The sequence below is a fragment of the Knoellia sp. AC549 genome, from assembly GCF_979258975.1.
The window spans coordinates 3,571,965-3,682,982 of the sequence record NZ_OZ409890.1 but is presented as its reverse complement, the minus strand read 5'-3'; the positions used below and the strand labels follow the sequence as shown (position 1 = coordinate 3,682,982).

The following is a 111,018-nucleotide window of genomic DNA, read 5'->3' as shown; positions in this document are numbered from 1 at the left end:
GACGGGCTCACTGGCGGTGCGCGGCCGAGCCCGGGACCGAGTGGTCAGGAGGCGCGACGGGCCCGGATGATCCTGCGCCGCAGCCACGTTCGCGTGACGCCACCGATGTAGATGCGGGTGCGATGCAGCTCCCAGTGGCCGTACTCGGCCTGCTCGGTGAGGGTGCGTCGGATGTCACCGCGGCGGGTGTCGCGCCCGAACGACAGGACCCGATACTCGTATTCGACCATTGACACATTGTGCGGCACGAGGCGCTACCGTTCTCAACTATGAGCGCCGACCCGCGTGCCGCCCTTTCCCTCCTCGTCTCCGCCTTCGAACGCCACCTCGAGGCGTGCTCCGGTCGTCGCGGTGAGGACGACCCGACGGTGGCAGCGGCCTACGACGATCTCCTCGACGCCTTCGAGACCTACGACAACACGCTCTACGAGTCCTTCGGCGAGATGACCCCCCTCGACGTCTACACCGGTGACGACGGTGACGACAGCGACGAGGAGGACGATGACGACGACCTCGACGACGACGATGACGACGACGACGGCGTCTACTCCGGGCTCGACGACGAGGAGTTCGACGACGAGTCCGACGACACCTCCGGCGACAGCGGCCCGAGCGCCCCTGCGTCCAAGGGCGACACGCGAGCTCGCTGACCCACCTGGGTGACGTCGCGGCCACGTGCCGCGACTACGGTTGGCGCCATGCGACTGGCAGTGAATCTCGGCTACATGGGGCTCTCCACGAGCCAGGACATGCTGACCCTCGCGGCGGAGGCGGACCGCCTCGGCTACGACTCGGCATGGGTCGCCGAGGCCTATGGCAGCGACACGGTGTCCTTCTTGTCGTGGATCGGCGCGCGCACCGAGCAGATCGGGCTCGGCTCGGCCGTGATGCAGATCCCGGCCCGCACCCCGGCCATGACGGCGATGACCGCCGCCACCCTGGATCACCTCTCCGGAGGCCGTTTCCGGCTGGGACTCGGGGTCTCCGGGCCCCAGGTCAGCGAGGGGTGGCACGGCGTCCGTTTCACCAAGCCGCTCGCGCGCACCCGTGAGTACGTCGAGATCGTGCGGCAGGCGCTGTCGCGCCAACGCGTGGAGTATGCCGGCGAGCACTTCACGCTGCCGCTGCCCGATGGTCCCGGGAAGGCCCTCAAGCTGACCATCGCCCCCACCCAGCAGAACCTCCCGATCTACCTCGCCGCGGTGGGTCCCAAGAACCTCGAGCTCACCGGCGAGATCGCCGACGGCTGGCTCGCGATCTTCTTCTCGCCCGAGCACTCCGGGGAGATCGTCGAGTCGATCGCCACCGGACGTCGCGCCGCGGGCCGAGGTACCGAGGGCGACCCGCTCGACGGGTTCGACATCGTGCCCACCGTCCCGGTCGTCGTCACCGACGACGTCGAGGCGGGAGCGGCGGCCGTCGCGGCATACTCCGCCCTCTACATCGGCGGCATGGGCTCGAAGGACAAGAACTTCTACAACCAGCTCGCCTGCCGCATGGGGTTCGAGGCCGAGGCGGCCCGCGTCCAGGAGCTCTTCCTCGCGGGCCAGCACCGTGACGCCGCTCAGGCTGTCCCATTCGAGTTCATCGACGCGACCTCGCTCATCGGAACGCCCGAGCGGATCGCCGAGCGCATCGGGCGCTACGCCGACGCCGGGGTCACGACGCTGGCCGTCTCACCCTTCGCCCTGACGATCGAGGAGCGCATCGAGACCCTCCGCGTCATGTCCGAGCTCGTCCCCACCACCAGCCAGGAAGCCCCCACCCCGTGATCGTTGCCGTCGACGCGCCCGTCGAGCTCAGCTACTTCCAGTCCGTCGTCCTCGGCATCGTCGAAGGGGTCACCGAGTACCTCCCGGTCTCGTCGACGGGCCACCTCACGATCGCCGAGAAGCTCCTCGGGATGCCGGTCGACGCACCCGCGGTCACGGCATACACCGCCTTGATCCAGATCGGCGCGATCCTCGCGACGTTCACCTACTTCGGCAAGAAGATCCTGCGTCTGTTCCTCGCCTGGATGGCCGGGCTGCGCAGCGCCGAGGCGAGGGAGGAGCACGACTACCAGCTCGCCTGGGCCGTCATCGTCGGCTCGTTGCCCGTCGTCGTCGTCGCGCTGTTGCTCAAGGACCTCATCTCCGGCCCGTTGCGCAGCCTCTGGGTGGTCGCCGGAGCGCTCGTGCTGTGGAGCGCGGTGATGTGGGTGGCCGAGCGCCGCCACGACGTGCTCGAGGCCCAGGGGGTCCATCGCGGTGAGGACGCGTTGACGGTCAAGGACGGGCTCATCATCGGTCTGGTGCAGTGCTTCTCGCTCGTCCCCGGCGTCTCCCGCTCGGGTGCCACGATCTCGGCCGGCCTCATGCGGGGGATCGACCGGGTGACGTCGACCGAGCTGTCGTTCTTCCTGGCCATCCCGGCGCTCACCGGCGCCGGGATCTACGAGACCCTCGACAACGTCGAGGCCCTCAAGGTCCTCGGAGTCGGACCGATCCTCACCGGCATGGTCGTGGCGTTCGTCGTCGCCTACGCGTCCATCGCCTGGCTGCTGAAGTTCGTGCAGAGCAACTCGCTCATGTCGTTCATCGCCTACCGCGTCGTGCTGGGTGCCTTCATGTTCCTCGCACTCGGCGCCGGCTGGATCACCGCGACCTGACGCAGGAGTCGGTGGGGCCTCAGAGCCACCGGACCTTCTTGAAGGTGACGAAGAGGCCCACGCAAACGGTCGCCATGAGCCCCAGGATCGCGAAGTAGCCGTACTGCCAGCGCAGCTCGGGCATGTTGTCGAAGTTCATCCCGTAGATCCCGGCGATGGCCGTCGGCACCGCGGCGATCGCGACCCAGGCCGAGATCTTGCGCATGTCGGAGTTCTGCTGCACCGAGATCTTGGCGAGGTTGGCGCTGAGCACGTCGCTGAGCAGCCGGTCGTAGGAGTCGACGCGGTCGGCCACGAAGTGCAGGTGGTCGTCGACGTCACGGAAGAGCAGCCGCAGCTCGTCGTCCGGGATCGGCGAGCGAGGGCTCGTGTGGAGCATCCGGACGGGCACGATGAGAGGCGTGACGGCCCTGCGGAACTCGAGCACCTCTCGCTTGAGGCGATAGATCGTGTCCGACGAGACGAGGCCCTCCGAGAACACGGCCTCCTCGATCTCGTCGATGTCGCGGGCGAGCTCGACCTCGATCTCGCGGTACTGGTCGACGACCCGGTCGATGATGGCGTGCAGCGCGGCCATGGGGCCGAGAGCGAGCTTGGCCTGGTCGTCCTCGAGGTCCTTGCGCACCCCCGCGAGCGGGCTGAGCTCCCCACGCCGGATGGTGAGGACGAAGTGCTCACCGACGTGAACCATGAGCTCGCCGGTCTCGACGTCGGAGGTGGCCTCGATGTAGCTCAGCGTCTTGAGGACGACGAAGACGTTGGTGCCGTAGAGCTCGATCTTGGCGCGCTGACGGCCGTTGACGGCGTCCTCGATGGCCAGCGGGTGCAGTCCCAGTCCGAGCTCGTCGTTGGCGTCCTGGAGCTCGGTCATCGAAGGGTCCTTGAGCCCGATCCAGAGGAAGTCGGTGCCCCGCCCGTTGGCCCTGAGGGCGTCGAGCTCCTCGCTGAGGTCGCCGCACGATCCTCGCCTGCCGTCGCGGTAGAGCGCCTTGTCGATGATCACGCGCGCCATTGTTGCCTACAGTGGGCGCCGTGGCACTGCTCCTGCTCGTCCGACATGGTCACTCGACCGCCAACGCCGACGCCGTCCTCGCGGGATGGACCGAGGGGGTGGGCCTGACCGAACGCGGACGCGCCGACGTGGCCCGGATCGCCACCCGACTGGCCGAGACCGGCACCGAGGTGGCGCGGCTCGTCACCAGTCCGCTCCAGCGGTGTCGCGAGACGTCCGAGCTCCTGCTGCCCGGTGCCACGCCAGAGGTGGACGAGGACCTCGGCGAGTGCCACTACGGGGCGTGGACTGGACGGCCGATCGCCGAGCTCACCTCGGAACCGTTGTGGCGCACCGTCCAGGACGATCCGGCCTCCGCCCGTTTCCCGGACAGCGACACGTATGCCGCAGAGTCCCTTGCCGAGATGGCGGCCCGCATCGGGGCGGCGGTGCGACGCATCGACGCCGAGGTCGAGGCTGAGCGCGGTCCGGACGCGGTGTGGGTCGCGGTGAGCCACGGCGACCCGATCAAGGCACTGCTCGCGGACGCCATGGGTGCGGGCCTCGCCGGTCTCCAACGCGTGCACGTCGACCCCGCGTCCGTGTCTGTCATCCGCCGCTCGGGAGAGCGGGCGATGGTGATGGCCGTGAACTCGTCGGGCGATGCCATCCGTGCGCACCAGAAGGCAGCGGCAGCTGTTCCTCCGGGTGACGCCATCATCGGGGGAGGGACAGGCTAGAGTCCTTGTTGCAAACAATGTGCAACAAGGGCGATGACCCGGAAAGGCTGTCGGCATGCATGTCCCGGACGGATTCCTCGACGCACCCACGTCCATCGCCACGGCTGTGATCGCTGCCGGGGGAGTCTCGCTGGCGCTCCGCCGCGCCCGGCGGGAGCTCGACGACCGCACGGCGCCCCTGGCCGGGCTCGTCGCCGTCTTCGTCTTCGCGGCACAGATGCTCAACTTCCCGGTGGGCGCCGGCACGTCCGGGCACCTCCTCGGCGGGACCCTGGGGGCCGTGCTTGTCGGCCCGTGGACGGCCACCCTCTGCCTCACCGTGGTCCTCGCCGTCCAGGCACTGCTCTTCGCCGACGGCGGCATCACGGCGCTGGGCACCAACATCAGCCTCATGGCGCTCGTCGGCGTGTGGTCCGGCTGGATGGTCTTCGTCGGGCTCCGCCGCATCGTGCGCTCGGCCGGCCTGCGAGCGGTGCCGGCCCTCGCCGGCGTCGCTGCCTTCCTCTCCGTCCCGATCACCGCGCTGGCCTTCACCGCCCTGTATGCCGTGGGTGGGCGGGCGCCGATCCCGCTCGATGCGCTCGTGAGCGCGATGCTGGGCTGGCACACGCTCATCGGTGTCGGCGAGGGCATCATCACGCTGCTCGCCGTCGGCAGCATCATTGCCACGCGGCCTGATCTCGTCCACGGGGCACGAGGGCTGGTCCGGACGCAGCACCTCGAGATCCGGACGGAGGTCCCCGCGTGAGTGCGTCCCCGCGCAACCGCATCACGACGAGCCGCCTCGTCGTCACGGGCCTCGTCGTCTGCCTGTTGCTCGCCGGCATCATCTCGCTCTGGGCCTCCGGCAACCCGGACGGACTCGAGTTCGTGGCCGAGCGGCTCGGCTTCATCGACTCGGCGAGCGAGCACGGGGCCAGCTCCTCCCCGTTCGCCGACTACGGCACGGCGGGCGTCGACGACCCCCGCCTGTCCGGCGGGGTGGCGGGTCTCGTCGGGGTGGTCGTCGTGGCGGTCATCGCCTTCGGGCTCATGCACCTGCTGCGCCGACGCGGCTCACGCGACGGCGACTGACGTGGGAGCCGAGCTCGGCCCGCACCTGCACATCGACGGGGACTCCGTCGTCCACCGGCTCCCCGCCCACGTCAAGCTCGTGGGTCTGCTGGCCTTCGTCCTGCTCGTCGTGGCCCTGCCTCGCGAGGCACACGTGGCACGCCTGGCGCTGCTGGCCGTGGCGCTGGGAGTCGTCCTCGCCACGCGGGTTCCCCTGCGGCACGTCGCGACCCGGCTCGTCGTCGAGATCCCGTTCGTGGTCTTCGCGCTCGTGCTGCCCTTCGTCGCCACCGGACCATCGATGCAGCTGGGGCCGTTCACGGTCTCGCGCGACGGCGTCGAGGCCGGCATCGCCCTGCTGCTGACCGCGACGACGAGCGTGCTCATGGCTGTCGCCTTCGCGACGACGACGACCAGCCGTGACCTCGTCCGGGCTCTCCAGCACCTGAAGGTCCCGGACCGGCTCGTCCAGATCCTGGCGTTCATGCTGCGATACCTCGGTGTCGTCGGAGCGCAGGCCCAGCGCATGAGGGTGGCACGTGAGTCCCGGGCCTTCACCGCGCGGTCGGTGGAGTCGTGGCCGGTCATCGCCTCCAGCGCCGGAGCCTTGTTCATCCGCAGCTACGAGCGGGGCGAGCGGGTCCACCTCGCGATGATGTCGCGTGGCTACGACGGACGGATGCCCGTGACCGACCCCATGACCGCCCGGCGCGGCGACTGGATGCGCGCCCTCGTGCCCGCCGCGCTCGCCCTCGTCGCGCTGACCCTGGTCCACCTCCCGTGACTCTCACCCGATGAGCACGCCCGTCCTCGATATCCGCGGCCTGGCCTTCGCCTATCCCGACGGGCACCAGGCACTCTTCGGTGTCGACCTCCACGTCCACCGGGGCGAGCGGGTCGCCCTCCTCGGGCCGAACGGCGCTGGCAAGACCACGCTCGTGCTCCACCTCAACGGCATCCTCGAGGCGGGAGCCGGCAGCGTCTCCGTCTCGGGCCTGCCCGTCGTCCGGGCCAACCACCTCGAGATCCGCCGCCGGGTCGGCATCGTCTTCCAGGACCCGGACGACCAGCTCTTCATGCCCACCGTGCGCGACGACGTGGCGTTCGGCCCGGCCAACCTGGGACTGCGTGGCGACGAGCTCGCTGCCCGGGTCGATGCAGCCCTGCGCGCCGTGGCCATGACGGAGTTCGCGGACCGGGCGCCGCACCACCTCTCCTTCGGTCAACGGCGTCGGGTCGCCATCGCCACGGTGCTCGCGATGGAGCCCGAGATCCTGGTGCTCGACGAGCCGTCCTCCAACCTCGACCCCACGTCACGACGCGAGCTCGGCGAGCTCATCCAGTCGCTCGACGTCACCGTGCTCATGGTCACCCACGACCTGCCCTTCGCCCTCCAGCTCTGTGAGCGGTCGGTCATCCTCTCCGGCGGCGTCGTCGCCGCCGACGGCAGCACCCGCACGCTCCTCGACGACGCGGCCCTGCTCAAGGAGCACCGCCTTGAGCTGCCGTGGGGCTTCTCGGGTTAGTCTGCGCGCATGGCGATCAGTGACTTCGACCCGCCAGAGCGCTTTGTCGCCGGCACCGTGGGCCCGCCGGGCGGCCGCACCTTCTTCCTGCAGGCCCGCGGTGCGGGCCGGCTCGTCTCGGTGTCCATCGAGAAGGTCCAGGTGAGCATCCTCGCGGACCGCATCGCCGACCTCCTCGACACCGTCGGCGGTCCCGAGGGCTCCGACGCCGTCGCCGAGCACTTCGCAGACACCGAGGCGCTCGAGACCCCGATCGAGGACGAGTTCCGGGTGGACACCGTGAGCCTGGCGTGGGACGAGGACCGCTCCAGCATCGTGATCGAGTGCCACGACAGCGACCCCGAGGAGACCACGCCCTCGGACACGGTCAGGGTCGTCCTCGACGCGGCGAACGCGCGGGCCTTCGCCCGGCGCTGCCAGGCCATCGTCGCCGCAGGGCGCCCCCCGTGCCCGTTCTGTGGCCAGCCCCTCGATCCCGAGGGACACATCTGCCCCCGGTCCAACGGATACAAGCGCTAGACCGTGTCGCTCGAGGTCGAACACCTCCTGCAGGCCGGCGAGGTCGAGCTCCTGGGCCGGATCGTCGAGTCCTCCAACGGCGCCGTCCTCGTGCGGGTCAGCCTCGACGCCGACTCGAGGCTCGCCATCCACAAGCCCGTCGCACTCGAACGCCCGCTCTGGGACTATCCCGACGGCACGTTGGCTGCTCGTGAGCGGGCGGCATACCTCATCAGTGAGGCAGGTGGGTTCGGTGTCGTCCCTCCCACCGTCCTCCACGACGGGCCGTGGGGCCCGGCCGCCACCCAGCAGTGGGTCGGTGAGCCCGACCGAGCGCCCGACCTCGTCGTCGACGTCGTCGCTCCCGGTGAGGTACCTACCGGCTGGCGCGAGGTCCTGCGCGGTGAGACCCCCGACGGCGAGGAGGTGGTCGTGGCACACGCGACCGAGCCCGGGGTCCGCACGGCTGCCGTCTTCGACGCGCTCATCAACAACTCCGACCGCAAGGGCGGTCACCTCCTGCGCAGCCACGGCACGGTCTGGGGCGTCGACCACGGGGTGAGCCTCGGCGTCGAGCCCAAGCTGCGCACCGTCCTCTGGGGCTGGGCCGGTGAGGCGCTCGAGGTCGCCGACGTCCACCGGCTGGAGCGGGTGCGTGGCGCCCTCCACGAGGGTGACCTGGCCTCGCGCCTCGCCGACCTCCTCACGACCGAGGAGGTCGCTGCCCTCGTCGCGCGGGCCGGCGATCTGCTCGAGGACCGCCGTCACCCGTTGCCTGTTCCCGGATGGCCGGCCATCCCGTGGCCAGCGATGTGAGGAGCCCGTCGTAGGCTTCGACGGTGATCTCGTGGCCGCCTCCGTTCCTGCCCGCCATCCCCGGAGACGGAGTGGCGCTCAGTCTGCACGACACCAGCTCGGGGCAGCCGACTGGTCGACCCCGGACCTGTGGCCAGGCTCTACGTCTGCGGCATCACCCCCTATGACGCAACCCATCTTGGCCACGCCGCGACCTACGTCGCGTTCGACCTCGTCGGTCGCGTCCTGCGCGACGCCGGGCACGAGGTGCACTACACCCAGAACGTCACCGACGTCGACGACCCGCTCCTCGAGCGCGCCCGGCGCGATGGCATCGACTGGCGGGACCTTGCCGTGGCCGAGGCGGACCTCTACCGCGAGGACATGACCGCGCTGCAGGTCATACCGCCGACGGACTACGTCGGCGTCGTCGAGGCTATGCCGACCATCGCGGACCTGGTGCGGCGCACGATCGCCGGCGGGGCGGCATACGAGCTGACCAACGACGACGCGTCCGGTCCCGACCTCTATGTCGACCTCTCCCACGTCTCCGGATTCGGCGAGGTGTCCGGATGGACCCGCGAGCAGATGCTCGCCGTCTTCGCCGAGCGCGGTGGCGACCCCGACCGCCCCGGCAAGCGCGACCCGCTGGACCCTCTGCTGTGGCGCGCGGCCCGCGAGGGGGAACCTTCCTGGGAGTTCGACGGCCTGCCGGCGGGGCGGCCCGGGTGGCACGTGGAGTGCACCGCGATCGCGCTCGACCGGCTCGGCGTGCCCATCGACGTCAACGGTGGAGGCTCAGACCTGATCTTCCCCCACCACGAGATGACGGTCGCGCAGGCCAGTGCCATCGGTGTCCAGGACTACGCGCAGATCCACAGCCACGCGGGCATGGTCGGACTCGACGGCCACAAGATGAGCAAGGCGCGCGGCAACCTCGTCCTCGTCTCGCGCTTGCGTGAGGACGGAGTGGACCCCATGGCGATCCGCCTCGTCCTGCTGGCCCAGCACTACCGCTCCGACTGGGACTACACGTCCGACCTCCTGACCGCGGCGCAGGCCCGGCTGGAGCGGTGGCGCGAGGCCCTCTCGGTCAACACTGCGCCGTCAGCCGACGCGACGATTGCCGAGATCCGGGCCGCACTCGCCCATGACCTGGACGCACCACGCGCTCTCGCGGCCATCGACGCCTGGGCCGACGAGACCCTGACCCGCGGCGGCGATGAGGCGTCGGCTCCGGGCCTGTTGGGTCGGGCGCTCGACGCGCTGCTCGGAGTGCGCTTCTGACCACGCACGGAGGACGCCGCCCGCGGCGTCAGTCGTCCGCGCCGCGTTTCCTCAGGTAGCGCTCGAACTCCTTGGCGATCGCGTCGCCGCTGGCCTCGGGCAGCTCGGCCGTGTCCTGGGCCTCCTCGAGCGACTCGACGTACTCCGCGACCTCGGCGTCCTCGGACGCGAGCGCGTCGAGACCGTTCTCCCACGCCCGCGCGTCCTCGTCGAGGCCGACGTGGTCGATGGGCCCGTCGAGGAGCTCCTCGAGCCGCGACACCATGGCCCGCGTGGCCTTGGGGGACGGGGTGTGGTGGGCGTAGTGCGGGACGGCCGCCCACACCGAGATCGAGCTCACCCCCACCTGGACCGCTGCGTCGGCGATGACGCCGACGATGCCCGTCGGGCCCTCATAGGTGCTCGCCTCGAGGTCATGACGGTGGCGCGTGTCCTCGTTGTCCGAGGTCGCGGTCACCTGGATGGGCCGGGTGTGCGCCACGTCGGCGAGCAGTGCGCCGAGGGTGATCACCGTCGTGACATCCGCCGCCTGGGCCAGCTCCATCAGCTCGATGGCGAAGGTCCGCCACCGGAACGACGGCTCGACCCCCTGGACGAGGATCACGTCGCGCCCGATGGAGGTGTTGGTCGCGACGAGGATGCGCGTGGTGCGCCAGCTGATCCGGCGCTGCCCGCCCTCTGACAGCACCCGCGGACGGTTGACCTGGAAGTCGTAGTAGTCCTCCGGGTCGAGCGCCGCGACCGGCTCGGCGTCCCAGAGCTGGGCCAGGTGCTCGATCACGCCACTTGCTGCCTCACCGGCGTCGTTCCACCCCTCGAAGGCCGCGATCATCACGGCGTTCTCCAGGTCAGGCAGGTCGTCGAGCTCGATCAACGCGTCCTCCTCGTAGGTCCACCTCCACCCTATTCGTAGACTCGCCCCATGACGTTGCCTGCCGCGGTTCTCTGGGACATGGATGGGACCCTCGTCGACACCGAGCCCTACTGGATCGCCGCCGAGCACGACATCGTGGAGGAGCACGGGGGGGTGTGGTCCGACGAGTACGCCCACCAGCTCGTCGGCAACGACCTCATGGTCAGTGCGGAGTTCATCCGCGACAACTCGCCGATCACGTGGGAGCCCGAGCGGATCATCGAGGAGCTCCTCGTCCGCGTCACGTCGCGGGTCCGCGAGCACGTGCCGTGGCGTCCGGGCGCCCGCGAGCTGCTCGCGGCCCTCATCGACGAGGGAGTCCCCAACGCGCTGGTGACGATGTCGTGGCGTTCACTGGCGACCGCTGTCGTCGAGGCGCTGCCGGAGGGGACGTTCGCGGCCGTGGTCACCGGCGACGAGGTCGAGCACGGCAAACCACACCCCGAGCCCTATCACGCGGCCGCTCGGATGCTGGGCGTCGAGGCTCGCGACTGCATCGCCATCGAGGACTCGCCGACCGGGGTCCGCTCGGCCGTGGCCGCCGGCGTGCCCACGATCGCGGTCCCGCACGTCGTGCCGGTGCCCATCACGCGCGGCGCCGTCCAGCTGCCGAGCCTGCGGGGGCTCACTCCGCACGACCTCGTGTCAGTCGTCGCCGACGAGCGCCTCGCCGGTCACGCGCGGGTCGAGGACGAGCCGACCGGCGTCGGCAGGTAGCGGCGGGGGAGTGCCGCCCCACTCGGGGCACAGCTCCTTGAAGTCGCACCAGTCGCAGAGCCGGGACACGCGGGGTCGCCAGTCACCGGTCTCGCTGGCCCGGACGATGGCCGCCCAGACCGCCTGGACGTTGCGCTCGAGCCCGAGCAGGTCGTGCTCGTCCGGCTCGTAGCGCACGATCTCGCCGTTGCCGAGGTAGACGAGCTGCAGCTGCTTGGGGATGACGCCACGTTGGCGCCACAGCACGAGCGCATAGAACTTCATCTGGAAGAGGGCCTTGCCCTCGAACGCCTCGCGCGGCGAGCGACCGGTCTTGTAGTCGACCACGCGCATCGCACCGTCGGCGGCGATGTCGAGGCGGTCGACGTAGCCACGCAGGGTGAGACCGTCGACCTCGGTCTCGACATAGAGCTCGCGCTCGGCCGGCTCGAGCCACTGCGGGTTCTCGAGCGTGAACCACCGCTCCACCAGCGCTCCGGCCGCCGTGAACCACCCCTCCTCGGTCAGGGTCTCGTCGTCCTCGATCATCGTCGCGAGCTCAGGCCGCTCCTCGACGAGACTCAGCCAGCGCGGCTGGAGCAGCGCGACGGCCGCCTCAGGGGTCCGCTCGGCCGCCGGCAGCTCGAAGAGGTGCTCGAGCACCTCGTGCACGAGGGTGCCGCGGGCGGCCGCCGGGGAGGGCGGCCCGTCGAGCTTGTCGATGGTGCGGAACCGGAAGAGCAGGGGGCACTGCTTGAAGTCCGCTGCGCGGCTCGGAGACAGTGCGGGGGTCATGGACGACACGGTATGCCGTCCCGCCGACACCCCCACACACCTCACCGCCCAGCCCGCTCGCGTCCGCGATCCCGGTCGGGAAGGCGACCACGGGATGCGGACGCGAGTGGGGGAGCCGAGCGTGGCTCAGGCGACGGGCTGCTGCAGCTCGGTGACCCAGGCGTCCTCGTCGCCGTGGGGCGTCGCGATGTAGACCTCGCGGCATCGGCCATCGGGGGAGAGACCTTCGGCTCCGAGGTACTGCATCAGCGCCTGCCAGCTGTCACTGATGGTCTCCATCGACCCGTGGTGGACGACGGTCACCGCTCGTCCGGCCGCCGGCAAGGTCTCCACGTCGTAACCGGGGATGCTCTCCCCGGGCGCGAGCGGCATACCCGCCGCGAAGCGGATCGAGTCCTCGCTCATCTCGTACCAGGCGACCGTGGGCTGCTCCACGTCCAGACCGGCCCGACCCGCATCGGCGAGCAGGTCGGCGAAGAGCGGGGCGATCGTCGGCCCGATCTCGGACTGGTCGGTGACGCAGGCGGTGCGCTGGGCCAGGGTGAGCTCCGGCAGCTCTTCGGTGACGAACTCGAGGTCCTGCATGGTGTGCTCCTTCTCGATCGTCCGAAGGCGGCGCTCGATCTCGGCGAGGCGGGTGTGGTCCTCCTCGATCCGTGCAGCGATCTGCGAGCGGCGCAGGGCGAGCATCGCCCGCAGCTCGTCGGCGGACACGTCGGCGTCGAGGATCGGCGCGATCTCGGAGAGAGCGAAGCCGAGGTCCTTGAGCGCGACGAGCCGGTTGAGCCGACTCAGCTGGTCGGCGGTGTAGCGCCGGTAGCCGCTGCGCGCCTCGACGGCTGCGGGCACGAGCAGCCCGAGCGCGTCGTAGTGGCGCAGCATGCGCACGGACACCTGTCCGTGGAGGGCGAACTCACCGATGCCGAGCACGTGCGTCCCTTCGGTCCTGTGGAGTGCCCGGGTCCAGCGCCCGGGCGACACCGATCAGCAGACAGCCTGACACCGTGTCAGGGTCAAGAACCCTTTTTGGGTATGCCGGCCCGCGCTCGCCTCAGGCGGCGAGGACTGCGTCGTCCGGGCCGGCCGACGACGCCGTCGCGGGCACGGGCTCCGAGCGGCGCAGGGCACCGCGCAGGCGCCACGCGGCATACACGGCGAGAGCGCTGATGGCGATGTGCAGCCCGAGGAAGCCGGTCGTGAGCCCGGCGCCCAGGAGCACGCCGGCGACGAGGGGACCGAGCGCCGAGAACGTCGTCTGCAGCGCGGCGAAGGCACCCAGCGTCTGGCCGACCATGCCCCGCGGCGCGAGGGAGGCGGTCAGGGGGCTGAGGACCGGGCTGTACATCGTCTCGCCGACGGCGAAGATCCCGTAGGTCGTCACGAAGAGGGCCGCCGCGACACCCGGTGCGAACTGCGCCGTGGACAGCACGACCCAGGACAGGACCCAGATCGCACCGACCGCCATGAGCAGGGTCGGCGCGCTCCTGTTGGCGGTGAGGCGGACGACGATGACCTGGAGCACGACTATGACGATCGCGTTGACCGCGGCGGCCGTGCCGACGGCGGCCGTGTCGATGTCGAGGGTCGTGATCGCGTAGGCCGGAAGGCCCGACTCGAACTGGGCATAGAACCCCAGGGCCAGCGTCACCGTGATCACCGCGGTCCACCGCAGGGCCGGGGTGGCGAAGACGGCACGCATCGACTCGAGCGGGCTCATGGCCCTGCCAGCGGGGCTCGCGACGATCTCGCTGCCCGGGTGGATGGTGGCGCCTCGACCGGCGAGGCCGATGATGAGTGACGAGATCGCGAATCCAGTTGCTGCCGTGAGGAACCCAACGTCGAGCCCCTGAGGGTCGCGCAGGTCGACGAGGTGTCCGGCGACGTAGGCGCCGGCCGCCATGCCGAGCGCCTCACCCGTGAACTTGTAGGCGAAGACGCGGCGACGGTCGCTGCTGTCGACCCAACGGAGCACGAGGACCTGCTTGGCCGGGACGGCGGCGGTCAGCCCCAGCCCGAAGACGAACATCCCGCCGAGGAAGGCTGCGGTCGAGTCGGCCAGCACGAGCGAGCCGACGCCCACGGCTCCCAGCAGCTGGGCGAGAACCGCGACGGCGACCGGGTTGTAGCGGTCGCTGAGGCGTCCGGCCACCGGTGCGGCGACGAGGGCACCGACCGAGAAGAGCGAGGATGCGGCAGCGGCGGCGAGGGCACCCCAGCCGCGGGTGTCGGCCGCATACGCGTACTGGTAGGGCAGCACCGCACCCCAGCCGAGCATCCCGATGGAGGAGGCGAGGACGAGCAGCTTGGCGCGCATGGTGGTCACACCCTTTCTGTTGGTGGCGGAAGGCAAGACGGTCATCGGCCTTCGACGTCGAACCATTCGGTATCGAATGTTCGATGTCGAAAGGTTAGCATTCGAAGAACACATGCGAGGATGGGGTTATGCCCCGACGCACGAAGTCCGCAGCGCAGCAGCACCGCGACGCCGTCGCGGCCTACGTCGCCGCCGGAGGGGAGGAGTCGGTCCAGCGCGTCATCACCGCGCTCTACGGAGTGACCAAGAAGCTCGACCAGTGGTACGCGCGACAGCTCGCTGACCTCGACCTCACCCAGGGGGAGTGGGCGGTCGTCGCCGCGCTCGCCCGGGCCGGGGACGACTGTCAGACGCCCAGCCAGCTCGCCGAGCTCACGAGTGTCGCGCCGTCGTCGATGACGCACCGGCTCGACAAGATGTCTCAGCGGGGACTGGTCGAGCGCCGTCCGGACGCCGACAACCGCACCCGCATCCTCGTCTCACTGAGCAAGGAGGGCTGGGAGCTGTTCAGCCAGTCGGTCCGCGAGTCCGACATGGTCGAGAGCGACGTCCTGAGCGGGCTGACCAAGGCCGAACGAGGTGAGCTGGCGCGCCTCCTCGAGGGCGTCATCGCCCACCTGGACGACGTCGACGCCTGAGCCTCGCGGCAGACGCCGACGTATGTCGGCAAACACCTGGGCGTGACAGCGGAAGCCAGCAGGCCGGCATACGCCGAAAGGAAGTCCTCAGTCCTCGGGCTGGTAGCCCAGGTTGGGACCGAGCCAGCGCTCGGCCTCGGCGAGGGTCCAGCCCTTGCGCTCGGCGTAGTCCTCGACCTGGTCTCGCCCCAGGCGCCCGACCACGAAGTACTGGCTCTCCGGGTGGGAGAAGTACCAACCGCTCACCGACGCGCCCGGCTGCATGGCCATCGACTCCGTGAGCTCCATGCCGGCGCGGTCCGCAGCCCCGAGGAAGCTTGAAGAGCGTCTCCTTCTCGGTGTGGTCCGGGCAGGCGGGGTAGCCGGGGGCGGGACGGATGCCGGTGTACTTCTCACCGATGAGGTCGGCGTTGGAGAGGTGCTCGTCGCCGGCGTGACCCCAGAACTCTCGACGGACCCGCTCGTGCATGCGCTCCGCGAACGCCTCGGCCAGCCGGTCCGCCAGTGCCTCGACGAGGATCGCGCTGTAGTCGTCGAGCTCCTCCTTGAACGCCATGATGCGGTCGTGCGTGCCGTGGCCGGCCGTGACCGCGAAGCCTCCGACGTAGTCGCGCAGCCCGCTCTCCTTGGGCGCGACGAAGTCCGAGAGGCACCGGTTGGGGACGCCGGCTCGGTGCTGACCCTGCTGCCGCAGGCCGTGGATCGTCGTGAGGACGCTCTCTCGCGATTCGTCGGTGTAGACCTCGATGTCGTCGCCGACGGCGTTGGCCGGGAAGAGCCCAATGACGCCCTTGGCGGTGAGCCACCTCTCGTCGATGATCTTGTCGAGCATCGCGTTGGCGTCCTCGAACAGCTTGCGTGCGGTCTCGCCCGTCGCGGGGTTGGAGAGGATGTCGGGGTAGCGACCCTTCATCTCCCACGCCTGGAAGAACGGCGTCCAGTCGATGTAGCGACGCAGCTCCTCGATCGGGTAGTCGACGAACTCCCGGGTGAACTGGGCAGCGGCACGGTGCCACCGCGTGTCGGACTTGCCCGACCACACGTCCTTGCTCTGCTGGGCGAGCAGGTGGGGACGAACGGGCCGGTATGCCGTCCAGTCGATGGGGGTGGCCGCCTTGCGGGCCGCGTCGATGGACACCAGCGGGCGTTCGGTCGACTTCGCTGCGTGACGGGCCCGCATCGAGTCGTAGTCGGCCTTGATCGTCTCGAGCAGGGGCTCGCGCTGCGTCGCCGAGAGGAGCTGGCTCGCCACCGGCACCGAGCGTGATGCGTCCTTGACCCAGACGACGGGGCCGCTGTACTGACCGTCCACCTTGACGGCGGTGTGCGCCCGCGAGGTCGTCGCCCCGCCGATGAGCAGCGGGATCGTGAAGCCCTGTCGCTCCATCTCGCTCGCCACGCGCACCATCTCGTCGAGTGAGGGTGTGATGAGCCCGGAGAGGCCGATGATGTCGGCGCCCTTCTCCTTGGCCGTGTCGAGGATCTTCTGCGCGGGCACCATGACGCCGAGGTCGATGACGTCGTAGTTGTTGCACTGGAGGACGACCCCGACGATGTTCTTGCCGATGTCGTGGACGTCGCCCTTGACCGTCGCCATGACGATGAGGCCCTTGCTGTTCTGGGTCGAGACGCCCGAACGTTCCTTCTCGGCCTCGATGTAGGGGATGAGGTGTGCGACGGCCTTCTTCATGACGCGCGCCGACTTCACCACCTGGGGGAGGAACATCTTGCCCGCGCCGAAAAGGTCGCCGACGACGCCCATGCCGTCCATGAGCGGACCCTCGATGACCTCGATCGGCTTGCCGTCCGCCGCGTCGATCTCCTGCCGCAGCAGCTCGGTGTCCTCGACCACGAAGTCGTCGATGCCCTTGACGAGGGAGTGGGTGATGCGTTCGCGCACCGGCAGCCCGCGCCACTCGGCCTCGGTCACCTCGGGGGCGGCCTCGCCGGTGTTGTTGAACTTGTCGGCGATCTCGAGCAGCCGCTCCGTGGAGTCTGGTCGGCGGTTGAGGACGACGTCTTCGATGCGCTCGCGCAGCTCGGGGTCGACGTCGTCGAGGACGACGAGGGCGCCGGCGTTGACGATGCCCATGTCCATCCCGGCCTGGATGGCGTTGTAGAGGAAGACCGCGTGGATCGCCTCGCGCACGGGGTTGTTGCCGCGGAACGAGAACGAGACGTTGGAGACGCCGCCGGAGACGAGGGTGCCCGGCAGGTTCTCCTTGATCCACCGGGTCGCCTCGATGAAGTCCGTCCCGTATGCCGCGTGCTCCTCGATGCCCGTGGCCACCGCGAAGATGTTCGGGTCGAAGATGATGTCGTGCGGGTCCATGCCGACCTCGCCCGTGAGCAGGTCGTAGGCGCGCTGGCAGATCTCCTTGCGCCGCTCGAGGGAGTCGGCCTGACCCTCCTCGTCGAAGGCCATGACGACGACGGCCGCGCCGTACTTGTGGCAGAGGCGGGCCTGCGCCAGGAACGGCTCGACCCCCTCCTTCATCGAGATGGAGTTGACGATCGGCTTGCCCTGGGAGCACTTGAGGCCCGCCTCGATGACCTCCCACTTGCTCGAGTCGATCATGAGCGGCACCCGGCAGATGTCGGGCTCGCTGGCGACGAGCTTGACGAAGCGGTCCATCGCGGCGACGCCGTCGATCATCCCCTCGTCCATGTTGATGTCGATGACCTGGGCCCCGGCCTCGACCTGCTGGCGGGCCACCGACAGCGCAGCCGGGTAGTCCTCCTCCTTGATGAGGCGACGGAAGCGGGCCGAGCCGGTGATGTTGGTGCGCTCGCCGACGTTGACGAAGAGCGAGTCCTCGTCGACGGTGAGGGGCTCCAGCCCGCTGAGGCGCAGCGCGCCGGGGACCTCGGCCCGGACGCGGGGGGTGCCCTTCGCGGCGGCATCGGCGATGGCCCCGATGTGCTCCGGCGTGGTCCCGCAGCAACCGCCGAGGATGTTGACGAGGCCACTCGTCGCGAACTCGCCCACGACAGAGGCCATCTGGTCCGGGGTCTCGTCATACTCACCGAACGCGTTGGGCAGGCCGGCGTTGGGGTAGGCCGACACGAAGCAGTCGGCGATGCGGGCGAGCTCGGCGATGTAGGGGCGGAGCTCGTCGGCTCCAAGGGCACAGTTGAGCCCGATGACGAGCGGTCGGGCGTGGCGCACGGAGTTCCAGAACGCCTCGGTGACCTGGCCGGACAGCGTGCGTCCGGACGCGTCGGTGATCGTCCCCGAGATGATGATCGGCCAGCGCCGACCGAGGTCCTCGAAGAGGGTCTCGACCGCGAAGATCGCCGCCTTGGCGTTGAGGGTGTCGAAGATCGTCTCGATGATGAGGGCGTCGACCCCGCCGTCCACGAGCCCACGAGCCTGCTCGAGGTAGGCCTCGACGAGCTGGTCGAAGGTGACGTTGCGCGCGCCCGGGTCGTTGACGTCGGGCGAGATCGAGGCCGTGCGGGTCGTCGGACCCAGTGCCCCGAGCGCCCATCGCTGGCGACCGGTCTCGGCCGTCACGGCGTCACACGCGCTCCGGGCCAGCCGCGCGGCCTCGCGGTTCATCTCGTAGGCGAGGTCGGCCATGTCGTAGTCCGCGAGCGAGATCCGCTGCGCGTTGAACGTGTTGGTCTCGACGAGGTCGGCGCCGGCCAGCAGGTACGCGCGATGGATGCCCTCGATGACCGCCGGGCTGGTCAGGCTGAGCAGGTCGTTGTTGCCGCGCAGGTCGCTGGGCCAGTCGGCGAAGCGCTCTCCCCGGTAGTCCTCCTCCGCCAGTCCCTCCTGCTGGATCATCGTGCCCATCGCGCCGTCGAGGACGAGGACGCGCTCCGTGAGGGCAGCGGTGAGGTCGGCGGTGGCGTCCGGGCGGTGTGCGACCGCCGCGTCTGCGGGTGACGTCGTGGTGGAGGAGTTCACGTGTCCCAGTATGCCGTCGTGCCTTGTAGGGTCGCGGCGTGGCCGTACCCAGTGAGACCAAGTCCTCCGGCCTCGTCATAGCCCGTGTCGGCGGGGTTCCGATCCAGATCGGCGCGAGCTGGCTGCTCCTCGCTGCGGTCATCACCTTCATCATCGGCAGTGGCGCCCCCGAGCTGGGTGCCGTCGCCTACGCCATCGGCGTGGCCTACGCCGTCTCGCTCCTCATCTCCGTCCTGGTCCACGAGGGAGCACACGCCGGCATGGCCGTGGCCCTGGGCCTGCCGGTCCACCGAGTGGTCGCCGACCTCTGGGGTGGGCACACGGCATACGACGCTCGTCTGTCCACGCCGGGGAAGGCGGCGGCTATCGCCGTCGTCGGCCCGGTCGCCAACCTCGCGCTCGGCCTCGTGGCCTGGGTGGCGTCCCTCGCCGTCAGCGCTGACGTGCCCAGCCGGATCCTCTACGGAGTGGCCTTCGTCAACGTGCTGCTGGCCGTCTTCAACCTCCTCCCGGGACTCCCGCTCGACGGCGGGCAGCTGGTGGATGCGGCCGTCTGGAAGGCGACCGGTCGACGCGAGAAGGGTTTGATCGCGGCGGGGTGGACGGGACGCGTCGTGACCCTCGGTGTCGTCCTCTTCTTCGTCGTGCGGCCGCTCGTCTCGGGGGACTCGCCGTCCTTCACCTCGATCATCTGGTCGGGCCTCATCGCGGCCTTCATGTGGCAGGGAGCGACGGCGGCAATCCGCACGGGTCAGGCGCGCGAGATGCTCGGCCGGGGGACCGTCGCCCAGGTGGCCAGGCCGGTCCCGGTGCTGCGCAGCGGGGACGTGCTCGAGGCCTCGGCTGCGACCGGCGGGCTCGCCGTGGTCGTCGACGAGAGCGGCCGCCCGACGTCGCTCGTCCTCCCGGCCGATGCAGCGACGGTGCCGCGCGAGCGTTGGGCCACCACCCCGGTGTCGGCCCTGGCTCGCATCCAACCCGACCGGTGGGTCGCCGACACCCGCCGCCACGACGACCTCACCGCCGTCGTCACCGCCATCCAGGAGTCCTCGAGCCAGGTGGTCGTGGCCGTCGAGGACGGCAGGGTGCTCGGCCTCGTCACCGTCGAGGCGGTCAACGCCGCGATCGCCGGCAACTAGACTCCACCCTCATGAGTGCGACCGGTGCCGACCTGCGACGTGGACCCTTTGCCGAAGGTGAGCGAGTGCAGCTGACGGACTCCAAGGGTCGCCTCCACACCATCACGCTCGCGCCGGGCAAGCAGTTCCATACCCACCGCGGCTACCTCCAGCACGACGACCTCCTGGGCGCCCCCGACGGCTCGACCGTCACCAACACCGCGGGCTTCCAGTACCTCGCGCTGCGACCGCTGCTGTCCGACTACGTCATGTCGATGCCGCGGGGTGCTGCCGTGGTCTACCCCAAGGACGCCGGCCAGATCGTGACCATGGCCGACATCTTCCCGGGCGCCGTCGTCGTCGAGGCGGGTGTCGGCTCGGGAGCCCTGTCGATGTCGTTGCTGCGGGCCGTCGGCGAGACCGGGCGCCTCCACTCGTTCGAGCGGCGTGAGGACTTCGCCGACATCGCGATGGCCAACGCGCGCGCCTACTTCGGCACCGACCACCCGGCGTGGACCGTCACCGTCGGCGATCTCGTCGAGGCGCTGCCAGCGAACGTCGAGCCCGGCACGGTCGACCGCGTCGTCCTCGACATGCTCGCGCCGTGGGAGTGCCTCGACGTCGTCGGTGAGGCGCTGGCTCCCGGTGGTGTGCTCATCTGCTACGTCGCCACGGCCACGCAGCTGTCCAAGGTCGCCGAGGCGATGCGCGATGCGGGGGAGTGGACGGAGCCGTCCGCCTGGGAGTCGCTCGTCCGCGGATGGCACCTCGAGGGGCTCGCAGTCCGGCCCCAGCACCGCATGCACGGCCACACGGGCTTCCTCATCACCACCCGCCGCCTCGCGCCCGGAGTCACCCCGCCGTTGCGCAAGCGACGTCCCGGGAAGGGGTACGAGAGCGCGGAGGACGCGGACGGCATACCGGCTGATCCACTGCCTGGCGCGGACGCCGAGGAGTGGACGCCGGAGGCCATCGGCGAACGCGTCCCGTCCGACAAGCGAGTCAGGAAGGTCCGTCGCAGCGTCACGGGTTAGCGTTAAGGGGCCAGTCGAGCCGAGGAGGCCCCGATGACCGAGTTCACCCCTCCACCTTCGAGCGATGCCGTGCGCCGTCTCGAGGTCACGGTCACGGACCTGCGTTCGCAGGTCAACACCGTGTCCGCGCAGAACGAGCGCCTCGTGCGCACGCTGCGCGACGCCCGCGAGCAGATCGTCACGCTCAAGACCGAGGTCGACCGGCTGGGTCAGCCGCCGTCCGGCTACGGCATCGTCGTCGAGACGTTCGGTGACAAGACGGTCGACGTCCTGACGGGTGGCCGCAAGATGCACGTCGCGGTGAGCCCGACGATCGAGGCGGGCGAGATCGAGGTCGGCCGCGAGGTCATGCTCAACGAGGCCATGAACGTCGTCGCCGTCCACGGTTTCGAGCGGGCCGGCGAGGTCGTGCAGCTGAAGGAGCTGCTCGAGGACGACCGGGTGCTCGTCCTGTCGCGCGCCGACGAGGAGCGGGTATGCCGTGTGGCCGCCTCCCTCAAGGACGTCAAGCTGCGCGTCGGTGACGCTCTCCTGCTCGAGCCGCGCAGCGCCTTCGTCTACGAGCAGATCCCGCGGGCCGAGGTCGCTGACCTCGTCCTCGAGGAGGTGCCGGACATCGCCTACGACGACATCGGCGGTCTTGGCAGCCAGATCGAGCTCATCCGTGACGCGGTCGAGCTGCCCTACCTCCACCCCGACCTCTTCACCGAGCACCACCTCAAGCCGCCCAAGGGCGTGCTGCTCTATGGTCCGCCCGGCTGTGGCAAAACGATGATCGCCAAGGCGGTCGCGGCGTCGCTGTCGCGCAAGATCGCCGAGAAGGAGGGGCGTGCACCGGGCAAGAGCTACTTCCTCAACATCAAGGGTCCCGAGCTGCTCAACAAGTACGTCGGTGAGACCGAGAGGCACATCCGCCTGATCTTCCAGCGCGCCCGCGAGAAGTCGTCCGAGGGCTTCCCGGTCGTCGTGTTCTTCGACGAGATGGACAGCCTCTTCCGCACCCGCGGGTCCGGTGTCTCCAGCGACGTCGAGACGACGATCGTCCCGCAGCTGCTCAGCGAGATCGACGGCGTCGAGGGCCTCGAGAACGTCATCGTCATCGGTGCCAGCAACCGCGAGGACATGATCGACCCTGCGATCCTTCGCCCGGGTCGTCTCGACGTGAAGATCAAGATCGAGCGGCCGGATGCGCAGGCTTCGACCGAGATCTTCGCGAAGTACCTCACGGCCGACCTGCCGCTGCACGCGGACGACCTGGCCGAGAACGGTGGGTCGCCCGAGGCCACGGTCGACGCGATGACGGAGGCTGTCGTGACTCGCATGTATGCCGAGGACGAGGACAACGAGTTCCTCGAGGTGACGTATGCCGGCGGCGACAAGGAGGTCCTTTACTTCAAGGACTTCAACAGTGGCGCGATGATCCAGAACATCGTCGACCGCGCCAAGAAGATGGCCATCAAGGACTTCCTCCTGACCGGTCACCGAGGCCTGCGCGTCGACCACCTGCTCCAGAGCTGCGTCGACGAGTTCAAGGAGAACGAGGACCTGCCCAACACCACCAACCCGGACGACTGGGCGCGGATCTCGGGCAAGAAGGGCGAGCGGATCGTCTACATCCGCACGCTCATCAAGACCAAGGAAGGCAACGAGCCGGGCCGGTCGATCTCCACGATCGCCAACACCGGTCAGTACCTCTAGGTCGGCCTCAGCCGTTTTGGTAGAACGGGCCCATGTCGCACCTCATCACCGAAGGCAACCTCGGGGCCTGGCTCATCAAGTGCGATCCGAAGGTGAACTCGGACGTGCCACGAATGGTCAGCCAGCCCGGGAACGGTGTCGTCACGCAGTGGTGCGTCGCGAAGAACTACCGCAGCCGGATGATGAAGCCCGGAGACCGAGCCATCCTCTGGATCTCTGGCAACGGCCGGCGTCTGACCCGCGGCATCTGGGGCGTCGGTTGGGTCACGGGGCACGTGCGGGACACTGACGCCGAGTCCGGGCTTCCTGTTGCAAACCAGATCTCGCTCGACATCCCCCTCTTCGAGAAGGGGTCGGAGCTGTCCTCGATGGAGCTCCTCGACGCGGGTATCACCGACCTCGAGGTCCAGGTGCAAGCCCACATGTCGAACCCCTCCTGGGTGACAAGAGACCAGCTGGCCCAAATAGAGAGGCTGCTGGAGCCTTGGCCCCTCTACGTCGCGCCGGAGGAAGGCGACCCGAGCAGCGAACCGGTGGCCCGTGTCGAGGACCCAAGGCACACCGCCCGCTGAGCAAGCAGCCGCACGGCGAGGCGCGCACCCAACACCTAGATGAGCGGTATGGATGGTCGGGACGAGCGCCGCCTGATGCCAAGTGGGATGACGCGACGAAGTCGTGGCTGTCGTACGACGAGCGCAAAGAAGACCCTCGTCATCGCGGGCAACCGGGCTGCGCTCGTGCGTGCGGGCGCTGCGTTCTGACGGACCGCCTCGCCGCGGGTCGTCTACGCCGGAGGCGCACTCCCGTGTCGATGTGCGACCTTCCAATCGCCGTCCTCACGACGGTAGATCTGGGTGGCGCGCACGACGTACGTACGGGGCACGCCGTCGACACACGCCGTGATGCGCTCCCAGCCGGCCGTATAGGCGGCGTCGCCGAGCACTTCGGCGGCGAGCAGGTCGAAGTCGTAGGCGATGCAGTCGCTGAACCGTTGAGCCAGGTCCGAGAAGAGCTCGTCGAGCTCGCGCTGCCCATGAGCGTTCTTCGCGGCACCAAGGACACTGACCGGGTCATTGCCTGACCAGATGGCTCGGCGCGGACCCCAATCACCGTTGTGCAGACCAATCTCCGCATCCCGAAGCACCGACTCCACCCAGCCGATGAACTCGCGGCGTTCGTTCATGACCTGAGAATGTCACTTTTGCGGGACGTCGGGACCACCCCCGAGGAAAGCTCTTCGTGACAGGTCCGATCCGCGGGGCATATCCGGATGGTGGGGGAGGAGCGAGCGCGACAGGATGAAGGCATGAGTGAGCTGCCGCTACTGCTGGCTGTCGACGCCGTCACCGTCCCGGTGCCTGATCTGGATTCGGGGTTGGCGTTCTACCAAGGGCAGCTCGGCCATCGGTTGCTGTGGCGAAACGACGAGGTTGGACAAGCCGGGCTCGCACTTGCGGCGCAGGAGACCGAACTGGTCCTCACCACCTCTGCGCCATATGCCCCGACCTGGTTGGTCGTGTCAGTCGACAGGGCTGTGGACGTCATGGTCAACGCTGGCGGGCGATCCGTGAACGGCCCCTCTGACGTGCCGGTGGGGCGGTTGGCCGTTGTCGAGGACATCTTCGGCAACCAGCTCGTGCTCTTGGACACCTCGAAGGGGAAGTACCTCACCGACAACTCAGGTCGAGTGACCGGTGTCCGGTGATCCTTCAGTCCTCAGATTTTCCGTCAACGCGGCTACTTGTTTCATTGACGGCAGGACCGGTGCCTGCGCAGGCTCGGTTCAGGTGCCCGGGTTCGTCGCTCTCAATCGCGGCTGCCCACGATGATCGTGTGGCTCTCACATGGACTGCGCCGCCCGGGCACCGCCGGGCAGGAGAGGCTCAAGAAGGGATTGCTCTGCTCGAAGTAGCGGTGCCCTCCACGCCCAACCATCACAGGTTCAAGGCGACGGAGGACGTCATGGAAGAGCAGGTTCCGCGGGTTGTTATCGGGATGGATCCGCACAAACGCAGCGTCACGATCGAGGTGATGCTCGCCGACGAGACGGTCGTGGCTGGTGGCCGGTTCGACACCACGGTCGAGGGTTACCAGGCGATGCTGGACTTCGTCGCCGGGTGGCCGGACCGGGTCTGGGCGATCGAGGGCTGCGAAGGCATCGGCCGGCACATCGCCCACCGGCTCCTGGCCGACGGACAAGACATCGTCGACGTGCCGGCCAAGCTCTCCGCTCGGGCGCGGGTGTTCGCCACCGGGCAGGGCCGCAAGACCGACGCCACCGACGCGCACTCGGTCGCGCTGGTCGGCACCCGCATGGCCGGGCTGCGACCCGTGGTGTCCGACGCCCAGCTCGAGGTGCTCCAGCTGCTGGTGGATCGGCGCCGCTCCATCGGGGACGAGCACACCCGCAAGATCAGCCAGCTGCACCGGATCCTGTTGGAAATGCTGCCTGGTGGCGCGAAGAAGTACCTCTCCGCGGCCCAGGCCAAGACCCTGCTCGCCGGCGTGCGCCCGCGTGACGTCGTGGGCAAGACCCGCAAGCGGGTCGCGGCCGAGCTCGTGGCCGACCTGGAACGGATCTACACCCGCAAGAAGGCCGCCGACAAGGAGCTCAAGGACCTCGTCGCCGCGACCGGGACCTCCCTGCTCGACCTGCACGGCATCGGCCCCTCCGGCGCCGCACGGCTCCTGGTCGAGGTCGGGGACCTGTCCCGCTTCCCCGACCGCAACCATTTCGCGTCCTGGACCGGCACCGCCCCCATCGACGCCTCCTCCGGCGACCACGTGCGCCACCGCCTCTCCCGCGGCGGAAACCGACAGATCAACCGGGTGCTGCACATCATGGCCACGGTCCAGCTGCGCACCCCCACCACCGAGGGACGCGCCTACTTCGACCGGAAGAAAGCCGCCGGCAAGACCTCGATGGAAGCGATGCGATGCCTCAAACGGCGCCTGTCCGACCTCGTCTACCGAACGATGCTCGGCGACTACACCGCGAGCAAGGTGACGAGCCCGGGAGGGCAACGGGGCAACGACTCTGACTCCAGCGCGACCGGCTCACAACCCCACGCCGGCTCTTCGGACAAGCCACTTCCCGGACCCGCCACCACCAAGCCTACGACCAGCCTCCCGCGGGCGTCTTGACACAGAAGGGAGCCATGAGCGGTTGTTGCGCCCGAAGGGGGTTGGGCCCATTCGTTGAGATCCGCCGGCCGGTCCTGGGCCGCCCGGCGCCGGGTGCGGCCTAAGGGCCTGACTGCACCCTCAAACAGAGTGATCGCCGCGAACGCGGCGACGTGATTGTGGGTGATGCGCTGCCCAATAAGAGGTAGCGGATACTCGGGCATCTCGTACCAGGAGGCGATCGCCTCGATCTGAAGTCGTTGCGCCTCCGGCATGCCGAGCGCGCGCAGAGAGAGGGCGTCCTCCCCGTAGTCCCAAAGAGCGGCAGCGATCAGTTGCTTCGGCATCTGAACACTGAAACTTGGTTGCGGCTTCAGCAGTTCGCCGAGCGGCAGGGGCTCCATGGACGAATTATGGGGGAGGCGTCTACGGCGCGAATGGATCGCGGCATGAGCGGGCGCAGCTCAATCGTCGATCATCGAGGTATCGGGATCGGGTTTCCACTCTGGGTTGTATCTCGGGTGGTCGCTGTAGACGGCCGCCGTGATCCTCAGCGACTGACACGGATACGGTTCCTTGCACGTGAAACACTCGATCTCCACCGACCGGTCGTATTGCACGGCGACATCGTGATGGGCGAAGAGCATCTCCCTTTTCAACGCGGCTTCTGCAAGGACTCGCCAACCTGTGGCGCTGACGAGACCTTCGCCGGTCAGTTTGAGACGCGAGTCCTCCAAGGGCACCCGCTCCGTCGCCTCTCTTGCTCGGAGCTCGTCCTCACCGACTCTTGCTTCGATGAATGCGTCCAGGTGCATGAGCCAGCCTTCTTCTTCTTTGGTCACCGCGTTAGGTTTGCACAACCCACTCGCGGCTACTTGTTTCATTGACGGCAGGACCGGTGCCTGCGCAGGCTCGGTTCAGGTGCCCGGGTTCGTCGCTCTCAATCGCGGCTGCCCACGATGATCGTGTGGCTCTCACATGGACTGCGCCGCCCGGGCACCGCCGGGCAGGAGAGGCTCAAGAAGGGATTGCTCTGCTCGAAGTAGCGGTGCCCTCCACGCCCAACCATCACAGGTTCAAGGCGACGGAGGACGTCATGGAAGAGCAGGTTCCGCGGGTTGTTATCGGGATGGATCCGCACAAACGCAGCGTCACGATCGAGGTGATGCTCGCCGACGAGACGGTCGTGGCTGGTGGCCGGTTCGACACCACGGTCGAGGGTTACCAGGCGATGCTGGACTTCGTCGCCGGGTGGCCGGACCGGGTCTGGGCGATCGAGGGCTGCGAAGGCATCGGCCGGCACATCGCCCACCGGCTCCTGGCCGACGGACAAGACATCGTCGACGTGCCGGCCAAGCTCTCCGCTCGGGCGCGGGTGTTCGCCACCGGGCAGGGCCGCAAGACCGACGCCACCGACGCGCACTCGGTCGCGCTGGTCGGCACCCGCATGGCCGGGCTGCGACCCGTGGTGTCCGACGCCCAGCTCGAGGTGCTCCAGCTGCTGGTGGATCGGCGCCGCTCCATCGGGGACGAGCACACCCGCAAGATCAGCCAGCTGCACCGGATCCTGTTGGAAATGCTGCCTGGTGGCGCGAAGAAGTACCTCTCCGCGGCCCAGGCCAAGACCCTGCTCGCCGGCGTGCGCCCGCGTGACGTCGTGGGCAAGACCCGCAAGCGGGTCGCGGCCGAGCTCGTGGCCGACCTGGAACGGATCTACACCCGCAAGAAGGCCGCCGACAAGGAGCTCAAGGACCTCGTCGCCGCGACCGGGACCTCCCTGCTCGACCTGCACGGCATCGGCCCCTCCGGCGCCGCACGGCTCCTGGTCGAGGTCGGGGACCTGTCCCGCTTCCCCGACCGCAACCATTTCGCGTCCTGGACCGGCACCGCCCCCATCGACGCCTCCTCCGGCGACCACGTGCGCCACCGCCTCTCCCGCGGCGGAAACCGACAGATCAACCGGGTGCTGCACATCATGGCCACGGTCCAGCTGCGCACCCCCACCACCGAGGGACGCGCCTACTTCGACCGGAAGAAAGCCGCCGGCAAGACCTCGATGGAAGCGATGCGATGCCTCAAACGGCGCCTGTCCGACCTCGTCTACCGAACGATGCTCGGCGACTACACCGCGAGCAAGGTGACGAGCCCGGGAGGGCAACGGGGCAACGACTCTGACTCCAGCGCGACCGGCTCACAACCCCACGCCGGCTCTTCGGACAAGCCACTTCCCGGACCCGCCACCACCAAGCCTACGACCAGCCTCCCGCGGGCGTCTTGACACAGAAGGGAGCCATGAGCGGATATTGGCCTAGATGCGGCATGAGCACGTCGCTCCCGACGCGGAGGTGGGGAGCCTGGGGTAGGCCCATCACGGCGGAGTGGGGAGTTTTATGGATGGCCAGTCAGTTCCCACCTCGACCCTGGGTGCGTCATGACGACGTCGATCCAGTCCCCGGAGCGATACGTGGTGCGGCTGAATGAGATTTTGGTAGCAACAGCTCCTGCACTCGTGATGCCCACAGTCCAGTCGCCCTTAATAAGCGCCTCGATTAGAAGCACAAGGTCTTCCGCTTGGAAAGCCGCGTCCCATTCCTGAGCAAAGGTGAACACACCGCACTCAACACGGACTTCGCTTCCCCGGATCGACACCATGATCGGGGTGCCTCGCCCACGTGGGGCAACCACCCACGCTTGCCAATCCCCGGGAGCCTCAATCTCGAGTGCTCGAGCCTGCGGGACGCGCGCTGCTATAGATCTCCCTAGGTCCTCATGCATGTAGCTGGGCCTCCTCGACGACGGTGTCGCCATGACGGGTAGCAAGGCGCTTGCCCAGTTTCCCCGGGGTTGGGCCCCATTGCGCGCACCGCGGCAGTTCCGGACGAATATTCATGCTGAACGGTCCGCGCGTGCCGCGTACCGTCGGCCTGTGATCATCGAAGCGCGCCGAGGCATCGAGTTGGGAGTCCGCGACAAGCGCGCTCTGGTAGCGGTCCCGACTCCCAAGCCCGCACCGGGGACGGCGTTTCCCCCGCGGCGACTCACGCTTCGAGGCGTACCTGTCTTCGAGCTGGCCCTTTGGTGCGGAACGTGTCCCGCCATTTTTCAGAGGTTGAGCGAGCCGGAGTCTGCGGACTTGGGCGTTGCCAACAGCCGGCTGAACACGGGGCTGGCTGCCATCGATGACGACGTTATTCGGGCATACGGTCGGGCGCTGCCCAAGTCCCACTACACGTCGCTACTGCTAGAAGTGACACCGCAATTGGTGGTACCCGGGGATGCCTCTGACTACTTCAGTCACGAGCAAGTTGCTACATGGGGCGTGGACCCTGCTGTTGGCGCACCCGAGAACCCTGTCACGCCCTATTACCGAACCTTTGAGACACCGGTAGGAAAGCAGGGGCACCTCTATGAGTTCGTCGTGCCCATGGTTCCGCCTGCGTGGAACGTCAGCCAACGCGTCGCTGAGTACGGCGACGTCTTCGGCCAGTCGGTACCTACCGCCGTGTCCTACTCGCTGCTCGACGTGATCCAACCCGCGATGGATGAGGGTGACGACTACTACGAGCACTGGGTACTCACCCACTTCTTGCTCGACGGCCACCACAAGTTCGAAGCGGCGTCGACGGCCGGACAACCAGTCCGCCTGCTCACCCTCATCGACGAGCACATCAGCATCGCGTCACCCGAGGAGATTGCCACAGCCGTCGAGGCTCGTTCGCAGGCGCGGCAAGCACGCGGCTGAGTCTCCCAAACTCCGAAGGCGCGCACTGGCATCCGCACCTCGGATCGCGGCAAATCCGGACGTTCAGCCCAGACCTCTGTGAGGACGGCTACGACAGTCACGGGGTGTCATCATCTTTGGGCGCTCTCGCAATTCGGCCTGCCATACCCACGATCAAGCAGCCGGTTAGGACGGTCAGGCTGGCCGCCATTCCGGTCCCATGGCCACGGACGACGTACCCAGCGAGTGCGAAGGTGGCGAAAGCCCCAGTCCAGAAACCATCGAACGTTCCCTCAGCCACCGGCCGACCTCGGTTGCCGCCCCCAATCTCATGCTCCGAGTATGCCAAGACCTGATGCGAACGGCGATCGGACCATCATGCCGAAGATTCTCAAGGCGGACTTCAGGCAGTTCCCGCACATATCAAGCATGAGCAGAAAGCAACCGAGCGTGTCAGAACGCCCGGCCAAAGGCTGAGTTTCCGAATGAGAAGGTGTCTCAGTGATGACCGAAGCATGAGATTGAAGTCGGCGATCTGGCTCCCCAGGCTGCTCATCGGGTTTGGGATCGGGTGTAGTTCATAGTCGTTCCGTCTCTCAGCTGTGCCGTGAATGTGAAGTCCATGGGCAGTCCACTCCTGAAGCCGTCCTCAGGCTCCGGTGGCCCGGGCCACCACGCCGTGAAGTAGCCGTTTTCTACGGTGGCGATGACGTCACCTTGCTCCGCGGTGTGGACGACGACATCTTCCACGTCAGCACCGACGCGTCCTGACACGACGCGGAAGATCGGCTCACCGTCGTCTTCGGAAAAGCCCGAGCCACCGTTGGACAGAATCTGGTTAGGCTGCGCAGCCTTGGTCAGATAGACCTCGGATGAGACACCACTCGGCTCTCCCGCCTGGCCGAGACTTTGTTGGCAGGTGACGAGCAGCCCCTTCGGACCTGTCAGCAGCGCGAGGCCGATGCCGCCGCGACGCTCGGACAGCACCACCTGGGTGGGCGCTTGGGTAATGGAGTCGTGGACCCAACGCTGGCATTGCCGAGCCACAGCACTGGCCTGACCCGTCGCGAGGGCCGCGGGGTAAGCCGTCCATCCGGCGTAGGCGCTGTCGCCTCCGCTGATCATCGGGATCGTAACCGCTGCGGCAGCTACCGCTGCGACCAGAGCGATCCGGCGGCCTCGGCGACGTGCGCGCGGGACTATTGGGGTTGACGACAAGGGGTCTGTGTTGAGGATGTCGCTCAAGATGGCCTCAGGCTCCCGGCCGGCGACAACCCCCGCGGCGGGGTCGGAAGCGGCGAGCATACGGTCGAGCAGGTTAGTGGTCATGGCGTTACCTCCGGTGCACTAGTGCCCCCCGCTATGGGAAGCTCGAACGGTGGATGAGTCGTTGGTCTCGGTGATGCGGAGGTGGACGCGCAGCACCCTGCGGGCGCGAGAGAGTCGAAGCCGGTAGGCCACCGGCGAGATCCCAAGTACGGCGGCTGCTTCCAACGTGGTCAACCCCTCCCAGACGGTCAGCGCCAACGCCTCTTGGTGCCGCTCGGAGAGCAGCCGCCAAGCGCGGCCCAGGTCGACCCGTGCCGATGCCTCACCGTCAACACCGGGAACGTCGCCGGTGTGACCTGGCGCGATCCGGACAGCCAGGGTGCTCCGGCGGGACTCGTCACGGTTCTCGCGGAGCATCAGGTTCCTCGCCGTGGTGAACAACCAGGCCCGCTGATCTCCTCGACCCGATGGCAACTCCGCGAAGCGGCGCCAAGCAACAGCCATCGTCTCCGCAGCGATGTCCTCGGCCTTTTCCGACGCGACGCGTCGAGCGCAGAAGCGCAGGACATCGTCAAACGCATCACGAAACAGACCAGCGAAGGCCGCCGCCCTCACGTCATCCGCGTCCGCATCTCCTGTCCTCACACTCCTACATTCCCCCAACGGCGGATGTGTGTCGCTCCAAGCGAGAAGGATCCAGGATTCGTTAGATGAGCTCAGCCGCGCGCCGGCCAGCCGCAGGCTTCGAGCCAGTTGGCGTCGCTGCACGAGTTCGGGCGGGCGCGGATAGTTCCCTCCTGGCACAACTCGGACTCTGCGCGATCACGGGAATTGTGCTGCTCGTGCCCTGCGTCGCCATGGACAGGTGACCGCATGTCGCGAACATCCGCTATTCGGCAGATCCGGTAAACGCTTGATGCACGATCCGGGGACCGGCAGGACGCTGTCACACAGCGCGGTGAACGCCGGTGACCGTCGCGCGTGCGTCAGCCCAGGAGTCGGGCGACGAGGCGCCAGCCGAGCATGGTCACTGCGAGGAAGACCGCTGCCACGACGATGAATGACGGCGCCGTTCCGGTCGCAGCCAGCCGACGGAAGAGCATCCCGACCACGACCGTGGCCACCACGACGATGGTGCCGAACTGCCACGAACGGGGTGCGTCGTCGAGGCTGAGCGACGCGACGAGGTAGCCGGCGGCGGTTCCGCAGAGGAACGGCGCCGCGGTCTCGAGGACGCCGGCGAAGGTGATGCCGTGCGCGTGGGAGCGTCGCCCGACGAGGGCGAAGACCACGACGGCGAGGAGGTCGAGGGCAGGCGCGAGGAGCCGGCTCATCGCCGTCAGCCACCCACCTTGTCGAAGAGGGAGCCCTGGGGTGGTGCGTGGGTCGGGTCGACGCCGTCGAAGAGGATGCTCACCGACTCACCGCCGTGGATCCTGGCGATCGCCTCGGCGAACAGACCCGAGACGGTGCGGACCTGGAGCTCGGGCCAGTCACTCGGGGCGGGCACCGTGTCGGTCGTGACGATCTGGCTCACCATCGGGTGACCTCGCAGCCTTTCGACGGCCTTGCCCGCGAAGAGCCCGTGCGTGCAGGCCACTGCGGCCTCGGTGACCCCGAAGTCGGCGAGGCGGTCGAGCAGCTCGAGGATCGAGCCGCCCGTCGCGATCTCGTCGTCGAGGACGATGGCGCGCTTGCCCCGGACGTCACCGACGATCGAGTCGATGACGACCTTGTCGTCGCTCTGCCGCTGCTTGCTGCCCGCCGCCACAGGAAGGCCGAGGAGGCGCGAGAACTGGGTCGCCTCCTTGGCGTTGCCGAGGTCGGGGGAGATGACGACCGAGTTCGAGAGGTCGGTGCCACGGAAGTGGTCGGCGAGCACGCCGAGGGCGGTGAGGTGGTCAACGGGGACCGAGAAGAACCCGTGCACCTGAGGCGCGTGAAGGTTCATGGTGAGCACCCGGTGGGCGCCGGCGGTGGAAATGAGGTCGGCGACGAGCCGCCCGCCGAGAGAGATGCGCGACGCGTCCTTCTTGTCGGAGCGGGCATAGGCGAAGTGGGGGATGACGGCAGTGATCTGGGCTGCGGACGCGCCACGCGCCGCGTCGATCATGAGGAGCAGCTCCATGAGGTGCTCCTGCGTCGGGGGCACGAGCGGCTGGATGATGTAGACGTCGCGCTGGCGGCAGTTCGCCAGGAGCTGGGCCTGCAGGCAGTCGTTGCTGAAGCGCTTGATCTCGCTGCGCGACAGGGGAACTCCCAGCTTGTCGCAGATGCGGGAGGCGAGAGTCTGGTGGGCACTGCCGGAGAAGACCACGATCTCGCGCATGGGTCGACCCTAGGCCAGAGCCCCGGTCAGGTGGCGGCGGAGTTCACTGACGAGCTCCCAGCGCTGCTGGGGGCCCGCAGCACTGGCGCCCGGGAAGCTCGCGAAACCGTGCGGCACCCGGAGGTAGTTCGTGTGGCGCACCTCGACACCAGCGGAACGGAGCGCAGCGGCATACCGGACTCCGTCGTCCCGGATCGGGTCGAGGTCCGCGGTCTGGATGAGCGCGGGCGGCAGACCGGACAGCTCGCCGAAGAGCGGCGAGACCAGCGGGTCAGTGAGGTCCTGCCCGCCGGCATACAGCTCGCGGAAGGCGACGATCGAGGCCTTGGTGAGGATGGGTGCGTTGGCGTGCTCGTCGATGGACGGCGACTGCATGGTCAGGTCGGTCGCCGGATAGATGAGCGCCTGGTGGCGGATCCAGTCGGCGCCGCTCGCGTGGACGACCTGCGCCACCACCGCGGCGAGGTGTCCGCCGGCGGAGTCGCCACAGACGGCCAGTCGATGGGCATCGGCCCGCAGCACGTCGGACTGGGCAGCGATCCAGGTCGTGGCGTCCACAGCGTCGTGGACCGCCGTCGGCGACGGGCTCTCGGGCGCCAACCGGTAGTCGACGCTCACGACCACGGCGCCGACCTCGGCCGCCAGCCGGGTGCAGATGGGGTCGTAGTTCACGACGTTGCCGAGGACCCAGCCGCCGCCGTGGAACCAGACGATGACGGGAACGTCGTTCTGCGTGTCCCGGATCGCGCGCGGACGATAGATGCGCAGGGGGATCTCGTAGCCGTCTCGGGCCGGCGCCGTCCCGAAGGTGATGCCGACGGCCGGGTCGGCCCGACCGGTGACCCACGACCAGGGCGGCTTCATGGGATAGGTCCGTGCGCGGGCCAGGTGCCGTTCCGCCTCGGTCATCCGCTCGACCGGCACCCTCAGGCGGTCCGCGACGGCGACGGTCACGGTGGTGAGGGGAGACATCCCGCGATAGGAGCGCATGCCGGGAGTATGCCGTGGGGCCCGCGCCGCGGCGGGCATGGTTTCCTTGCACGCATGACCCGATTCCTCTCCGTCGCGGGTGCGCGATGACCGTCCGGCGCGTCATGGGTATCGAGACGGAGTACGGCATCTCGGTGCCCGGCTCACCGACGGCCAACCCCATGGTCCTGTCCGGGGACGTCGTGACGACGTATGCCGCGAGCCGAGGGATCCGTCCGGCGCAGGCGTCGTGGGACTACGCCGACGAGACGCCGCTCCATGACGCCCGCGGCTTCGACATGGGTCGGGGGGCGGCCCACCCGAGCCAGCTCACCGACATCGAGGACCCGACGATGGCCAACGTCGTCCTCACCAACGGGGCGCGTCTGTATGTCGACCACGCCCACCCGGAGTACTCCTCGCCCGAGGTGACGAACCCGCGCGACGCCGTCGTCTGGGACAAGGCCGGGGAGCTCGTGATGCGCGAGGCCGTGCACCGTCTTGCGAGCGTCCCGCCGGGCGTCAACCTCTACAAGAACAACACCGACGGCAAGGGCGCGTCCTACGGCACCCACGAGAACTACCTCATGTCGCGGCGTACCCCCTTCTCCCGGATCATCGCTCAGCTGACGCCCTTCTTCGTCGTGCGTCAGGTCATGGCCGGGTCCGGTCGGGTCGGCATCGGCGTCGACTCGCGCACCACCGGCTACCAGCTGGCCCAGCGCAGCGACTTCTTCGAGACCGAGGTCGGGCTCGAGACGACGCTCAAGCGACCGATCATCAACACCCGCGACGAGCCCCACGCCGTGGCCGACCTCTATCGGCGCCTCCACGTCATCCTCGGCGACGCCAACCACTGCGACGTGGCCAACCTCGTCAAGATGGGCTCGACCTCGCTCGTCCTGGCCATGATCGAGGACGACGCGTTCCGGACCGACCTCAGCATCAGGTCACCCGTGCGCACCCTCCACGCCGTCAGCCACGACCCCAGCCTCCAGTCGACGATCGAGCTCACCGACGGCCGCTCGATCCGACCGGTCGAGCTGCTGCGCACCTTCCACGAGCTCGCCGCGTCCTATGTCGACGACAAGTGGGGGATCGACGTCGACGCCGAAACCACCGAGGTCCTGCACTGGTGGGACACGGTCCTGACCGCGCTCGAGGTCGACCCGATGGACGCGCGTCGATGGGTCGACTGGGTCGCCAAGCTGTCCGTCCTCGAGGGCTATCGCGAGCGTGACTCCCTCGGCTGGGGCGACCCGCGGCTCAAGGCCGTGGACATCCAGTGGTCCGACGTGCGCGCCGACCGTGGCCTGGCGCACCGCCTGGCGGCGACCGGTCGCGTCGACGTGCTCGTGCCCGAGGCCGAGGCCGCACGAGCCATGGACGAGGCTCCTGAGGACACGAGGGCCTGGTTCCGCGGGGCGTGCCTGCGCAAGTTCCCCGAGTCGGTCGTCGCCGCGTCGTGGGACTCCGTCGTCGTCGAGGTGCCCGGCGAGCGCTCCCTGCAGCGCATCCCCATCCTCGAGCCCCTGCGCGGCACCAAGGCCGCCGTGGGCGATCTCGTCGACGGGGCGTCCGACATCCGGTCGCTCCTCGAGTCCCTGGCCGCCGTCGAGAGGAGCGCCGACTAGGCTCGGACGTGCAGGCACCGTGACGGTGCCTCACGTGACACGAGGAGGAGCCCATGGCCGGCCAGGAGCAGATCAAGCCAGGTCGACGGGACGACGGTCCGGACGACGCGCCCGCGCCCGCAGCGGCGCCCGCGGCCCAGGTCGCCGACACCGACATCGACGACATCCTCGACGAGATCGACGGCGTCCTCGAGACCAACGCCGAGGAGTTCGTGCGTGGTTTCGTCCAGAAGGGCGGCCAGTGAGCTCCCCTGTCTGACAGCGGTCGTCTCCCAGCGGCATACCTGCGCACGGGTTCTGCGTCGTTCACCGAGTTCGTCGCGGAGCACGAGCCGAGCCTCATCCCCTCACGCCGTGGGCTGCCGCCGGGAGCGACGATCGATGCCCCGCACGGCACGACAATCGTCACGCTCACCTATGACGGCGGCGTCCTCATGGCCGGCGACCGGCGCGCGACGATGGGCAACCTCATCGCCAACCGCGACATGGAGAAGGTCTTCGCGACCGACGAGTTCTCCGTCGTGGGCATCGCCGGCACGGCAGGTCTCGCGATCGAGCTCGTCCGGCTCTTCCAGGTCGAGCTCGAGCACTACGAGAAGATCGAGGGCACGCTCATGTCCCTCGAGGGCAAGGCCAACCGGCTCGCCTCGATGATCCGCGGCAACCTCGGCATGGCGATGCAGGGCCTCAGCGTCGTGCCTGTCTTCGCCGGCTTCGACCACCAGGACACGCTCGGCCGGATCTTCTCCTACGACGTCACCGGCGGGTGCTACGAGGAGCACGACCACCACAGCGTCGGCTCGGGCTCGCTCTTCGCCCGTGGCGCCCTTGAGAAGCTCTACCGTCCGGGCATGCCGAGCGACGAGGCCGTCCGGATCGCCGTCGAGGCCCTCTGGGATGCCGCCGACGACGACTCCGCCACGGGTGGCCCGGACGTCGGCCGGCGGATCTGGCCGACCGTCGCCCTCGTGGACGCTGACGGCGCGCGCTTCGTGCCCGACGACGGGGTCGCGCCCGTGGTCGACGCCATCGTGGCCGACCGCCGCGGCAATCCCGGCGGACGACGCGGGGGAGGTGCCTCATGACCGCGGGTATGCCGTTCTACGTCTCGCCCGAGCAGCTCATGAAGGACCGGGCCGACTTCGCCCGCAAGGGCATCGCGCGCGGTCGTTCCGTCGTCGTCCTCGGCTACGACCACGGCATCGCCTTCGTCGCCGAGAACCGGTCGCGCAGCCTGCACAAGATCGGCGAGATCTACGACCGCATCGCGTTCGCTGCGGTCGGCAAGTACAACGAGTTCGAGAACCTGCGCGTTGCCGGCGTCCGGTATGCCGACCTGCGCGGCTACTCCTACGACCGCAGCGACGTGACCGCTCGCGGTCTTGCCAACGCCTATGCGCAGACGCTCGGGACGGTCTTCACCCAGGAGTCGAAGCCCTACGAGGTCGAGATCGTCGTCGCCGAGGTCGGCAACGACGTCGAGGACGACCAGATCTATCGCCTCACCTATGACGGCTCCGTCGCCGACGAGCGCGGCCTCGTCGCCATGGGTGGGGCGTCCGACCAGATCGAGGAGCGGCTCACCGAGCAGTGGCGGCCGGGGCTCACCTTGGCGCAGGCGCTGCAGCTGGCGGTGGCCGGGCTGGCGCACGACCTCGCCGGGGGCGAGGACCGGGTGCTCGGTTCCGAAGCCCTCGAGGTGGCTGTCCTCGACCGCACCCGGTCACGACGCACGTTCCGACGGATCAACGGTGACCTCCTCGGTCAGCTGCTCTCGCAGGACGACCCCACGGACGACGTCCCGGCGGCAGACCACGACAGTCCGCGCCAGGCCGCGAGCAACCCGCAGACGCAGCGCCACGGCGACGAGCCGACGCCCGACTCCGACTAGTTGTGATGTCCGCAGCGTCGGGGCCCACGCCCCGACGCTGCGGAACTCAAGCCGTGTCAGTGCTTGTGCATCTGGGCCCACTCGCGCTTGGTGAGCTCACGCAGGCCGTCCGTCGTCGTCGCCACGCGGCTACCGGCACCGCCGACCGTGCCACCGCCGAAGACGATGTTGTCCCAGTTGTCCTGGGCGGTCAGCGTCGTCTGGCTGCTGCTGCGGTTGATGTCCGTGGACACCGGGTTGTCGAGGGTGTCGTTGTCGCAGTTCCAGTCGATGGGGTTGCTCGCCGCGCCCGCCGACGTCCTCTTGGTCGTGCCGCAGTACCACGCGGTGCGGTACTTCGACGCGGTGGCGCCCAGACCGGTCGGCTCGGCCAACGCGCTCTCGTTGAGGCTGATCGCGGCGGTGTCGGAGTAGCTGAACGACGAGCCGCCCGCGGTGAGGGGCACCCCGCCGAACTGGAAGGTGTAGTTCATGACGCTGAGGTAGTTCGGCTTGTAGTTCACGTGGTCGGTGCCGCCGTGCTTGAGCCCGAGGCCGTGGCCGAGCTCGTGCAGGAACGTCCCCACCTGCATGTCCTCAGTGGGACTCCAGGCACAGCGCGGCCCCATCGTCACGATGAAGGTGTCCGCGGGGATGCCGAGCGCGAGGCCGCTGCTGCACGAGCGGTCGTAGTCGTCTGCCCAGAGCATGTAGTAGAAGACCGAGGAGCGAGCCGAGGCGAAGTTCCTGGCCTTGATCGCGTTCGTCTCGCGTGAGGCGGGCGAGAGGTTGGCGTCGTAGGTGACCTGGTTGCCGCCGCCGAGGTTGTGCGCGGCGCCCCCGGCCGAGCCGGCGTCGAGGTGGATCGTGATGCCGGTCGTGCCGTCGGGGTTGCTCACGGGGGCGCTCGCGAAGCTCTGGACGATCCGGTCGAACGCGGTGGTGCGGGGCAGCCGGCCCTGCATGTAGTCCATCTCGACGAAGACGTCCTTGCGCTGCGGGTTCGCGCCCATCGCGGGGAGGTTGACGTCGATGGTTCCGTTGCCGTCCGCGTCGTAGCCCTGCGTCTCCCAGGAGTCGGGAAGGCTGTCTCCGTCGCTGTCCGTCCCGGCGGCGGTGGACGTCACCGGCGCTGCGGGCCTGGCCGAGGCGGTCGGCAGGGCGAGGGCGGCTCCTGCGACGCTGGCGACGAGGGACAGGGCGAGGGCAGCCGCAGGGGTGCGGCCCAGGGAACGGATCACGATGTTCGGCCTTTCAGCGAAGGGATGTGGCTCGTCCGATGATGGAGAGTCCGCATCGTCCTGGTCGCCCCCTGGCGGGTATGGACTCGGTCAAGACTTGGTATGCCGGCCAGACACCTCCTTGCGGAGCCGCTCAGGCGGTGGGCAGCTTGGCCCCGAGCCACGCCAAGGTCTTGGCCCAGGCCTCCTGTGACGCGCCATCGTGGTGGAACATCGGCGACGGGTTGTCGAAGGCGTGGCCGGCGCCGGGGTGCAGCACGAACGTGACGTCGTCGTTGGCGTCGGTGACGGCCTGCTCGATCTCGCGGACGGTGTCGATCGGGATGTAGTCGTCGCTGTCCCCGAAGTGGTGCAGGCTCGGCGTCGTGACGTCGGGTGCGAGCCCCCGCAGCGAGGGGAGCGCGGATCCGTAGTAGCTCACCAGGGCGTCGGGCTTCGAATCCGCCACTGCCGCAACGTTGAAGGCAAGTCCACCGCCGAAGCAGAAGCCGAGGAGTCCGACGCCGCCCGCCACCGACGGGTGGTCGCGCAGGGCATTCAGCGCAGCGACGCCGTCGGCCACGGCGCCGTCCCAGTCGAGCTCCTCGAGCAGGCCCATCGCCTGGGGCAGCCCGTCGCCACCCTCCTCGACGACGGGGTCGCCGAGGCGTCCGTAGAAGTGGGGGACGAGCACGACGTAGCCGAGGTCGGCGAGGCCCTGCGCCCGCGATCGGATGTATTCGGTCACCCCGAAGATCTCCTGGAAGAGCACGATCCCCGGTCCGGAACCGGACGCGGGGACCAGCAGGTCAGCGGGGATGTCGAGTGCGATGTCGTCAGCCATGCACCCATCCTGTCCGACTTGTTGCGAGTTCGAGTCACGCCGGTCGGGCCGAAGGCCCTCCATGCATGACTCGAACTCGCAACAAGTCGGTGGTTGAGGCGGTGTCAGGCGGTGGGGGCTGAGGCGTAGCGGAGGTAGGGCTTGACCTCTTCGACCTCACCGAACTTCTCGCGGGCGTCCTGCGTGGACACGGTTGGCGCGACGATGACGCGCTCACCCGGCTGCCAGTCGGCCGGGGTGGAGAACGGTCCGGAGTCGTTGACCTGGAGGGCGTCGAGGGCGCGCAGGACCTCGTCGAAGTTGCGGCCGGCGCTCTTGGGATAGGTCAGGGAGAGGCGGACCTTGCCCTTGGGGTCGATGAGGAAGACCGAGCGCACGCTCGAGGTGTCGCCCTCGCCCGGGTGGATCATGTCGTAGAGCTCGGCGACCTTGCGGTCCTTGTCGGCGACAATCGGGTAGGTCACGGCCGATCCGCCGACCTCCTCGATGTCCTTCTTCCAGGCCTGGTGGTCCTCGATCGCGTCGACGGAGACGGCGAGCACCTTGGCGTCGCGCTTGGCCCACTCGTCCTTGAGCGCGGCGACGCGGCCGAGCTCGGTGGTGCAGACGGGGGTAAAGTCGGCCGGGTGGCTGAAGAGGACGGCCCAGCCGTCGCCCTTCCAGTCGTGGAAGCTGATCTCACCCTCGGTGGTCTCAGCCGTGAAGTCGGGGGCGTTGTCGCCGAGACGCAGCGTGGCCATGGATCGGTCCTCTCATCGGTAACACGAAGTTGTCAGACCCCTAACATGCCGTTAAGTCCCGCATGGTGGAGCCGACGTTTCGGATGCTGGACGCCGCTCTCCGGCCACGTGACCGTCGCGGGGGGCGGACGGGGCCGCGCGACTAGGGTGACGCCATGGACCGACGGATCTTCGGGATCGAGAACGAGTACGGCATCACCGCCTCGTCCGAGGGTCAGCGCACGCTCACGCCCGACGAGGTCGCCCGCTACCTCTTCCGCAAGGTCGTGGCCTGGGGCCGCTCGAGCAACGTCTTCCTCGCCAACGGCTCTCGCCTCTACCTCGACGTGGGCAGCCACCCCGAGTACGCCACCGCCGAGTGCGACTCACTGCGCCAGCTCGTCGCCCATGACCGCGCGGGGGAGCGGGTCGTCGAAGGCCTCGTCGCCGACGCCGAGGCACGCCTGCGCGAGGACGGTGTGCGCGGCGACATCTATGTCTTCAAGAACAACACCGACTCGGCCGGCAACTCCTACGGCTGCCACGAGAACTACCTCGTCGGCCGCGCCGGCGACTTCCAGGTCTTCTCGGACGCCCTGCTGCCGTTCCTCATCAGCCGCCAGATCATCTGCGGCGCCGGCAAGCTCGTGCGCACCTCCAAGGGCGTGGAGTATGCCGTGAGCCAGCGGGCGGACCACATCTGGGAGGGCGTGTCGTCGGCGACGACCCGCAGCCGTCCCATCATCAACACCCGCGACGAGCCCCACGCCGACGCCGAGCACTACCGGCGCCTGCACGTCATCGTCGGCGACTCCAACATGAGCGAGACGACGACCCTGCTCAAGGTGGGCTCGTGCGACCTCGTCCTGCGGATGATCGAGGACGAGGTCGTGATGCGCGACCTCACCCTCGAGAACCCGATCCGGGCCATCCGCGAGATCAGCCACGACATGACCGGCCGGCGACTCGTGCGCCTGGCCAACGGCCGTGAGCTGAGCGCCCTGGACCTGCAACGCGAATACCTCACTGCCGCAACGGCATACGTCGAGCGTGAAGGCACGAGCGATCCCGACCACAAGACGGTCCTCGACCTCTGGGAGCGCACCCTCGACGCGGTGGAGTCAGGCAACCACAGCAAGGTCGACACCGAGATCGACTGGATGATCAAGCACAGGCTGCTCAGCGACTACGCCACCAGGCACAGCCTCGACCTCGACCACCCGCGCCTCGCCCAGATCGACCTCGCCTACCACGACGTCAACCGGCGGCGTGGGCTGTTCTACCTGCTTCAGGCGCGGGGGAGGGCGGTGCGAGCCGTCACCGACCCCGAAATCTTCGAGGCCAAGGTCAAGCCTCCGCCCACGACCCGGGCCAAGCTGCGCGGTGACTTCATCCGGGCAGCGCAGGAGCACCGGCGCGACTTCACGGTCGACTGGGTCCACCTCAAGCTCAACGACCAGGCCCAGCGCACGGTCCTGTGCAAGGACCCGTTCCGCAACGAGGATCCGCGCGTCGAGCGGCTCATCGCGGGCATGTGACTCACGCAAGGGATTCAGGAAAGGGTCAGGTCGTCTGGTTATGGTGGCCCCTTCCCAGCCACCGCTGAAATCTGAGGTATCACCTGTGTCCCGCCCCCGTTTCGCACCTCTCGCCGCCGCTCTAGTCGTGGGTGTCGTGGCCCTGGCAGGCTGCGGCGACTCCTCCGGCGAGTCCGCCAGCGACGCGAAGGCCGACGCCGGTCCGCTCGCCTCCGTCAAGGTCGAGGGCACGGACCCGGCCAAGGAGCCGACCGTCACGCTCGGGACCAAGCCGCTCAAGCTCACCGGTGAGACCAAGCGCGTCATCACCGATGGCGAGGGCCAGGCCGCCGGCAAGACCGACATGCTCGCGATTAAGGCCCAGATCGTCAACGGCACCGACGGCAAGACCGTCACCAGCACCTGGAAGGAGGCACAGACTCTCGGCATCGACCTCACCGACCAGAAGATGCTGCCCCTCTTCACGTCCCAGCTGCCCGGCACCAAGCCCGGAGCGCGGGTCCTCATCGGTGCCAAGACCTCCGACGTCTACGGACCCCAGGGCAACGAGGGCCTCGGGCTCAAGCCCGAGGACCCGATGGTGTTCGTCGTCGACGTCGTCAAGGTCGTGGCGCCGTCCAAGGAGGCCACCGGAGCTGCCGTGGCCCCCAAGGCGGGTCTGCCCACGGTGAAGTGGAACCCCGGCAAGGCCGCGACCATCGCGATGCCCAAGACCACCCCGCCCAAGACCCTCGTCAGCCAGCCGCTCATCACGGGCAAGGGAGCCAAGGTCACCAAGGGCCAGACCCTGCGCGTGGCCTACACCGGCGCCCTCTGGGGCAGCGGCAAGGTCTTCGACAGCAACGCGACCGGCTTCCCGACCCCCATCGGCGTCGGCGCGGTCGTGCCCGGCTGGGACAAGTCCCTGGTCGGCCAGCCCGTCGGCAGCCGCGTCATGCTCGTCGTCCCGCCTGCCGACGGCTACGGCGCGCAGGGTCAGGGCGAGATCAAGGGCACTGACACGATGGTCTTCGTCGTCGACATCCTCGGCGCCGTCTGAGCAGCAGCACCGCGCTCGACCTCGCACCACCCTGACCCCCTCTCCGGAAGGACTCCCCATGGGTTTCGACCCCGCCACCACTAAGCCTGAGATCGACTTCCCGGGCGATGCAGCACCCACCGAGCTCGTCACCGAGGACATCACCGTCGGAGACGGCGCCGAGGCCACGGTCGGCTCGACCATCTCGGCCCACTACGTCGGTGTCGCGCACTCGACCGGCGAGGAGTTCGACGCCTCGTGGAACCGCGGCGAGCCCCTGACCTTCCGCCTCGGCGTCGGCCAGGTCATCCGCGGCTGGGACGAGGGCATCGTCGGGATGCAGGAGGGCGGCCGCCGTCGCCTGCTCATCCCCAGCGAGCTGGCCTACGGCGAGCGCGGCGCGGGCGGCGTCATCAAGCCCGGCGAGAGCCTCATCTTCGTCGTGGACCTCGTCAGCGTCCGCTGACCCGCTGCGCCGCGCACACACCGGCGACGGCACTGACGACGAACGCGGCGAGGTCCTCCTCGAGGCCACGCCCCATCGTCGACAGCCTGACCGGGGTCTGACGCAGCGCCTCCAGCACACCCTCCGTGCCGATCTCGACGACGTCGAGGTCGGCACGGCTGTGTGCAGCCAGCTCGGCTGCCTGCCTGCGGACGAGGGCGGCCAGCTCGCCACCGCCCGCGAGGATGGGCAGGATCGCGGGGGAGAGCAGGGCCTTCCCGTATGCCGTGGTGCTGTGGTGCGAGATCCCGCGGTGCCGTGGGCGTGGGTCACCTCCCGAGACGCGCAGCGCCGCGATCGAGGTGCCGCCCAGCACATGGGTGGCGTGCAGCGCCTCTGCGGCGGCGACGCCCGAGTAGCCCCACGGCGTGCCGGTGCCGACGTTGCCCGGGCCCTGGACGACGACCGTGACGTCGGCCTCGACGACGTGCCGGGCCGCGAGCAGGCCGCTGTGCAGCGAGACGGCCTCGTGGTCGCCGCCGAACGCCTGTCCGACGGTGAGGGTCGCTGCCAGCCAGCCCGCCTCCTTGAGCCCGGCCACGGCTCGGGAGAACGCGATGGGGAGTGCACCGCCGTCCGTCATGACATAGGCGACTCGGGCGCCCGGCCGCGCCAGGCGCACGCCGGCGATGATCGCCGGCAGGGCGGAGTGCAGGTCGGCGACGACGACCGGCATGCCGTCGAGCGAGTCGGCGTCGAGGAGGAGGTCGTGGTGGATGCTGTCCTGCTCGTCGACGGCGAGGAACATCTGCTGCTGCGGGGTGTAGCGCGCCTTGACGATGTGCCCCAGCGAGTCGGGGACGTCCGGCGGGAGGCGGTCCGGGATGGCGACGATGAACGCGAGGCCACCAGTGCCCAAACCCTTGAGCAGGGCCGAGGCGTTGAGGACCACCCGGTCGCCGGGCTCCGGACGCCCGACCATCGCCGTGTAGGCGAGAGCACGCACCTCGGAACCGGTGTCGTCAGCGGAAGCCAGCCTCACGGCATACTCCACCGCTCCCGGCCATTCACCGATCGTCTCGACGACCACGCCCTCGCGCCACTGCATCACGAGGTGCAGGCTATCGAGTAGCGTCGGACACATGAGCGGAGCGACGGGGCCGGCGGCCAAGACCGAGCGCCTCCTCAACCTCGTTCTCGTCCTTCTCTACACACGGCGCCCGCTGTCCAAGGCCCAGATCCGCGCCCTCGTCCCGCAGTACGGCGAGACGGCCTCGACCGAGTCCTTCGACCGGATGTTCGAGCGCGACAAGGACGAGCTGAGGGGTCTCGGTGTGCCGCTGGCGACGGAGGAGATCGACCTCTTCCACGAGGACGAGCCGGGCTACCGCATCCACCAGCGCGACTACGCCCTGCCCGACCTCGAGTTCGAGCCCGACGAGCTGGCGGTCCTCGGACTGGCGAGCCGGAGCTGGGCCCAGGCCTCGATGGCCGGGCCCGCGGCCCAGGCCCTGCGCAAGCTGCGCGCCGCCGGAGTCGAGCGCGACGAGGGCGCCCTCATCGGCATCGAGCCCCGGCTGCGCACGACCGAGCCCGCCTTCGAGGCGGTCAAGGACGCCGTCCTCAGCCGCACGCCGATCACGTTCACCTACCGGCGCCCGGAGCGTCGCGAGTCCCAGACACGCAGGGTGCAGCCCTGGTCGCTCGTGCAGTGGCACGGCCGTTGGTACCTCGTCGCTCACGACCTCGACCGCGAGGCCACCCGCGTCTTCCGCCTCTCGCGGGTCGACGGGGCGGTGCGCAAGGCGGGCAGGGCAGGCTCGTTCGAGGTGCCGGCCGACCACGAGGCCCGCATCATGGTCGAGCGCTCGGCGCCCCATGGCGAGGCGCGTCGGGCCCGGCTCCTTGTGAGGCCGGGCGCAGCGCACAGCCTGCGCCGTCGTGCGAGCACGACGTCCGAGGTGGACAGCGGGTGGTCCGAGCTCGGCATCGACTTCCACGACGTCGACGGCTTCGCGGCCGAGATCGCCGGCCATGCGGACAACGTGCGGGTGCTCGAGCCCGCGGAGCTGCTCGAGCGCGTGCAGACCCAGCTGCGGGCCACCCTCGCCGCGCACGAGGCGGGCGCCTGATGGCCACCGAGACCGCGACGAACCGGCTCGCGCGCCTGCTGACGATGGTGCCGTGGCTCGTGAACCGCCAGGGCATCGAGCTCGAGGAGGCCGCGCGTGGCCTCGACGTCACCGTCGAGCAGCTCGAGTCCGACCTCAACCTGCTCTTCCTCTGCGGTTACGGCCAGATGCCCGACGAGCTCATCGAGGCCGACTGGGAGGAGGGCCGCGTCTTCGTGGGCAACGCCGACACGATCTCGCGCCCCCTGCGGCTCGGTGTCGACGAGGCCGTCACTCTCATCGTCGGGCTGCGCACCCTGCTCGACGTGCCCGGCCTCACCGAGCGTGACGCCATCGAGCGGGCGCTGGCCAAGCTCGAGGCGGCGTCCGGCACGGCTGCCGAGGCCGCCGCCCGGGTCTCCGTGGACCTCGCGGGGGAGCGCGTCGACGACACGACCCTGGCCCGCGCCCGCGAGGGGGTCGAGCAGCACCGTCGGCTCCACCTGACCTATCACGTGCCCGGGCGCGACGAGTCGACCGAGCGCGACGTCGACCCGATGCGCGTCATCGCCTCGGACGGCCACTGGTACCTCGAGGGGTGGTGCCACCGCGCCCAGGGGGTGCGCGTCTTCCGCCTCGACCGGGTCGAGGACCTGACCGTCCTCGACGAGGACGGCACCCCGCCCGAGGGCGTCGCCCCGCGCGAGCTCGGCGAGAGCATCTTCAGCCCGGCCGAGGACGACCTGCTCGTCACCGTCCGGCTGATGCCCGGGGCCATCTGGGTGAGCGACTACTACCCGGTGGAGACCTCGGAGGACGCCGAGGACGGCTCCCGCACCATCACCCTGCGCACGGCCGACACCGCGTGGATCGAGCGGCTCGTCCTGCAGCTGGGCGGGCACGCCGTCGTCCTCTCACCGGAGGATCTCAGCGAACGCATCGCCGCACGAGCGCACGCAGCGCTCGCTCCACAGGTCCACGACGTAGACTGACCACCGACCTCTCACTGGAAGAAGGCTTTGCCTCATGAACCGCATCGGCGCCCCCGAGATCATCATCATCGCCGTCCTGCTCATCGTCATCTTCGGCTGGAAGCGCCTGCCCGACGCGGCACGCAGCCTCGGTCGGTCGGCGCGCGTCTTCAAGTCCGAGGTCGACGAGATGAAGGGCGACAAGGACAAGAAGGCGTCCGAGACCGTGCCCGGCGAGACCGTGCACCGTGACCCGGCAGCCCCCGCGCCCACGCAGGCGTCACCGGCCGCGACCCCCACTGCAGCCCCGACCTCGTCCCCGATCGACGAGAACGCGCCCCGGACGGACAACCAGTCCGGTCCGACCGGCCACGTCGTCTGACCCCAGACCTTCGATGCCCCGACTTGCCAAAGCCGGTCGGGCTCACCTGCCCCGGCGGCGTGAGCGCGACCCCGAGGGCAGGATGTCGCTCGGCGACCACCTGCGCGAGTTCCGGCGACGCGTGCTCATCGCGGCCATCGCCGTGGTCGTCGTCGCGATCGCCGCTGGACTGAACTACGGCCACGTCTTCGACTTCTTGACGGATCCCTTCTACGCCTACGAGCGGGCCAACCCGCAGAGCACGATCAGCCTCAACTTCGGTGAGGCCACGTCGGCGTTCTCCAACCTCATCAGCCTGTCGGTCTTCGTCGGTGTCATGGGCGCGAGCCCCGTGTGGCTCTACCAGCTGTGGGCCTTCGTCGTGCCGGGGCTGACCCAGAAGGAGAAGCGGATCTCGCTGGCCTTCATCGCCTCGACGGTCCCTCTCTTCCTCGGCGGCTGCTGGTTGGGCTACATCGTCCTGCCGCAGTCGTTGCAGCTCCTCTACGGCTTCTCGCCCGAGGGCACGTCCAACATCCAGCAGGTCTCGGCCTACTTCTCCTTCGTCACCCGCTTCATTCTCGTCTTCGGTGCGGGCTTCCTCTTCCCGGTCTTCCTCGTCGCGTTCAACGCCGTCGGCATCCTCCCCGCCGAGAGGATGATCCGGGGCTGGCGCGTGGCGACCGTGGGCATCTTCGTCTTCGCCGCGGTCGCCACCCCGACCGCTGACCCGATGACGATGTTCCTGCTCGCAGCGCCGCTGATGGTGCTCTACTTCGTGGCCTACGGCGTGGCCCGGCTCATCGACCGGCGTCGGGCCAAGAGTCGCCCGGACTGGCTCCAGACGGCGGACGACGAGGCCTCGACCCTGTGAGCGACGCCCGTCGCGAACGCATCGGGTTGGTCATCAACCCGACCGCCGGCAAGAACACCGGTGCTCGCGTCGGACGAGAGGCTGCAGCGTTGCTGGCAGCCGCCGGACACGAGATCGTCGACCTGTCCGCCATGGACGGCGCCCATGCCATCGCCCGGGCCCGGGCCGCCATCGCGGACCACTCGGTCGACTGCATCGTCGTCGCCGGTGGCGACGGCATGGTGCATCTCGGCGTGAACCTCGTGGCCGGCGCCGACATCCCTCTCGGCATCATCGCGGCGGGCACGGGCAACGACAACGCCCGTGAGCTCGGCCTGCCGGTGCGTGACGCCGCCAAGGCGGTCGAGCGGATCCTCCGTGGTGCCACGCGTCGGGTCGACGCCGTGCGCCACACCACCCCTCGCGGTGACGAGCGCTGGTTCCTGGGAGTGCTCGCCGCCGGCTTCGACGCCGTGGTCAACGAGCGGGCCAACGGCTGGCACTGGCCCAAGGGGCAGATGCGCTACAACCTGGCCATCCTGCGCGAGCTCGGCGTCTTCAGGCCCATCCCCTACGTCGTCGAGGTCGACGGGGCTCGCCACGAGACCAGGGCGATGCTCGTCGCGGTCGCCAACGGGCCGGCATACGGAGGAGGCATGAAGGTCGTCCCGAGCGCGGAGTTCGACGACGGCCTGCTCGACATCCTCATCCTTCACGAGGTCTCGATCCCGACGCTGCTGCGCGTCTTCCCCAAGGTCTTCAAGGGCGAGCACGTCAGCCACCCGTCCGTCGAGATCCTCCGCGGCCGACACGTCCGGCTCGAGGCGAAAGGGATCGTCTCGTATGCCGACGGGGAGCGCTTCGAACCACTGCCGCTCGAGTGCGAGGTCGTGCCGGGAGCGGTCACCGTCCTGACGTAGCCTGACCGCATGAGCGGGACAACGGTCGAGCCCACCTCCCATCTCGCGACTTTCATGGCGTCGCTGGGCTTCCCGCTCGACGACTTCCAGGTGCAGGGGTGCGCTGCCGTCGAGGCGGGTCAGGGCGTCCTCGTCGCGGCACCCACCGGTGCGGGCAAGACCATCGTCGGTGAGTTCGCGGTGCACATGGCCCTGGCCACGGGCCGCAAGGCCTTCTACACGACGCCGATCAAGGCTCTGTCGAACCAGAAGTACCACGACCTCGTCGCCGTCCACGGGGTCGGCAACGTCGGTCTGCTGACGGGCGACTCGTCGGTCAACGGCGAGGCCCCCGTGGTCGTCATGACGACCGAGGTGCTGCGCAACATGGTGTATGCCGGGAGCAGCACCTTGCGTGGACTGGGCTTCGTCGTCATGGACGAGGTCCACTACCTCGCCGACCGCTTCCGAGGCGCGGTCTGGGAGGAGGTCATCATCCACCTGCCCGAGTCGGTGCAGGTCATCTCGCTCTCCGCGACGGTGAGCAACGCCGAGGAGTTCGGTGACTGGCTGGCCGAGGTCCGGGGCAACCATGCCGTCGTCGTCTCCGAGCACCGCCCCGTGCCACTGTGGCAGCACATGCTCGTCGGCAGCTCGATGTTCGACCTCTTCGTCGACGAGACGGCCGAGCCCCGCGAGGACGGCTCGACGCCACGCGTCAATCCCGACCTCGTCCAGGCCATCCGTGGCGCCGAGCAGCGACGGGCCGACGGATGGGTGCGGGGGAGCACCCGCGACAAGGGGCGAGGCCCAGAGCGCCCTCGCGACCTGGGCCGTGAGGGGGGCCGCAAGAGTGGGCGCGACCACGGACGCGGGCCCGGACGAGGGCCCGGTCGCGGCGGCACGGTCGATGTATCGAGTGGGCCGAACGGGCGCGCAGACCGGGGCTTCACGCGAGGGGGCCGCCCCGGTGGGGGAGCGACGCGGGCCGAGGTCATCGCCCAGCTCGACCGTGACGGGCTGCTGCCGGCGATCACCTTCATCTTCAGCCGCATGGGCTGCGAGGGGGCCGTCGGGCAGCTGCTGTCGTCCGACACCCGCCTCATCCCGCAGCGCGACGGCGAGCGGATCCGCCGGCACGTCGAGGAGCGCATGGGCTCGCTCGCCGAGGAGGACCTCGGGATCCTGGGCTACTTCGACTTCGTCGAGGGGCTGTCGCGGGGCTTCGCCTGCCACCACGCGGGGATGCTCCCGCTCTTCCGCGAGATCGTCGAGGAGCTCTTCACCCAGGGGCGCATCCGCGCGGTCTTCGCCACCGAGACGCTCGCCCTGGGCATAAACATGCCGGCGCGCACCGTGGTGCTCGAGAAGCTCGTGAAGTTCAACGGCGAGACCCACGCCGACATCACGCCGGCCGAGTACACCCAGCTCACCGGTCGCGCCGGACGGCGTGGCATCGACATCGAGGGGCACGCCGTCGTGCAGTGGAGCCGGGGCCTCGACCCGCTCGCCGTGGGTGGTCTGGCGTCGACGCGCACCTACCCGCTGCGCTCGAGCTTCCGGCCGACCTACAACATGGCGGTCAACCTCGTCGCCCAGGTCGGACGCCAGGTGGCCCGCGACATCCTCGAGACGTCCTTCGCCCAGTTCCAGGCCGACCGCGCCGTCGTGGGGCTGGCCACCAAGGTCCGACGCAACGACGAGGCGCTCGAGGGCTATGCCGAGTCCATGCACTGCGACCTCGGCGACTTCCGCGAGTACTCCGACCTGCGCCGTGCCATCGCCGATGCCGAGAAGGACGGGGTCCGCAAGCGTTCGGCCAGCCGCAGGGCCGAGGCCGCGGTCAGCCTCGAGAAGCTTCCGGATGGGCGACATCATCAAGGTGCCCGCCGGCCGGCGCTCGGGCTGGGCCGTGGTCGTGCAGACCGCCAAGACGGGCAGGGGTGCAGCCAGCGGGCCCGGTGTCGTGACCGAGGACCGCCAGTTCCGGCGGCTCACGCTCGACGACGTCCCCGTCCCTGTCGAGGCCGCCGCCTCGATCACGGTGCCCAAGCACTTCAACGCCAAGTCCCCGAAGTCGCGGCGTGACCTCGCGACGACGATGCGGATCGCCGTGCCCCACGACCTGCCTCCGAAGCGGGCCAAGGAGGAGGCGCAGGAGGCGGCAGAGGAGAACGACCGCATCGCGCACCTGCGGGCCGAGCTCAGGGCCCACCCCTGTCACCAGTGTCCTGACCGCGAGGACCACGCCCGATGGGCCGAGCGCTGGCACCGCCTCAGGCGAGAGACCTCCGGGCTGAAGCGCAAGGTCGAGGGCCGCACCAACTCGGTGGCACGCACCTTCGACCGCATCTGCGTCGTCCTGACCCAGCTCGGCTACCTCGAGGACGGCGTCGTCACCGAGCGGGGCGAGCGGCTGCGCCGCCTCTACACCGAGCGTGACCTGCTGGCGGCCGAGTGCCTTCGCCACGACGTGTGGAAGCGGCTCGACGCACCCGGACTCGCTGCCTGTGTCTCCACCCTCGTCCACGAGCCGAGGCACGAGCAGGCCGACCCGTCACCGAAGATGCCCAACGACGACGTGGCCGCCGCCATCACCGAGATGCAGCGACGCTGGAGCGAGCTCGACGACCTCGAGGGCGACCACGGACTCGAGGTCACGGCGGTCCCGGACGGCGGGATGGCCTGGATGGTCCACCGGTGGGCGAGCGGTGAACGTCTCGACACGGTGCTGCGCGGCCAGGAGATGGCTGCCGGTGACTTCGTCCGACGGTGCAAGCAGATCGTCGACCTGCTGGGCCAGATCGCCGACGCCGCCTCCGACACCGAGCTGAGGCGTACCGCGCGCAAGGCCGTCGACGCCGTCCGCCGGGGCGTCGTCGCCGCCGACCGCCTCGACTGAGAGCAACGTGATGCCCCTCGAGCTCATCACCCTCGTGGTCGACGACTACGACGCGGCAATGCGGTTCTTCACAGAGGCTCTGGACTTCGAGGTCAGCGAGGACGTGCCGTCGCTCACGACCGACGGCCGGCCAAAGCGCTGGGTGGTCGTCAGGCCCCGGGATGGTGGCACTGGCATCCTGCTCGCCCGAGCGGACGGCGACCGCCAGGAGCGGATCGTCGGAGACCAGTGGGCAGGTCGCGTCGGGCTCTTCCTGCGAGTCACCGACCTCGACCGAACGCTGGGCCGGGTCGTCGAGGCCGGCGGTGAGGTCGTTCGTCCTCGCCGACGGGAGCCGTATGGTGCGGTCGTCGTCGTGAGGGACCCATGGGGCAATCACTGGGACCTGCTCGGTCCGCCGGGGGCATGAGCGGTGGTGCTGCTCAGGGGATCTGCAGGGCCGCCAGTACGCGGTTGATCGGGTTGGTGATCCCGTAGGTCGAGGCGAGCTCGCTGAGCAGACGGGCGTCGGCCACCTTGGTGGGCAGCGTGATGTCGACGTCGGCAACAGGAGCGTCGCGGGCCACGCGCACCACTCGCGGCGCGACGTCGAGGTAGGCCGCGGCGGCCTCGAGGTTTGTCCGCCTGGCGCCCTTGATGGCGGGGTCGCCGTCGGCCACCGCCTTGCGCAGTCCTTCAAGCGATCCGTATGCCGCGATGAGCTGCGCCGCCGTCTTGTCACCGATGCCCTTGACCCCGGGAAGCCCGTCGCTGGTGTCTCCCCGAAGGATCGACATGTCGAGGTAGGCGTCACCGCTCGGTACGGAGTACTTCTCCCGCAGGTAGGCCTCGGTGCCCTGGTCCGGCTCTCGCACACCGCCCTTGCCGGTGTAGAGGACACGCACGGAATTGGCGTCGTCGATGAGCTGGAGCAGGTCGCGGTCACCGGTGACGACGTCGATGGCCTTGCCGCCCCGGTGCCGTTCGACGAGGGTGCCGATGACGTCGTCGGCCTCGAAGCCGGGGGCGCCGAGGCGTGGGATGCCGAGCGCGGTGAGGGCGTCGCGGATCAGGGGCACCTGCGGAGTGAGGTCGTCGGGCGACTCCTCGACGACGTCGCTGCCCTCGGTGAGCCGGTGCGTCTTGTAGGTCGGGATGAGGTCGACCCGGAACTGCGGGCGCCAGTCGTCGTCCCAGCAGGCGACGAGGTGCGTCGGCTTGTGGGCGTTGACCAGCGTGGCGATCATGTCGAGGAACCCGCGCAGCGCGTTCGTCGGCGTCTCGTCGGTCGAGTCGCGCTGGTCCGGGACGCCGAAGAACGCGCGGAAGTAGAGCGAGGCAGAGTCGAGGAGCAGCAGCCGGTCCGTCGTCATGGCGGTCAGCCTAGTTGCGCCCCCTCTGGCTCACAGCGAGCCGATGACGGTGCCGACCAGCCACACCAGCCCAGCGACGAGGAGCAGCGCCGCGATCACGACGTCCCACACCGTCCGCGGTGAGCCGCGCCTGATCCGGACGATGCGCACGACCAGGGTGACGAGCAGGGCGAGGGCGCTCAGCGGGGCGACGACGATGATCCCCGCGAAGACGGCGAGGTCGTGCGGAGTGAGGGTGCAGCCGAAGCCGAGGCCGGAGCACTGTCCACCGGGGTTGCTGTCGGGGGCCGCTGCGAACCACAGGGCCCAGACCACCCAGAGCGTCACGAGCACACCGAGGACGATGAAGGACCCACGGGGGCGGCGTGTCGTCGACATCGTGGTCATGACGAGCATCGTGCCCTGAACTGACTAGGGTTGGCGACGTGGAGGACCTGGACCGCAAGATCGTGGAGCAGCTCTCGACCGACGGCCGCATGAGCTACACCGACCTCGGGCGGGCTCTCGGCATGTCGACGTCGGCCGTCCACCAGCGGGTTCGCCGCCTCGAGAAGCGGGGTGTCATCAAGGGCTACACCGCGCGCGTCGACCATGCGGCTGTCGGGGTCGCGATGACGGCTTTCATCTCGATCACCCCCCTCGACCCGGCCGCCCCCGACGACATCCCCGACCACCTGCGCGACATCCCGGCCATCGAGGAGTGCCACTCCGTGGCGGGCGACATGAACTACATCCTCAAGGTGAGGGTCGCCACCCCCCTCGAGCTGGAGGAGCTGCTGGCCCGCATCCGCGGCGCGGCCAACGTCTCGACCAAGACGACGGTCGTGCTCTCCACGCCCTGGGAGTAGGTCTCGCCCCCTGTGGAAAAGTCCACGGCGCCCTCGCAGTTCTTCGGCACGATTCCGTCATGACCTTCGACGACCTGCCCAAGAACTTCCGTGACCTCCCACTCGACGACCCGATCCTGCGCGCCGACGCCGTGGATCTCTTCGTCGGCTACGTCGACCGCACGGAGGGGTGTCTTGCCATCCTCCTGCTCGACGACGAACACCGCTGTGTCCAGCCCGTCCTCATCACCGAGCTGGGCCCTGCCGACCCCACGACCCTGGGGTCGCCGGTCCGCATGATGCTTGACGATCTGCGGCCTCCGGCCGTCGTGGCAGCCCTCGGGCGCCAGGGGTCGCCCCTCTTCACCGACACCGACCGCTCCTGTCACCAGGTGCTCGTCGAGGTCTGCCGAGATGTCGGCGTCGACCTCGTGGCGGCCTACGTCGCCACCGAGCACGCCGTGCGCGAGCTCCCCGAGCACCTGCGCCTGGCCTCCTGACTAGCGCGCGATCGGTGCCGTGATCGCGCGGGTCGCCCGCACGAGATCGGCGGGGAGAGCTCCAGGTCCAGCCCGCGACGACCGCCCGACACGAGCACCGTGTCGTGCTCTGCAGCCGATGCGTCCACCACTGTGGGCAGAGAGCGCTTCTGCCCCACAGGGGAGATGCCGCCCACGACATATCCCGAACTGCGCTCTGCCGCAACGGGATCGGCCATGGAGACCTTCTTGACACCCAGCGCAGCCGCCATCGCCTTGAGGTCCAGGCTGCGGTCCACCGGGACCACGCCGACCGCCAGACCGGTGCCGGTGTCGACGAGCAGCGTCTTGAGGACCCGGGCCGGCTCGACGCCGAGTGCCTGCGCTGCTTCCAGACCGAACGACGGCGCCGCAGGGTCATGCTCGTAGGCACGCACGGCATACGGGATCTTCGCCCGGGTCAACGCAACGGTCGCCGGGGTGCCGACCGAACCACCGCGTTCCTTGCGTCCCATGACGGGCGAGTATGCCGTGTCGGTCAGCCCTTCGTGGTGAAGGTGCGGGTCAGGGCGGCCGCGCCGGAGAGGACCACGACCACGAGTCCATAGATCGTCGCCGTCGTCTCCAGCCCCAGACGGGGAGCGGCGAACCCAGCAGCCACGGCCGGCAGGCCGAAGGCGAGATAGCTGACCACGAAGACGCTCGCGAAGAGCTCACCGCGCTGCTCGGGCCCCACGGTCGGCGTGATCGAGCGCATGATGCCGAGGAACGACGTGCCGAAGCCGGACCCGGCCACGACGGCGGCGAGGAGGAACCCGACCAACGACTCGCCGTGCAGGGCCACGAGAGTGAGGAGGGTGCCGACCGCGAGCATCGTCGTGCCATAGATGGTGATCTGCCGTGGGGTGCGGTTGCGGGCGAGGAATGAGCTCACCGCGCCCACGCCGGTGAGCACGGCCACCACGGACCCCTGGACGAGGTGCGAGCGGCCACCGAGGAGCTGGCCGACGATGGGCGCGCCCAACGACAGGTACAAACCACCCGTGGCCCACCCGGCGAAGAGTGCCGGGCCGCTGCGGCGGAAGGCGGGACGCGCGGCCTCCGGGATTCCGACCCTGGGTCGCAGTGAGCGGCGCCAGCCCTCGTGGCGAGGACTGGTCTCCGGGAGAGCGAGGACTCCAAGGCCAAGAACGACATAGACCGCCGTGAGCGACGCGAACACGATCGTGAGGGCATCGGCAGCACTCAGGTCGAGCACGAGACCGCCGATGAGGGCGCCGACCGCGAGACCGAAGAGCGGCGTCACACTGTTGAGCGTGGCAGCCAAGCCGGGACGAGAGGGCGGCTCGAGGTCCGTGACCGCAGCCGTCATCGTCGACATGAGCAGGCCTGCGGCAAGGCCCTGGACGGCACGCGAGACGAGCAGGGTCGCGACGCTGTCGGCGTGCCAGAAGCCGACCATGCTGGCGGCCAGCACGATGAAGCCGGCCGCCAGCACGGGTCGCCGGCCGATGTGGTCGGACAGCGACCCCGTGACGAGGAGGGTCACGAGGAGCGCCAGGGCGTAGACGCCGAAGATCGTGGTCATGGTGCCCGCCGAGAACCCGATCTCGGCCTGCAACACGGGGTAGAAGGGCGACGGGGCGCTGGCCCCGACCATGAGGGCGACGACCGTGGCAAGCGCGAGCACGAAGCCGGAGCGGCGCCCGAGACGACGTGTCGTCGCCGTTCGCTCGTCGACCTCAGCCACCCGCACGGCGGAGGTCGACGTCTCCCGGGGACTGCTCCGGATGCTGCTGGGTGCGCTCATGACGGCCTCTCCGACGAAAAAGAACGGTTCGAAAGGGTTCGAACCGTGCCGTGCGCCCGGGCATTCCCGACGTCCAGCATGTGGTTCGACTATTATCGAACCATGCCCGCGAACCAGGCACTGCCCCATCCCGCGATGGAGGACCTCGAGCTGACCGAGGTCCTCTTTGCGCTGAGCGACCCGGCTCGCCTCCAGATCGTCCACGACCTGTCCGACGGCCCGCTGCAGATGGCGCAGTGCGGCGCCACGAACCCGGCCCTGCCGAAGTCGACGAAGTCGCACCTCATGAAGGTCCTGCGAGAGGCCGGCGTCATCCGCAACGAGCCGCAGGGCCGGGGCGGCTCGTCTCGCTGCGCCGTGAGGAGCTCGACGAGGCCTTCCCAGGGCTCCTCGACAGTGTCCTGAACGTGCCGAAGGCCTGACCCTCAGCACGAGGGTCAGGCCTTCGGACGCACGTCGTCAGGCGAGGTCGCGCGCCGAGGCGTCCCGGCTGGCGGTCGCCCCGGCCATCGCCGCGGCGTGGACCTGCTCCACGTCGGTGTTGGAGCTCCACCACTGCTGGCCGGCCTGCGGAAGCGTGTAGATCGGGTCGTAGTAGACGTACTCGCGCGAGAGCGCCTGCTCGTCCGTGCCCTCGATGGACGTGCGGTAGTTCTTGCGCCAGAACGACATGCCCTTGTCGCGGTCGTAGGTGTCGACCTGGTGCACCCAGCGCTTGCCGACGAACGGCACGTCGCAGACGATGCGCGGCGTGGCGAAGCCGGGGAGGTAGCCCATGATCGAGTGCTGCAGGTGCTGTGCCTCGTGCAGCGCCAGCCGCCAGTGCTCCGAGAACGGGATCATGTCGCACATGTAGAAGTAGTACGGCGTGATCATCGCCTCGTCCTGGAGGGCGAAGCAGAGGTCGAGCAGGTCCTCGCTCGTGTCGTTGATGCCGCGCATGAGGACGCCCTGGTTGCGGACGTCGCGCACGCCGGCCTCGAGCATCGCCTTGGACGCGTCGGCGACGAGCGGGGTCACGGACTGGGCGTGGTTGACGTGGGTGTGGATGGCCAGCGACACCCCACGCGACCGGGCCAGCGCCGACACCCGGGCCACGCCCTCGACGACGTCCGGCTGCAGCCAGTGCTGAGGCAGGCCCATGAGCGCCTTGGTCGCCAGCCGGATGTCGCGGATGTTGTCGATGCGCAGGAGCTTGTCGAGGAAGCCCTCGAGGTTCTTCCACGGCATGTTGGCGACATCGCCACCGGAGACGACGACGTCGCGCACCTGCGGGGTGCGCTGGAGGTAGTCGAGCATCGCGGCGTGGCGGTCGACCGGCTTGCCGGCGAGCTTCAGCTTGACGACCTGCGCGGTCGAGTTGCCGACGAGGTCCATGCGCGTGCAGTGGCCGCAGTACTGCGGGCAGGTCGGCAGCATCTCGGCGAGGACCTTGGTGGGGTAGCGGTGGGTCAGGCCCTCGACCGCCCACATGTCGTGCTCGTGCAGGCTGTCGCGCGCCGCGAACGGGTGCGAGGGCCAGTCGGTGCGCCGGTCGCTGAAGACCGGGAGCATGTAGAGGCGCACCGGGTCCGCGAGGAAGGCCTGCGTGAAGGCGACGCCGGCAGCGGGCATCGAACCTTCGGCCCACGACATCTCGCTGACCATGGTGTTGAGCATCTGCGGCGGGACGAGCATCGACATCGTCGCCCGCTCGACCTGGTCACGCTCGAGGTCGGCATAGAACTCGTCGGTGAGCAGGTCGCCCATGAGCTCGCGCAGCTGCGCGACGTTCTTGACGCAGTGCGCGCGCTGCCACTGGGCGCTGGCCCACTCGTCCTTGGTGACGTCTCGCCACCCGGGGAATCGGGTCCAGTCGGGCTCGACGAGCTCGCGACGCCGATAGACGTAGGGCTGCTCGATGTTTGTCGTCATGTCTGCGAGGATACGGACAGACCACCTCCAAGTCATCTTCCTTCCGCAATATTTGTTGCCCAGTTCTGTCAGACAGGAGAACTTCCCGTGCGTGGAACGTCCATGGTGAGCACGACGAGCTCGCCGTTCGGGGTGCACCGCGTCCTCGACCCGGCCGGCGAGTCACTGCCCCAGGCCGCGCGTGTCCTGGACGCACGACCGGAGATCTGGCCCGACGAGGTGCGCATCGACATCGAGACGCTCAACCTCGACGCGGCGTCCTACCGGCAGCTCCATGACAAGCACGGCGGCGACGGCGCGGCCATCCGACGCGAGGTCCTCGAGATCGTGGGGGAGCGGGGCAAGATGCAGAACCCGGTCACCGGCAGTGGCGGCATGCTCATCGGCACGGTCGCCGAGGTAGGTCCGGACTCGACGCTCGGACTGGTTGCCGGAGACCGCGTGGCGACCCTCGTCTCCCTGTCGCTCACGCCGCTCGCCATCACCGACGGGCTCCAGCGATGGGACGGCTCGGGGGAGCGGGTGCCTGCTCAGGGGCACGCGATCCTCTTCGGCCGCTCCATCGCCGCGAAGCTGCCCGAGGACCTGTCGCCCGAGCTCGCGCTCATGGTCATGGACGTCTGCGGCGCGCCTGCACTCGTCTCCAGGACAGTGCGCGGGTATGCCGCCCGCCCGCCGTCCGATCCCGCCACCAGCTCCGCGGACGGACCGTCCGTCGTCGTGCTCGGCGGAGCGGGCAAGTCGGGCTCGCTCTCACTGGCTGCTGCGGCCGACGCCGGCGCGACCCGCCGGGTCGCGGTCGTCCGTGACGAGGCCGAGGCTGCCCTCCTCGACGGCACGGGTCTGGCCACTTCCGTCGTCGTCGCCGACGCCCGCAGCCCGATCGGACTCTCCGAGGCGCTCGCCGCCGCCGGCGGCCCGGCCGACCTCACGGTCGTCTGTGTCGACGTCACCGGGTGTGAGCAGCCGGCGATCCTCGCGACCGCCGAGGGCGGCACGGTCATCTTCTTCTCGATGGCGACGAACTTCGCCGCCGCCGCACTGGGGGCCGAGGGCCTGGCCGCCGACGTGACGATGCTGGTGGGCAACGGCTACGTACCCGGCCACGCGGCATACGCGCTCGAGCTCCTCCGCGGCAACGCCGCGGTCCGCGAGCTCTTCGAGGGCCGGCTCACGGACTGACCGCCGCGGTCAGGCAGCGGCGGCCCACTCGATGCGGTGGTCGCCACCCGGTGCGAGGAACGCGAGGAGCCGCTCGGCCTCGGCGTCCACGTCGTCACCGGCCTGCTCCCGGGTGAGCCCGCCCAGAGGAGTGATGACGAGGACGGTGGTCGCGTCGTCGTCGACGCGCGTCGTCCACGTCGCCCGGACCCGACCGTCGACGAGCAGGTAGCGGGCACCCATGATGCTCAGCCCCTTGTCGACGTCATCGATGATCCGCGAGCGGTCGTCGTAGCCGAGCACCGCGTTGTCGAAGGCGGGGAGGAACCGCGGGGGAGCGGGACTGTCCGGATCGGGGAGGAGTCCGTCGGGAACGTCGAGGAGGAGCCGCCCTCGCTCGTCGCGGTAGGTCATCAGGTCGGGCATGAGGTTCTTGATCGCCGCCGGTAGGCCGGCGAGTCCCGACCACGACCTGACGTCTGCGCTTGCTGCCGGGCCGTAGGCACGCAGGTAGCGAAGCACCAGGCTCTCGGCGTCGGTCGCACCCGACCCGCCGGTGGTGGGCACGTCCTGCCCGAGCCAGGTGCGGATCGTCGTGTTCCTGGCCGGACCAGCCTGACGCCACAGCCCACGCGGCGGCACCTGGACGAGCGGCACGAGCGAGCTCAGCGCATCACCGAGGTCTCGAGCGACGGCGTCCGGCCAGCGATCCGCCAGCGCGCGTCCTGCCTCCGCCAGCTGTCTCGCCTCACCCTCGAAGAGGGGGGTGCCTGCCTCGCGCAGCTCCTCCTCGTCGACCCCGACGAGTCGGGTCCGCAGAACACCACGCATGCGCTGCTCCAGCATCGGCTGGTGCAGGGCCCGCAGACCAAGACAGTCGGCGGCACTGAGCAGGTGGATGGTGCGCCGCATCATCAGCGTCCGGACGACGCGGCGGCTCTCCAGCAGATCGCTCGCAGCCGTCGGGTCGAGGTCGACGAGCCGCGAGAAGAGGCCGACGTAGGGCTCCTGCGGCTCCTGGGCCTGCAACCCGACGAGATGCTCGGTGGCGGCGACGACGTCCAGGGTCGACCGTTCGAGCAGCAGGTTGCGGGCCAGCAGCGCCCGGTTGAGCTCGCGTCCGCTCAGCACTCTCATGCGGGGAACTCTAGGAAGGTGCACCGACACGTGCATCTGGGCCAACGCCGCGCGCGTCCTCCGCCGAAGGGGAGGATTTGCGGTCCAGCGCGTGGTGGGCCGGAAGTCCTCTCTCTCGCTGCTAGATTTGCCGCGTGTCTTCGCGTACCCCACCCCTTCTCGAGCTCGACAAGGCCGACGTCCGGCGCGCCCGCTCCCTCGCGCGCAAGGTCGGCAAGCCGGTCGTCGACATCGCCAACCGTCACACCACCGTCTCGGTCGAGCGCGCCACCCTGCGACTCGCCGGACTCGGCGGCGCCGACCACGACCGCGTCCCGTGGGTCAACCACCTCGTCGACGCCGTCCGCGAGAGCGCCGGGCTCGAGCACGGTGTGACCCTGCCCGTCTGGGACGCCCTGCGCCGTGGTGCTGCTCCGGACCTGCTGACCCTCGCCCAGATGGCGAGCAGCCGTTCGGTGGACTTCCGCGTGCCGGAGGGCAAGGACGCCACAGCGGCAGCCAGGCAGTCACGGCAGGCGGTGGCGGGCGGCATACGCACGATTGACAAGCAGCGCGCCGCGCGTGACCGGCTCGTCAAGCGCCACGGTGACCCCAAGCAGCGGCCGTGGATCTACCTCATCGTCGCCACCGGCGACATCTACGAGGACATCCCGCAGGCCCAGGCGGCGGCCCGCGAGGGGGCGGACGTCATCGCCGTCATCCGCTCCACGGGACAGTCGCTCCTCGACTACGTGCCCGAGGGTGCGACCCGCGAGGGGTATGCCGGCACGTACGCCACCCAGGAGAACTTCCGGCTCATGCGGGCCGCTCTCGACGAGACGAGCAAGGAGGTCGGTCGCTACATCCGGCTGACCAACTACGCGTCCGGGCTGTGCATGCCAGAGATCGCGGCGCTCGCCGGCATGGAGCGGCTCGACATGATGCTCAACGACTCGATGTACGGCATCCTCTTCCGCGACATCAACCCGATCCGCACCTTCGTCGACCAGCGCTTCAGCCGCCAGGTCCACGCCCGCGCAGGCATCATCATCAACACCGGTGAGGACAACTACCTCACGACGAGCGACGCCGTCGAGGCCGCGCACACGGTCACGGTGAGCCAGCTCCTCAACGAGTACTTCGCCAAGGAGGCCGGCCTCGAGGACTGGCAGCTGGGCCTGGGCCACGCCTTCGAGATCAACCCCGACCTGCCCGACTCGTTCCGGACCGAGCTCGCCCACGCACTGCTCGCCCGCACGCTCTTCCCCGACGCGCCCCTGAAGTGGATGCCGCCGACGAAGCACATGACCGGCGACGTCTTCAAGGGCAACCTGCTCGACGGCTTCTTCAACCTCGTCGGCGCGCTCACCGGCCAGGGCATCCTCCTCGTCGGGATGATGACCGAGGCCGTGGTGACGCCGTGGATCTCGGACCGCGACATCGCGCTCCAGAACGTCCGCTACGTCCTGGGCGCGGCCGGGGGACTCACCGAGGACTTCCACCCGCCACGTGACGGCTACATCCAGACGCGCGCCCGGCACGTGCTCGGCGAGGCGATCGACCTCCTCCAGCAGATCACCGACGAGCCCGGCAAGGCGCCGCTGCTCGAAGCCATCGCCGACGGAACCTTCGGCGAGATGAAGCGCCCGGCCACCGCAGGCAAGGGCCTCGACGGGGTCGTTCTGCGCGCGGCGGGCTACGACAACCCCGCCATCACCCTCCTCGAGACAGGAGCCACGCGATGAGCGTCCCTGACTTGCCCAAGGTCATCCGTCCCTACGGCGACCAGACCGGTGACGGGATGGTCCAGGTCTCCTTCACGCTGCCCATGCTGAGCGGCAAGCGGGCCGAGGGGGCAGCCCTCCAGCTCGCCGGCAAGATGGGCATCGAGCCGGCCATCGTCGTGCACAGCAAGCCCATCGGTGAGGGCTTCACCTTCTTCGTCGTCTACGGCTCGGTCAAGCACCTCGTCGAGCCCGGACTCGTCGAGGTCGTCGAACGCGAGTTCCCGCTCCTCTCCGGCAAGGAGATCAACACCGCGATCAAGAAGCACCTGCGCCGCAAGCTCGTCGTCGTCGGCGCCTGCATCGGCACCGACGCGCACACGGTCGGCATCGACGCGATCCTCAACATCAAGGGCTTCGCGGGGGAGAAGGGCCTCGAGTACCACCGCGAGATCAAGGTCGTGAACCTCGGCGCGCAGGTCCTCGTCCCCGAGCTCGTCGAGCGCGCCCGCGAGGAGAAGGCCGACGCCGTCCTCGTGAGCCAGGTCGTCACCCAGCGCGACGCGCACATCCACAATACGACGGCGATGTCTGCGGCCTTCCGTGAGGCCTTCCCGGCCGGCAAGGTGCCGCTGCTCGTCGTGGGCGGGCCCCGGTTCGAGGAGGGTTCGGCAGGCAGCCTCGGCGTCGACCGCATCTTCGGACGGGGAACGACGCCCGGTGAGGTCGCCAGCTACCTCGTCCACGCCCTCGTCGCGCAGCGCCCCGCCGACCGCCAGACCAAGGGAGCATGAGCACCATGACCGAACGCGACGACCCCACCGGCACGACGGTCACGCACCGTCGCTACGTGCCCTACAGCCACGCCCACTACGCCGGCAACCTCGTCGACGGCGCCTACTCGCTCGCCGCCTTCGGTGACGTCGCCACCGAGATGTGCATCGTCACCGACGGCGACGAGGGACTCTTCGCGTCCTACAGCGACGTCCAGTTCCTCGCGCCCGTCCGCGCCGGCGACTGCATCGAGATCGCGGCCACCCTCGTCCGGGTCGGCACCCGCAGCCGCGAGATGGAGTTCGCCGTGCGGGTCGTCGCCCGTGGCAACCCCGAGCGGGGGGAGTCCGCCGCAGACGTCCTCGACCCGCCGATCGTGGCCACGACGGCCCGTGGTGTCGTGGTGGTGCCGCCGCGCTGAGGTCCGTGACCTACGGTGGCTGCGTGCCACTGAAGATCCCGTATGCCGTGCGCCTCGCCGGTGCGCTCCTCGCCGGGATCATGCTGTGGCTGGCCTTCCCCGAGCACAACCTCTGGTGGCTCGCGCCGGTCGCCGTCGCGCTCCTCGGTGCCGTGACGATCGACGTCGGCGGACGACGCGGATTCGTGCTCGGTCTGGTCGCCGGCTGGGCGTTCTTCGTCCCGGTGCTGTCGTGGTCCGGCGTCTACGTCGGCAGGTTCCCCTGGTTCGCCCTGGCCACCCTCGAGGCGCTCTACTTCGGGGCGATGTGCGCCGTGGTCGGCTTCGTCGGCCAGCGGCTCCATCCTCGTTGGGGTGACAGCGTGTATGCCGTGGTGCCGCTCGCGTGGGTCGGCCAGGAGCTGGCCCGCGGGACGACGCCGTTCGGCGGGTTCCCCTGGGCCCGGCTCGCCTTCAGCCAGGCCGACAGCCCGCTGGCCAACCACGCGCAGTGGCTCGGCGCTCCCGGCGTGACCCTTGCCGTCGCCGTCGTCGGCACCCAGCTCCTGATGGCTGCCGTCAGCCTCCGGAAGAACCGGCGTGAGTCCGCCCTGATCGCCGTGACGACCGTCGTCTGGGTCGCGTTCTCTTCCCTGCTGACGCCACCAACAGAGGGGCGACAGGTTACGGTCGCCCTGGTCCAGGGCAACGTCCCGCGGGCCGGGCTCGACTTCAACGCCGAGCGTCGCGCCGTGCTCGACAACCACGTGCGCGGCACCGAAGCGGTGGCGGACAAGGCGCCCGAGGACCTCAGCCTCGTCGTCTGGCCCGAGAACGCCTCGGACATCGACCCCATCCGCAACCCCGACGCGGCGGCCCAGGTGCAGCGGGCGGTGAGCGCGGTGGGCGTGCCGGTCATCGTCGGTGCCGTCCTGCAGGAGCCGCAGCCCCAGGTCTCCAACGTCTCGCTCTTCTACCGGCCCGGGGGAGGGGAGCCCGAGCGCTACGTCAAGAACCACCCCGTCCCCTTCGCCGAGTACATCCCCTACCGGTCCTTCTTCCGCACCTTCAGCGACAAGGTCGACCTCGTCACCAAGGACTTCGCCAAGGGGACCGAGCTCGGCGCCTTCCGGGTCGACGGCCCGTCAGGTGCCTACTGGGCGCTCCCGACCATCTGCTTCGAGGTGGCCTACGACGGCCTGATGCGCGACTCCGTGACCCAGCCGGGCAAGGACGCGAGCCTCATCCTGGTCCAGACCAACAACGCCACGTTCGGCTACACCGCCGAGTCCGAGCAGCAGTTCGCCATCTCCCGCATCCGCGCCATCGAGCACGGCCGCTCGGTGGCGCACGTGTCGACGGTCGGCGTCTCCGGGTTCATCGCCCCCGACGGCTCCGTCACCGGCAAGACCGGTCTCTTCACCGCCGAGCAGCGGGTCGCCCCCGTGACGATCCGCACGAACCGGACCGTCTCCGACCAGCTCGGTCCATGGCCGGAGCGCCTCGGCGCCGTCGCGCTCCTCGCGTTCGTCGTTGCCGCAGGTCTGCGGGGTCGACGGGATAGGGTCGGGCGACCCGTTTCGACGCCACCCACGAAGGATCACGTTGACTGAGCGTCCCCCTCTCGACCGCGTTGTCGTGCTCATCCCGACCTACAACGAGCGCGAGAACCTGCCGACGATCCTCGAGCGCGTCCGGCGTGCCGTCCCGGAGGTCGACGTCTGCGTCCTCGACGACAACTCGCCCGACGGCACGGGTCAGCTGGCCGACGAGCTCGCCGAGGCCGATGACCAGGTCCACGTCCTGCACCGGGCCGGCAAGGAAGGTCTGGGAGCGGCATACCTCCACGGTTTTGCCTGGGCGCTCGAGCACGGATACGACGCGCTCGTCGAGATGGACGCCGACGGGTCCCATCGACCCGAGGACCTGCGCCGGCTCCTCGTGGCCGCCGAGGACGCCGACCTCGTCATCGGGTCCCGATGGGTGCCCGGAGGCTCCGTCGTCAACTGGCCCACGCACCGCAAGGTCCTCAGCGTCGGCGGCAACATCTACACCCGGCTGCTGCTCGGCATGCGCGTCCACGACGCCACGGCGGGCTACCGCGTCTACCGCACCGACGCGCTGCGCCGGCTCGACCTCGGCAGCGTCGAGTCGGCCGGCTACTGCTTCCAGGTCGACCTCACCCGCCGGGCCGTCCTGGCCGGCCTGGTCGTCGTGGAGGTCCCCATCACCTTCGTCGAGCGCGAGCACGGCGAGTCCAAGATGGACCAGAGCATCGTGCGTGAGTCCCTGGGGCGGATCACGGTCTGGGGAGTGCAGCGGCGGGCCGACCAGGTGCGGGAACGGCTCGGAGGCCGAGAGCGTTGGCACCAGTTGTGACCCACCCGATCGGTTCCACGCCCTACGCGAGACGGCAGAAGCGCCCCCGCTGGCTCACCTTCGTCCTCTTCGGCCTCGTCCTGGCACCGGTCATCGAGATCGCCGTCCTCGTCGCCGTCGGCAGGACCATCGGCCTGGGCTGGACGATCCTCGCGCTGATGCTCCTGACGATCCTCGGCACGTGGCTCGTGCGTCGCGAAGGAGGCCGCACCTGGAAGGCCCTGCGTGAGGCCTCGCAGACCGGCCGGATGCCGAGCCGCGAGATCGCCGACGGGGTGCTCGTCCTCATCGGTGGCGCATTCCTGCTGCTGCCCGGATTCGTCAGCGACGTCATCGGGCTGTTCTTCGTCCTGCCCTTCACCCGCGGCTTCGCGCGGCGCCTGCTCGAGGCGTTCATCGCGAGCCGGGTCCTCGTCCGGGTGCCCTTCCCCGGCGGCGGCCAGTCGTCCCCTGGTGCGCAGGGCACGATCCGTGGCGAGGTCATCGACTGAGCGAGCCGCGCGGCATACCTGCCCGTGGCGTTCACACCCGTGGTGGTCCAAGACGCACGTATGCCGTGTGCCCTCGTGGGCACACGGCATACGGCGTCTGTGGGTGAAGACCCTCAGGCGGACTTCTTCTTGCCCGGCTTCTCACCGCGCGACGCGCGCAGGAGGAGCAGGCGCTCCTCGAGGAGCTCCTCGAGCTCGGGGATGGAGCGACGCTCGAGCAGCATGTCCCAGTGGGTCCGGGCCGGCTTCACCGGCTTCGGCTCGGGCTCAGGGCCACCGCCCTGGAAGCTTGGCCTCCTCACCACAGCGGCACTCCCAGACGGCCGGGATCTCGGCCTCGATCGAGAACGGAAGCTCGATGCGGTGGCCCTGGGGGCACAGGTAGGTGGTGATCTGACGCTCGCTCGGGACGACGTTCTCGTCCGTCTCCATGCTGAGGGCGCCGAGTCGGCTGCCGCGCAGGCTGCGTTCTGCCATGGGGTGTCTCCCAACGAATTTCGTGGATCCCGGCGGATGTGCTGCGCCGGGTGTCACAGATGAAACGGCTGAGCATCCGCCGTTGTTCCGGGATCAGCGATGACGTCGCTGCCGCCGTGCGAGGCGCAGGTCCCCCTGTGACCGGAATCACGCCCTTTCGGCGCGACAGATCAGTCTAGCGGACTCAGACGACCGCCGGCACCTCGTTGCCGGCCTCGCGGATGCCCCGGGGCATGTCGACCCTGGCCAGCAGGACCCCACCGAGCACGAAGAAGACGACCAGGGCGAGGATGGCCGGGCGGTAGGAGTCGGTGATCTGGTGCACGACACCGAAGATCACCGCACCGAACCAGCTCGTTCCGCGCTCGAGCGCCTGGTAGAGGCTGAAGAACTCGGCCTCGCGGTCCCGGGGGACCAGCTGCGAGTACATCGAGCGACTCAGTGCCTGGGTGCCGCCCATGACGAGCCCGATGCCGATGCCGAGCGCGAAGAGGGCCCCCAGCGCCTTCTCGGGGACGAAGAAGGCCGAGATGATGACGAGCACCCACATGCCGATGCCCCACAGCACCGTCCGCCAGGCACCGAGCCGGCGAGCGACCTGGCCAAAGATGAGCGCACCGCCGAAGGCCACGAACTGCACCATGAGGAAGAGGGTGAGCATGGTGGTCTCGGAGAAGCCCAGCTCGGCCGTGCCATAGAGGCTGGACTGGCCGATGACCGTCTGGATGCCGTCGTTGAAGAACATGTAGGCGACGAGGAAGAGCAAGGTCTGGGGCAGCCCGAGGAGGTGCTTGAACGTGTCCTTGAGCTGGCGGAAGGTGCCCCCGACCACACCGGCCTTCGCCGCGACGACCGGTCGCTCGACGCCACGCATCTGCCACATCCCCAGGACCGGGATGAGGCTGAACAGCCCCCACCACAGCCCGGCCATGAGCATGCTGATCCGGACCGCCTGCCCGGTTCCGCCGAAGGTCTCCTCGTTGCTCAGCATGAGGAAGTTCACGGCGAGCAGCAGCCCACCGCCGAGGTAGCCCAAGGCCCACCCGCGCGAGGACACCTTGTCGCGGTCGTCCGGGTGGCAGATGCGGACGAGGATCGCGTCATAGACGACGAGCGAGGCTCCGAGGCAGATGCTGGCGATCATGAGCAGCAGCACGCCGAGCTGCCAGTTGGTGCCCTCGACGAAGAACATGAGGGAGGCGGCGACGGCGCCCACACCGGCAAAGGCGCCCATGAGTCGCGCGGGCCTCTTCGTCCGGTCGGCGATCCCGCCCACGAAGATGAGGAGCAGGGCACCGACGAAGGTCGACAGGCCGACCGTGTAGGGGTGCAGGGAGCCCGGGTCGATGGGGAGCCCCAGCACGTTGAGGTCGGTCGTGCAGTCCGCACCCTCGGCCAGTCCCGGGCAGGCAGCCTCCGTCGCGATCGACGTGAGGTAGGGCCCGAACAGCACCGTGGCCGTGGTCGTCACGAAGGCGGAGTTCGCCCAGTCGTACCAGTACCAGGGGCGCTGGTAGGGCGCGTTGCTGGAGTACTCCTCGGCGGTGACCGTGGCCGACTGCGTCGTCATGAGCCGAACTGTGGCACACCGGAAGGGGTGAGCGGGCGAGTACGTCTACTCAGCCTGCGTACTCCCAGTGCCAGGGCTCCGGTGTGGCGCCGGAAGGACCCGCCCAGCTGGGGTGGAACCAGCCGTAGAGCGGAGCGTTCTGCTTCATCCACAGGTGGGCGGGGGAGCCGAAGTTGTTGATGCCGCCGCACAGGTCGAGCGCCATGCCGAGCCCGTGGCGGCTGGTGCCGGGGCGAGCCGCGAAGCGCCCACGCTTGGCCTTGGTGACGTACTGCTGGCTGAGTGAGCGGTAGGAGTCGGTGACACAGATCGGGCTGCCCGTCTGCTTGGCGTAGGCCATGCTCATGGCGTTGTAGGCGGCCGCGGCTCGGGGCGACAGCATCTCGCCCGGCGCCTGCCACAGGGGACAGAGCGCCGACGTGGGGAACATGCCGTTGGGGTAGGCGCCGGAGGCCGTGCTGCACGCCTTCACCACGCCCGCCGTCGGGAGCGCGGACCCGAGCACCTTGGCCAGCTTGGCGTAGGCCGCCTTGGCCTCAGGCGTCTGGATTCCGACGAGGTATGCCGCGATCGGGCCTGCCTTGGCGACGTCGGCGGCCTGTGACTTCTGCAGCGCAGCCAGCTTGGTCTGCTGGGTCTTGACCAGCGCGTCGAGTGACGCCTTCTCGCGGACGATCTTGGCTGCTGCCTCGACGGCGACCTTCTGGGCAGCAGCTCGGCTCGTCGTGAGCTCTCGCTGGCGGGCGGTCAGGGTCCGGACCTCGTCGACGGCCCGCACCCGTTGGTCGGTGAGGTAGGACAGGTCGCCCAGCGGGTCGCCCACCTCAGCCTCGTCGGCGCCCATCGCGTCGAGCATCGAGAGCATCTCGGCACCGGTGCCGCCCTCGGCGTAGGCCTGGAACGCCCACTCGCGAACGATGGCCCGGGCGCGGTCCAGGCGCCCCTGGAGCACGCCCAGCTCGATCTTGGCCTGGGCAGCCGAAGCCGTCGCGGTCTTCTCGGCGGCGCGTGCCTCGGTCAGCGACTCAAGGAGGGCGTTGGACTGAGCGGCCAGACCCTGCAGCTCCTTGAGGGCGAGCGACAGACCGGTGTTGGATGCGGTGATCTGGGCCCAGATCTGGTCGGCGGCGGTGACCTGCTGGGCCAGGTCAGTGGTGGTCAGCAGGTTGTCGGGGTCGAAGGACCGCGGTCCGTCATCGGACTCACCCGGTGCGGGCGGGTTCCACGGCATGCGCGGCGTCGGGGTCGGGTCGGGATCGGGATACGGGTCCGGGCGGGTGGGGGGCGCGTCGGTCGCGGGCGGCGGGGTCGCCGTGGGCGACGTCGTGGTGGATGGCTGCGTGGTGCCCGGCCGGGGCGTTGCTGGAGGTGGCGTCGTGGTCCGAGTCGGCGTCGGCGTCGGCGTCTGAGTCGTAGGCGGGGGTGTCGTCGGGGGAGGCGTCGTGGTCGTCTCTGCGGGCTCGGCCACCGGGGTCGTCGCGCCCGGGTCGACCGGCTCGGCAGCGGCCGAGCCGAAGGTCAGCGCAACGGAGGCCGCAGACGCAGCCACACCTGTCGCGAGTCGCGACAGCCTTCTCCGTTGCATGGTGGACGTTCACTTCCCGGGCGCACGACCTGCGCCCTGCGCTGACCGGGCAGGACCCGATGACTCTCTAGCCCACCCTAGAGGAGGGGGACCGGCCTGTCAGCCGGTTGCCGTCTGTCCGATGGCCTCGGAGACGACCTTGGCCAGGGCTGCGTGCCCGGCATCGTTGGGGTTGGTTCCGCCCGCGACCATCAGATCGGGCTGGTCGACGAGCGGCTGCTTCGTGTCCAGATAGGTGACCCCGGCGGCCGTCGCGGCAGCCCGGACGGCGGACGTCTGGGCCGTCAGTGACTCCGGCACCGGGCGCAGGTCCCACCACGGGTTGACCACGTAGATCTTCGCCTGCGGCAGCGCCTTCTTGAGGTCGCCGAGGGTGTCGCTGACGGCCTGCGAGAAGTCCTCGGTGGGGAGGCCGGCGTCGTTGCCGCCACCTGTGACGACGACGGCGGAGGGCTTTGCCTTCACGACCTCCTCGACCATGCCCTCGAAGTTCGGGCAGGCCGCGTCGCCGCACGAACCCTCGGGCCCCTTGCGCAGGTAGCCCGTGCGGGCGTGGCCGAGGTTCACCTCCTTGAGGCCGAGGTCGGCCGCCACGAGGTTCGTCCAGCGCTTTGCCCGGGTCGTGGCGCTCTTGCCCTCCGCGACCGAGTCTCCGAGGAAGACGACCGATCCCGCCCCGGTGCTCGACGACGCGGACGTTGACGGCGACGGTGCCGTGGTCCCGGACGGCGTCGTCGAACCCGAGGTCTGCGGCGCCGCGGCCTCGGGACCCCGGCTGCGCAGCGAGAACCCCACGAGGATCAGGGTGAGGACGAGAAGTGCGGCCAGTGCGCCGTTCTCGAGGCGGTCGTTCATGCCCAGCAGTGTTCCACGAGTCCACCGGCACTCTGCGGAGGTCTTGTCTGTCCGGTGGCGTGACCTGACCGGACAAGTGGTGACGCTGCGATTGACCACGGTCAGCGGGGCCCCGGATGGTGAAGACGTCACACCTCGCACATCTCGTGGATCACCGTCGCCCCACAAGGAGCATCAATGCGCCGCATCCTCTCCAGGTCTGCCCTGACTCTGGCCGGCAGCCTCGTCGTCGCCCTCGGCGTGGCCGTGCCCAGCAGCGGCTCGGGTGGCCTACCAGCCGCAGCCGCCGCCACGCCTCTCACCGCCGAGGTGAACCCCTTCATCGGGACGCAGGACAACGGGAACACCTTCCCCGGGGCGAGTGCGCCCTTCGGGATGGTGCAGGTGAGCCCCGACACCGGGGGAGAGGGTGGCTACGACTACTCCCAGTCGTTCATCCACGGATTCAGCCAGACCCACCTGTCGGGTGTCGGCTGTCCCGTGGTCGGCGAGCTCCCGGTCATGCCGACGACGGGAGCGGTCACGTCGACCGACCACACGGCATACCGGAGCGGTTTCACCCACGACGACGAAGAGGCGACGCCGGGCTACTACCGGGTGGGGCTCACGAAGTACGACATCGACGCCGAGCTCACCGCGACCGACCGCACCGGCTGGCAGCGCTACACCTTCCCGCAGGGGCAGCAGGCCAACGTGCTCTTCAACACCGCCAAGGCCAACAGCACCGTCTTCGACTCCGAGATCCACGTCGTCGGCGACCGGACGATCGAGGGTCGCATCCACAACGGCAACTTCTGCGCCGGCAAGGACGAGCACACGATGTACTTCTCGGCCCAGTTCGAGAAGCCGTTCGAGAGCTTCGGGACCTGGACCGGGTCGACCCGCACGCCGGGAGATCGTGACGCCTCCACCGTCCGCGGCGGCAACGGTGCCTGGGTGACGTTCCCTGCGGGGACGACGAGCAGCACCCTCAAGGTCGGGCTGCGCTACACCGGCGTGCCCGGTGCCCGGGCGAACCTCGCTGCGGAGACGGGGTCGTCCTTCGACTTCGACGCCACCCGCGCCGCGCTCACCCAGCGATGGGAGAGCCAGCTCGGCAAGGCGCGGATCACGGGAGGGACGTCCGCTCGCCGCACGGCCTACTACTCCTCGCTCTACCACGCACTGCTCCACCCGAACCTCGCCGAGGACGTCGACGGCAAGTACTTCGGCTGGGACGGCAAGATCCACACGAGCGACGGCTGGACCGCTCGCCAGAACTTCTCGCTGTGGGACACCTACCGACCGCAGAACCAGCTGCTCGAGATCCTCGAGCCCGATGTCGCGCGAGACTCCTACCTGTCGATCCTCGCCATCGGTCGTGAGGGTGGCTGGCTGCCCCGCTGGGCCCTGGCCAACAGCGAGACCAACATCATGACCGGTGACCCCGTCACGCCCTTCCTCGTCGAGGGCTGGTCCAAGGGCTTCCTCGCCGGCCACGAGGCCGAGGCCTATGCCCTGCTGAGGCAGAACGCCACCGAGCGACCGCCGGTGGACAGCCAGTTCAACGGACGCAGCGGACAGCACTACTACGAGAAGCTCGGCTACATCCCGTTCGGCCTCGAGCTCGGCACCGACTGCGTGCACCACGGAGGCGACAACGACTGCGTCCACCCCGCGTCGGCGACCCTCGAGTACGCCGTTGCTGACGCGTCGCTGGCACAGATGGCCAAGGGCCTCGGCAAGACCGCCGACGCCGCGATGTTCGACGAGCGAGGACGGAGCTTACCGCAACCTCTTCGACTCCACGACCGGCACGTTCCGCCCGCGTCTCGAGGACGGCACCTGGCTCGACCCCTACGACCCGGTGGAGGCGTCGCACGCCTTCCACGAGGGTGGGGCGTACCAGTACCAGTGGCTCGTGCCGCAGGACCCGGCCGACCTCGTCAAGCTGATGGGCGGCCAGGAGAAGGCGTCCGAGCGCCTCGACGACTTCTTCGCCTACGACAAGCTGCTGACCGACCCCGAGGGCACGGTGCGCAACGACTGGATCGAGGCGACGTATGCCTACTACTCCAAGCCGACCTACAACCCCAACAACGAGCCCGACCTCCTGGCCCCCTACATGTACGCGTGGGTCCGGGAGCCCTCCAAGACCGCGACGGTGGCACGGGCGGCATACACGCTGTTCAACCCGGGACCGGACGGCATGACCGGCAACGACGACCTCGGCACGATGTCGGCGTGGTACGTCATGTCCTCGTGGGGCATCCACCCGCCGATGAGTGGTGCGAACTACTTCGTGGTGTCGAGCCCGCAGTTCGAGCGCACCGACATCACCGTGGCCACCCCGAAGACGGGGACCGCGCGACAGGGCGGCAAGCTCACCATCACCGCACCCGGCGTCTCCGACGACCGCCGCTACGTCCAGTCCCTGACGGTCAACGGCTCGCGCACGACCAAGAGCTGGGTCGGCTGGGACGCACTGCGGTCGGGCGGCCAGATCTCGCACGTCGTCGGTGACACCCCCAGCTCGTGGGGTACCCGTCCCTCCGACGTGCCGCCGTCCGTGTCGACCTCCAAGGGCTCGTCCAAGGTGAGTCTCAGCATGACCGCGCGGCCCAACCCCCTTGTCCTGGGCACTGGTTCGACCTCGGGCAGGTTCGTCGTCGACCTCGTCGGACAGGCGCAGAAGAGCCTGCCCACTCGCGTGTCGGTCGCTGTCCCTGAGGGCTGGAGCGCCACCAAGGCCAGCACCGACGTCGTGCTGAAGAGCAACGGTGTGCCCGCCTCGGCGTCCGTTCCGGTGACGCTGGGCCTGCCCGCTGGTCTCGCAGCCGGGGACCACCAGGTCGTCGTCACGGCGTCAGCGCCGGGCGTCCCCGACGTCGTCCGCACCCTGACCGTGACGCTCAAGGAACCGCTGACGTGCGCGAACGCTGCGGCTCCGTGCGCCGTCGACCTGGGCGCCGAGCGCAACCATGACGGCACGGCAACCGTGTCCGCGACCACCGAGGGCAACTTCGACGGTAGCGGCTGGGCGTTCGACGGAGCGCTGCTCCCGGCCGCCGGCTCGTGGAAGCACGGCGGAGTGGAGTATGCCGTCCCATCGGCTCTCGGGACGACGCCCAACTTCGTGGAGGCGAGAGGACAGACGCTCCTCGTCCCGGCCGGTGCGCGCTCACAGGTGCGACTCATCGGAGCGACCCACAACGGTGACTTGTCGACGGCCCTTCGCGTGACCTACACCGACGGCTCCGTGGCGAACGTGCCGGTCGCCCTGACCGACTGGGCCGCCGGCAGCGGCCACAACGGCAACACCGTCGCCATCGCGATGGACCACCGGATCAAGGGTGGCTCCGGGGTGGACGGTCCGCCGGTTCAGCTGTTCGCGGCCAACGGGGCCACCGACGGTGGCAAGCAGCTGCAGTCGATCACGCTGCCCAACGACCCCCGGTTCGAGGTGTACGCACTGACGCTCCAGTAGGGCTGGCGCTCGTCCACAGGCGGGCGGTCTCTGCGACGTTGTCCACAGATCGCCCGCCCGGGCTGGCGGACCCCGGCCACGCAACCACACGCTGGCACCAGACATTGGTGCCGCGTGCGGCGTGAGCAGGGGAGTGGAACATGACGAGGATCGTCGATCCGACGACGCCGTCCGTCAACACGGTGGAGCTGTCCGGGCGGGTGAGCGGCGAACCCGAGTCACGTGAGCTGCCCAGCGGGGACCAGCTCGTGACCTTGCGACTGGTGGTGACCCGGCCCAAGGGAGGTCCGGTCGACACCATCGACCTGGCCTGCTGGTCGTCGACAACACGTCGGTCCGCCGAGCGGGTGGGCGACGGAGACCAGGTGCACGTCGTCGGCGCCCTCCGTCGCCGCTTCTTCCGGACACCCGGCGGGGCGTCGAGCCGCTACGAGGTCGAGGTGACCAAGCTGTCACGTCGCCGGGTCAGTGGGTGAGCTTGAGGCCCACGACGCCGCCGACGATCATCGCGACGAGGACCAGACGCAATGGTGATGTCGGTTCCTGGCCGGTGACCATCGCATATCCCACGGTGAGGACGGCACCGATCCCGACCCACACGGCATACGCCGTCCCGACCGGAAGGTCGCGCATGGCGAAGGCGAGCCCACCCATGCTGAGGACGAGGGCGATGGCGAAGGTGAGGGTGGGGACGAGTCGGGTGAAGCCCTCCGACCGGCCGAGGGCTGTGGCCCACACGGCCTCCAACACACCGGAGAGGACGAGAACGATCCACGACATGACGAGTTCCTCCTGCGGGCCGTCTTGTCGCGTTGCCGGGTACGGCGCCCCTCGTCCGGGAGCCTGCAGCAGGCTCTCCGACCAAGGTCTCACACGGGGGAGGGGGCGGCAAACAGGCTCGGTCGGGAGGTCACAGCTCGCGTTCGTAGTAGACGGCGAGCGGACCCTCGCCCCGCCCCTCGTGGCAGTCGAAGCCGACGTCCTCGTAGAGGTGACGCGCAGCCTCGTCGTCCTCCGAGGTGTTGAGGTCGGCGTAGACGGCTCCACGGCCGCGGGCGTGGTCGAGCACCTCGGCGAGGAAGGCTCGTCCGATGCCGCGGCCGCGGTGGTCGGGCGCCACGTAGAACTCCGCGAGGTAGGCCTCCTGCCCGGCATCCCACGTCGCCGTCCGGAACCTCAGGATCGCCAGCCCGATGGGTGGGGACCCCGTGAGCAGGACGCTCGTGTCGCCACCCTCCACCAGGCTCTGGAGATGGCCGGCGAGCCACACCGGGTCTGGCGTCGGGTCGTCGTACTCCGTGTTGAAGTCCACCAACAGGTCTGCGGCACAGCGGAACTCATCGTCCGTGCCTGCTGGGAAACTCATCACCATGCCGCGAGGTTAGCGCTCATCGCGACGACCGACCATGGGGGAGTGGGTGCGGGGAGACCATGTGACGTAGCAAGATCGTCAAGGTGGCAGGACACTCGGCGTCGGACGACAGGTTGCGCGACCTGGCGCTGCTGCGACGGGTCCGGGACCGCATGGACCGTGAGTTCGCGCTGCCGCTCAACGTCGAGGCGCTGGCGCGGGACGTGCACATGTCCTCAGGTCACCTGAGCCGGTCGTTCAAGGCGGCGTACGGCGAGTCGCCCTACAGCTATCTCATGACGCGGCGCATCGAGCGGGCCATGTCGCTGTTCCGTCGGGGTGACCTGAGCGTCACCGAGGTCTGCTTCGCGGTGGGGTTCTCCTCCCTCGGCACCTTCAGCACGCGCTTCACCGAGCTCGTGGGTATGCCGCCCAGCACCTATCGCCAGCTGGCCGAGGAGTCCGCCGGTGAGCTGCCCTCGTGCGTCACCAAGGCAGTCACGAGACCGATCAGGAATCGAGAAGCACCGCCGTTCGAGCCCCGCTAGCGTCGGCGGCATGAACCTGAGCATCCATCACACGTTCCTCCCGCACCACGACGCCGAAGCCTCGTTGGCCTTCTACCGAGACGTCCTGGGCTTCGAGGTCCGCAACGACGTGGGCTACGAGAACATGCGTTGGATCACCGTCGGTCCAGCCGGTTCCGGGACGACGATCGTCCTCACGCCGCCCGCCGTGGACCCGGGCATCACCGACGAGGAGCGTGCCACGGTCCTCGAGATGATGGCCAAGGGCACCTACGCGACCATCGTCCTGCAGTCGCCCGACGTCGACGAGACGTTCCACCAGATCCAGGCGACCGGCGCCGACGTCATCCAGGCGCCCACCGACCAGCCCTATGGCGTGCGGGACTGTGCGTTCCGCGACCCCGCCGGCAACCATGTCCGCATCAACCAGGCCTGATCCGGGCCCCTGCCGATGTGCACCCCAGGGGCTCGGTGGCTGACCGAGTCAACGGCTCGTGAGGATCACGAGCTGCTGGGTCGCCCTGGTCATGGCGACGTAGCGGTCCACAGCGCCCTCGACCCCATGGCCGAACCTCTCGGGGTCGACGAGGACGACGAGGTCGAACTCGAGCCCCTTGGAGAGCGCCGGCGTCAGGGACAGCACCCGGTCCGTCGCCTCGAAGCTCGGATCACCGATGACGCAGGCGACGCCGTCGTCGTGCTCGGCGAGCCACCTCGTGAGGATCTTGTCGCGATCTGAGCGCGGGCCGTGGATGACCGGGACACCGGCCCTGCGGATGCTCGTCGGCACGTTGGCGTCCGGCAGGGCTGCCCGGATGACCGGTGCGGCTTCGGCCATGACCTCCTCTGGAGTGCGGTAGTTGATGCTGAGCGAGGCCGTGGTGACCCGGTCGATCCCGATGCGCTCGAGGCGTTGCTCCCAGGACTCCGGGAAACCCTGTCGCGCCTGGGCGCGGTCGCCGACGATGGTGAGGCTGCGGGACGGGCAACGCACGAGCAGCATCTGCCACTGCGCGTCGGTCAGCTCCTGCGCCTCGTCCACCACAACGTGCGCGAAGCGCCCGGCGAGCAGGTCGGCGCCGGCGCTGCGGCCGGCCGTCTCGTCGACGAGGTTCTCGCGGATGTCCGGGTGGCGGAGCATGGTCACCAGACCCTCACCGTCGTCGGCCGCGATGAGGTCGTCGATGACTCTGGCCATCTGCTCGCGCTCGACGGCCGAAGCTGCCTCCTGCCGGCGTCGGCGTCGCGACGCCTCGGGGTCGCCGAGCCGCTGACGAGCCGCATCGAGCAGCGGCAGGTCGGCGAGGGTCCATGCCTGGGCGTCCTCGCGCTGGAGCAGCCGGACCTCGTCCCGGCTGAGCCAGGGGGCGCAACGACGCAAGTAGGCCGGAACCGACCACAGGTCGCCCACGAGGTCGGCGGCCTCGACGAGCGGCCAGGCCCGGTGGAAGGTCTCCACCAGCTCTTCGTTCTGCAGCAGAGTCCGGCGCAGGAGGTCGGGTGGGGCGCCGACCTCGTCGTCCTCGTGCTTCTCGACGAGAATCGTCACGAGCTCGTCCCAGATCTCGTCCCGAGCCTCGTTGTGGGGCGTGCCGGGCGCCGCAGCAGCGAAGGCGACGCTCCAGTCCTCGGGGCTCAACCAGACGTCAGCCCAAGGGGTCTCGACCGTGAGTCCCGCCGTGGGTGGCTCCTCGTAGAGCGCGACCGCTGGCTCGATCGCCTTCACCATGTCGACGGTGGCCTTGAGGCGAGCAACATTGGCATCAGCCTCGATCCGGGCATCGGCACCTTCGGTCACGAGGTCGCGGATGGTGCAGGTGAGCACACCTTCCTCGCCCAGGCTCGGCAGGACGTCGGACACGTAGGCCAGGTAGGGCTGGTGCGGTCCGACGAAGAGGACACCGCCCTTGCGATGGCCGAGTCGCGGATCCGAGTACAGCAGGTATGCCGTCCGGTGCAGTGCGACGACCGTCTTGCCCGTGCCTGGCCCGCCGTCGACGACAAGGGCTCCCTTGGAGCCGGCCCTGACGATCGCGTCCTGGTCGGCCTGGATGGTGCCGAGCACGTCACGCATGCGTTCGGAGCGGCTGCTGGCGAGACTGGCGATGAACGCCGACTGGTCGTCCAGCGCTGCATGGACCTCGAGCCCGTCGGCAGTGAAGACCTCGTCCCAGTAGTCGGTCACCCTGCCCCCCTGCCAGCGATATCGGCGGCGACTCGCCAGTCCCATCGGGTGGGCATGGGTGGCGCCGAAGAAGGGCTCGGCGGCGGGGGAGCGCCAGTCGACCAACAGCCGAGTTCCATCACTGTCGGTGAGTCCCAGCCGGCCGATGTAGACCGGCTCGGCGTCGTCGGCGGGCACGATCCGACCGAGGCACAGGTCGACGCCGTAGCGGGTCAGGGCGCGCAGCCGCGCCGTGAGTCGGTGGATCTCGAGGTCCCGGTCCATGGCGGCCTGACCCGCCCCACCCGGTGAGGATCGGGCCACGGCAAGCCGCTCGGAGAGCTGGGCGATGGACTCCTCGAGACTGGTGGCGACTGCTGCGAAATGCAGCTCGTCAGAAGCGATCTGGCTCTCGTCAGCCTTGGGGGAGAGGTACTCGGGAAGGTGGAAGAAGGGGGTGGTCGTGGTCGTCACTCAAGCGCTCCGTCCGGCCGGAACCTCCGGCCACGACCTGAAATTCTGGACACGAACAGCCGCTTGCAGCAAGGCCCCCCATGCGCTATACCTTGGAAGTGGAAGGACGCGTCGAGCGTTTCTTCCTTTTTTTCTGCCTTGGCCCCGAAGCCGACCGACGCGTCTGGCGTCGATCGGACCCATCACCTTCTGGCGCCCGGATACTGGTCGGCAAAGGCGTTCAGCGCATTCAGGTAACGACCGCCCATCTCGATGCGCGTGACCTGGCGGTACTTCCAGAGTTCGACCCCTTCGGCCCACACTCCGTCGCGGCCCACGTAGTGCAGGTCGAAGGCCTTGTCTCGCAGCTTGACCAGACGGCCGATGGATGCGCGGACGGAGCTCGCAGCGGCCTGTGAATATTCAGTGGTTCCCGTGGGTGCGCACGATCGTCATTACGCCGATAATCGACATTATGTCAAGTAACGCTAGTTCGGACATTGGGCGGCCTCCCCTCTAGGCCCAAACGTAGAGCCCTTGACCACTCCCACGGACCATGGCGCCCGACGGAATGACGCCGTCGTCACTGCTGCATCCGCGGGTCCTGGGTGGGGTCGGCATACATCCGAGGACAGCCGTGCTCGGCGGCCTGAGGACGCAGCTCGAAGTGCCAGGGCTCGTTGCGGTAGATCTGACACAGCCCGTGGTCGGCGCCGTGCTCGGCCAGCCACGTCGTCGCAGCCGAAGGTCCCAGATCGACCGCCGCCCCGGCGACGTGGGCCGACGTGCTCGGCGTCGCCACCCAGCGGGCCGCCTCGGCCCTGGAGCCGTAGCGGCGGATCGCGTCTCGAAGGAGCCGCTCCTGGTGATCCGCAGAGCGCCAGCCGCTGTTGACCACGAAGGCAACCCCCTCCCTCTGCGCCTCCCCCGCCGCCCGGCGGAGGGCGTCTGCGAGGTCCGGGTCCAGGTTGCGCACCGCCGAGACGTCGGTGTCGAAGACCGTCGCACCGTCACGCACGTCGGCGGTCGGCGGCAGTCGTGAGGGGGCAGCCACGATCACCACCTCGGACGACGCGGACGTCCCGTCCGTCGCAGAGGACGAAGGCCCCTGCAGGTGGTTGCCCACCACTGCCACCATCGCTGCGACGAGCAGTGGGCCACCCAGACGCAGCCCCCACCGATGGCGAGGCTTCGTTCTGCTGGCAGGTTCTCGAGAGGTCATGACGCCAGTCAAGGCACCACCGCGTTGCCATCGCGTATGCCGTTTTGGATACGCCGCGGATATGCCGCCCGCCCTAGCATCGACGGCATGCGTGTCTTGATCGTCGAGGACGAGCCCCTCATGGCCGAGGCCATTCGCGACGGGCTGCGGCTGGAGGCCATCGCCTCCGACATCGCGACCGACGGTGACCTCGCCCTCGAGCTCCTGGGCATCAACACCTATGACATCGCGGTCCTCGACCGAGACATCCCGGGCCCGTCCGGCGACGAGGTGGCCGGACACATCGTCCGTTCCGGCAGCGGCATACCCATTCTCATGCTCACCGCGGCCGACCGCCTGGACGACAAGGCGTCCGGGTTCGAGCTCGGGGCCGACGACTACCTCACGAAACCCTTCGAGCTCCAAGAGCTCGTCCTGCGTCTCAGGGCTCTCGACCGTCGGCGTGGTCACAGCCGCCCACCCGTGCGTGAGATCGCCGGGGTGAGGCTGGACCCGTTCCGCCGAGAGGTCTTCCGTGACGGTCGCTACGTCGCCTTGACGAGGAAGCAGTTCGCCGTGCTCGAAGTGCTCGTCAGCGCCGAGGGGGGCGTCGTCAGCGCCGAGGAGCTGCTGGAACGGGCGTGGGACGAGAACGCCGACCCGTTCACCAATGCCGTGCGCATCACCGTCTCGGCCCTGCGCAAACGGCTCGGTGAGCCCTGGGTCATCGCGACGGTCCCAGGCGTCGGCTACCGCATCGACACGCCCTCCGGCACGGCACCTGAGCGAGCGGATCATGGATAGAGCCGCCGGACCGAGCGTTCGGCTCAAGCTCACCCTCAGCTATGCCGGGTTCCTCATGGTCGCCGGCGCACTGTTGCTCGCCGTGGTGTGGGTCTTCCTCCTGCGCTACGTGCCCGACGTGACCACCGGACCCGGGCCCGGACCTGCAAGGTTCGTGCCCAACCGCTCCGACCTCCAGCGCGCGTTCGTGCCCAAGGCGGCGTGGGCCATGGCCGCCCTGCTGTTGTTCGGCCTCGTCGGCGGCTGGGTCCTCGCCGGGCGCATGCTCGCTCCCCTGTCCCGCATCACCCGTGCCACCCGCCTCGCCGCCGAGGGCTCCCTGACCCACCGGATCGGGATGGAAGGTCGCCAGGACGAGTTCCGTGAGCTCGCCGACGCCTTCGACACGATGCTCATCCGCCTTGAGGCACACGTCGCCGAGCAGGAGAGGTTCGCGGCCAACGCCTCTCACGAGCTGCGCACGCCGCTCGCGATCACCCAGACGCTCCTCGAGGTGGCCCGCCAGGACGCGAACCGCGACCCCATCGAGCTCATCGACCGTCTCCACTTCGTCAACTCCCGCGCGATCGACCTCACCGAGGCCCTGCTCGTCCTGAGCCGCGCCGATCGAGGGTCGTTCGTTCGAGAGCCGGTCGACCTGTCCCTCATGGCCGAGGAGGCAACGGAGACGCTGCTGCCTCTGGCGGAGCGACGCGGACTGACCATCGAGACGTCCGGCTCCCCCTCCCCCACCCTCGGCTCACATGCCCTGCTGCTGCAGCTGACGACCAACCTCGTGCACAACGCGATCGTCCACAACCTGCCGGACGCCGGCACCGTGTGGGTGACGACCGGAGTGGGACCGTCGACCGCGTGGATCATGGTCGAGAACACCGGCGTCCAGCTCTCCCCCGACTTCGTGCGCATGCTGGTGGAGCCGTTCCAGCGTGGGACCGAGCGCATCCGCACCGACCACGCAGGTGTCGGCCTGGGCCTGACCATCGTCCAGAGCATCGCCCGGGCTCATGACGGAACACTGACTCTCACACCCCGCGCGAGCGGCGGACTGTCCGTGAAGGTGAGCCTCCCCCTCGCCCCTCACCTCACCGACGGGTGAAGACGAGGTCGAAGTCCTTGCGCCATGTGGAGCCCTGGTCCTCGGAGGCCTCCCAGCGGCCGTCGAGCCGGTCCGGCATGACGTCCGCGACGAAACGCTGGTACATGTCGGGATCCTCGCGAAGCAGGGTCCACCGTGAACCGTCGAAGGTCATGTCGAAGACACGGCAGACGCCTCGTTCGTCGTGGTAGAGCGCGATGAGCTCGTCCCGGGCGTCGCTGCGTCCGAGCACCAGGACCTGCTCGCTCGTGGCCTCCCCGACATCTCCCTGCATCGTCCACCGGGCGACGAGGAAGGCATCGGCCAGCCACTCGATCGTCGCGGATCCCGGCACCTCCTGGTCGGCCGGCTCCAGGAACCATGCGTTGGTCAGCGTGGTGTCCCACGACCCCACCAGGACGTCCAGGCGGTCCAGGTCCTTGTTGCGCATTGATGCCTCCATCTGTGTCGGGTTGCTGCCGGGTTGCACCAGGCTCGATCAGGCGCCTGCGAGTCGTGACGACGGCATGGTCATGACGAACGGCGCCGGCGAGTCGAACCCCAGCCGCCGATAGAACGCCACCGCAGCGAGGTTCTCCTCGCCGACCCTCAGGTGGACGCCGGGCACGCCCAGACGTCCCAGTTCCGTGGCCAGCGTCCGCAGGAGCTCTCGACCGAGGCCGCGCCCCTGGGCTTGCGGCAGCAGATCGACGTGGAGGTGCGCGGGGAAGGCAGAGTCATCGGCGTGCGAGAGCATCAGCTCCGGTCGGGTGCCGCCGGCGAAGAGCCACTCCTCGTCTGCGCGCGCTGCCACGTCACCGTGCCGGCTCACGAACTCGTCCATCCACGAGCGGCGCCACCAGGCCACGAAGTCGGCGGTGTCAGGAACCGCGACGACGTACCCCGCGGCACCATCGCCCTCATCCACGACCCAGGCAAGACCCTGCGGGTATCGCAGGTAGGGCTCGAGGTAGACGTCCGGCAGGAGACCGTCGTCGGACCACCGGCCGGTCGCGTCGGTTCCGTTGTCGCCGGTGAGCAGGCAGACGCGGCGCATCGCCTCGAGGTCCTGGAGGGTGGCTCGCCGGATCGTCACGCCACGACCGTAGTGCGGTCCGTCATTCGGGGGGAAGGCGTGCGAGCAGCTCGCCGTGGACGATGGCGAACCAGGCGTCGGGGGCGGTGCTCCAGCGCCGCCAGCCGTCGCCGATTCGTGCCAGCTGCTCGGCATCGACCCCGTGCTCAGCGGCCTGCTCCGCGAACACCCTGCCCACATAGCGCTCGGCCTGGCTCTCGCCCCACCAGCGGCAGGCGCTGTCGTCGGCGTAGGTCCAGACACTCGTCGACAGGCGGACGTCACCCAGTCCCGCAGCCCGGGCCCAGCCCCGCAGCCGGCGCCCGGCATCGGGTTCGGCACCGTTGCCCCGGGCGACGTCCCGATAGATGGAGCGCCACTCGTCGAGCTCTGGCACCTCGGGAAACCAGGCCATCGCCGCGTAGTCGGCGTCGCGGGCCGCCACCCATCCACCGGGCCGACAGACCCTGACCATCTCGGTGAGCGCCTTGACCGGGTCCGTCACGTGTTGCAGGACCTGGTGGGCATGGACGACGTCGAAGCTGTCGTCGTCATGGGGCAGGTCAAGGACGTCGGCCTGCTCGAATCTCGTCGTCGTGTCGCCTCGACGGGCAGCCTCGTCCCGCGCCGCCGCGAGCGGACCCGCGACCGGCTCGATCCCGACCACCTCTCCGGGAGCCACGACCTCGGCCAGGTCGAGCGTGATGGTGCCCGGTCCACAACCGACGTCGAGGACCCGCATCCCCGGTTCGAGGACGGGCAGCAGGTATCTGCACGAGCTCTGCGCGGTGCGTCGTCCGTGCGAGGCGAGAGTGGCGGGCTCATGACCCTGCGTGTAGCGGTGCCGGCCCTCCCCCACCGACTGCGACCCGGCAGGGCTCGTCACGACAGCCCCCGATGCGCCGACCACAGCGCGCTCGCGCGAGTTGCCGCAGCATCGATGAGCGCCACCAGCTCGGGTCGGTCCGGCACGCGAAAGGATGTGTAGCCACCGCGACCACCCGCCACCGGCCGCCCGTAGGCCTTGGCGGCGACGTGCCCGTCCGGCAGGAGGCGGATGTTCAGCGACAGCAGGAGGAACTCCTCGCCCCGACGGGTGTCGCGCCACTGCAACGCCTCCGGGACGGCGACGTTGATGGCCAGGGCGCTGACATCGACGTCGGCGCCCTCGGCGGGAGGTGGATCCTCGGCGGTCATGGGCTCATCCCCTCGTCACACGTGCAGGTGGATCGACATCGACACCGTGACGACGTCGCCGAGCTCGACGGACTCGGCCAGCCGCACCCGGTCCTTGAGCGGCACCACGTAGCCACCGTCCTTGGGCCACAGGGAGGTCGTCCACTCCGTCGCACCGATGCGCAACGTCACCGGCACCATCCCCCATCCGTAGCTGACGAGCTCGGCCGCCTCGCGGACGTCGTCGTGCAGCTCCTCGGGCACCGACACGAAATGGAAGGGAGCCGGCCCGCGCCACTCCCAGACCTCACCCGTGAGCTCCAGCTCGACGACGTCGCTGATCACGCCCGCCAACCTAGCCTCGTCAACCCGACCCGGCCACCACCGACCAGAAGCAGCCACTCCCCCAGCTGGTCCGCAAAGTCTTGACCCCGGCATACCAACTCTTGACTCGGCAGAGACCCTGCGTTGACCGCGGCCTTCCTAGGCTGATGGGCGCTGCGGCGGTGAGGATCAGGGAGTTCTTCACTCCACCGCGGTCGCGCCTGCTCGATTTCCTCCCGGGCAGGTCGTCGTCGTCACCCCCACCGGTCCAGGGGCTCAGGCACCGGTGGGGGTGACGCACGTCAGGGAACGATCTCGAGCAGGTGGGCGCGCTCCTGCCCGATGGGGGTGAAGCCCTCGCGCAGCAGGACCGGGAGCGACTGGGTGCGTCGCGCCTTGGTCACCGCGGTGTGGCACCGCGCCGTGGAGGCGAGGTCGAGCCGCGCAGCCAGCATGGCGGCATACACACCGCGTCGGCGGGCGTGCGGCAGGACGGCCGCTCCCACGAGGGGCGCCACGCCGTACTCGAAACCCACACGCGCCCGCCCGACCGGCACACCGTCGAGCCACCCCACGACCCAGGCGGCTGCTCCGCGCTCGAGCTCGTCGAGCACCTCCGCGAGCAGCGCGGCGCGGTCCGGCGGCTGCGGGTTGTCGAACACCTCGACGCCGATGTCGACCACGGCGTCGAGGCTGGCCGCATCCTGGACGAGGGTGACCCGCACACCCGGCGCGATCGACGGCGGTGCGTCGCCCACGGCGCGTGCGACACACACCTGGTCCTCGATGGTGCTCGCTCCCGCCGCCAGCACGAGCTCCTCCAACCCGACGGGTGTCGAGTCGTCGCGGAACCACCACTCCGCGCTGCGCGCTCCGGACATCCGCAGGTATGCCGTGAGCTCACCGAAGAGCTCGTCCGCGTCGCGGTCCGACCGGGTCCAGTGGACGACGAACGGCCGCTCCGGCTCGGGCGGGTAGTGGCTGATGAGCGCGTCGTGGTGGCCGAGCGTCACGTAGCCCCGGCTCGGCGCCACACCGTGCCGGGTGATCGACTGCAGGACGAGGTCGGGGAACGTCGGCTCAGCCACGCGGTGACCCCTCGCTCACGCCTCGAAGCGGCTCGGGTCACCCGCACCCACGCGCAGCACCTCGGCGCCGTCGCCGGAGAGGTCGACGACCGTGGTCGGCTCGGTGCCGCACTCCCCCGAGTCGATGACGACGTCGACCACGTGGTCCAGCTCCTCCTTGACCTGCCAGCCGTCGGTCATGGGCTCGCTCTCGCCCGGGAGGATGAGGGTCGACGTGAGCATCGGCTCGCCCAGCTCGGCCAGGAGTGCCTGCACGACGGGGTGCTCCGGGATCCGCACGCCGACGGTCCTCTTCTTGGGGTGAAGCACCCGACGGGGCACCTCACCCGTCGCGGGGAGGATGAACGTGTAGGGGCCCGGGGTCGAGGCCTTGACGGCTCTGAACACCGCGTTGTCGACGTGCACGAACTGGCCGAGCTGAGCGAAGTCGGCGCAGACCAGGGTGTAGTGGTGCTTGTCGTCGAGCCGACGGATGTCGCGGATGCGGTCCTTGGCGCTCTGGTTGCCCAGTGCCGCTCCCAGGGCGTAGCCGGAGTCGGTCGGGTAGGCGATGAGCCCACCTTCTCGCAGGGTGTCGACCGCCTGCTTGATGGCTCGGGGCTGCGGGTCGACCGGGTGGACGTCGAGATATCGCGCCACGGCTCAGTCCTCGCGCATCGTGATCGGGGTCCCCAGCTGGACGGTGCGCGACACGGTGCACAGCCGGTCGCGGGACTGGGCGATCGACCGCGGCAGCATCTCGCGCGCCTTGTCGCCCTCCGGGCCCTCCGGGAAGCGCACCCTGAAGGTCACCTCGAGGTCCTCCATGTGGTTGCCCTTCTCGGCGCTCTTGGCCTTCTCGCCCTCGCTGACGACCACGAACTCGGTCGGTTCGGCGCGCTTGGCGGTGATGAAGTCGACGTCCACGGCGCTGCACCCGGCGATGGCCGTGAGCAGCAGCTCGACGGGGGTGAAGTCGTCGGACTCCCCCGTGCCGATGTGGATGGTTCCACCGCGCACGTTGGTGACGTCGAACTCGCCGTGGCTCGTGCGGCTCAGTGTGACGGAGCGGTGCCCCGGTCCGGTGCCACCGGTCTCTGCGGTCGGGTCGGGCTGTGTCACGTGGTGCTCCACTTCTTGTCGATGGCGCGCACGACCTTGAGGTCGCGCGAGGTGAAGGTCGTGCCGGCCAGACGTTCCAGCCTGGGGCCACCCAGCTTGGGGGCGGCGAAGTTCCCGGCCAGCTCGAGCAGGAGGTCCCGGCCCACGACACGGCAACGTTCCGGTGTGTCCGCGTATGCCGTGAGCGCACCTTGCGCTGTCGCGCTCACCGCACCCTTGGCGAACGCGACGTATCGCCGCGCCTGGTCGTCGAGGAGCGGAGGGGTCGCCTCGATGGCCTGCACGAGCGCACGGAGCTCAGCGGGTGAGCGGACCATGGTCGGCACCTCGAAACCACGCCACTCGCGCAGGAGCTCCTCGATCGCAGCCTCGACCTTGGCGGACGAACGCATCCTGGACGTGAGGGCGATGTTGCCGGTGTGGATGTGGGTCTGCACCTCGGTGAAGCCGGCTGACTCGAGCCGATTCCGCAGCTCAGCCATCGGCACCTTGTGATGGGCACCCAGGTTGATGGCACGCAGGAAGGCCAGGTGACGCGGCATACGAGGATCCTGCCAGAGCGGGGCGGAGGCAGAGCCGTCCCTCACCCGCGGGTGGCGGAGGTGGTGAGGCTCCTGCCAGAGTGAGCCACATGACTGGTCCACCTGCTGTCCCCGAGGGACGCATCGTCCTCGTCCGCCACGGCAAGACCGAGTGGAGCGAGTCGGGTCAGCACACCGGCACGACGGACATCCCTCTCACCGAGCAGGGAGAGGCCGATGCCCTGACCCTGGGCGAGCGGCTGTCGGGCTTCGACTTCGGTCTCGTCCTCACCTCCCCCATGCAGCGCGCCCGTCGCACGGCGGCCATCGCCGGGTTCCCCTCTCCCGAGGTCGATCCCAACCTCGTCGAGTGGGACTACGGAGCCTACGAGGGCCGCACGACCAAGGAGATCCGGGCCGAGCTCGGCTACGACTGGGCGGCGTTCGAGCACGGTGTGCCCGCCGGGGAGAGCCCCGGCGAGACGGTGGAGGAGGTCGCTGCCCGGGCGTCACGGGTCCTGCTGCGGGCCGCGCCGGTGGTGGCCTCGCGAGACGTGCTGCTCTTCGGGCACGGCCACGCCCTGCGGGTGCTGGCCGCCGTCTTCCTGCGCGAGCAGCCGAGGTTCGCCGCCAAGCTGCTGCTCGACGCGGGATCGGTCAGCGTGCTCGAGTACGAACGCGAGCAGCCCGCGATCAAGCTGTGGAACAGCCTGGGCTGAGCCCTGGTGGGGCCGAGCCTGGAGGCGGGCTCAGGGCAGCGGGCTCAGGGCAGCGGCCAGGTGTGGACCGGCTCGTTGGTGCCCATGTGCTCGGTGTAGAGCTCGAGCATCTGGTGCAGCGCCGTGCGCCGGTCGGAGCCGCGCTCCTCGAAGCGCCGGACCGTGTCGGTCTGCCAGGTGGCGCCGTTGGCGCCGGCCTGGCACCGCGCCTCGATGATGCCGAGGAACCTGTCCCGCACCGCCTGGGAGACACCCCACTCCTGCAGCCCCTCGTGGGCGAGCGGCAGGAGGTGACGCAGGACGAGCTCGTCGGCCCCGACCTCGCCGAACCCGGGCCAGTAGAGGCGTGCCTCGATGCCGTCACGGGCCCCGCGGTGGAAGTTCTCCTCGCAGGCCGCGAAGCTCATCTTGGTCCACACGGGACGCTCGGTCGACGCCAGCTTGCGCACGACGCCGTAGTAGAAGGCGGCGTTGGCCATGGTGTCGGCGATCGTCGGGCCGGCGGGGAGCACCCGGTTCTCGACCCGGAGGTGGGGCCGCCCCTTGACGATGTCGTAGATGGGCCGGTTCCAGCGGTAGACCGTGCCGTTGTGCAGTCGCAGCTCGGCCAGGTCGGGGGCCTCCCCCGCCTCGAGCTTGGCCATCGGGTCCTCGTCCGTCGTCTCGGCGAGGAGCGCCGGGAAGTAGCGCGAGTTCTCCTCGAAGAGGTCGAAGATCGAGGTGATCCAGCGCTCACCGAAGAAGACGCGCGGTCGCACGCCCTGGTTCTTCAGCTCGATGGGCCGGGTGTCGGTCGCCTGCTTGAAGAGCTCGATCCGGGTCTCGGCATGGAGCCGTTGACCGAAGAAGAAGGGCGAGTTCGCGGCCAGGGCCACCTGGACGGGTGAGACCGCCTGCGCGGCGTTCCAGTGGTCGGCGAAGTCGGAGGGGGCCACCTGGAGGTGCAGCTGGACACTCGTGCACGCGGACTCGGGTGCGATCGAGTCACAGTAGGTCGCCACCCGTTCGCCTCCCGGACCGGTGATGTCGAGGAAGATGTCCTCCCCACGGGCGACGAAGATCGAGTCGTTGAGGGCGGTGTAGCGGTTGTTGTCGCTGATCCACTCCCCCTCGTAGTGCTCCGGCATGATCGTCGGCAGGATGCCGATCGTCACGAGCCGCGAGCCGACCTCTCGTGCCTTGCCGTCGGCGGCGTTGAGCGACTCACGCAGGTCGCTCTCGAGCTCGAGGGCGGAGTCGCCGGGCAGCGGCCGCGGGAGCACGTTGAGCTCGATGTTGTACTGCGCCAGCTCGGTCTGGTAGCCGGGGTCCGCGATGGCCGAGAGCACCTCGGCGTTGGCGAAGTGCGGGTCGAAGTCCTCGTTGACGAGGTTGAGCTCGATCTCGAGACCGGTCAGGGGTCGGTCGAACTCGAACGAGTGCTGGCCCAGCATCCGCTCGAAGACGTCGAGGTTCTGCCGCACCTTCTCGCGATAGCGCTGCCGCTCCTCGCGTGTGTAGCTCTGCGCGCTGACCTCAGCACCCACGCCCATCACCTCCCGATCTCATCGTGGTTCGTCTGCTCGGAGGCCGAGTCAATCACCATCCGAGCACAGCGCGCGAACGGAACGTGGGCGAATCCGCGTTTCGGTCACGGGGGCTGTCGGCGCCCCCACCTAGCCTCGGTGACGTGCGCATGATCCACACCTCCGACTGGCACCTGGGACGGGCATTTCACCAGGTGGGGCTGCAGGGCGCCCAGTCCGCCTTCCTCGACCACCTCGTCGAGGTCGTGCGCTCCGAGTCCGTCGCCGCGGTGGTCGTCTCCGGTGACATCTACGACCGGGCCCTGCCCGCGCCCGACACGGTGGCCATGCTCTCGGACGCGGTCGAGCGGCTCATCGACGCGGGGGCCGCCGTCGTGCTCTCCAGCGGCAACCACGACTCCGCCATCCGACTGGGGTTCGCCTCGCGCCTGCTCGAGCGCTCCGGCCTGCACATCCGCACGAGCATCGACGACATCGGCCGCCCCGTCGTCGTCGGTGACGTCGCCATCCATGCGCTCCCCTACCTCGAGCCGTCCCTGTCGGCCGGCCCCTTGGGCACCGGCGAACGCACCCACGCCGGCGTGCTCCGCGCAGCGATGGAGCGGGTGCGCTCCTCGCTCGCGGCCGGCGGTGCGCGACGCTCCGTGGTCATGGCGCACGCCTTCGTCACCGGAGGCGCCACGAGCGAGTCCGAGCGTGACATCTCCGTGGGTGGTGTCGCGGCTGTGCCCCCCGAGGTCTTCGCCGGGGTCGACTACGCAGCCCTGGGCCACCTGCACGGCCGTCAGCAGGTGTCGGAGTGGGTCCGCTACTCCGGGTCACCCGTGGCGATGTCGTTCAGCGAGGCGAGCCACACCAAGGGGTCCTGGCTCGTCGACCTCTCGGGCGAGGCCCCCGTCACCGACTTCGTGGCGGCTCCCGTCGAACGTCCCCTCGTCCTGCTCCGCGGCACCCTGGACGATCTGCTCGGGGACCCGCGTCACACGGCCGCCGAGTCCGCGTGGGTCCAGGTCACCCTGACCGACCCGATCCGTCCGCTGGGAGCCATGGAGCGCCTGCGGGTCCGCTTCCCGCACACCCTGGACCTGCGCTTCGCTCCCACCGGTTCGGTCACGACGATGAGCGCGTATGCCGCGTCGCTCACCGAACGCTCGGACCTCGACGTGTGCTGCGACTTCCTCACCCACGTCCGCGGCGGGCACGGCCCCGACGAGGACGAGCGGCTGCTGCTCGGCCGGGCCGTCGAGGGGGCCAGGCTGCGTCGATCGGCCGGTGAGGACGAGGGCGGCACGTCCACCCACCGGGTCACGGGGGCGGCATGAGGATCCACCGCCTGAGCGCGACCGCCTTCGGTCCGTTCCCCGACGAGATCTCCGTCGACTTCGACGTGCTGACCTCCGCCGGGCTGTTCCTCATCCACGGGCCGACCGGTGCCGGCAAGACCAGCCTCCTCGACGCGATCTGCTTCGCGCTCTTCGCCGACGTCCCCGGCCTGCGCGACAAGCGGGGCATCGTGAGCGACCACGCCGCCCCCACCACGAGTCCCTCGGTTGAGCTCGAGTTCACCTGTGGCACACGCAGGTTCGCGATCCGCCGGTCGCCCGCTCACGCGCGACCCAAGAAGCGTGGCACCGGCACGATCGAGGCTCCCGCCACGGTGGTCCTGTCCGAGCTGCGTGGTGGTGACTGGACGGTCGTCTCGACCCGCAACGACGAGGCCGCCGAGGTCCTCCACGACGTGCTCGGCATGGGCAAGGAGCAGTTCGCCAAGGTGGCCATGCTCCCGCAGGGTGAGTTCGCTGCGTTCCTCACCGCCAAGGACGACGAGCGACGGGCCCTTCTCGAGAAGCTCTTCGACATCACGCGCTTCGCCGACGTCGAGGAGTGGCTCGTCGACGCACGCCGCGCGAGCGATGCGGCGGTCACCGAGCTGCGGGCGGGCATCGACACCGACCTCGCCCGCCTCGCCGATGTCGTGGCCGCGAGTGGTCTTGACGACTCCGCCCTCGATGGTGACACCGAGGCCGTGCCGGGTGCTGACGATCGCACGCTCGCGGGTCGCCCGGCCCTCGACCCGACGTCGCCGGACGGGATCCGAGCCTTGCTCGACGCCATCGGCAGAGACCTCGACGAGCGGCTCTCCGAGGCCATGGTCGCCCTCGACGCTGCCGTGGCGTCTGAGGCGTCCGCCGCCACCGAGGCCGAGCGCGCTCGCAGCCTCACGGCCCTGCGGGAGCGGGCCAGAGTCGCTCGCGCCACCCTCGCCGACCTCGACGAGGTCCACGACGACATCTCCGCTGCCCGGCTCACCCACGACGCGGCCAGCCGCGCCGCCTCGGTCCGTGGCCACCTCGTCGCCATGGCCCGCGAGGCCACCGAGCTCGAGCGCGCCACGACGGCCCTCGACGCAGCCATGGCTCGCGTGCGGTCCCTCAGCCCAGGGGCTGTGGATCCCACGGCCCTGCTCGACGCCCTGGAGGGTCATGACGACACCCTGCGCGAGCTGGTCCGCCTCGAGGCAGCCCGTGGCCTGCGAGCCCGGCAGGCCAGTGACCACCTCGACGCCATCACGGATGCCACCCGAGTCCTCGAGAGCGCCGACGCCGACCGTGCCGCAGCCAAGGACCACCTCGTCGAGGCCGAGTCGGTGGTTGCCGATGCCCTCGAGGCCGAGGCCTCCCGTGAGGGAGTGGACAGTGCTGCCGAGGTGGCTCACGACAGGCTGCGGCTCGCTCGCCGCGTGGTCAAGGACGAGGTCACGGTGTCAGGTCTCGCCACCACTGCCGCGCAGGCCCGCTCGGCTGCTCAGGATGCCCGCGACCACGAGCAGGACGTCGTCTCGCGGCGGTTGTCGCAGATGGCGGCAGAGCTGGCCGAAGGCCTGGTCGACGGCGAGTCGTGTCCGGTGTGTGGTGCCGACGAGCACCCGGCGCCGGCTCGCCAGGGCAACCGGGTGGGCGCGACCGAGCTCGACGAGGCGCGGCGCACCCATGCTGCCCTGACGCGTGCGCACCAGCAGGCCGAGACCGCGGCTGCAAGCGCACAGGCGCTGCTCAGCGAGGCACTGCGAGTCCTCGGCGTCGACTCCGTGCGCGACCTCGACCTGCGGACCCTGACCGACGAGTCCGCGTCCGCGGCAGCACGGCAGGCGCAGGTGCGGACCCGTGCCGCGCAGCGGATGTCGGGCGAGCAGCGCCTCGTTGACGCCCGCGCCGAGCTGCAGCGAGTCGACGAGGCCGTCACCGCTGCGCAGCAGGACCTGGCCCGCGCCACCACCGTGGCCGAGCAGGCCCGAGCAGCCGACGCCGCCGACGCCGCCGCCATCGGCGCGCTCCTCATGGGCCACTCGACCTGCCCCTGCACCTCCTCCACCGCGGCAGCGGGAGCTCGCGCAGAGTCGGTGCCAGCTGCGTCGGGCGACCCCGCAGGCACGACCCGAGACATCGTCCGGTCGCACGAGAGCATGGTCGTGACGACCCGGGCCTGGGAGCAGGCCCGGGCCCGCCACGACGAGTCCTCGTCACGACTTGCCTCCGCTGCCGAAGCCGGGGAGGCCGCGGCTGCCGAGGCCGGGTTCGCCTCCCTCGCCGACGCCTCCGCCGCGGCGATGCCACCCGCGGCCCTCGACCGGCTTCGCGACCGGCTGCACGACCACGACCGGGCACGCTCCTCCGCCAACGCCGTCCTCGGGGACGCCGACGTCGTTGCGGCCGAAGCCGCTCCGGTGCCGGACCTCGACGCCGTCGTGTCGGCCGCGCAGCAGGCACGCTCGATCCTGCTCGCGGCGCAGTCCACCCAGACCGAGGCCAGCGCGGCCCGCCGGGCGTTCACCACCGTGCGGTCGAGCCTCATGGCGGGCCTCGATGCCGCCGGGCCGGCCCTGACCCACCACCACCGGATCAAGGAGCTCGCCGACACCTTCACCGGCGGCGGGCTCAACAACACCCTGCGCATGCGGCTCACCTCGTTCGTGCTCGCCAGCCGACTCGACACCGTCGCCCGGCTGGCCAACGAGCGGCTCCGCATCATGGGTGACGGTCGCTACACGCTCGAGCACTCGGACCGGTTGGCCGCGCGCGGGGCCCGCAGTGGGCTGGGGCTCCGCGTCCTCGACCAGTGGACCGGGGTGAGCCGCGAGACCTCCACCCTGTCCGGTGGTGAGGCCTTCATGGCCTCACTCGCCCTCGCCTTGGGGCTGGCCGACGCCGTGCGCGAGGAGTCGGGTGGCTTCGACCTCGGCACCCTGTTCGTCGACGAGGGCTTCGGCACTCTCGACGACGAGAGCCTCGAACAGGTCATCTCCGTCCTGGACTCCCTGCGCGAGGGTGGGCGAGCGGTCGGCGTCGTCTCTCACGTCGGCGAGCTCCGCAGCCGGATCACCAGCCAGCTCGTCGTCCGCAAGAGCGCCAGCGGCAGCACCGTCGCGCTCTCGACCCCCGGAGCCGAGAGCGCCGCGTGACCGGCTGACGGTCAGGAGTCAGCGACTTTCCGGGCCGTAACGCGGAGGGGGTTCCATGCTCTCAATGGCGTATGCCGCCGCTCTCCGGCCGCGCGCCGACCCGCGCCAGTCGAGAGGAGAGAACTCGCCGCCTCCGTCGTGGTGGAGACGGCGAGTTCTCTCCTCTCGACCGGCTGTTCGGGCAGCTCAGTCCTCGAATGCCTCCGGCGGCGGGCACGAGCAGACGAGGTGGCGGTCGCCGTAGGCACCGTCGATGCGGCGCACCGGCGGCCAGTACTTCGCGAGCGGGTCGACGCCCTTGGGGAAGGCAGCATCCTGCCGGCTGTAGTCGACGTCCCAGTCCCCTGCCAGCGAGACCGCCGTGTGCGGCGCTCCGCGCAGCACGCTCGTCGCAGCGTTGCCGGCAGCACCGACCGCGTCGATCTCCTCGCGGATGGCGATCATGGCGTCGCAGAAACGATCGAGCTCGAGCTTGTCCTCGCTCTCGGTCGGCTCGACCATGAGCGTGCCCGCCACCGGGAACGACATCGTCGGTGCGTGGAAGCCGTAGTCAATGAGCCGCTTCGCGATGTCGTCGACGCTCACGCCCGTCTGCTTGGTGAGGGGACGCACGTCGAGGATGCACTCGTGGGCGACGAGCCCTCCCTCACCCGAGTAGAGCACCGGGTAGTGGTCGCGCAGCCGCGCCGCGACGTAGTTGGCGTTGAGGACGGCCACCTCGGTGGCACGACGCAGACCCGCGGCTCCCATGAGGCGCACGTAGGCCCACGAGATCGGCAGGATGCCCGCCGAGCCGTAGGGCGCGGCCGAGATCGGACCCACGCCGGTCTCGGGACCTGCCTCCGGGTCCAACGGGTGGTTGGGAAGGAAGGGTGCGAGGTGCTCACGGCACGCGACCGGACCCACGCCGGGACCGCCCCCGCCGTGGGGGATGCAGAACGTCTTGTGGAGGTTGAGGTGCGACACGTCGGCACCGAAACGCCCGGGCTGGGCCAGGCCGACGAGGGCGTTGAGGTTGGCCCCGTCGACATAGACCTGGCCGCCGGCGTCGTGCACCATGGCGCACAGGTCGGTGATCGTGTCCTCGAAGACGCCGTGCGTGGAGGGGTACGTCACCATGATCGCGGCGAGGTCGTCCCGGTGCTCCTCGACCTTGGTCTTGAGGTCGTCCATGTCGACGTTGCCGGTGATGACGTCGGTCTTGACGACGACGACCTTCATCCCGGCCATCACCGCGCTGGCGGCATTGGTGCCGTGGGCGCTGGCGGGGATGAGGCACACGGTGCGCTCCCCCTGCCCCTGCGAGCGGTGGTATGCCGCGATGGCCAGCAGGCCGGCGAACTCACCCTGAGAACCCGCGTTGGGCTGGAGCGAGACCGCGTCGTAGCCGGTGATGTCGCAGAGCCACTGCTCCAGCTCGCTCACGAGGTGGCGGATGCCCTCGGTCTGGTCGAGCGGGGCGAAGGGGTGGAGGTTCGCGAACTCCGGCCAGGTGATGGCGAGCATCTCGGTCGTCGCGTTGAGCTTCATGGTGCACGAGCCGAGCGGGATCATGCCGCGGTCGAGGGCGAAGTCGCGGTCCGAGAGCCGACGCAGGTAGCGCAGCATCGACGTCTCGCTGTGGTGGCTCGTGAAGACCGGGTGGGTCAGGTAGTCGGACGTGCGGAGCAGGGCACCGTCCCAGGCGGGCTCGGCGACCGCCACCGCCGACGGCGCGTCCACACCGAACGCCCGGCAGACCTTGTCGAGGTCGTGGAGGTCGGTGGTCTCGTCGACCGAGATCAGCACGGTGTCGGCGTCATGCCGCCAGACGTTGGTGTGCTCGGCCAGGGCAGCCGCGACGATCTCGTCGGCACGGCCCGGCACCCGGACCGACAACGTGTCGAAGACCGCCTCGTCGGCCACCTCGAAACCACCGTCACGAAGCGCGGCGGCAAGAGCCGTCGCGTGCGCGTGCGTGCGGAGCGCGATGGCGCGCAGCCCACGCGGACCGTGGTAGACGGCATACATGCTGGCCATGACCGCCAACAGCACCTGTGCGGTGCAGATGTTGGAGGTCGCCTTCTCCCGGCGGATGTGCTGCTCCCGGGTCTGGAGCGCAAGCCGGTATGCCGGTGCGCCGGTGACGTCGACCGACACGCCGACCAGTCGGCCGGGCAGGGTCCGCTCGAGTCCGGCACGCACGGACATGTAGCCGGCGTGGGGTCCGCCGAAGCCCATGGGGACACCGAACCGCTGGGTGGTCCCGACCGCGATGTCGGCGCCCCACTCCCCCGGCGCCGTGGCCAGGGTGAGGGCCATGAGGTCGGCCGCCGCCGTGACGAGGGCACCAGCCTCGTGGGCCGCGTCGGCCAGGGCTCGGTGGTCGCGCAGCCGGCCGTGGAGATCGGGGTACTGGACGATGACACCGAAGACGTCATGCCCACCAGCAGCCGCGACGAGCTCCTCACCCGTCGTCACCGACGACAGGTCGGCCACGACGATCTCGATGCCGAGCGGGAGGGCTCGGGTCTGCATCACGGCGACCGTCTGGGGGAAGATCGCCTCGTCGACGAGGAGAACCGCCTCGGACGCAGCCTTGCTCGAGCGGCGCATGAGCGTCATCGCCTCGGCCGCCGCGGTCGCCTCGTCGAGGAGGGAGGCGCCGGCGGTGCTCAGCCCGGTGAGGTCGCTCACCACGGTCTGGAAGTTGAGGAGCGCCTCCAACCTGCCCTGCGAGATCTCCGGCTGGTAGGGCGTGTATGCCGTGTACCAGGCCGGGTTCTCGAGGACGTTGCGCTGGATCACCGCCGGGGTGATCGTGCCGTAGTAGCCCAGCCCGATCATCGACGTGAGGACCTGGTTGCGGCCGGCGAGGCCGCGCAGCTCCTCGACGACGGCGAACTCGGAGTCGGCGGGTTCGATGGCCATGGCTCGGGTCGCGCGGATGGCAGCCGGCACGGCGGTCTCGGTCAGGTCGTCCAGGCTTGAGCGACCGATGGTCGCAAGCATCTCGGCGATCTGCTCGTCGTCGGGGCCGATGTGGCGCTCCGCGAAGGCGGGCAGGTCACTGGCGTGGGTCGTGAGGTCGGTCATGAGGGTGAGGCTCCTGGCGCACGGACGGGCACGGGCCTCCCCTTCTGTCGCGGCAGGAGCCGTTTCAGAGGTGCCTGATCCGTGCGGTCCTTTGCGCCTGAGAGGTTCCGGGGAGTTTGCCCCTTCGGCGCCCCGGCTCCGACGTGCGACCGGGGACTCTCCCGCACGGTGTTTGCGGCGCGCCCAGCGTAACAAACGGCGCGCACCCCGGAGGGCACGCGCCGTCTGCTGCGTCGGTCGTGGGTCAGGCGAGTCGCGCAGCGCGACGCGCACTCAGCTCGTCGTCGGGGTGGGCCGCCGGCGTCTCGTCGGAGAGACGCTCGCTCGGCAGGTGCGACAGGTCGCCCTCGACCTCGCGCCAGACCTTGCCGACGGCGATGCCGAAGACACCCTGACCGCCCTGGAGGAGGTCGATGACCTCTTCGTTGGACGTGCACTCGTAGACGGAGGCACCATCGCTCATGAGGGTGATCTGGGCCAGGTCGTCGACGCCGCGGTCACGCAGGACCTGGACGGCTCCCCGGATCTGCTGCAGAGAGACCCCGGTGTCGAGCAGCCGCTTGACGATCTTGAGCGCGAGGATGTCGCGGAAGCCGTAGAGACGCTGTGAGCCCGACCCTGCGGCCCCGCGGACCGACGGCTCCACGAGCGAGGTCCGGGCCCAGTAGTCGAGCTGGCGGTAGGTGATCCCGGCCGCCTTGCACGCGGTCGGGCCGCGGTAGCCCATCTCCTCGTCGAGCTCGGGCAGGTCGTCCGTGAAGAGCAGCCCCTGGGCCGCGACGGGCACGTGAGCCTTGGGATGTTCCTCGATGGCGTTCACGCCAGCCTCCTGCTGCGACACGGTGTAACTACATGGACGTCGTTCTGTTGAGGTGACGCTATGGCGCCGAGCACCCAGGGTCAACTACCACTGGACCCTAACCTCATGCGTGTCGTGAGCAACATGAGTAACACTCACCCTCAACTTGACGGTTGGTCTCCGGTGTCGAAGTCGTCGGCCGAGACGTGGTCGAGGAACTCCTTGAACTTCTCGACCTCGTTCTCCTCCTTCTCCTCCTCCGCCATCGCGATGCCGGCCTCACCGAGGAGGTCCTCGGTCGTCACGATGTCGACGCCGAAGCGCAGCGCCAGGGCGATGGCGTCCGAGGACCGGGAGTCGATGCTCTGCCCTCCCCCGTCCTCGCCGCCGTCGACGTCGAGCACCGCGTGGAAGACGCCGTTGGCGAGGCTGGTGATGCGGACCCGGTCGAGGGTGTGCCCCAGGTCGTCGAGGAGGTTCTTCATCAGGTCGTGGGTGAGCGGTCTCGGCGGGGTGACTCCTTGCTGGGCGTAGGCGATCGCCGCGGCCTCGGCCGCACCCACCCAGATGGGCAGGTAGCGACTGCCGTCCCGCTCACGGAGCAGGACGATGGGCTGATTGGTCGGCATCTCGACTCGGACCCCGAGGACGTCCAGTGACTTCACCCTTCCACCGTACGTCGTCAGGGTCGGGACAGACCACCCTTGACCAGCGCGGCGTGGAGCTGGAGGCACAGGCGAGCGACATCGGCCTGGTCCTGGGCGCGCCCACCGGACCGGCGCGTGCTCATCGCCTGCTCGACGAGCCCGACCTCGCGATCGGCTGCGGTCCTGAACGGACGCAGGTGCCGGGCCTCGATCCCGTATGCCGCGAGGCCGGCGGCCGCGTGCGCGGCCTGGAGGTCGGCTCCCGAGAAGAGGCCCTCCGCATCGGCTCGAAGGACTCCGAAGCCCTCGAGCGAGGAGATCGTCTCGAGGTCGAGGCCGGTGGCCGTCGTCAGCTCGTCGCGGGTGAGGCGGACGGCCGGGCCGGGCCGAAGAGTGTCAGCCGCGGGAACGTCGGGGTCGGCCTCGGGGCCGGGTGGCTGCGGGCGGGCGTCGCTGTCCGCGGCCGGCTGGAGCCCGCGGTCGAGGGCGTCGAGCGCCTCACGGATGACCTTGAGCGGCCAGAACCGGTCGCGCTGGGCTCGCAGCACGTAGCGGAGGCGTTCGACGTCCGCGCCCGAGTAGGTGCGGTAACCGGCCGGCGTCCGAGCGGGTTCGACGAGCCCCTCGCCCTCCAGGAACCGGATCTTGGAGATGCTGACCTCCGGGAACTCCTCACGCAGGGCGTCGAGGACCTTCCCGATGGTCAGCGGCCGGTCAGGCCTGCTTGGCGGCATAGAAGACGAGGCGGTACTTGCCGATCTGCACCTCGTCGCCGGTCTGGAGCACGGAGTCGTCGATCCGCTCCCGGTTGACGTAGGTCCCGTTGAGGGAGCCGACGTCCTTGACGACGAACTTCCCCTGCGTCCGCTCGAACGTCGCGTGCTGCCGGGAGACGGTCACGTCGTCGAGGAAGATGTCGCTGTCGGGGTGCCGACCTGAGGAGACGATGTCGTCGTCCAGCAGGAACCGGGCCCCGGTGTTCGGACCGCGCAGGACGACGAGCAGGGCCGTGCCGGGACGGAGCGCCTCGACCGTGGCCTGGTCGGCGCGGGTGAGGACGTGCTCGCTCTCATGGACGACGTCGGACTGCTCGAGTCCGTCCACCGCCCGGAAGCGCATCGTCGTCGACGACTCCGGCTCGCGCGCTGGGGTCTGGCGACTCTCGTCACTCATCTGTGCGGCTCCTCGGGTGCGAAGGCGATCCTGCGGGCGGGTCGTCCGGAACATTCACCCTAGATGACCGCTCCAGGGATGAACAGGTGGTTGGCCATGAGTGGCCTGTCAATCAGCTAGCTGTTGCTGGTAGGCCTCGACGTCCAGGAGTCCGTCGACCGCTGCGGAGTCGCTCGGACGCAGCTCATACATCCAGCCCTCGCCGTACGGGTCGGAGTTGACGAGCTCGGGTGAGGCGTCGAGGGCCGCGTTGACGGCGGTGATCTCACCCGCGACCGGCGCGTAGAGGTCGCTGACCGACTTCGTCGACTCCACCTCGCCGCACGCGTCCCCGACGGCCACGGTGTCTCCGGCGGCCGGCAGGCTCACGTAGACGACGTCGCCGAGCGCGTCCTGGGCGAACGACGTGATGCCGATCCGCACGGTGCCGTCGTCGCCTGTGCGCACCCACTCGTGCTCGGCGGTGTAGCGCAGGTCGCTCGGGTACTCGAGGTCGCTCATCGGTGAGGCTCCTTCAGGTGGCGTTCAGGACTTCGTGGGACTGGGGACGGGTCGAGCGTACTGAGGCTCCGAAACGGTCTGCAACGCGGACACCGTCACCTCCTCCTTGGCCTCGACGCCCGCCTCACCCCCGACACTGCGGACCGACTCGGTCACACCTCCGGGGATCTCCATCGCGGACGCGAGGGTGGAGCCGTCGCCGATCGCCGTGACGACGTAGGGCGCGCTCACCTCTCTGCCCGAGATCGCCAGGCCCCCTTCGCCATCGGTGAAGTAGGTGTTGGCCACGACGCGGACGTTGTTGATCTCGACCGCCTCGGCCCCGGCGTCGCGCAGCTCCTGCAGGGTGTCGAGCAGCATCGGTGCCGTCACGCCGTTGTCGGGATCGCGGATCGTCAGCACGATGCCGGGCCCGCGCGTCGGCACCGTCCCCGCCATGATCGCCAGGGAGTCGAGGCGCTGCTGCGCCGCCTGCTGGGCCTCGGTGAGGCTCGTGGTGTCGCTCTGCAGGCGGTCACGTGAGAGCTGCAGGGTCTGGATCTCCTCGGCGAGCCGGCTGCCGTCCTGGTCGACCGTGTCGAGGATGCGGATGAGCTCGTCCTCACGCAGGTCCTCCAACCCCTCGATCGAGGTCTGGTGGACCTGCGCCGCTATGGCGAACCCGAGGCCGAGCGCGAGCAGGGTCGCAAGCACGTTGGCCTTGGTCCCCCGAGGCCGCCCCGCGCGCCCGAGCCGGTGCCACGCCGTGCTCGACGACCCCGCGGGGCGTGAGGCGGGTGCGGTCGGCTCTGCGTCGGTCATGGGCGCCTGCTCACGCGTTGAAGAGGTGGCGGCGGATGGAGGCGACGTTGGAGAAGATCCGGACACCGAGGACGACCACGACGCCGGTCGAGAGCTGGCTCCCCACACCCAGCTGGTCGCCGAGGAAGACGATGAACGCGGCGACCACGACGTTGGAGAGGAACGAGATCACGAAGACCTTGTCGTTGAAGATCCCGTCAAGGACCGCCCGGACTGCGCCGAAGACCGCGTCCAGCGCGGCGATGACGGCGATGGGCAGGTAGGGCTGCAGCCACAGGGGCACCTCGGGCTGCATCAGGACACCGGCGACGATGCCGATGACCAGGCCCAGTGCGGGGATCACGACGAGTCTCCTTCGGGCGAGGGCGATGCTGGCGCCTTGACCTTATCCGCGGGGACGGCTGCTCGGGTCCCCAGCGTGGCCGAGGCCGGAATCGTGACCTCTTTGCGGACGGAGGTCTCGACCCTGATGCCGAAGGAGCTCTTCAGCGTCGAGAGGTAGGTGCCACCGTTGCCGTCGGCGAAGGCCGCCGGCATCTTGCCCGGGTCGCCGATGGCTGTGACGACGTAGGGGCGCTTGAGGGGGCGGTAGTCGACGAGGATGGCCTCCCCCGCGAAGCGGATGGACGCCGTCGAGGTCAACCGCTGGCCGTTGATCGAGACTGCCTCGGCGCCGGCCTCCCAGAGGCTGTTGGTGAGGATCTGCAGGTCGCGGGCGAAGACGTTGCCGTCGGTCGAGCCCGCATCAGCGCGAGGTTCACTGTTGGAGCCGGCGTCCTCCGAGCTGGGCGCGTCGTCGACGGTCACGACGAACCCCGGGCCGCGCACCGGGACCGCCCCGGTGACGAGCGCGAGGCGCTCGACCTCCTGGGCCAGCGACTCGCTCACGTCACGCAGGGTCGCCGCGTCGAGGGTCGCGATCTCGGACCGGAGCGTTCCAGCTTGCGCGGCACGCGTGTCCACGACGGCCTGCTGCTGCTCGATGCGCTCGATGAGGCTGGCCTTGGTGCGCTCCTTGGTCGTGTCGCCGCCACGCAGCTGCATCGCGGCGATCCCGACGAGGACACCGATGACCACCGCGAAGAGGACCAGTGCCGGCGAGCGCAGGCTCGTGGCCCGTGGGAGCCCGGCCCTCTCGCGGCGTTCCGCAGCAGCTGCGTACCCCGAGTCCAGCGGACGCTCCAACATGGACGTGAGCAGCGTCATGGACGCGTCGGGGCGGCGGGGGAGCTCGTGACCTGCGGACTCATCGGGCACCACGGCGAGCGATCAGCGCACGGAGCTGGACGGCATACAGGATCCCCGCAACCCAGTAGAGGACGATGCCCCACCACGCGAAGCCCCACCCCACGGGGCGCATGAAGCTCGCCAGTGCACCGTCCCCGTCGGCCATGAGCAGCGCCGGGAACGCGTAGAGGAGGTTGAAGGTCGCGGCCTTGCCGATGAAGTGGACGGGCAGCCCGGTCCAGCCGTGGCGCTTGGCGATGAGGACGACGACGCCCATGAACGCCTCACGGGCGAAGAGCACCACGACGAGCCACCAGGGGATGATGTCGCGCCACGCGAGACCCACGAGGGTGGTGACGATGTAGAGGCGGTCGGCGATGGGGTCGAGCAGCTGGCCGACGCGCGAGACCAGCCCGTAGTGGCGCGCGATCTTGCCGTCCAGGTAGTCGGTGATCCCCGAGGCCATGAGGATGACGAGGGCGATGGCGTCGTGCTGCGTGGCGATCGCCCAGATGAACACCGGGACGCCGAGAAGTCGCAGTGCCGAGAGCGCGTTGGGCAGGGTGACGACGCGGTCGACGGGGTCGCTGTCGGTCCCCCGAACGCTCTCACCCGCAGTCATGGCTGCAGCCTATGTGCTCGTGTCTACAGTCGGTTCATGACTTCCCGCATCCTCGCCGGCGACGCTGCGACCTGGCGTTCGCGCCGCACCGGAGTGAAGTGGGGGCACTACCCCGACGACGTCCTGCCGCTCTGGGTCGCTGAGATGGACGCCACCGCGTGCGAGCCCGTCGTCGAGGCCGTGAGCGCGGCCCTGCGACGTGGTGACACGGGATATCCGCTCGGGGCCGACTTCGTCGACGCGGCCGTGGAGTATGCCGCGGACACCTGGTCGTGGACCATCGACCCGACCCGCGTGACCCCCGTGGCCGACGTCATGATCGGGGTGGCCGAGCTTGTCCGGTGCGTCACCGACCCGGGTGGTCCGGTCGTGGTGTCGTCGCCCGTCTACAACGCGTTCTTCGACTTCGTCGCCATGACGGGTCGTCGCGTGGTCGACGCCCCGCTGTCCGGCGGGCGACTCGACCTCGCGGCGCTGGACCGGACGTTCGCCGAGGTGACCGCACAGGGTGGGCGGGCGGCATACCTGCTGTGCAACCCGCAGAACCCGACGGGCACGGTCCACATGGCCTCGGAGCTCGCGGCCCTGGCCGCGCTCGCGGACCGCCACGGGGTCGTCGTCATCGCCGACGAGATCCACGCGCCGATCGTCCATGACGGCCCGTTCACTCCCTACCTGTCGGTGCCGGGCGGGCAGCAGGGGGCGAGTCTCATGTCGGCGTCGAAGGCGTGGAACCTCGCCGGCCTCAAGGCAGCCCTCGTCGTCATCGGCAGGGACGCCCGGAGCGAGCTGGCGCTCCATGAGGCACACACGCACGGAGCGAGCCACCTCGGTCAGATCGCGGCCGTCGCGGCCTGGACCGACGGGCGCCCGTGGCTCGCCCAGGTCACGGCGGAGATCGCCGACAACCGCGTGCGGCTGGGTCGACTGCTCGCCGAGCACCTCCCGGAGATCAGGTATGCCGCACCGGCCGCGACCTATCTGGCGTGGCTCGACTGCCGAGGGCTCGGCCTGGGCGACGACCCGGCCTCGGTCTTCCGCGAGCGGGGGCGGGTGGCCCTCTCGTCGGGCCCGACCTTCGGCGACACCGGACGTGGACACGTCCGGCTCAACCTCGCGACGTCTCCGGATACTGTCACCGAAGCCGTCCGGCGCATGGCAGGGTCGCTCGGGTGAATCCCGATGTGACCCGATGGCTGCTCACCGCGACCGAGCGCGACAACCCCCACACGCGGCTCGACGACGCGCACCCGGGACAGCAGGCGTGGTCGACCGGCAACGTCGTGCGTCCCCTCGTCGACGGCGCGACCTACTTCGCCGAGCTGCACCGGGTGCTCGAGGCCACGACGGAGGGCGACCTCGTCCTGTTCGCCGGCTGGCGGATCGACGGCGACGAGCAGCTCACCGACGACCCGTCGAGCACCCTGCTCAGAGTCCTCGACCGGGCGGAGAACCGCAAGGTGCACGTGCGTGTCCTGGTCTGGCGCTCCCACACCGAGCAGCTCGACTTCTCGGCCGAGAAGAACCGTGAGGTCGCCGAGGAGCTCGCCGACGAGGACGACGAGCACGCCGAGGTGCTGCTCGACATGCGGGTCCGCCGCAGCGGGTCGCACCACCAGAAGTTCGTCGTCGTCCGACACCGCGACGACCCCTCGCGTGACATCGCGTTCGTCGGCGGCATCGACGTGGCCCACTCCCGACGCGACGACTCCGACCACCATGGTGACCCCCAGCGGCAGACGCTCGCCGACGAGTACGGCCCCAGCCCCGGCTGGCACGACGTCCACTGCGCCATCACGGGCCCCGCGGTCGCCGACGTGGAGACCGTGTTCCGGGAGCGCTGGGAGGACCCCGACCCGCTCACCCCGGCGTGGCACTCGCGGCTGCGCGACCGGCTGAGCAGGGTGCAGCACGAGGCGAGCCCCTTGCCGCCCACCGGTCCCGCCCCCGAGCCGGTCGAGGGCGGCACGCACGTCGTCCAGCTGCTGCGCACCTACCCGCACCGTCACCTCGGCCGGGCCTACCCGTTCGCTCCGCAGGGTGAGCGCTCCATCGCCCGGGCCCACCTCAAGGCCATCGGGCAGGCGCGCGAGCTCATCTACATGGAGGAGCAGTACCTCTGGTCGTCCTCGGTGACCTCGGCGCTCGCCGACGCGCTGACCGACAACCCGGGGCTGCACCTCGTCTCGGTCCTCCCCCACCGCCCCGACCTCATGGGTGCGGCCGAGCTGCTGCAGCTCGAGGGCCGGTTCGAGGCGATCGCCCAGCTGACCGCAGCGGCACCGGACCGCTTCGCGGCATACGGCATCGAGAACTCCACGGGCTGGCCCGTCTACGTGCACGCCAAGGTCTTCGTCATCGACGACTGGTACGCAACGATCGGCTCCGACAACGTCAACCGACGCTCGTGGACCCACGACTCGGAGCTGACGGCGCTCGTCCTCGACGAGGCGTCCACCGACCACTCGCCCTTCGCTCGCTCGCTACGACTGCGACTCGCGGCCGAGCACCTCGACCGCCCGCTCACGGGACCGGCGCATGAGAGCGCCCTGGCGGACTGCGTCTCGGCCTCGGGGATGTTCGACACGTTCGCCGCGTCCGCGACGGCGCTGCAGACCTGGCGCGACGGTGGGATGCTCGGCCAGCGACCGGCCGGGAGGCTTCGACGGGTCCACGAGCCGGACATCGGTCGGGCGCTCCGGCGGGTGCTGGAGGTGCCGCAACGCCTGCTCGGAGACCCCGACGGGCGGCCGACGACGCTGCGACGGCGGCGGTCGTACTGACCTGGGGCCTGCGCGCTGAACCGATTCGGCCGGGACTACACGCATGGGATATGGTTTCGTTCGCTCGCCCGGCAACGGTTGAGCGAGCCACGGGCTGTGGCGCAGCTTGGTAGCGCACTTGACTGGGGGTCAAGGGGTCGCAGGTTCAAATCCTGTCAGCCCGACGTTCGGACCCTGACCCCTCAACGCGGGTCAGGGTCCTTCTGTTGCTTCGTCGGGTGCGACGCAAGAACCTTCGCCCCGGTCCTCCGCTACGCAGAGGTCACTGTCGCGCGGAGCCTTCGACCGTGAGCTCCGGCTCGGGGGTCTGAGGCGCCGTCAAGGGCAGCACCATGACGACGGTCGTGCCCTCGCCCTCGACCGACTGGAGCTCCAGCTCGCCGTGGTGTGCGTCGATGATGGCCCGGACGATGGCCAGGCCCAGCCCGGTGCCGGGGATCGCGTGCTCGGTGGCGTTGCTCGCCCGGAAGAACCGCGAGAACATCTGCGCCATGTCGGCCTCCGGGATGCCGATCCCCTCGTCCCGGCACTGGATGCGCACTCGCGTGGCCTCGACCATGGCGGCGACCGACACGGTGCCGCCGGTCCGTGAGAACTTCACGGCGTTGCCGATGACGTTGGTCAGTGCCCGACCCAGCTGCAGCGGGTCGCCCTGGAGGATGCAGGTGCCCGGGACGGCCAGGACCTCGAGCCGCACCGAGTTTGCCGTCGCCTGCGGCTGCAGGTCCTGGACGACGTCGGCCACCAGGGACCCGATGTCCACGGGCACGAAGCTGGGGTCGAGGCCACGGGTCTCGATCCGGTTGAGGACGAGGACGTCCTCGATGAGACCCCGGAGCCGGACGGTGTTGCGGTCGATCACCCCGAGGGCCTTGACCTGCGCCGGCGACAGCTCGCCGAGGTCTCCGTCCTCGAGCATCTCGAGGTAGCCGGCGATCGAGGTCAGCGGGGTCCGCAGCTCGTGGCTGACGGTTCCGACGAACTCGTCCTTCTGCCGGTCCAGGGCCTCGAGCCGCGCGACGAGCTGGGCCTGCTGCCTCACCCGCTCGCCGGTGAGGAAGCTGCGCGCGGTGTAGGCGGTGGCCTGCTGGAGGGCGCTGCGCTCGTGCGGCGTCCACGTGCGCGCCGTGGGTGAGATGAGGAGGATCCCCCCGATGACACCGTCCCCCACCCCGAGCGGAGTGCCGAGGAAGGCGCCGACGGGCAGCTGCTCGGCCAGGCTCACGACGAAGGGGTGGTGACGCATCGGGTCGTGGGCGAGGTCCTCCGTCATGAGCAGGGTCCCCGACACCCAGTCGCCCCGGGCGATGCTCTCCCGGGAGACCGGAGGCACGAGGACGACCCGCGACCCGTCGAGCACGTCCGGTGGCCACGACGCCGCCAGGCGCCAGCGGCCGTCCGCGCCGCCCTCCGTCGGCTCTGCCGTGAAGATGGCCGCGGTGGTCGAGGTCGCCTCGGCCAGGACCTCCGCGGTGATCGCCAGGGCCTCCTGCGGCTCGACCCGGCCGCGCAGCCGGGTGGCGAGCGAGAGCGTGACCTCCTGCATCCGGATGGCGTCCTGCTGGTCGGCCTCGAGCGAGCGGGTCACTGAAGTGAGGTGGTTGAAGTTGGCCGCGAGCTCGCGCACGTCCCGGGGGCCCGCCGTCTCCCGGGCCAGGGCGGTGCGGTCCCCTCTGCTCTGGGCGTGCACGACCTGGCGCAGTGCGTCGATCGATCCGGTGAGCGACCTCGCGATGCGCCACCCGGCATACAGGGCGATGACGGTCGCGAGCAGTGCGCCGCCGGCGAGGAGCACCACGGCGTCGCGAAGCTGGCCCGTGGACGCCTTGCGAGCGGCGATGCGCTGGGCCGTGAGGTCCTGGCCGATCGCCGCATTGGCCGCGCGGACCTCGTCGAACACCCTCTTGCCACCTCGGTAGTCCAATGTGCCCCGGGTGGCCAGGAGCGACCTGGACTCGTTGGCGTAGTCCCACCACGCAGCGATGGCTCGGTCCTGCGTGGCGAGCCTCTCGGACCAGCGAGGGAGCTCGGGACCAAGCACCCGGCGCAACGCCTGCTGCTGGGTCGTGACGCGCCGCTGGGCACCGTTGAACGGCTCGAGCAGCACCTGGTCGCGGGAACCGTCGTACCCACGCAGGCCGGTCTCGGCGTCGGTGAGGATCTGGAGGATGGACGCGTTGGCGTCGGCCGCCGGTCCGTTGAGCGTGGCCAGGTCGTCGACCTGGCGGTAGGCGCCCAGCACGGCCACGGTGCCCGTGACCACCGCGAGGAGCATCAGTCCGACGAGGATGAAGACGAGTCGCCGCAGGCGCTGGGTGACCGTCAGGGCCGCGACGTTCACGTCTTCGTCTTCTCGCCGAGGCCCACTCGCGTCATGGTGCCCCAGACCTGCTCCCGGCCGCGCAGGCTCGCCCACCAGCCCTGCAGTCGCCACCAGGCGGTGAGCTGGCGGTAGCCGATGTTCTCCGCCACCGCCGCGAGGAGCATGACGCCGAGGTCGCGCCACCGCGTGTACTTGCGGAAGGTCATCTCCTCGAGAGTCATCGCGGCGAGCGTCACGAGGATGGCGTAGCCATAGGCGACGAGCATGAACAGGAGCGCGAAGGGGACGTTGATGACGTCGAGGGCGAGCCCGAGGATGACCAGCAGGAGACCTCCGAACTCCAGCAACGGAGCGAGGAGCTCGAACAGCCAGTAGTAGGGCACGGCGAGCATCCCGACCTTGCCGTAGCGCGGGTTGAGCATCATGTGCTTGTACTTCCACAGCGTCTCCCAGAGACCCCGGTGCCAGCGTGCCCGCTGCTTCCTCAGCACCTGGGTCGTGGAGGGAACCTCGGTCCAGCACACAGGTTCGCCCACAAACTGGACCCGGTAGTCGCGACCCTCCCGGCGCAGGTGCTGGTGCACCCGCATGAGGACCTCGAAGTCCTCCCCGATGCTCGTGGTGTCCAGGCCGCCGACCTCGACGAGCACGTCGCGCCGGAAGACGCCGAACGCGCCGGAGATCAGCACGAGCGCCCCGAGCCGGGACCAGCCGGCGCGGCCGATGAGGAAGGCACGGAGGTACTCGACGACCTGGATCCGCGGCAGGAGCTGGCTCGGCATCCGGGGCTCCACGAGTCGCCCGGCGACGACGCGGCTGCCGTTGGCCGCGCGGATGACTCCCCCGGCAGCCACCATCCGGGTCGGGTCGTCCGCGAAGGGCACCGTGACGGTGAGCAGGGCGTCGGGGTCGAGGATCGAGTCCGCGTCGACGAAGACGAGGAGCTCACCGGCCGCGGCGTTGATGCCGACGTTGACCGCATCGGAGCGCCCCGAGTTCGTCTTGCGGATGATCGTCAGGGGGGTGCGACCGTTGCGGGGCACGTGGACCGACAGCACCTCGGCGCGCACCGGCAGCTCGCGCGGGATCTCGCGGTCCACCTCCACGAGGTCGAAGGCCTCGGCGAGCACCACGAAGGTGTCGTCCTTGCTCCCGTCGTCGACGCACACGACGTCGTGGTGCGGGTAGCGCAGCGAGAGCAGCGACTGCACCGACTGCACGATGCCTGCGGCCTCGTTGTACATCGGCACGACGAGCGTCACCGACGGCACGAACTCGCTGGCCACCCGCTCCCCGCGGCCGGCCTGCTCCACCCGACGCAGGTGGTGCACGAAGTCCCAGGCCGCGAGGGCGATGAAGACGAGGTAGGACGTGTTGATGAGCACGAAGTAGATGAGGACCGGCCACTGCATCGTCGCCAGCACGTCGATGACGACCTCGCGCAGCCCTGGGACGATCTCGTCGGCATCCATCAGCTGGCCCGCTCCGAGCCCTGCAGGTCGAGCAGCTGAACGGCCCCACGGACCGCGGACCGCGCGAGCTCCGGCGCATCGGTGTCGTGCGCCGTGCGGCGCAGAGCCCGCCGTCCCTCGTCGGACTGAGCGAGCGAGGAGGCCGAGGCCACCGCCAGGAAGCGGTCCTCGTCGGCCAGGACCGAGACGAGCACTGCGACGGCGTCGGTGCCCCCCAGCTCGCCGAGCGCCCGGGCGGCCGCGCGTCGCACCACGGCTGGCTCCTCGGGCGCGAGCAGGCGGGCGACCGCGGGGACGTCCTCCGGCCGGCCGACGGCGCCGAGCGCCTCGGTGGCGCTCACGCGCACCGTCCGGTCGGGGTCGGTGGCCGCCAGCCGCGCCAGTCGGGGCGCGCAGCCGATGAAGAGGCTGTGGCCCGCCACGGCTGCGGCGACGTTGCGGACGCCGGGATCGGAGTCCTCGAGCCCCATGGACACGGCTGGCCCGGCCTCGACGCCCAGCTGGGTGAGGGTCTGCATGGCGACGGTGGCGGGCACTCCGGGGCCCGACCGTCGGGTCCGGACGGCGAGCAGGACTGCCTCGGCGGCCTCGGACCCGGCACCTGCGCCGATGGCGCCGACGGCCCGGGCGGCGACGATGCGCACCTCCCCGGAACGGTCGGACAGCATGCGCACGATGTCGTCGGTGAGGGCCGGGTCCCGCAGCAGACCGAGCGTGCGCGTCGCGCGTGCGCGACGCACACTGGACGCCGCGTCTAGGGAACGCAGGGCGGTGGACACGCCGTGGCGCTGGCGCAGGACGGCGACGAGGTCCTCCGCCGGGGCGCCGCGCACCTTGGTCAGGAGGTCGACGAGGGCGCGGTCGAGGACCGTGCCCGCGACCCGGTCGTCGACCAGGCGTCGGCGGGACTTGCCTGACGGGTCCTCCCCCGCACCTACGGCGATGAGGTCGGTGCGCAGGGGTGCCAGCCGTTCGTGCGTGGTCGTGGCGGAGTGCTGGATCCACACCCGGCTGACGATGACGACGAAAGCCAGGACGACGCACAGACCAAGCACGGCGACGAGGACCTCGTCGAGCAGGCTCTGGCCGACGGGGAGCGCGTCGATCACCTCGGTCGTGCGACGAGGGCCGCGATGCGGTGGACGAGCTCGCGCGGGCTGAACGGCTTGATGAGGTAGTCGTCGGCACCGGTCGAGAAGCCCATGTCGACATCGGTGTCGCGAGAGCGCGCGGTGAGCAGGACCACCCGCACGTGGCGCAGCGCCTCGTCGGCGCGGATCTCGCGCAGGACGTCGATCCCCGAGAGCCCCGGCATCATCACGTCGAGAACCGCGAGGTCAGGTGGGTCGCGCCGGATCTCCTCGAGGGCGTCGACGCCGTTGGCGCTGGCTCGCACCGTGTATCCGGACTGGGTGAGCTTGAGCTCCACCAGGTCCCGGATGTCGGCGTCGTCGTCGGCCACGACCACGTCCACCACTGTCGGCTGCACGGATGCCCCCTCTCTCGGGCCATCAGCGTATAGCCACTGACTAGTCAGTGGGGACCACAACGCGCCGAGAGGCGTGGTTCGGGAGAACCACAGACGCGCTTCCGCAACGCGTCAGCGGCGAGAGCGCTTCTCGCGAACTCGGACCGACACCTCGATGGGGGTGCCCTCGAAGCCGAACTCCTCGCGCAGGCGACGCTCGACGAACCGGCGGTAGCCGGCCTCGATGAACCCCGAGGCGAACAGCACGAACCGTGGGGGCCGGGTCGAGGCCTGGGTCGCGAAGAGGATGCGAGGCTGCTTGCCGCCGCGCACGGGGTGCGGGTGGCCGGCGACGATCTCGCCGAGGAAGGCGTTGAGACGGCCGGTGGGGACGCGGGTGTCCCAGGAGTCCAGCGCCGTCTCGAGCGCCGGCACGAGGCGGTCCATGTGCCGGCCGGTCGAGGCCGACACGTTGACCCGCGGGGCCCACGGGATCTGGACGAGCTCACGCTCGATCTCGCGCTCGAGGTAGCGGCGCCGCTCCTCGTCGGTGAGGTCCCACTTGTTGTAGGCCACGACGAGGGCCCGACCGGAGTCGACGACCTGCTGGATGACGCGGATGTCCTGCTCGGTGATGGACTCCGAGGCGTCGACGAGGACGACCGCGACCTCGGCCTTCTCCAGAGCGGTCTGCGTGCGCAACGAGGCATAGAAGTCGGCGCCGC

At 69.6% G+C, this 111,018-nt stretch carries 112 protein-coding genes, 1 tRNA gene, 5 pseudogenes and 2 riboswitches (2 of these 120 running past the window's edge); of the genes and pseudogenes, 59 read left to right on the top strand and 59 right to left on the bottom strand.

Features of this window, described 5'->3' with window-relative positions; translation table 11 throughout:
• Positions 1-2 carry a 2-nt sliver of a M20/M25/M40 family metallo-hydrolase gene (locus tag ACZZ98_RS17955; RefSeq protein WP_463517512.1) on the top strand. The gene continues 1,327 nt to the left of window position 1, outside the view, so just 2 of its 1,329 coding nucleotides fall inside the window; its start codon lies beyond the left edge, outside the window; the stop codon is cut by the window's left edge — 2 of its three bases fall inside, at positions 1-2.
• Between the two features lie 42 nt (positions 3-44).
• Here ACZZ98_RS17955 and ACZZ98_RS17950 read toward each other — a convergent pair whose 3' ends face one another.
• Complete coding sequence (locus ACZZ98_RS17950; RefSeq protein WP_380089457.1) at positions 45-230, bottom strand: DUF5703 family protein; 186 nt, start codon at positions 228-230, stop codon at positions 45-47.
• A gap of 39 nt (positions 231-269) precedes the next feature.
• Here ACZZ98_RS17950 and ACZZ98_RS17945 point away from each other — a divergent pair, with 39 nt between their 5' ends.
• Genes ACZZ98_RS17945 through ACZZ98_RS17935 form a run of 3 tightly spaced genes read left to right on the top strand, consistent with a single transcriptional unit; the run spans position 270 to position 2,650 of the window.
• Positions 270-650: a hypothetical protein gene (locus ACZZ98_RS17945; RefSeq protein WP_463517511.1), complete on the top strand. Its 381-nt coding sequence runs from the start codon at positions 270-272 to the stop codon at positions 648-650.
• 48 nt (positions 651-698) lie between these two features.
• Entirely contained in the window at positions 699-1,772 is a 1,074-nt protein-coding gene (locus ACZZ98_RS17940; protein ID WP_463517510.1) for an LLM class F420-dependent oxidoreductase, read from the top strand.
• Entirely contained in the window at positions 1,769-2,650 is an 882-nt protein-coding gene (locus ACZZ98_RS17935) for an undecaprenyl-diphosphate phosphatase (RefSeq protein ID WP_463517509.1), read from the top strand. The genes ACZZ98_RS17940 and ACZZ98_RS17935 overlap by 4 nt, the downstream gene beginning before the upstream one ends.
• A 19-nt stretch (positions 2,651-2,669) precedes the next feature.
• On the opposite strand, the gene ACZZ98_RS17930 is transcribed toward ACZZ98_RS17935, so the two are convergent.
• The gene (locus ACZZ98_RS17930) at positions 2,670-3,653 is read right to left on the bottom strand and encodes a magnesium and cobalt transport protein CorA (RefSeq protein WP_463517508.1); all 984 of its coding nucleotides are present in this window, start codon (positions 3,651-3,653) and stop codon (positions 2,670-2,672) included.
• Between the two features lie 29 nt (positions 3,654-3,682).
• Here ACZZ98_RS17930 and ACZZ98_RS17925 point away from each other — a divergent pair, with 29 nt between their 5' ends.
• From ACZZ98_RS17925 to mshC, 8 genes are all read left to right on the top strand, one after another.
• The gene (locus ACZZ98_RS17925; protein WP_463517507.1) at positions 3,683-4,381 is read left to right on the top strand and encodes an MSMEG_4193 family putative phosphomutase; all 699 of its coding nucleotides are present in this window, start codon (positions 3,683-3,685) and stop codon (positions 4,379-4,381) included.
• Between the two features lie 55 nt (positions 4,382-4,436).
• The gene (locus tag ACZZ98_RS17920; protein WP_463517506.1) at positions 4,437-5,129 is read left to right on the top strand and encodes an energy-coupling factor ABC transporter permease; all 693 of its coding nucleotides are present in this window, start codon (positions 4,437-4,439) and stop codon (positions 5,127-5,129) included.
• The gene (locus tag ACZZ98_RS17915; RefSeq protein WP_463517505.1) at positions 5,126-5,455 is read left to right on the top strand and encodes a PDGLE domain-containing protein; all 330 of its coding nucleotides are present in this window, start codon (positions 5,126-5,128) and stop codon (positions 5,453-5,455) included. Before ACZZ98_RS17920 ends, ACZZ98_RS17915 begins: the two co-directional genes overlap by 4 nt.
• Before the next feature lies 1 nt (position 5,456).
• On the top strand, positions 5,457-6,218 hold the full coding sequence (gene cbiQ, locus ACZZ98_RS17910; RefSeq protein WP_463517504.1) for a cobalt ECF transporter T component CbiQ: 762 nt from the start codon (positions 5,457-5,459) through the stop codon (positions 6,216-6,218).
• A 10-nt stretch (positions 6,219-6,228) separates the two neighbouring features.
• Positions 6,229-6,960 (top strand): energy-coupling factor ABC transporter ATP-binding protein, encoded by a 732-nt coding sequence (locus tag ACZZ98_RS17905; RefSeq protein ID WP_463517503.1) that lies wholly within the window; start codon positions 6,229-6,231, stop codon positions 6,958-6,960.
• Between the two features lie 9 nt (positions 6,961-6,969).
• Positions 6,970-7,479 (top strand): DUF3090 domain-containing protein, encoded by a 510-nt coding sequence (locus ACZZ98_RS17900; protein WP_463517502.1) that lies wholly within the window; start codon positions 6,970-6,972, stop codon positions 7,477-7,479.
• A 3-nt stretch (positions 7,480-7,482) separates the two neighbouring features.
• A complete protein-coding gene (locus ACZZ98_RS17895; RefSeq protein WP_463517501.1) occupies positions 7,483-8,274 on the top strand; it encodes an SCO1664 family protein in 792 nt (263 codons plus the stop codon).
• A 129-nt stretch (positions 8,275-8,403) separates the two neighbouring features.
• Positions 8,404-9,540, top strand: a complete 1,137-nt coding sequence (mshC, locus tag ACZZ98_RS17890; RefSeq protein ID WP_463517500.1) for a cysteine--1-D-myo-inosityl 2-amino-2-deoxy-alpha-D-glucopyranoside ligase — start codon at positions 8,404-8,406, stop codon at positions 9,538-9,540.
• A gap of 28 nt (positions 9,541-9,568) precedes the next feature.
• On the opposite strand, the gene ACZZ98_RS17885 is transcribed toward mshC, so the two are convergent.
• Entirely contained in the window at positions 9,569-10,414 is an 846-nt protein-coding gene (locus tag ACZZ98_RS17885; RefSeq protein WP_380089431.1) for a PAC2 family protein, read from the bottom strand.
• Between the two features lie 48 nt (positions 10,415-10,462).
• On the opposite strand from ACZZ98_RS17885, the gene ACZZ98_RS17880 reads away from it, so the two are divergent.
• Complete coding sequence (locus ACZZ98_RS17880; protein ID WP_463517499.1) at positions 10,463-11,170, top strand: HAD family hydrolase; 708 nt, start codon at positions 10,463-10,465, stop codon at positions 11,168-11,170.
• Here the strand turns inward: ACZZ98_RS17880 and ACZZ98_RS17875 are convergent.
• The 3 genes from ACZZ98_RS17875 to ACZZ98_RS17865 all read right to left on the bottom strand — a co-directional run bounded on the left by ACZZ98_RS17875 (position 11,099) and on the right by ACZZ98_RS17865 (position 14,258).
• Positions 11,099-11,944 (bottom strand): RecB family exonuclease, encoded by an 846-nt coding sequence (locus ACZZ98_RS17875; RefSeq protein ID WP_380089427.1) that lies wholly within the window; start codon positions 11,942-11,944, stop codon positions 11,099-11,101. The genes ACZZ98_RS17880 and ACZZ98_RS17875 overlap by 72 nt on opposite strands.
• 126 nt (positions 11,945-12,070) lie before the next feature.
• Positions 12,071-12,874, bottom strand: coding sequence for a MerR family transcriptional regulator (locus ACZZ98_RS17870; protein ID WP_463517498.1), 804 nt, complete (start codon positions 12,872-12,874; stop codon positions 12,071-12,073).
• A gap of 121 nt (positions 12,875-12,995) precedes the next feature.
• Entirely contained in the window at positions 12,996-14,258 is a 1,263-nt protein-coding gene (locus tag ACZZ98_RS17865) for an MFS transporter (protein ID WP_463517809.1), read from the bottom strand.
• A gap of 128 nt (positions 14,259-14,386) precedes the next feature.
• On the opposite strand from ACZZ98_RS17865, the gene ACZZ98_RS17860 reads away from it, so the two are divergent.
• Positions 14,387-14,896: a MarR family winged helix-turn-helix transcriptional regulator gene (locus ACZZ98_RS17860; protein WP_380089423.1), complete on the top strand. Its 510-nt coding sequence runs from the start codon at positions 14,387-14,389 to the stop codon at positions 14,894-14,896.
• 87 nt (positions 14,897-14,983) lie between these two features.
• Here ACZZ98_RS17860 and ACZZ98_RS17855 read toward each other — a convergent pair whose 3' ends face one another.
• Positions 14,984-15,160, bottom strand: coding sequence for a vitamin B12 dependent-methionine synthase activation domain-containing protein (locus tag ACZZ98_RS17855; RefSeq protein ID WP_463517808.1), 177 nt, complete (start codon positions 15,158-15,160; stop codon positions 14,984-14,986).
• 109 nt (positions 15,161-15,269) lie between these two features.
• Positions 15,270-18,698: pseudogene (gene metH / locus ACZZ98_RS17850) on the bottom strand (methionine synthase); the annotation flags it as partial.
• 152 nt (positions 18,699-18,850) lie between these two features.
• Between metH and ACZZ98_RS17845 the strand changes: the two are divergent.
• From ACZZ98_RS17845 to ACZZ98_RS17830, 4 genes are read left to right on the top strand one after another with little or no spacing between them, the layout of a single operon-like run.
• Positions 18,851-19,951, top strand: a complete 1,101-nt coding sequence (locus ACZZ98_RS17845; protein ID WP_463517497.1) for a site-2 protease family protein — start codon at positions 18,851-18,853, stop codon at positions 19,949-19,951.
• Positions 19,952-19,962: 11 nt separating this feature from the next.
• Positions 19,963-20,964: a tRNA (adenine-N1)-methyltransferase gene (locus tag ACZZ98_RS17840; protein WP_463517496.1), complete on the top strand. Its 1,002-nt coding sequence runs from the start codon at positions 19,963-19,965 to the stop codon at positions 20,962-20,964.
• A 33-nt stretch (positions 20,965-20,997) separates the two neighbouring features.
• Entirely contained in the window at positions 20,998-22,662 is a 1,665-nt protein-coding gene (gene arc / locus ACZZ98_RS17835; protein WP_463517495.1) for a proteasome ATPase, read from the top strand.
• A gap of 32 nt (positions 22,663-22,694) precedes the next feature.
• Positions 22,695-23,234: an EVE domain-containing protein gene (locus tag ACZZ98_RS17830; RefSeq protein WP_463517494.1), complete on the top strand. Its 540-nt coding sequence runs from the start codon at positions 22,695-22,697 to the stop codon at positions 23,232-23,234.
• A 212-nt stretch (positions 23,235-23,446) separates the two neighbouring features.
• Here the strand turns inward: ACZZ98_RS17830 and ACZZ98_RS17825 are convergent, their stop codons facing one another.
• Complete coding sequence (locus ACZZ98_RS17825; RefSeq protein ID WP_463517493.1) at positions 23,447-23,845, bottom strand: nuclear transport factor 2 family protein; 399 nt, start codon at positions 23,843-23,845, stop codon at positions 23,447-23,449.
• A gap of 123 nt (positions 23,846-23,968) precedes the next feature.
• Between ACZZ98_RS17825 and ACZZ98_RS17820 the strand changes: the two genes are divergently transcribed.
• A complete protein-coding gene (locus tag ACZZ98_RS17820; RefSeq protein ID WP_463517492.1) occupies positions 23,969-24,367 on the top strand; it encodes a VOC family protein in 399 nt (132 codons plus the stop codon).
• A 290-nt stretch (positions 24,368-24,657) separates the two neighbouring features.
• Entirely contained in the window at positions 24,658-25,806 is a 1,149-nt protein-coding gene (locus ACZZ98_RS17815) for an IS110 family RNA-guided transposase (protein WP_463517249.1), read from the top strand.
• 443 nt (positions 25,807-26,249) lie between these two features.
• Here the strand turns inward: ACZZ98_RS17815 and ACZZ98_RS17810 are convergent, their stop codons facing one another.
• Complete coding sequence (locus ACZZ98_RS17810; protein ID WP_463517491.1) at positions 26,250-26,627, bottom strand: DUF6221 family protein; 378 nt, start codon at positions 26,625-26,627, stop codon at positions 26,250-26,252.
• Positions 26,628-26,914: 287 nt separating this feature from the next.
• Between ACZZ98_RS17810 and ACZZ98_RS17805 the strand changes: the two genes are divergently transcribed.
• Positions 26,915-28,063: an IS110 family RNA-guided transposase gene (locus ACZZ98_RS17805; RefSeq protein WP_463517249.1), complete on the top strand. Its 1,149-nt coding sequence runs from the start codon at positions 26,915-26,917 to the stop codon at positions 28,061-28,063.
• A 648-nt stretch (positions 28,064-28,711) separates the two neighbouring features.
• Positions 28,712-29,527, top strand: a complete 816-nt coding sequence (locus ACZZ98_RS17800) for a hypothetical protein (RefSeq protein ID WP_463517490.1) — start codon at positions 28,712-28,714, stop codon at positions 29,525-29,527.
• 531 nt (positions 29,528-30,058) lie between these two features.
• Here the strand turns inward: ACZZ98_RS17800 and ACZZ98_RS17795 are convergent.
• From ACZZ98_RS17795 to ACZZ98_RS17775, 5 genes are all read right to left on the bottom strand, one after another.
• Positions 30,059-30,835 (bottom strand): hypothetical protein, encoded by a 777-nt coding sequence (locus tag ACZZ98_RS17795; RefSeq protein ID WP_463517489.1) that lies wholly within the window; start codon positions 30,833-30,835, stop codon positions 30,059-30,061.
• Positions 30,836-30,853: 18 nt separating this feature from the next.
• Positions 30,854-31,390: an RNA polymerase sigma factor gene (locus ACZZ98_RS17790; RefSeq protein ID WP_463517488.1), complete on the bottom strand. Its 537-nt coding sequence runs from the start codon at positions 31,388-31,390 to the stop codon at positions 30,854-30,856.
• A 371-nt stretch (positions 31,391-31,761) separates the two neighbouring features.
• The gene (locus tag ACZZ98_RS17785; RefSeq protein ID WP_463517487.1) at positions 31,762-32,109 is read right to left on the bottom strand and encodes a DUF3054 domain-containing protein; all 348 of its coding nucleotides are present in this window, start codon (positions 32,107-32,109) and stop codon (positions 31,762-31,764) included.
• Positions 32,110-32,114: 5 nt separating this feature from the next.
• Positions 32,115-33,104: a ribose-phosphate diphosphokinase gene (locus ACZZ98_RS17780; RefSeq protein WP_463517486.1), complete on the bottom strand. Its 990-nt coding sequence runs from the start codon at positions 33,102-33,104 to the stop codon at positions 32,115-32,117.
• A gap of 9 nt (positions 33,105-33,113) precedes the next feature.
• Positions 33,114-34,094 carry an alpha/beta hydrolase gene (locus ACZZ98_RS17775; RefSeq protein WP_463517485.1) on the bottom strand — a complete coding sequence of 327 codons (981 nt, stop codon included), beginning with the start codon at positions 34,092-34,094 and terminating at the stop codon, positions 33,114-33,116.
• An 86-nt stretch (positions 34,095-34,180) separates the two neighbouring features.
• Between ACZZ98_RS17775 and dop the strand changes: the two genes are divergently transcribed.
• Genes dop through prcA form a run of 4 tightly spaced genes read left to right on the top strand, consistent with a single transcriptional unit; the run spans position 34,181 to position 37,598 of the window.
• On the top strand, positions 34,181-35,707 hold the full coding sequence (gene dop / locus ACZZ98_RS17770; RefSeq protein ID WP_463517484.1) for a depupylase/deamidase Dop: 1,527 nt from the start codon (positions 34,181-34,183) through the stop codon (positions 35,705-35,707).
• 53 nt (positions 35,708-35,760) lie between these two features.
• Positions 35,761-35,952: a ubiquitin-like protein Pup gene (locus ACZZ98_RS17765; RefSeq protein WP_380089407.1), complete on the top strand. Its 192-nt coding sequence runs from the start codon at positions 35,761-35,763 to the stop codon at positions 35,950-35,952.
• Between the two features lie 6 nt (positions 35,953-35,958).
• Positions 35,959-36,792: a proteasome subunit beta gene (gene prcB, locus ACZZ98_RS17760; RefSeq protein ID WP_463517807.1), complete on the top strand. Its 834-nt coding sequence runs from the start codon at positions 35,959-35,961 to the stop codon at positions 36,790-36,792.
• Positions 36,789-37,598: a proteasome subunit alpha gene (prcA, locus tag ACZZ98_RS17755; RefSeq protein ID WP_463517483.1), complete on the top strand. Its 810-nt coding sequence runs from the start codon at positions 36,789-36,791 to the stop codon at positions 37,596-37,598. Before prcB ends, prcA begins: the two co-directional genes overlap by 4 nt.
• Positions 37,599-37,654: 56 nt before the next feature.
• On the opposite strand, the gene ACZZ98_RS17750 is transcribed toward prcA, so the two are convergent.
• From ACZZ98_RS17750 to ACZZ98_RS17740, 3 genes are all read right to left on the bottom strand, one after another.
• Entirely contained in the window at positions 37,655-38,818 is a 1,164-nt protein-coding gene (locus ACZZ98_RS17750; protein ID WP_463517482.1) for a hypothetical protein, read from the bottom strand.
• Positions 38,819-38,951: 133 nt separating this feature from the next.
• Entirely contained in the window at positions 38,952-39,641 is a 690-nt protein-coding gene (locus tag ACZZ98_RS17745) for a dienelactone hydrolase family protein (RefSeq protein ID WP_463517481.1), read from the bottom strand.
• A gap of 104 nt (positions 39,642-39,745) precedes the next feature.
• Positions 39,746-40,381: a peroxiredoxin gene (locus ACZZ98_RS17740; RefSeq protein ID WP_463517480.1), complete on the bottom strand. Its 636-nt coding sequence runs from the start codon at positions 40,379-40,381 to the stop codon at positions 39,746-39,748.
• 155 nt (positions 40,382-40,536) lie between these two features.
• Between ACZZ98_RS17740 and pafA the strand changes: the two genes are divergently transcribed.
• The 3 genes from pafA (at position 40,537) to ACZZ98_RS17725 (ending at position 43,382) form a co-directional block, all read left to right on the top strand.
• Positions 40,537-41,898, top strand: a complete 1,362-nt coding sequence (pafA, locus tag ACZZ98_RS17735; protein WP_463517479.1) for a Pup--protein ligase — start codon at positions 40,537-40,539, stop codon at positions 41,896-41,898.
• A gap of 85 nt (positions 41,899-41,983) precedes the next feature.
• The gene (locus ACZZ98_RS17730; protein WP_463517478.1) at positions 41,984-42,937 is read left to right on the top strand and encodes an FKBP-type peptidyl-prolyl cis-trans isomerase; all 954 of its coding nucleotides are present in this window, start codon (positions 41,984-41,986) and stop codon (positions 42,935-42,937) included.
• Between the two features lie 58 nt (positions 42,938-42,995).
• Positions 42,996-43,382 (top strand): FKBP-type peptidyl-prolyl cis-trans isomerase, encoded by a 387-nt coding sequence (locus tag ACZZ98_RS17725; RefSeq protein WP_463517477.1) that lies wholly within the window; start codon positions 42,996-42,998, stop codon positions 43,380-43,382.
• On the opposite strand, the gene ACZZ98_RS17720 is transcribed toward ACZZ98_RS17725, so the two are convergent.
• Positions 43,369-44,472 carry a DUF3866 family protein gene (locus ACZZ98_RS17720; RefSeq protein ID WP_463517476.1) on the bottom strand — a complete coding sequence of 368 codons (1,104 nt, stop codon included), beginning with the start codon at positions 44,470-44,472 and terminating at the stop codon, positions 43,369-43,371. The two genes, ACZZ98_RS17725 and ACZZ98_RS17720, sit on opposite strands and share 14 nt — an antisense overlap.
• A gap of 31 nt (positions 44,473-44,503) precedes the next feature.
• On the opposite strand from ACZZ98_RS17720, the gene ACZZ98_RS17715 reads away from it, so the two are divergent.
• The 7 genes and pseudogenes from ACZZ98_RS17715 (at position 44,504) to ACZZ98_RS17685 (ending at position 51,867) form a co-directional block, all read left to right on the top strand.
• Positions 44,504-45,493, top strand: coding sequence for a helix-turn-helix transcriptional regulator (locus ACZZ98_RS17715; protein ID WP_463517475.1), 990 nt, complete (start codon positions 44,504-44,506; stop codon positions 45,491-45,493).
• Entirely contained in the window at positions 45,493-46,464 is a 972-nt protein-coding gene (locus tag ACZZ98_RS17710; protein ID WP_463517474.1) for a helix-turn-helix transcriptional regulator, read from the top strand. Before ACZZ98_RS17715 ends, ACZZ98_RS17710 begins: the two co-directional genes overlap by 1 nt.
• 34 nt (positions 46,465-46,498) lie before the next feature.
• Complete coding sequence (gene tatA / locus ACZZ98_RS17705) at positions 46,499-46,825, top strand: Sec-independent protein translocase subunit TatA (RefSeq protein ID WP_463517473.1); 327 nt, start codon at positions 46,499-46,501, stop codon at positions 46,823-46,825.
• A 13-nt stretch (positions 46,826-46,838) separates the two neighbouring features.
• Positions 46,839-47,678, top strand: coding sequence for a twin-arginine translocase subunit TatC (gene tatC / locus ACZZ98_RS17700; RefSeq protein WP_463517472.1), 840 nt, complete (start codon positions 46,839-46,841; stop codon positions 47,676-47,678).
• Positions 47,675-48,577: a diacylglycerol/lipid kinase family protein gene (locus ACZZ98_RS17695; RefSeq protein WP_463517471.1), complete on the top strand. Its 903-nt coding sequence runs from the start codon at positions 47,675-47,677 to the stop codon at positions 48,575-48,577. Before tatC ends, ACZZ98_RS17695 begins: the two co-directional genes overlap by 4 nt.
• A gap of 9 nt (positions 48,578-48,586) precedes the next feature.
• Positions 48,587-51,458, top strand: a pseudogene (locus ACZZ98_RS17690) (DEAD/DEAH box helicase).
• Positions 51,459-51,468: 10 nt separating this feature from the next.
• Positions 51,469-51,867, top strand: a complete 399-nt coding sequence (locus ACZZ98_RS17685; RefSeq protein ID WP_463517470.1) for a VOC family protein — start codon at positions 51,469-51,471, stop codon at positions 51,865-51,867.
• Between the two features lie 13 nt (positions 51,868-51,880).
• On the opposite strand, the gene ACZZ98_RS17680 is transcribed toward ACZZ98_RS17685, so the two are convergent.
• Both ACZZ98_RS17680 and ACZZ98_RS17675 read right to left on the bottom strand, forming a co-directional pair.
• Positions 51,881-52,810, bottom strand: coding sequence for a 5'-3' exonuclease (locus ACZZ98_RS17680; RefSeq protein WP_463517469.1), 930 nt, complete (start codon positions 52,808-52,810; stop codon positions 51,881-51,883).
• 30 nt (positions 52,811-52,840) lie between these two features.
• Entirely contained in the window at positions 52,841-53,197 is a 357-nt protein-coding gene (locus ACZZ98_RS17675; protein WP_463517468.1) for a hypothetical protein, read from the bottom strand.
• A gap of 38 nt (positions 53,198-53,235) precedes the next feature.
• On the opposite strand from ACZZ98_RS17675, the gene ACZZ98_RS17670 reads away from it, so the two are divergent.
• Together ACZZ98_RS17670 and ACZZ98_RS17665 are read left to right on the top strand one after the other, a co-directional pair.
• A complete protein-coding gene (locus tag ACZZ98_RS17670) occupies positions 53,236-53,658 on the top strand; it encodes an Lrp/AsnC family transcriptional regulator (protein WP_463517467.1) in 423 nt (140 codons plus the stop codon).
• Positions 53,659-53,717: 59 nt separating this feature from the next.
• Positions 53,718-54,137 (top strand): hypothetical protein, encoded by a 420-nt coding sequence (locus ACZZ98_RS17665; RefSeq protein ID WP_463517466.1) that lies wholly within the window; start codon positions 53,718-53,720, stop codon positions 54,135-54,137.
• On the opposite strand, the pseudogene ybaK reads toward ACZZ98_RS17665, so the two are convergent.
• A pseudogene (gene ybaK / locus ACZZ98_RS17660) lies at positions 54,138-54,631 on the bottom strand (Cys-tRNA(Pro) deacylase).
• A 23-nt stretch (positions 54,632-54,654) separates the two neighbouring features.
• Positions 54,655-55,926: an MFS transporter gene (locus tag ACZZ98_RS17655; protein WP_463517465.1), complete on the bottom strand. Its 1,272-nt coding sequence runs from the start codon at positions 55,924-55,926 to the stop codon at positions 54,655-54,657.
• A 102-nt stretch (positions 55,927-56,028) separates the two neighbouring features.
• On the opposite strand from ACZZ98_RS17655, the gene ACZZ98_RS17650 reads away from it, so the two are divergent.
• Positions 56,029-56,331 (top strand): transcriptional regulator, encoded by a 303-nt coding sequence (locus ACZZ98_RS17650; protein ID WP_463517464.1) that lies wholly within the window; start codon positions 56,029-56,031, stop codon positions 56,329-56,331.
• A 54-nt stretch (positions 56,332-56,385) separates the two neighbouring features.
• Here ACZZ98_RS17650 and ACZZ98_RS17645 read toward each other — a convergent pair whose 3' ends face one another.
• Entirely contained in the window at positions 56,386-57,840 is a 1,455-nt protein-coding gene (locus ACZZ98_RS17645) for a KamA family radical SAM protein (protein ID WP_463517463.1), read from the bottom strand.
• An 87-nt stretch (positions 57,841-57,927) separates the two neighbouring features.
• Here ACZZ98_RS17645 and kdd point away from each other — a divergent pair, with 87 nt between their 5' ends.
• Positions 57,928-59,022, top strand: coding sequence for an L-erythro-3,5-diaminohexanoate dehydrogenase (gene kdd / locus ACZZ98_RS17640; RefSeq protein WP_463517462.1), 1,095 nt, complete (start codon positions 57,928-57,930; stop codon positions 59,020-59,022).
• 9 nt (positions 59,023-59,031) lie between these two features.
• Here the strand turns inward: kdd and ACZZ98_RS17635 are convergent, their stop codons facing one another.
• Positions 59,032-60,138, bottom strand: coding sequence for a winged helix DNA-binding domain-containing protein (locus tag ACZZ98_RS17635; protein WP_463517461.1), 1,107 nt, complete (start codon positions 60,136-60,138; stop codon positions 59,032-59,034).
• Positions 60,139-60,272: 134 nt separating this feature from the next.
• On the opposite strand from ACZZ98_RS17635, the gene kamD reads away from it, so the two are divergent.
• Genes kamD through ACZZ98_RS17605 form a run of 6 tightly spaced genes read left to right on the top strand, consistent with a single transcriptional unit; the run spans position 60,273 to position 65,885 of the window.
• Positions 60,273-61,862, top strand: coding sequence for a lysine 5,6-aminomutase subunit alpha (gene kamD / locus ACZZ98_RS17630; protein ID WP_463517460.1), 1,590 nt, complete (start codon positions 60,273-60,275; stop codon positions 61,860-61,862).
• On the top strand, positions 61,859-62,635 hold the full coding sequence (gene kamE, locus ACZZ98_RS17625; protein ID WP_463517459.1) for a lysine 5,6-aminomutase subunit beta: 777 nt from the start codon (positions 61,859-61,861) through the stop codon (positions 62,633-62,635). The genes kamD and kamE overlap by 4 nt, the downstream gene beginning before the upstream one ends.
• Entirely contained in the window at positions 62,632-63,036 is a 405-nt protein-coding gene (gene kal, locus ACZZ98_RS17620; RefSeq protein ID WP_463517458.1) for a 3-aminobutyryl-CoA ammonia lyase, read from the top strand. Before kamE ends, kal begins: the two co-directional genes overlap by 4 nt.
• A 23-nt stretch (positions 63,037-63,059) precedes the next feature.
• Positions 63,060-64,628 (top strand): apolipoprotein N-acyltransferase, encoded by a 1,569-nt coding sequence (gene lnt / locus ACZZ98_RS17615; protein WP_463517457.1) that lies wholly within the window; start codon positions 63,060-63,062, stop codon positions 64,626-64,628.
• Positions 64,615-65,394 (top strand): polyprenol monophosphomannose synthase, encoded by a 780-nt coding sequence (locus tag ACZZ98_RS17610; RefSeq protein ID WP_463517806.1) that lies wholly within the window; start codon positions 64,615-64,617, stop codon positions 65,392-65,394. The genes lnt and ACZZ98_RS17610 overlap by 14 nt, the downstream gene beginning before the upstream one ends.
• On the top strand, positions 65,391-65,885 hold the full coding sequence (locus tag ACZZ98_RS17605; RefSeq protein WP_463517456.1) for an FxsA family protein: 495 nt from the start codon (positions 65,391-65,393) through the stop codon (positions 65,883-65,885). The genes ACZZ98_RS17610 and ACZZ98_RS17605 overlap by 4 nt, the downstream gene beginning before the upstream one ends.
• 113 nt (positions 65,886-65,998) lie before the next feature.
• On the opposite strand, the pseudogene ACZZ98_RS17600 reads toward ACZZ98_RS17605, so the two are convergent.
• From ACZZ98_RS17600 to ACZZ98_RS17585, 4 genes and pseudogenes are all read right to left on the bottom strand, one after another.
• Positions 65,999-66,362: pseudogene (locus ACZZ98_RS17600) on the bottom strand (RNA polymerase-binding protein RbpA).
• Positions 66,363-66,546: 184 nt separating this feature from the next.
• Positions 66,547-67,932, bottom strand: a complete 1,386-nt coding sequence (locus tag ACZZ98_RS17595; RefSeq protein WP_463517455.1) for an MFS transporter — start codon at positions 67,930-67,932, stop codon at positions 66,547-66,549.
• A 49-nt stretch (positions 67,933-67,981) separates the two neighbouring features.
• Positions 67,982-69,481 (bottom strand): D-alanyl-D-alanine carboxypeptidase family protein, encoded by a 1,500-nt coding sequence (locus tag ACZZ98_RS17590; RefSeq protein ID WP_463517454.1) that lies wholly within the window; start codon positions 69,479-69,481, stop codon positions 67,982-67,984.
• A 135-nt stretch (positions 69,482-69,616) separates the two neighbouring features.
• Positions 69,617-70,372 carry an SGNH/GDSL hydrolase family protein gene (locus tag ACZZ98_RS17585; protein WP_463517452.1) on the bottom strand — a complete coding sequence of 252 codons (756 nt, stop codon included), beginning with the start codon at positions 70,370-70,372 and terminating at the stop codon, positions 69,617-69,619.
• A gap of 177 nt (positions 70,373-70,549) precedes the next feature.
• On the opposite strand from ACZZ98_RS17585, the pseudogene ACZZ98_RS17580 reads away from it, so the two are divergent.
• The 3 genes and pseudogenes from ACZZ98_RS17580 to ACZZ98_RS17570 all read left to right on the top strand — a co-directional run.
• Positions 70,550-72,073: pseudogene (locus ACZZ98_RS17580) on the top strand (GH92 family glycosyl hydrolase); the annotation flags it as partial.
• A complete protein-coding gene (locus ACZZ98_RS17575; protein WP_463517451.1) occupies positions 72,054-73,838 on the top strand; it encodes a glycoside hydrolase domain-containing protein in 1,785 nt (594 codons plus the stop codon). The pseudogene ACZZ98_RS17580 and the gene ACZZ98_RS17575, both read left to right, overlap by 20 nt.
• Positions 73,839-73,978: 140 nt before the next feature.
• A complete protein-coding gene (locus ACZZ98_RS17570) occupies positions 73,979-74,314 on the top strand; it encodes a single-stranded DNA-binding protein (protein WP_463517450.1) in 336 nt (111 codons plus the stop codon).
• Here the strand turns inward: ACZZ98_RS17570 and ACZZ98_RS17565 are convergent.
• Positions 74,304-74,618, bottom strand: coding sequence for a DMT family transporter (locus ACZZ98_RS17565; RefSeq protein ID WP_463517449.1), 315 nt, complete (start codon positions 74,616-74,618; stop codon positions 74,304-74,306). The two genes, ACZZ98_RS17570 and ACZZ98_RS17565, sit on opposite strands and share 11 nt — an antisense overlap.
• A gap of 13 nt (positions 74,619-74,631) precedes the next feature.
• Positions 74,632-74,697: riboswitch (guanidine-III (ykkC-III) riboswitch) on the bottom strand.
• A gap of 51 nt (positions 74,698-74,748) precedes the next feature.
• Positions 74,749-75,210, bottom strand: a complete 462-nt coding sequence (locus tag ACZZ98_RS17560; RefSeq protein ID WP_463517448.1) for a GNAT family N-acetyltransferase — start codon at positions 75,208-75,210, stop codon at positions 74,749-74,751.
• Positions 75,211-75,293: 83 nt separating this feature from the next.
• Between ACZZ98_RS17560 and ACZZ98_RS17555 the strand changes: the two genes are divergently transcribed.
• Both ACZZ98_RS17555 and ACZZ98_RS17550 read left to right on the top strand, forming a co-directional pair.
• Positions 75,294-75,737 (top strand): helix-turn-helix transcriptional regulator, encoded by a 444-nt coding sequence (locus ACZZ98_RS17555; protein WP_463517447.1) that lies wholly within the window; start codon positions 75,294-75,296, stop codon positions 75,735-75,737.
• Between the two features lie 10 nt (positions 75,738-75,747).
• Entirely contained in the window at positions 75,748-76,152 is a 405-nt protein-coding gene (locus tag ACZZ98_RS17550) for a VOC family protein (RefSeq protein WP_463517446.1), read from the top strand.
• A gap of 48 nt (positions 76,153-76,200) precedes the next feature.
• Here the strand turns inward: ACZZ98_RS17550 and helR are convergent, their stop codons facing one another.
• The 3 genes from helR to ACZZ98_RS17535 all read right to left on the bottom strand — a co-directional run bounded on the left by helR (position 76,201) and on the right by ACZZ98_RS17535 (position 79,387).
• Positions 76,201-78,354: an RNA polymerase recycling motor ATPase HelR gene (helR, locus tag ACZZ98_RS17545; RefSeq protein ID WP_463517445.1), complete on the bottom strand. Its 2,154-nt coding sequence runs from the start codon at positions 78,352-78,354 to the stop codon at positions 76,201-76,203.
• Between the two features lie 182 nt (positions 78,355-78,536).
• Positions 78,537-78,671 (bottom strand): hypothetical protein, encoded by a 135-nt coding sequence (locus ACZZ98_RS17540; protein ID WP_463517444.1) that lies wholly within the window; start codon positions 78,669-78,671, stop codon positions 78,537-78,539.
• Positions 78,672-78,916: 245 nt separating this feature from the next.
• Positions 78,917-79,387 carry a M15 family metallopeptidase gene (locus ACZZ98_RS17535; RefSeq protein WP_463517443.1) on the bottom strand — a complete coding sequence of 157 codons (471 nt, stop codon included), beginning with the start codon at positions 79,385-79,387 and terminating at the stop codon, positions 78,917-78,919.
• 255 nt (positions 79,388-79,642) lie between these two features.
• On the opposite strand from ACZZ98_RS17535, the gene ACZZ98_RS17530 reads away from it, so the two are divergent.
• Together ACZZ98_RS17530 and ACZZ98_RS17525 are read left to right on the top strand one after the other, a co-directional pair.
• Positions 79,643-80,338 (top strand): response regulator transcription factor, encoded by a 696-nt coding sequence (locus ACZZ98_RS17530; protein ID WP_463517442.1) that lies wholly within the window; start codon positions 79,643-79,645, stop codon positions 80,336-80,338.
• Entirely contained in the window at positions 80,331-81,434 is a 1,104-nt protein-coding gene (locus ACZZ98_RS17525; protein WP_463517441.1) for a sensor histidine kinase, read from the top strand. The genes ACZZ98_RS17530 and ACZZ98_RS17525 overlap by 8 nt, the downstream gene beginning before the upstream one ends.
• Here ACZZ98_RS17525 and ACZZ98_RS17520 read toward each other — a convergent pair.
• The 9 genes from ACZZ98_RS17520 to ACZZ98_RS17480 all read right to left on the bottom strand — a co-directional run bounded on the left by ACZZ98_RS17520 (position 81,421) and on the right by ACZZ98_RS17480 (position 86,719).
• Entirely contained in the window at positions 81,421-81,864 is a 444-nt protein-coding gene (locus ACZZ98_RS17520; protein ID WP_463517440.1) for a hypothetical protein, read from the bottom strand. The two genes, ACZZ98_RS17525 and ACZZ98_RS17520, sit on opposite strands and share 14 nt — an antisense overlap.
• A gap of 48 nt (positions 81,865-81,912) precedes the next feature.
• A complete protein-coding gene (locus ACZZ98_RS17515) occupies positions 81,913-82,509 on the bottom strand; it encodes a GNAT family N-acetyltransferase (protein ID WP_463517439.1) in 597 nt (198 codons plus the stop codon).
• Between the two features lie 22 nt (positions 82,510-82,531).
• The gene (locus ACZZ98_RS17510; protein ID WP_463517438.1) at positions 82,532-83,374 is read right to left on the bottom strand and encodes a methyltransferase domain-containing protein; all 843 of its coding nucleotides are present in this window, start codon (positions 83,372-83,374) and stop codon (positions 82,532-82,534) included.
• Positions 83,371-83,685, bottom strand: a complete 315-nt coding sequence (locus ACZZ98_RS17505) for a hypothetical protein (RefSeq protein WP_463517437.1) — start codon at positions 83,683-83,685, stop codon at positions 83,371-83,373. Before ACZZ98_RS17505 ends, ACZZ98_RS17510 begins: the two co-directional genes overlap by 4 nt.
• A 15-nt stretch (positions 83,686-83,700) precedes the next feature.
• On the bottom strand, positions 83,701-84,009 hold the full coding sequence (locus ACZZ98_RS17500) for a DUF1905 domain-containing protein (protein WP_463517436.1): 309 nt from the start codon (positions 84,007-84,009) through the stop codon (positions 83,701-83,703).
• Positions 84,010-84,290: 281 nt separating this feature from the next.
• Positions 84,291-85,076, bottom strand: a complete 786-nt coding sequence (locus tag ACZZ98_RS17495) for a GNAT family N-acetyltransferase (RefSeq protein WP_463517435.1) — start codon at positions 85,074-85,076, stop codon at positions 84,291-84,293.
• A gap of 15 nt (positions 85,077-85,091) precedes the next feature.
• Positions 85,092-85,715 (bottom strand): L-threonylcarbamoyladenylate synthase, encoded by a 624-nt coding sequence (locus ACZZ98_RS17490; RefSeq protein ID WP_463517434.1) that lies wholly within the window; start codon positions 85,713-85,715, stop codon positions 85,092-85,094.
• Positions 85,716-85,718: 3 nt separating this feature from the next.
• A complete protein-coding gene (locus ACZZ98_RS17485) occupies positions 85,719-86,177 on the bottom strand; it encodes an OsmC family protein (protein ID WP_463517433.1) in 459 nt (152 codons plus the stop codon).
• A complete protein-coding gene (locus ACZZ98_RS17480) occupies positions 86,174-86,719 on the bottom strand; it encodes a DUF1697 domain-containing protein (protein WP_463517432.1) in 546 nt (181 codons plus the stop codon). Before ACZZ98_RS17480 ends, ACZZ98_RS17485 begins: the two co-directional genes overlap by 4 nt.
• Before the next feature lie 89 nt (positions 86,720-86,808).
• Here ACZZ98_RS17480 and ACZZ98_RS17475 point away from each other — a divergent pair, with 89 nt between their 5' ends.
• On the top strand, positions 86,809-87,417 hold the full coding sequence (locus tag ACZZ98_RS17475) for a histidine phosphatase family protein (protein WP_463517431.1): 609 nt from the start codon (positions 86,809-86,811) through the stop codon (positions 87,415-87,417).
• Between the two features lie 44 nt (positions 87,418-87,461).
• Here ACZZ98_RS17475 and ACZZ98_RS17470 read toward each other — a convergent pair whose 3' ends face one another.
• On the bottom strand, positions 87,462-88,949 hold the full coding sequence (locus ACZZ98_RS17470; RefSeq protein WP_463517430.1) for a glutamate-cysteine ligase family protein: 1,488 nt from the start codon (positions 88,947-88,949) through the stop codon (positions 87,462-87,464).
• A 137-nt stretch (positions 88,950-89,086) separates the two neighbouring features.
• Here ACZZ98_RS17470 and ACZZ98_RS17465 point away from each other — a divergent pair, with 137 nt between their 5' ends.
• Both ACZZ98_RS17465 and ACZZ98_RS17460 read left to right on the top strand, forming a co-directional pair.
• Positions 89,087-90,265 (top strand): exonuclease SbcCD subunit D, encoded by a 1,179-nt coding sequence (locus ACZZ98_RS17465; RefSeq protein ID WP_463517429.1) that lies wholly within the window; start codon positions 89,087-89,089, stop codon positions 90,263-90,265.
• A complete protein-coding gene (locus tag ACZZ98_RS17460; protein ID WP_463517428.1) occupies positions 90,262-93,402 on the top strand; it encodes an AAA family ATPase in 3,141 nt (1,046 codons plus the stop codon). Before ACZZ98_RS17465 ends, ACZZ98_RS17460 begins: the two co-directional genes overlap by 4 nt.
• A 186-nt stretch (positions 93,403-93,588) precedes the next feature.
• Here the strand turns inward: ACZZ98_RS17460 and gcvP are convergent, their stop codons facing one another.
• The 10 genes from gcvP to ACZZ98_RS17410 all read right to left on the bottom strand — a co-directional run bounded on the left by gcvP (position 93,589) and on the right by ACZZ98_RS17410 (position 102,247).
• Entirely contained in the window at positions 93,589-96,477 is a 2,889-nt protein-coding gene (gene gcvP / locus ACZZ98_RS17455) for an aminomethyl-transferring glycine dehydrogenase (RefSeq protein ID WP_463517427.1), read from the bottom strand.
• Between the two features lie 74 nt (positions 96,478-96,551).
• A riboswitch (glycine riboswitch) is annotated at positions 96,552-96,651 on the bottom strand.
• A 70-nt stretch (positions 96,652-96,721) separates the two neighbouring features.
• A complete protein-coding gene (locus ACZZ98_RS17450) occupies positions 96,722-97,297 on the bottom strand; it encodes a MerR family transcriptional regulator (RefSeq protein WP_380089307.1) in 576 nt (191 codons plus the stop codon).
• Between the two features lie 140 nt (positions 97,298-97,437).
• A complete protein-coding gene (locus ACZZ98_RS17445; protein ID WP_463517426.1) occupies positions 97,438-97,941 on the bottom strand; it encodes a bifunctional nuclease family protein in 504 nt (167 codons plus the stop codon).
• Between the two features lie 17 nt (positions 97,942-97,958).
• Positions 97,959-98,657 carry a transcriptional regulator FtsR gene (gene ftsR, locus ACZZ98_RS17440; RefSeq protein ID WP_463517425.1) on the bottom strand — a complete coding sequence of 233 codons (699 nt, stop codon included), beginning with the start codon at positions 98,655-98,657 and terminating at the stop codon, positions 97,959-97,961.
• Positions 98,638-99,096 (bottom strand): FHA domain-containing protein, encoded by a 459-nt coding sequence (locus ACZZ98_RS17435; RefSeq protein WP_463517424.1) that lies wholly within the window; start codon positions 99,094-99,096, stop codon positions 98,638-98,640. Before ACZZ98_RS17435 ends, ftsR begins: the two co-directional genes overlap by 20 nt.
• A 108-nt stretch (positions 99,097-99,204) precedes the next feature.
• Positions 99,205-99,597 carry a glycine cleavage system protein GcvH gene (gene gcvH / locus ACZZ98_RS17430; RefSeq protein WP_463517423.1) on the bottom strand — a complete coding sequence of 131 codons (393 nt, stop codon included), beginning with the start codon at positions 99,595-99,597 and terminating at the stop codon, positions 99,205-99,207.
• 24 nt (positions 99,598-99,621) lie between these two features.
• Complete coding sequence (locus tag ACZZ98_RS17425; RefSeq protein WP_463517422.1) at positions 99,622-100,398, bottom strand: DUF881 domain-containing protein; 777 nt, start codon at positions 100,396-100,398, stop codon at positions 99,622-99,624.
• Positions 100,399-100,408: 10 nt separating this feature from the next.
• A complete protein-coding gene (locus ACZZ98_RS17420) occupies positions 100,409-100,741 on the bottom strand; it encodes a small basic family protein (protein ID WP_380089296.1) in 333 nt (110 codons plus the stop codon).
• On the bottom strand, positions 100,738-101,655 hold the full coding sequence (locus ACZZ98_RS17415; RefSeq protein ID WP_463517421.1) for a DUF881 domain-containing protein: 918 nt from the start codon (positions 101,653-101,655) through the stop codon (positions 100,738-100,740). Before ACZZ98_RS17415 ends, ACZZ98_RS17420 begins: the two co-directional genes overlap by 4 nt.
• Positions 101,645-102,247 (bottom strand): CDP-alcohol phosphatidyltransferase family protein, encoded by a 603-nt coding sequence (locus tag ACZZ98_RS17410; protein WP_463517420.1) that lies wholly within the window; start codon positions 102,245-102,247, stop codon positions 101,645-101,647. The genes ACZZ98_RS17415 and ACZZ98_RS17410 overlap by 11 nt, the downstream gene beginning before the upstream one ends.
• Positions 102,248-102,283: 36 nt before the next feature.
• Here ACZZ98_RS17410 and ACZZ98_RS17405 point away from each other — a divergent pair, with 36 nt between their 5' ends.
• The 3 genes from ACZZ98_RS17405 to ACZZ98_RS17395 all read left to right on the top strand — a co-directional run bounded on the left by ACZZ98_RS17405 (position 102,284) and on the right by ACZZ98_RS17395 (position 105,194).
• A complete protein-coding gene (locus ACZZ98_RS17405) occupies positions 102,284-103,423 on the top strand; it encodes a MalY/PatB family protein (protein ID WP_463517419.1) in 1,140 nt (379 codons plus the stop codon).
• The gene (locus tag ACZZ98_RS17400; protein ID WP_463517418.1) at positions 103,420-105,030 is read left to right on the top strand and encodes a phospholipase D family protein; all 1,611 of its coding nucleotides are present in this window, start codon (positions 103,420-103,422) and stop codon (positions 105,028-105,030) included. Before ACZZ98_RS17405 ends, ACZZ98_RS17400 begins: the two co-directional genes overlap by 4 nt.
• A 90-nt stretch (positions 105,031-105,120) precedes the next feature.
• A tRNA-Pro gene (locus ACZZ98_RS17395) sits at positions 105,121-105,194 on the top strand.
• Positions 105,195-105,292: 98 nt separating this feature from the next.
• On the opposite strand, the gene ACZZ98_RS17390 is transcribed toward ACZZ98_RS17395, so the two are convergent.
• The 5 genes from ACZZ98_RS17390 to der form a co-directional block, all read right to left on the bottom strand.
• Positions 105,293-107,371 (bottom strand): ATP-binding protein, encoded by a 2,079-nt coding sequence (locus ACZZ98_RS17390; protein ID WP_463517417.1) that lies wholly within the window; start codon positions 107,369-107,371, stop codon positions 105,293-105,295.
• On the bottom strand, positions 107,368-108,825 hold the full coding sequence (locus ACZZ98_RS17385) for a glycosyltransferase family 2 protein (protein ID WP_463517416.1): 1,458 nt from the start codon (positions 108,823-108,825) through the stop codon (positions 107,368-107,370). Before ACZZ98_RS17385 ends, ACZZ98_RS17390 begins: the two co-directional genes overlap by 4 nt.
• Complete coding sequence (locus ACZZ98_RS17380; RefSeq protein ID WP_463517415.1) at positions 108,825-109,934, bottom strand: HEAT repeat domain-containing protein; 1,110 nt, start codon at positions 109,932-109,934, stop codon at positions 108,825-108,827. The genes ACZZ98_RS17385 and ACZZ98_RS17380 overlap by 1 nt, the downstream gene beginning before the upstream one ends.
• Positions 109,931-110,314: a response regulator transcription factor gene (locus ACZZ98_RS17375; protein ID WP_463517414.1), complete on the bottom strand. Its 384-nt coding sequence runs from the start codon at positions 110,312-110,314 to the stop codon at positions 109,931-109,933. The genes ACZZ98_RS17380 and ACZZ98_RS17375 overlap by 4 nt, the downstream gene beginning before the upstream one ends.
• Before the next feature lie 111 nt (positions 110,315-110,425).
• Positions 110,426-111,018, bottom strand: the final stretch of a protein-coding gene (der, locus tag ACZZ98_RS17370) for a ribosome biogenesis GTPase Der (RefSeq protein WP_463517413.1). The gene runs 898 nt beyond the window's last position; the window shows 593 of its 1,491 coding nt (coding positions 899-1,491); its start codon lies beyond the right edge, outside the window — the gene reads right to left on this strand; it ends in the stop codon at positions 110,426-110,428.

Excerpts from the sequence above, each read along its gene's own strand:
- ACZZ98_RS17635 (WP_463517461.1), bottom strand. The coding sequence starts at position 60,138 with ATGAGAGTGCTGAGCGGACGCGAGCTCAACCGGGCGCTGCTGGCCCGC.
- ACZZ98_RS17475 (WP_463517431.1), top strand. The coding sequence starts at position 86,809 with ATGACTGGTCCACCTGCTGTCCCCGAGGGACGCATCGTCCTCGTCCGC.
- ACZZ98_RS17865 (WP_463517809.1), bottom strand. The coding sequence starts at position 14,258 with ATGCGCGCCAAGCTGCTCGTCCTCGCCTCCTCCATCGGGATGCTCGGC.
- ACZZ98_RS17595 (WP_463517455.1), bottom strand. The coding sequence starts at position 67,932 with ATGACGACGCAGTCGGCCACGGTCACCGCCGAGGAGTACTCCAGCAAC.
- ACZZ98_RS17900 (WP_463517502.1), top strand. The coding sequence starts at position 6,970 with ATGGCGATCAGTGACTTCGACCCGCCAGAGCGCTTTGTCGCCGGCACC.
- ACZZ98_RS17410 (WP_463517420.1), bottom strand. The coding sequence starts at position 102,247 with ATGACTGCGGGTGAGAGCGTTCGGGGGACCGACAGCGACCCCGTCGAC.
- gcvP (WP_463517427.1), bottom strand. The coding sequence starts at position 96,477 with ATGACCGACCTCACGACCCACGCCAGTGACCTGCCCGCCTTCGCGGAG.
- ACZZ98_RS17425 (WP_463517422.1), bottom strand. The coding sequence starts at position 100,398 with ATGACCGACGCAGAGCCGACCGCACCCGCCTCACGCCCCGCGGGGTCG.
- ACZZ98_RS17825 (WP_463517493.1), bottom strand. The coding sequence starts at position 23,845 with ATGAACGAACGCCGCGAGTTCATCGGCTGGGTGGAGTCGGTGCTTCGG.
- ACZZ98_RS17650 (WP_463517464.1), top strand. The coding sequence starts at position 56,029 with ATGCCCGCGAACCAGGCACTGCCCCATCCCGCGATGGAGGACCTCGAG.
- ACZZ98_RS17655 (WP_463517465.1), bottom strand. The coding sequence starts at position 55,926 with ATGAGCGCACCCAGCAGCATCCGGAGCAGTCCCCGGGAGACGTCGACC.
- ACZZ98_RS17685 (WP_463517470.1), top strand. The coding sequence starts at position 51,469 with ATGCCCCTCGAGCTCATCACCCTCGTGGTCGACGACTACGACGCGGCA.
- ACZZ98_RS17665 (WP_463517466.1), top strand. The coding sequence starts at position 53,718 with ATGACCTTCGACGACCTGCCCAAGAACTTCCGTGACCTCCCACTCGAC.
- ACZZ98_RS17675 (WP_463517468.1), bottom strand. The coding sequence starts at position 53,197 with ATGACCACGATGTCGACGACACGCCGCCCCCGTGGGTCCTTCATCGTC.
- ACZZ98_RS17905 (WP_463517503.1), top strand. The coding sequence starts at position 6,229 with ATGAGCACGCCCGTCCTCGATATCCGCGGCCTGGCCTTCGCCTATCCC.
- ACZZ98_RS17530 (WP_463517442.1), top strand. The coding sequence starts at position 79,643 with ATGCGTGTCTTGATCGTCGAGGACGAGCCCCTCATGGCCGAGGCCATT.
- ACZZ98_RS17565 (WP_463517449.1), bottom strand. The coding sequence starts at position 74,618 with ATGTCGTGGATCGTTCTCGTCCTCTCCGGTGTGTTGGAGGCCGTGTGG.
- ACZZ98_RS17815 (WP_463517249.1), top strand. The coding sequence starts at position 24,658 with ATGGATCCGCACAAACGCAGCGTCACGATCGAGGTGATGCTCGCCGAC.
- arc (WP_463517495.1), top strand. The coding sequence starts at position 20,998 with ATGACCGAGTTCACCCCTCCACCTTCGAGCGATGCCGTGCGCCGTCTC.
- ACZZ98_RS17560 (WP_463517448.1), bottom strand. The coding sequence starts at position 75,210 with ATGGTGATGAGTTTCCCAGCAGGCACGGACGATGAGTTCCGCTGTGCC.
- ACZZ98_RS17405 (WP_463517419.1), top strand. The coding sequence starts at position 102,284 with ATGACTTCCCGCATCCTCGCCGGCGACGCTGCGACCTGGCGTTCGCGC.
- ACZZ98_RS17920 (WP_463517506.1), top strand. The coding sequence starts at position 4,437 with ATGCATGTCCCGGACGGATTCCTCGACGCACCCACGTCCATCGCCACG.
- dop (WP_463517484.1), top strand. The coding sequence starts at position 34,181 with ATGACCGTCCGGCGCGTCATGGGTATCGAGACGGAGTACGGCATCTCG.
- prcA (WP_463517483.1), top strand. The coding sequence starts at position 36,789 with ATGACCGCGGGTATGCCGTTCTACGTCTCGCCCGAGCAGCTCATGAAG.
- tatC (WP_463517472.1), top strand. The coding sequence starts at position 46,839 with ATGCCCCGACTTGCCAAAGCCGGTCGGGCTCACCTGCCCCGGCGGCGT.
- ACZZ98_RS17715 (WP_463517475.1), top strand. The coding sequence starts at position 44,504 with ATGAGCGGAGCGACGGGGCCGGCGGCCAAGACCGAGCGCCTCCTCAAC.
- ACZZ98_RS17840 (WP_463517496.1), top strand. The coding sequence starts at position 19,963 with ATGAGTGCGACCGGTGCCGACCTGCGACGTGGACCCTTTGCCGAAGGT.
- ACZZ98_RS17745 (WP_463517481.1), bottom strand. The coding sequence starts at position 39,641 with ATGGCTGACGACATCGCACTCGACATCCCCGCTGACCTGCTGGTCCCC.
- ACZZ98_RS17740 (WP_463517480.1), bottom strand. The coding sequence starts at position 40,381 with ATGGCCACGCTGCGTCTCGGCGACAACGCCCCCGACTTCACGGCTGAG.
- ACZZ98_RS17520 (WP_463517440.1), bottom strand. The coding sequence starts at position 81,864 with ATGCGCAACAAGGACCTGGACCGCCTGGACGTCCTGGTGGGGTCGTGG.
- ACZZ98_RS17855 (WP_463517808.1), bottom strand. The coding sequence starts at position 15,160 with ATGCAGCCGGGCGCGTCGGTGAGCGGTTGGTACTTCTCCCACCCGGAG.
- ACZZ98_RS17860 (WP_380089423.1), top strand. The coding sequence starts at position 14,387 with ATGCCCCGACGCACGAAGTCCGCAGCGCAGCAGCACCGCGACGCCGTC.
- ACZZ98_RS17585 (WP_463517452.1), bottom strand. The coding sequence starts at position 70,372 with ATGAACGACCGCCTCGAGAACGGCGCACTGGCCGCACTTCTCGTCCTC.
- ACZZ98_RS17710 (WP_463517474.1), top strand. The coding sequence starts at position 45,493 with ATGGCCACCGAGACCGCGACGAACCGGCTCGCGCGCCTGCTGACGATG.
- ACZZ98_RS17550 (WP_463517446.1), top strand. The coding sequence starts at position 75,748 with ATGAACCTGAGCATCCATCACACGTTCCTCCCGCACCACGACGCCGAA.
- tatA (WP_463517473.1), top strand. The coding sequence starts at position 46,499 with ATGAACCGCATCGGCGCCCCCGAGATCATCATCATCGCCGTCCTGCTC.
- ACZZ98_RS17940 (WP_463517510.1), top strand. The coding sequence starts at position 699 with ATGCGACTGGCAGTGAATCTCGGCTACATGGGGCTCTCCACGAGCCAG.
- ACZZ98_RS17385 (WP_463517416.1), bottom strand. The coding sequence starts at position 108,825 with ATGGATGCCGACGAGATCGTCCCAGGGCTGCGCGAGGTCGTCATCGAC.
- ACZZ98_RS17945 (WP_463517511.1), top strand. The coding sequence starts at position 270 with ATGAGCGCCGACCCGCGTGCCGCCCTTTCCCTCCTCGTCTCCGCCTTC.
- kamE (WP_463517459.1), top strand. The coding sequence starts at position 61,859 with ATGAGCGTCCCTGACTTGCCCAAGGTCATCCGTCCCTACGGCGACCAG.
- ACZZ98_RS17830 (WP_463517494.1), top strand. The coding sequence starts at position 22,695 with ATGTCGCACCTCATCACCGAAGGCAACCTCGGGGCCTGGCTCATCAAG.
- ftsR (WP_463517425.1), bottom strand. The coding sequence starts at position 98,657 with ATGCCGCCAAGCAGGCCTGACCGGCCGCTGACCATCGGGAAGGTCCTC.
- ACZZ98_RS17645 (WP_463517463.1), bottom strand. The coding sequence starts at position 57,840 with ATGACGACAAACATCGAGCAGCCCTACGTCTATCGGCGTCGCGAGCTC.
- ACZZ98_RS17805 (WP_463517249.1), top strand. The coding sequence starts at position 26,915 with ATGGATCCGCACAAACGCAGCGTCACGATCGAGGTGATGCTCGCCGAC.
- ACZZ98_RS17470 (WP_463517430.1), bottom strand. The coding sequence starts at position 88,949 with ATGGGCGTGGGTGCTGAGGTCAGCGCGCAGAGCTACACACGCGAGGAG.
- ACZZ98_RS17880 (WP_463517499.1), top strand. The coding sequence starts at position 10,463 with ATGACGTTGCCTGCCGCGGTTCTCTGGGACATGGATGGGACCCTCGTC.
- ACZZ98_RS17765 (WP_380089407.1), top strand. The coding sequence starts at position 35,761 with ATGGCCGGCCAGGAGCAGATCAAGCCAGGTCGACGGGACGACGGTCCG.
- ACZZ98_RS17950 (WP_380089457.1), bottom strand. The coding sequence starts at position 230 with ATGGTCGAATACGAGTATCGGGTCCTGTCGTTCGGGCGCGACACCCGC.
- ACZZ98_RS17525 (WP_463517441.1), top strand. The coding sequence starts at position 80,331 with ATGGATAGAGCCGCCGGACCGAGCGTTCGGCTCAAGCTCACCCTCAGC.
- ACZZ98_RS17820 (WP_463517492.1), top strand. The coding sequence starts at position 23,969 with ATGAGTGAGCTGCCGCTACTGCTGGCTGTCGACGCCGTCACCGTCCCG.
- ACZZ98_RS17505 (WP_463517437.1), bottom strand. The coding sequence starts at position 83,685 with ATGACCGCCGAGGATCCACCTCCCGCCGAGGGCGCCGACGTCGATGTC.
- kal (WP_463517458.1), top strand. The coding sequence starts at position 62,632 with ATGAGCACCATGACCGAACGCGACGACCCCACCGGCACGACGGTCACG.
- ACZZ98_RS17785 (WP_463517487.1), bottom strand. The coding sequence starts at position 32,109 with ATGAGCCGGCTCCTCGCGCCTGCCCTCGACCTCCTCGCCGTCGTGGTC.
- ACZZ98_RS17875 (WP_380089427.1), bottom strand. The coding sequence starts at position 11,944 with ATGACCCCCGCACTGTCTCCGAGCCGCGCAGCGGACTTCAAGCAGTGC.
- ACZZ98_RS17775 (WP_463517485.1), bottom strand. The coding sequence starts at position 34,094 with ATGCGCTCCTATCGCGGGATGTCTCCCCTCACCACCGTGACCGTCGCC.
- ACZZ98_RS17725 (WP_463517477.1), top strand. The coding sequence starts at position 42,996 with ATGGGTTTCGACCCCGCCACCACTAAGCCTGAGATCGACTTCCCGGGC.
- gcvH (WP_463517423.1), bottom strand. The coding sequence starts at position 99,597 with ATGAGCGACCTCGAGTACCCGAGCGACCTGCGCTACACCGCCGAGCAC.
- ACZZ98_RS17680 (WP_463517469.1), bottom strand. The coding sequence starts at position 52,810 with ATGACGACGGACCGGCTGCTGCTCCTCGACTCTGCCTCGCTCTACTTC.
- ACZZ98_RS17570 (WP_463517450.1), top strand. The coding sequence starts at position 73,979 with ATGACGAGGATCGTCGATCCGACGACGCCGTCCGTCAACACGGTGGAG.
- pafA (WP_463517479.1), top strand. The coding sequence starts at position 40,537 with ATGGACCGACGGATCTTCGGGATCGAGAACGAGTACGGCATCACCGCC.
- ACZZ98_RS17780 (WP_463517486.1), bottom strand. The coding sequence starts at position 33,104 with ATGCGCGAGATCGTGGTCTTCTCCGGCAGTGCCCACCAGACTCTCGCC.
- ACZZ98_RS17480 (WP_463517432.1), bottom strand. The coding sequence starts at position 86,719 with ATGCCGCGTCACCTGGCCTTCCTGCGTGCCATCAACCTGGGTGCCCAT.
- ACZZ98_RS17435 (WP_463517424.1), bottom strand. The coding sequence starts at position 99,096 with ATGAGTGACGAGAGTCGCCAGACCCCAGCGCGCGAGCCGGAGTCGTCG.
- ACZZ98_RS17795 (WP_463517489.1), bottom strand. The coding sequence starts at position 30,835 with ATGACCACTAACCTGCTCGACCGTATGCTCGCCGCTTCCGACCCCGCC.
- ACZZ98_RS17460 (WP_463517428.1), top strand. The coding sequence starts at position 90,262 with ATGAGGATCCACCGCCTGAGCGCGACCGCCTTCGGTCCGTTCCCCGAC.